Below are 115,343 nucleotides of genomic sequence, written 5' to 3'. Positions count from 1 at the left end.
GCACCCGCGACAGTCCACCCAATGGGGCCGGCCAGCGCGAGCAGTGCGCTGCCCGCGGCTGCGCCGCCTCCTCCAGCAGCGATCGCCCCGCCACCGAGCCAGGCGAGTGCGGCTTTGGTTGCAGCAGCTCCAGTCAGTGTCGAGATCGCGGTGCCGGTCGAAGCCGTACCGAAAGTCGTCGCCACCCAGAGCGCAGCCGACGGTGCCATACTCGCTACAGCAACGCCAGCGGTGAATCCAGCCCCGGCACCAGTGACCGATTTACGGGCCGCTTCAAGATCCTTACGGGCGAACTCCTCAGCGTCCAAGAACCGTGCCTTGTTCACATCAATCTCTTCGAAGTCAGTTTCAAACGACTTCGGGGTGTTGGCGATGCTCGTCACTAGCAACTCGACGAACTCGATCAAGTCGGTGGAGCGTTCCCGCTGCCGTAGCAGTGTGAGGCCTTTGTCACTCATCATGATGAACGCACCGTTGTAATCCGCGATGGCTGCCTCGTAGGGATCGGGTTCCTTCGCCGTGAGCTTTTCGACCCTGCCATTCGTAAACTCTTTAGTGGAGTCCATGATGCCCTCCGCCTGTTCAGCGATCTGGGTTGACTTCTCACGAGCAAACCTCCCGATACCGCTGGTGGCCTTGCCGATGCTGTCCTTGGCTTTGTCTATAGCCCTCGGTTCAACCATTGCGATCTCCAAACTGCAGCTATGCGCTCATTCTCATCTGAGCGTATCGAGCACCACCGACACAGTGAGCACGCTCTAGTGGTTCTCACACTTGCGAGTAATGGTTTGACGGCAACGGAGAGGCCACGACATCGGCGCTGGAGCCCACGCCATCCGTGCGTCGACCTCAACGGATCTTGGCCAGCGCCATTCCCCGGCGAACCCCGGACCACCGCGCGAGTGCTTTCACGCTGACACTGTTCGTTCGGGCTATCCGTTTGGCTTCCACTTCCCAGTACGTCGGTCACGTTCAAGGCCCTCTCCTTGGCTCCGACGGTACTTCGACGAGTAGATCATCCGGCATCACCGGCCGCAGGATCACCGCCTGAGCCACGATTTCATGCGGAACTCAGCTACCCGGCCCGCTGTCGTCTGTTCCCACATTGATCGATGAGTCCACCCGAGAATCCATCTTCGCGATCCGCTTCGACCGCCCCTGTGCGCGGCGTTCTTCCCCGCGACCCCGCCAGGTGGCGTACGCTTCGAGTATTCGGGTCTGTTTGGATCCGATCTCAGGGCGGATGGAGTATCCGTCTGCCCGCTCTGAAAGTCGCAGGTGCACAGATGCCGCTCTCCATAGGAATCTTCGGTCGATCGTCATTGGAGAACGAGCACCGGCTGCCGGTGCACCCGAGCCACTTCCAGCGGCTCGACCCCCGAATCGCCGCCTGCCTCTTCATCGAAGCGGGTTACGGCGACAAGTTCGACGTGACGGACGACGAGCTGGCTCCGCACGTCGGAGGCGTACTGACCCGGTCCGAACTGATCGAACGCTGCGACGTGATCCTGCTCCCCAAGATGCAGCCGGCGGACCTGGCCGCGCTGCGCGACGGGCAGACGGTGTGGGGCTGGCCCCACTGCGTGCAGGACGCCGAGATCGCGCAGCTCGCGATCGACAAGAAGCTGACCCTGATCGCCTTCGAAGCGATGAACCACTGGAAGAGCGACGGGAGCTTCGGCCTCCACGTCTTCCATAAGAACAACGAACTCGCGGGTTATGCCTCCGTCATCCACAGTCTGGAGATCATGGGGGTCACCGGCGCCTACGGCCGGCGCCTGACTGCTGCGGTGATCGGCTTCGGCGCAACCGCGCGCGGGGCGGTCACCGCGCTCAACGCGCACGGGATCCATGAGGTCAGAGTGCTGACGATGCGCAGCATCTCCGCAGTGGCGTCCCCGATCCACTCCGCCCGGATCGTGCAGATCGACCATGTCGAAGACGCGGAGGGCGGCGGCAGCTTCGCGATCACCGACGACGACGGTCGAGTACCGCTCGCGCCCTACCTCGCGGAGAGCGACATCGTGGTCAACTGTACGCTGCAGGACCCGGAGAACCCGATCATCTATCTGCGGGACGAGGATCTGGACGCCTTCAGGCCCGGCTCGCTGATCGTCGACGTGTCCTGCGACGAGGGGATGGGATTCAGCTGGGCCGAACCGACCACGTTCGACGACCCGGTGTTCATGGTCGGCAACCGGGTGCACTACTACGCCGTCGACCACACGCCCTCCCTGCTCTGGAACTCGGCCACCTGGGAGATCAGCGAGGCGATCTCCTCCTATCTGGAGACGGTGAGCGCGGGGCGGGCAGCCTGGCAGCAGGACGAGACCATCCGCAAGGCCATCGAGATCCAGGACGGCGTCGTGCTCAACGAGGCGGTTCTCGCGTTCCAGGGACGCGAGAAGGAGTACCCGCACGCGCGTCGCTGATCGTCGGGGCCCGGCCCCGGAGACCTCGAAGCCAGCCGTCGCCGCTCCCCCGGCGTCAGTCCACCCGGCTGGTGCCCAGCCGGACGGTCATGTCCGGGTCCCGGTGGTCGAAGAACAGCGACCCTCCCTCGTCGAGACCGGCGATGACCTCCATCTCGCCGGGGGTGAGCTCGAAATCGAACACGTCGATGTTCTGCTGCATGCGCTCCGGAGTGACGGACTTGGGGATCGCGACGACATCCGACTGGATGAGCCAGCGCAGCACCACCTGGGCGATGGATTTGCCGTGCGCCGCGGCGATCGGGGCGAGCACCGGATGTGTGAAGATGCGGTTCCGGCCCTCGGCGAACGGCCCCCACGACTCGTGCTGCACCCCGTGCTCGACCATGAGCGCGTGATCGTTCGCGCGCTGGTGGAACGGATGGGTCTCGATCTGGTTCACCGCCGGCACGATCGTGCTGTTCGAGATCAGGTCGACGAGCCGGTCGGGGTGGAAGTTCGACACCCCGATCGCACGGATGCGGTCATCCCCGTAGAGGCCCTCCATCGCCCGCCACTCGGAGTAGTAGTCCCCGTAGGGCTGGTGGATCAGGTACAGGTCGAGATAGTCCAGCCCGAGCTTCGACAGCGACGACTCGAACGCGCGCACCGTGTTCGCCTCCCCCGCGCCGGCGGGCCCGCTGTCCTGCACCCACAGCTTGGTCGTGACGAAGAGGTCCTCGCGCGGGATCCCGCTCGCGGCGATGGCGCGTCCGACGGCCTCCTCGTTCCCGTACCCGGCGGCGGTATCGAGGAGCCGGTACCCGGCCTCGAGCGCGGCCGCCACCGCCCGCTCGGTCTCCTCGGCGGGAATCTGGTACACCCCGTACCCGAGGACGGGCATGACGACACCGTTGTTCAAGGTCACGGTCTGCATGATGCGGTTCCTTCCCAGGTGCTGCTCGGCCCGGACTGGCTCGAGTGAAGCGGGACGCTCCCTACATCTATTGGAGCGCAAGGACCGGTTCGGCGATAGTGGCAGTTCCTGTCAGGGACGCCGATTCTCTGCTCAGCCGTCGGAGACGGCGACGGCGGTCGTCGGAGGTGCGCCGACGCTCGCGACCGGAATCTCGGCGGCGGTCTCCCCGGTGGGGCGCGCAGCGACGATGCGGTCGAGCCTGAACCAGCGGATCGCATCGCGGGTGCGGCAGTGCGCCACGAGATACCAGTGCCCGCGGGTGCAGGCGAGGAGCACGGGGTCCGCGCGGCGCGAGGTCTCCCGCCCGCGCTCGTCGCGGTAGCGCAGGGACAGAACGCGCTGCTCGTGGAGCGCCTGCTCCACCGCTCGCCTGATCCGGGCGTCGGTCGGGGTGTCCGTTCGGTCGATCCAAACCCGGCCGCCGAGGCTCTGGGAGCGCTCCCGGGCCCGGGCGTCCATCACGCTCAAGACCTTGGCGAGCGCCGCGCGGGCGTGACCCTCGAAAGGCTGACCGCGGTGGGCGGCAACCGCAGCGGCAAGACCCGATGCCTCGGCGTCGGTGAAGTTCACCGGCGGCAGCGTCGCGGTCGCGTCGACCGCATACCCGCCGCCCGGGCCCGGCCGTGCCCGGACGGGGAAGCCGCCGTGCTGCAGCGTCGAGATATCGCGCTTGATCGTGCGCACGCTGACTTCGAATATCCCGGCGAGCCGCTCCGCCGTGCGGCCCGCCGCACCCGCGCGCCGCAGCTCCTCGCGCAGCGCGTACAGCCGATCGCTTCGATTCATCCATAAATAGTGACATACCGGTGACATTCGTGGAAGCGATGATGGATCCATGAATACCCCGCCTCACTCACTCCTGTTCCTCAGCGGCGCGGGACTTCCCGCCTGGATCTGGGACGAGGTGCGCCACCGACTGGACGGGTCGCCCGAGACCCTGGTCGCACCTCGTCCGGAACGCGGATCGGCCGGGCACCGCGGGAGCGGCCCGGGACTCAGCGACTACGTCGACGCGGCCATCGACGCCCTGCCCGCTGGCCCGGTCACCATCGTCGCCCACTCCGCCGGCGGTGTCGTGGGGGCCGAGATCGCCAGACGGGCACCGGATCGGGTCCTCGGTTTCCTGGCGGTCAGCGCGATCGTGCCCGAACCGGGAGGTTCGTTCCTCACGGCGATGCCGCTTCCGAATCGCTGGGTGCTCGGCGCGGTGATGCGAGTCGCGGGAACCCGGCCGCCCGATTCCGCGATCCGCGGGACGCTCGCCCACGGCATCGAGGAGCGGACCGTCGCCCGGCTCCTCGCCGACTTCACCCCCGAACCGCAGGGCTTCTACCGCGACCGCACCGGCCCGCAGCCCTGGGCCGGACGGCGCGGCTACGTGATGACCGCTGCCGACAGGGAACTGCCCCCGCGTCTGCAGCGGCGCTTCGCGGCGCGGCTCGACGCGCCCTGGCGGCGCGAGCTCGCCACCGGCCACCTCCCGATGCTCGAGAACCCCGGCGCGCTCGCGGCGACGATCCTCTCCTTCCTCGAGCCGCGGGGCTAGGCGAGAACGGTCGCCACGATGCAGATCGCGAGCATGCCGAACCAGGCGACCGCGCCGAACAGCGCGTGGAGCGCCGGAACGGGGCGCCGGAAGCTCAGCACGTCCCCGCTCACGGCGCGATATCCCGCCTCCGCCGCGCCGGGGCGCCGAGCGCGGTAGGAGGCGAACATCAGCAGGTCGCCGAGCACCTGCCCCGCCGTGATCACGGCGAAGGCGATCCACGCGAGCAGCACGGCGCCGGTACCCACGAAGGCCACCCACACCCCGATGCTCACGAGCTGCAGCGAGACGTGCGCGGTGATCTTCACCGCGGGGAAGCCCGCGGCGCGGCGGCGCGCCCAGGCGAGGAGCGAGGCGAGGCCGAGCGCGGCGGTGACGAGCAGGAGCACGAGGTCGGCGATCGCAAGAGCGACGACGGACATATCGCCAGGATACTACGAATGTAGTTGCGACTCAACTACGAACGTAGTTAAGATGCGGGCATGACATCGAACCGGGAGCGCGCGCTGGGCGCCGCGATCGAGATCCTCGCGGAGGAGGGCATCCGCGCGCTCACGCACCGGCGCGTGGACGAGCGGGCGGGACTCCCTCAGGGCTCGACCTCGAACGCCTTCCGCACGCGCGATGCCCTGCTCCTCGGCGTCACCGAGCGCATGGCCGCCGCAGAGCTCCCCGCGATCGCCGGCCCGGTCGACGTCGCGTCGGCGGAGCATCTCGCCGAATCCCTCATCGCACTGTTCGAACTCCAGATCGGACCGCTGCGCACGCAGACCGCAGCCCGCCTCGCGCTGTTCGTCGAGGCCGGTCACGACGAGGCGATCCGCGCCGCCCTCGCCCGCGGACGATCGCTGGTCATCGCACCGCTCCGATCCGCCTTCGTCGCACTCGGCACCCCCGATCCCGAACTCGCGGTGCATCTCGTCTCGACCTGCTTCGAAGGGCTCTTCCTGCACGTCCTCGGACACCGCGCAGACCTCGATCACCGCCCGATCATCACCGCCGCCGTCGGGGCGGCCCTGCCGGGCTGAGGCCGCCGACGAGCGATAGCTTGTGCGAAACATCACACCTCCCACAAGGAATGTGCCGGTTTCATGGTGGAGATTCGCTAGTCTGGACTCTACCCCCGCGAATCATCGCGGGAGTCTCTCGTGCTGTGCCCGGACGCAGGAACCCGCTCCGCGACAGCACAACCTCATGGTGAATGGAGCACAATCTTGGCTGTGAACACGCAGGATCCGTACGCACCGGACAGCGATGACATGGATCCGCAGGAGACCTCGGAGTGGCGCGAGTCCCTCGACGCCGTGGTCGAGGAGCGCGGCGCGGGACGCGGCCGCGAGATCATGACGAGCCTGCTCGATCGCTCGCGCCAGCTCCACCTCAACGTGCCGCAGGTACCCACGACCGACTACGTCAACACGATCGCCTCGAGCGACGAGCCCGACTTCCCCGGCGACCACGACATCGAGCGCCAGTACCGCTCCTGGATCCGCTGGAACGCGGCCATGACCGTGCACCGCGCGCAGCGCCCCGGCATCGGCGTGGGCGGCCACATCTCCACCTACGGCTCGGCGGCCTCGCTGTACGAGGTCGGCTTCAACCACTTCTTCCGCGGCCAGGACCACCCGGGCGGCGGCGACCAGATCTTCGTCCAGGGGCACGCCTCCCCCGGCGTGTACGCGCGCGCCTTCCTCGAGGGGCGACTCACCGAGGATCAGCTCGACGGCTTCCGCCAGGAGAAGTCGCACGCGCCGAACGGCCTGCCGAGCTACCCGCACCCGCGCCTGCTGCCCGACTTCTGGCAGTTCCCGACCGTGTCGATGGGCATCGGCCCCATCAACGCCATCTACCAGGCGCAGTTCAACAAGTACCTCACCAACCGCGGCATCAAGGACGCCTCGGATCAGCACGTCTGGGCGTTCCTCGGCGACGGCGAGATGGACGAGGTCGAGAGCCGCGGCCAGCTGCAGGTCGCCGCGAACGAGGGCCTCGACAACCTCACCTTCGTGATCAACTGCAACCTGCAGCGACTCGACGGCCCGGTGCGCGGCAACGGCAAGATCATCCAGGAGCTCGAGAGCTTCTTCCGCGGCGCGGGCTGGAACGTGATCAAGGTCATCTGGGGCCGCGAGTGGGACGAGCTGCTGAACCGCGACACCGACGGCGCGCTGCTGAACGTGATGAACACGACCCCCGACGGCGACTACCAGACCTACAAGGCCGAGAACGGCGCGTACATCCGCAACCACTTCTTCGGCAAGGACGAGCGCGCGCTGCGCCTCGTCGACGGCTACACGGACGATCAGATCTGGCAGCTGCGCCGCGGCGGCCACGACTACCGCAAGGTGTACGCGGCCTACGCCGCCGCCCTGGCCCACAAGGGCCGCCCCACGGTGATCCTCGCGAAGACCGTCAAGGGCTACGGCCTGGGCCCCCACTTCGAGGGCCGCAACGCGACCCACCAGATGAAGAAGATGACGCTGGAGGACCTGAAGCTCTTCCGCGACACCATGCACATCCCCATCTCGGACGCGCAGCTCGAGGCGGATCCCTACCGCCCGCCCTACTACCACCCGGGCGAGAGCGACACCACCATCCAGTACATGCACGAGCGCCGGCGCGAGCTCGGCGGCTACCTGCCCGAGCGCCGCTCGAAGCACACGGAGATCGTGCTGCCCGAGCCCAAGAGCTACGCGATCGCGGCGAAGGGCAGCGGCACGCAGGAGGCCGCGACCACGATGGTGTTCGTGCGCATGCTGAAGGATCTGATGCGCGACAAGGGCTTCGGCTCGCGATTCGTGCCGATCATCCCCGACGAGGCCCGCACCTTCGGCATGGACTCCTACTTCCCCACGTCGAAGATCTACAACCCGCACGGCCAGAACTACGTCTCGGTCGACCGCGAGCTGCTGCTCGCCTACAAGGAGAGCCCGCAGGGCGTGCTGCTGCACGTCGGCATCAACGAGGCCGGCGCGGCAGCCGCGTTCACCGCGGTCGGCACCTCGTACGCCACGCAGGGCGAGCCGCTGATCCCGATCTACATCTTCTACTCGATGTTCGGCTTCCAGCGCACCGGCGACGCCTTCTGGGCGGCGGGCGATCAGATGACCCGCGGCTTCATCATCGGCGCCACCGCCGGGCGCACGACGCTCACCGGCGAGGGGCTGCAGCACGCCGACGGCCACTCGCTCGCGCTCGCCTCGACCAACCCCGCCGTCATCTCCTACGATCCCGCGTACGGCTACGAGATCGGCCACATCGTGCGCGCCGGCATCGAGCGCATGTACGGCGGCGAGCACTCCGATCCCAACGTCATGTACTACCTCACGGTGTACAACGAGCCGATCGTGCACCCGGCCGAGCCGGAGAACACGGACGTCGAGGGCATCGTGCGCGGTATCCACCGCGTGAGCGAGGCCGGCGAGGGCGCGCACCGCGCCCAGATCCTCGCCTCCGGCGTGGCCGTGCCGTGGGCGATCGAGGCGCAGCAGCTGCTGGCGCGCGACTGGAACGTCGCCGCCGACGTCTGGAGCGTCACGAGCTGGAACGAGCTGCAGCGCGACGGCATCGCCACGGATCAGCACAACTTCCGCCATGCCGGCGAGGAGCCCCGCGTGCCCTACCTCACGCAGAAGCTCGAGGACGCCGAGGGCCCGTTCGTCGCGGTGAGCGACTGGGCGACGATGGTGCCGGATCAGATCCGCGCCTATGTGCCGGGCGACTACTCGGTGCTCGGAGCCGACGGCTTCGGATTCTCCGACACGCGTGCAGCCGCGCGCCGCTACTTCGGCATCGACCGCGAGTCGGTCGTGGTGAAGGTGCTGCAGCGCCTCGCGGCGCAGGGCAAGATCGACGCCGGGATCCCGCTTCAGGCGGCCGAGAAGTACCGCCTGAACGATGTGAACGCCGGAACCACCGGCGGCGCAGGCGGAGAGTCTTGACGACGGAGGCGGAAGCGTAGGCGGACCGATTCCCATGGATCGCACGAAAGAGCAGGAGCTCGCCTGGCTGAGGACGATCACCGGCGAGCTCTCCACCCGCATCATCACGCGGCTCGACGACACCCTGCCCTGGTACGGCAACATGCCGCCGAGCCGGCGCTCGGCGGTCGGACTCGTCGCCCAGACCGGGATCGCGTCGTTCATCCAGTGGTACGAGGACCCCTCCTCCACGCCCTGGATCGCGTCGGACGTCTTCAGCGCCGCGCCGCGCGAGCTGCTGCGTTCGATCAGCCTGCAGGAGACCCTGCAGCTGATCCGCGTGGTGGTCTCCGTGGTGGAGGAGCGCGTGACCCCTCGCAGCGAGGCGCTGCGCGAAGCCGTGCTGCACTACTCGCGCGACGTCGCGTTCGCCGCCGCCGATGTGTACGCCCGCGCCGCCGAGGCGCGCGGTCTGTGGGACGCCCGCCTCGAGGCCCTCGTCGTCGACTCGATCCTCACCGGTGAGAGCGACGACGAGCTGCCGAGCCGGATCGCGGCCCTCGGCTGGCACGGGGAGGGCGAAGCCGCGGTGCTCGTGGGCACCGCGGAACGGTCCGTCGACGTGGATCAGCTGCGCCGCACCGCGCGACACGCCGGTGCGGACGTGCTGATCGGGCTGCAGGGCACCCGGCTCGTGCTGGTCCTCGGCCGCGTCGAGGTGCAGCCGAAGGATCCGTCGTCCTCCGCCGAACCGCTCTCCTTCCTCGAGATCGCGCAGCGGCTCGCGGACGGCTTCTCCGACGGCCCGCTCGTGCTCGGCCCCGCGGTCGAGAACCTCGTCGACGCCTCGCGCAGCGCCCGGGCGGCGCTCGCGGGCGTCGCGGTGGCCCGGTCGTGGCGCCACGCGCCGCGCCCGGTGTCCGCCGACGATCTGCTGCCCGAGCGGGCGCTCGCGGGCGACGGCCTCGCGCGGCGCACGCTCATCGAGCAGATCTACGAGCCGCTCGCGGCCCACTCGGGCGAGCTGCTCGAGACGCTGTGGTGCTATCTCGACAACGGGCGCTCGCTCGAGGCGACCGCGCGCGAGCTGTTCGTGCACCCCAACACGGTGCGCTACCGGCTGAAGAAGGTCTCCGAGGTGATCGGCTGGAACGCGACCGGCGCGCGCGAGGCGCTGATCCTGCAGTCCGCGCTCATCGCGGGATCGATCGCCCAGCACCAGGGGCGCCGAGGCAAACGCTGAACCACCGGCGGTGAGGATCCCGACGGCATCCATTGCGGTTCCCGACGGCATCTATTGCGGTTCCCGACAACATTTTCCGCGGAACATGATGGAGAATATGCAGGATCCCCCGCCCCGATCTGAGAAACTTGAACACGTGATTGTCATCGCATGCCCTGGACAGGGCTCACAGACCCCCGGATTCCTGAACGAGTGGCTCGAGCTCCCGGGCGCCGGAGACTTCCTCGGCGAGGCCTCGGAGCGCGCCGGCGTGGATCTGGTGCAGCACGGCACCGTGAGCGACGCCGACACCATTCGCGACACCGCGGTGGCGCAGCCGCTCATCGTCGCCGCCAGCCTGCTGGCCTGGCGCGAGCTGTCCGCCCGCACCGCACTCGGCGACGCCGGGGTGGCGGGGCACTCGGTCGGCGAGTTCGCGGCGGCCGCCGCGGCCGGCATCCTCTCCGAGGGCGACGCGCTGCAGCTCGTGGGCGTGCGCGGGCGGGCGATGGCCTCCGCCGCGGCCCAGGCGCAGACCGGCATGGCCGCGGTGGTCGGCGGAGTCGAGGCCGACGTGCTCACGAAGATCGAGGCCCACGGCCTCACCCCGGCCAACCGGAACGGCGGCGGTCAGATCGTGGCCGCGGGCGCGCTGGAGGCCCTGGCGGCGCTGGCTGAGGATGCACCGCGCGGCGCCCGCGTGATCCCGCTGCAGGTGGCCGGCGCATTCCACACGGACTACATGGCCACTGCCATCCCGGCCCTCCGCGAGGCCGCGGAGGGTGTCGCCGTCGCCGATCCCCAGCACCCCATCTGGAGCAACGCGGACGGATCGCGCGTGTCGGACGGATCCCGGTTCGTCGAGCTGCTCGTCTCGCAGGTGGCGAACCCCGTGCGCTGGGACGCCTGCATGGAGAGCTTCCAGCAGGCCGGCATCACGGGACTCGTGGAGCTCGCCCCGGCCGGCGCGCTCACCGGCATCGCGAAGCGGGCGCTCAAGGGCGTGCCGAGCGTCGCGATCAAGTCACCCGCCGATCTCGACGCGGCGGTCGCGCTCCTCGCCGACGCCGCCTAGACCGGCACCCAGTCTGACGAAAGGACTCACGCCCATGGCATCACTCGTGCAGCCCGCGGGTCCCGCGCACACGCGGATCCTCTCCCTCGGGGCCGCCCGCGGAGACCTCGACGTGCCCAACGACGATCTGATCGGACCGATCGACTCCTCCGACGAGTGGATCCGTCAGCGCACCGGCATCGTGCAGCGGCGCCGCGCGAGCGCCTCGATCGGAGCCGTCGACCTCGCGGTCGCGGCCGGCGAGGAGGCGATCGTGGAGTCGGGACTCGACCGCGCCGATATCGACGGGGTCATCATCTCGACCATCTCGAACGTCGCGGTGACGCCCTCGATGGCGTCGCTCGCGGCGCACCGCCTCGGGCTCACGCCCGCGGCCGCATTCGACATCTCGGCGGCGTGCGCCGGCTACGTCTACGGCGTGGCGCAGGCCGACGCCCTCGTGCGCGCGGGCACCTGCAAGAACGTGCTCGTCATCGGGGCGGAGAAGCTCTCCGACATCGTCGACCCCACGGACCGCAGCATCTCGTTCCTGCTCGGCGACGGCGCCGGCGCCGTGGTCGTCGGCGCGAGCGACCACCCCGGCATCGGGCCGACCGTGTGGGGCTCCGACGGCGAGAAGTGGGACGCGATCCGCATGACCTCGACCTTCGAGGAGTACCGGAACAACCCGGGCGAGGTGCCCTGGCCCACGCTGCGCCAGGACGGCCAGACCGTGTTCCGCTGGGCCGTCTGGGAGATGGCGAAGGTCGCGCGCCGCACCCTCGAGGTCTCGGGCCTCGAGCCGGCAGACCTCGCCGCGTTCATCCCGCACCAGGCCAACATGCGCATCGTCGACGAGTTCGCCAAGCAGCTCAAGCTGCCCGAGAGCGTCATCGTCGCCCGCGACATCGAGATGCAGGGCAACACCTCTGCCGCGTCGGTTCCGCTCGCCATGCACGCGCTGCGCGAGGAGCATCCCGAGCTCTCCGGCGGCCTCGCCCTCACCATCGGCTTCGGCGCCGGTCTCGTGTACGGCGCGCAGGTCGTGGAGATCCCCTGAGCCGAGCGCTCGCGCGTCGGGCTCTGCCCGGCGCGATCCGCACGTAAACTTCTACACCACACCCCATATCCAAGGAGAAACACACAATGGCATTCAGCAACGAAGAGGTCCTCGCCGGTCTGGCGGAGCTCATCAACGATGAGACCGGGATCGCGGCCGACGTCGTCGCGCTCGACAAGTCGTTCACCGATGACCTCGACATCGACTCGATCTCGATGATGACCATCGTCGTCAACGCCGAGGAGAAGTTCGACGTCAAGATCCCCGACGAGGAAGTCAAGAACCTCAAGACCGTCGGCGACGCCGTCGACTTCATCGTCAAGGCCCAGGCCTAAGAGCCGCAGCTCGGGCTTGCCGAGGCCGCACGGCGCTCGGCAAGCCCGAACGGCACCCCTCACACTTCCGTTCCAGACCCACCGCGGAGCACGTACACATGACGAAGAAGATTGTCGTAACCGGTATCGGCGCGTCCTCGCCCATCGGCGGGACCGCCCCGGAGAGCTGGCAGGCCCTGCTCGCAGGAGAGTCGGGCGTTCGCACGCTCGACAACGACTGGGCCGAACAGTACGGGCTCGCCGTGAACTTCGCGGGCACGGCCAAGGTCGACCCGGCCGAGGTCCTGGAACGACCGGTCGCGAAGCGCCTCGACCCCTCGAGCCGCTTCGCGCTCGTCGCCGCGACCGAGGCGTGGGCCGACGCGGGCCGACCGGAGGTGCCGAGCGAGCGGCTCGGCGTCGACTGGGCGACCGGCATCGGCGGACTGTGGACGCTGCTCGACGCCTGGGACACGCTCAAGGAGAAGGGACCGCGGCGCGTCATGCCGCTCACGGTTCCCATGCTCATGCCGAACGCGCCCGCCGCGGCCGTCTCGATGCACCTCGAGGCCCGGGCCTTCGCGCGCACGGTCGCCTCCGCCTGCGCGTCCAGCACCGAATCGATCGCCAACGCGTACGAGCACCTGCAGCTGGGACTCGCCGACGTGGTGATCGCGGGCGGCGCCGAGGCGGCGATCCACCCGATCACCCTGGCCTCGTTCAACTCGGCTCAGGCGCTCTCGAAGCGCGTCGACTCGCCCGAGACGGCCTCGCGCCCCTACAACATCGATCGCGACGGCTTCGTCATGGGCGAGGGCGCTGCCGCGCTCGTGCTCGAGACCGAGGAGCACGCCCTCGCACGCAGTGCGAGGATCTACGCCGAGGTCGCCGGCGGCGGCGTGACCGCAGACTCGTACCACATCACCGCGAACGACCCCGAGGGCAAGGGAGCGGCCCGCGCCGTGGAGGTCGCCCTGGCCCAGGCCGGCGCCTCCCCCGACGATGTCACGCACATCAACGCGCACGCCACCTCCACTCCCGTCGGCGACATCGCGGAGTACACCGCGCTGCACCGCGTCTTCGGCGACCGCGTGAAGCAGATCCCGGTATCAGCGACGAAGGCGGCCACGGGCCACCTGCTCGGCGGCACCGGTGCGATCGAGGCCATGTTCGCCGTCCTGGCGGTGCAGAACCGGATCGCTCCCCCGACGATCAACCTCGTCAACCAGGACCCGGAGATCCCGCTCACCGTCTCGTCGCAGCCGCAGCCGCTCGGCGACGGCCCGCAGCTCGCCATCTCGAACTCCTTCGGGTTCGGGGGCCACAACGCCGTCGTCGCCATCCGCTCGTACGAGTGAGCGGCACGTAACAGTTCGATACCCGGACACGGGAACGGCTTCATGGAGGTACGGTAGATCCCATGAAGCCGTTCCTGCTCATCACGACCCGGGGGGAGGACAGCGAGGCTGCCGATGAGCACGCCGCGTACTGTCGTTTGACGGGTCTCCTCCCCGAGGAGCTCGAGTGGCGCCGCATCGACCGCGGGCCGCTCGGCGCGATCGAGTTCGATCGCTACTCCGGCATCGTCCTCGCGGGCAGCCCCTTCACGGTGAGCGAGCCCGTCGAGCACAAGTCCCCCACCGAGCTGCGGGTGGAGCGCGAGCTCGCCCAGCTGCTCGACGACGTGGTGCGGCACGACTTCCCCTTCCTGGGCGTCTGCTACGGCATCGGCACCATCGGCGCCCACCAGGGAGCGCGGGTGGATCGCACCTACGGCGAGACCTCCCAGGCCGTGCGCATCAGCCTCACGCCCGCGGGTCTCGAGGATCCGCTGCTCTACCAGCTGCCCGCCGAGTTCGAGGCCTTCGTCGGGCACAAGGAGGCGATCGCCGAGGTGCCGCCGAGCATCATCGTGCTCGCGAGCTCCCCGAGCTGCCCGGTGCAGGCCTTCCGGGTGGGCCGCAACGTCTACGCCACGCAGTTCCACCCCGAGCTCGACACCGCCTCGTTCAGCTCCCGCGTGCGGGCGTACGCCGATCACGGCTACTTCGACCCCGCGGAGGTCGACGCCATCATCGAGCGCGTCGAGAGCGCCGACGTGCGCGCCTCCCACATGGTGCTCGGCCGCTTCGTCGAGGAGTACCTCGACTCCCGCACGACCGTCACGGCAGCCTGACATCGCACCACCAGCCGCATTCATCTGATGAACTGCGGTAGAATGGGCCAATGCCCTCGATGCGTCGCGACTCCGTCTCGCCCGACCGTCCCGAGAACCCGAACACCGCGAATCCGGGCCCCGAGCAGTCGGCCCCGGCAGTCGCTCAGCCAGCCGCCCGCACGCGCGGCCTCTCCCGTCGCGGCGCACTCGCCCTCCTCGGCGGCGGTGCTGCGGGCGCCGCCCTCGGCGCCGGTGCCGCACTGGCGCTGTCGGCACCGGGCAGAGCATCGAACGGCGGCGGTCACGGACTCAGCTACCCGTTCTACGGCCCGCACCAGGCGGGCATCATCACGCCCGCGCAGGATCAGATGCACTTCGCCGCCTTCGACGTCACGGCCCGCACCACCCGCGCAGAGCTCATCGAACTGCTGCAGGACTGGAGCTACGCGGCCAGCCGTCTCACCCAGGGCCTCGAGATCAGCGTGGCCGGCGCGTTCGGCGGCGGCGAGTACATGCCGCCCGACGACACCGGCGAGGCCGTCGGCATCGCGCCCGCCGGGCTCACCATCACATTCGGCTTCGGTTCCGGCCTCTTCGAGACCGCGGACGGCGAGGACCGTTTCGGCCTCGCCGCGAAGCGCCCGAGCGACTTCGCCGAGCTGCCGAAGATGACCAACGACTTCATGGATCCGGCGCGATCCTTCGGCGATCTCTGCATCCAGGCCTGCGCGAACGACCCGCAGGTCGCCGTGCACGCCATCCGCAACCTCACCCGCATCGCCTTCGGACGGGCGCAGCTGCGCTGGTCCCAGCTCGGTTTCGGCCGCAGCTCCTCCACCTCGGTCTCCCAGGAGACGCCCCGCAATCTCTTCGGGCAGAAGGACGGCACGGCGAACCTCCACGCGGAAGAACCCGCGCTGCTCGACGAGCACGTGTGGATCGGCGCGGGTGCGGGGCAGCGATGGGCCGCCGGCGGCAGCTACCTGGTCGCGCGCCGCATCAGCATGACCATCGAGGTGTGGGACAGCCTGCAGCTCGGCGAGCAGGAGCGCGTCACGGGCCGCGACAAGCACGAGGGCGCGCCCCTCTCCGGCGGCACCGAGTTCACCGAGCCCGACTTCACGGCGACCGGCGACGACGGGGAGCCGCTCATCGATGAGCGCTCGCACGTGGCGCGCGTGCACCCCGATCACAACGACGGGATCAGGATGCTGCGGCGCAGCTACAACTTCGTCGACGGCAACGACGCGCAGGGACGCCTCGACGCCGGCTTGTTCTTCATCGCCTTCGTCAACTCCCCCGAGCGCTTCTCGCGCGTGCACCGCAGCATGTCGCGCGACGACATGTTCGTCGAGTACCTGAAGACGACCGGCACCGGCGTCTATCTCGTGCCCCCGGGCATCGACGACGGCCAGTACGTCGGGCAGCAGCTCTTCGAGGGATAGCCACGCCTCCTTCGTCATCCTGCGCGAGCGCCAGCGAGTCGCAGGATCTCATCCGGGATTCTGCGACTCGCAAGCTCGCGCAGAATGACGAGGGGAACGCGAATCCCGGACAGCCCATCTCGACAAGCTCGATGGGCGGCCCGGGATCCCGAATCCCTCGGATCAGCCGTCGATGCCGAGCACCGTGCCGGTGAGCTTCGACAGCGGCTCGCGCAGGGCGTCGATCTGGGCGACGAGCTCCTTCTGCTGCTCGTCGGTCACCTCGTCGTAGAGGGTGTAGCCGCTCTCGAGGTCGCCGTACTGGTCGAGCAGCGCCTGCAGCGCGTCGAACTCCTCGTCGATCTCGACCGTGAGCTCGGCGCCCTCGGCGCTCTTGCGCTCGGCGATCGGGGCGACGAGATCGAAGGCGATGCGCGAGCCCTGCAGGTTGGCCTGGAAGTCCCAGAGGTCGTAGTGCGACCACCAGTTCTCCTCACCGGTCACCTTGCCGACGGCGATCTCCTCGAGCAGGCCGATGGCGCCGTTCGAGACGGTGCCGACGTTGATGCCCTGCTCCGAGATGAAGTCGGCGGCGTGCACCTCCTCGTAGAGCTCGTTCACGTCGGCGATCAGCGTCTCGCCGATCACCTCGCGCTGCTCGGGAGTCGACGGCTCCCAGTCCTCCCAGGCGTTCACGCCGTCGGCGTTCAGCGCGTCCTTGGCGGGCTGCCAGAGATCCTTCTCGATGCGGTGGAATCCGAGCCACTCGGTGAAGGTGGGATCATCTCCCTCCAGTTCCTCGGCCTCGGCGATGTAGTCCACCTCGCGGTAGTCGATGCGGGGGTCGAGCACGCCGAGCGCCTCGGCGACGGGCTCGATCCGCTCGTAGTTGACGCGGATGTCAGCGTAGAGATCCTTCGCCTGCTCGTCGTCGCCCGCGATGTAGGCGTTCGCGAAGGCCTCGACGTTGGGAACCAGCTCCGCGACCTCGTTCTTCACGAAGTTCACGTAGTCGACGACGACCGCTTCGAAGAGCTCCTGGTCCTCGCCCTCGAGCTCGATCTCCTCGCCGGTGACGGTGAACCCGGTCTCGCCGACGTTCGCGCCGCGCATGCCCGGCTTGCAGGCCGTGAAGTAGTCCCCGGGCTGCAGTGCGACGGTGAGGTCCGCGGACGCGCCCGGGGCGATGTTCTCCTTCTCGGCGGCGATGCGCAGCCCGTCGCTGCCGAGCAGGTAGAACTCGGTGGTCTGGTCGCCGTCGTTGGTGATGCTGAAGGTGACGTTGCCGCTTTCGACGGTCGCGGCGGATACCAGGCAGTCGTCCGCGGTCGAGCTGACGGTCAGCGCGTTGCCGCCGCCCTGAGCGCCGGCCGCGTCCGTGCCCGCGCCGTCGGAGTTCTGAACGCAACCCGCGAGCAGCAGCGCACCGGCGGTCGCGAGGCCGGTCGCTACGAACAGTTTCTTCTTCAATGTGTCTCCTTTGTGTGAATTGCAGAGGTGCGAGTGGAGGGGATCCGCGGAGCCGGGGCCGGGCGGGCCTCGATCGGCAACGGTGCGGCAGCCGGCGCCGCCTGACGCGACTTGGCCGCCCGGGCTTGCTCGATCACCCGGCGGATGAAGAGCGGGAGCACGATGCCCACGTAGAGCGCCCAGGCGGTGACCTCGAGCCAGCTCATCAGCGGCACGAACCCGAGGATGCCCTTGAGGAAGGCCGCGAGAGCACCGCTGGGGGCGATCGCACCCTCGACGTTGAAGGCCCACCCGAAGGGGTACGCCGCCAGCCAGAAGGGGCCTTCGAAGCCGGTGAGCACCTCGCCCGTGCGGAAGTTGGTGGGAGTGATCGGGTGACCGGAGAAGGGACCGGGCAGCACGGCGGCCTCCTGGAGGTCGTGAATGCCGTAGGCGAGCACGCCGGCCGAGACGATGACGAGGAATGCCCCCGTCCACGCGAAGAACACCCTCAGGTTGATGCGCAGCGCTCCCCGGTTGAGCAGGACGCCGACGGCCACGGCGATCGCGATACCGCTCAGCGCCCCTCCGAAGGCGATCGGACTGTTCGCCCAGCCCCACAGCAGCAGCGTGGTCTCGAGCCCCTCGCGCCCCACCGTGACGAAGGCGAACCAGAAGATCGCCCATCCGGTGCCGATCGCGAGCGCCTGATCGACGCCACCCTGCAGCTCCGCCTTGAGGTTGCCGGCGGTCCGCATCATCCAGAACACCATCCAGGTGATCATCACCACGGCGACCAGCGACATGGATCCGCCGATGATCTCCTGGGCTTCGAAGGTGAGGCCGTATCGTCCGAAGGTGAAGACGGCACCGAGCGCCAGCGAGAGCAGCACCGCTATCCCGACGCCGAGCCAGATCTTGCGCCTCACATCCCCGCGCCCGAGCCGGGTCACGTAGGCGAGAAGAATGCCGATGACGAGGGAGGCTTCCAGCCCCTCGCGGAGGCCGATCAGGAACGAGGCGATGAACACGGGTGCACTTTCATGTGATCAATGTAAGGCGACCCTTACCTCATAAACATAGTAGAGAACATCAGATGAATGCAACACGAAAAAACGGGGCGCCACCCCGAAGGATGGCGCCCCGTTCCCGGATCCGCTTGGTCTACCCCGCGTAGTGGGAGAAGAGGAACCAGCGATCCTTGTCGAGCTGCTGCGCGAGCGAGATCACGATGTCCTGGCTGACCAGGTCGACGTCGTCGAGCCCCTTCACCGCCGCGTAGACGGTCTCCAGGGTGGCATCGAGCTGGGCCACGACCTCGCGGACGGTCACGTCCGACTGCTGGAAGCCGTCGCTGAGCTCCGGGGTGGTGGTGCGCGCCGCGACCGTACCGATACGGGCGTCGACCGGCAGGCCGAGGGCCACGATCCGCTCGGCGACCTCGTCGGCCCCGTCCTGGGCGTGAGCCACGACCTCGTCGAGGAACTCGTGCACCCCCACGAAGTTCTCGCCGCGAACGTGCCAGTGGGCCTGCTTGCCGTTGACGGCCAGCGCGACGAGGTCGTGCACGACCGGGCTGAGATACTGCGCCACGCCCGTGGGACGATGCAGGTCGCCCTGCGCAGCGGGAACGGTAATCTGCTTGGTAGCCATCGAGTGGATCCCCTTTCGTGTACGTGAACTGATATCTATAACCGTACGCCGATTTTCGAGGACCGCAAGCAAGGATAGCCTGCACTTACCGCTATTGTTTCCCCAGATGAAAGCCTAAAAACACGCGAAATCGAATGTGATCGGGCTGGGAATCCCGTCGTGAGCGACTCAGGCGACCACTCGGCCGAGCACCTCCTCGGGATCACAGCGGGGGCCGGTGAAGAACGGCGTCTCCTCGATCACGTGGCGCCGCGCGCCCGTGGCCCGCAGCTCGCGCATCAGATCGACGATGCGCAGCAGTTCGTCGGCCTCGAACGCGAGCAACCACTCGTAATCGCCCAGCGCGAAGGCCGCGACCGTGTTCGCGAGCACATCGCCGTAATCCCGCGCCGCCGCACCGTGCTCACGGAGCATCTCCCGCCGTTCGTCCTCGGGCAGCAGATACCACTCGCGTCCGCGCACGAAGGGGTACACGCACACGTAGCCGCGCGGTTCGTCTCCGGCGAGGAATGCCGGCACGTGTCCGCGATTGAACTCCGCCGCGCGGTGCACGCCGATGTTCGACCACACGGGCGCCAGGCGCCCGCTCCCCCAGTCGAGCACCGTGCGATACGCGCGCTGCAGCGCCTCGGGGGTCGGCGCGTGCCACCACACCAGGATGTCGGCGTCCGCGCGATAGCCCGACACGTCGTACCAGCCGCGGGTGACGAGCCCGGCGATGCCGTCGAGCTCGCCGAGCAGGCCGCGGACGATCCCGCGCCAGGCCGGCGAGATGCCGACCCCGACCGATCCGCGCTCCACGCGGTACACCGCGTACATCGTGTAGTTGACCCCGGCGTTGATCTCCTCGGCGACGTGACGGTGATCCACCCGTGCCGCTGCGGCCTGCTCGCCCATTCCCGCTCCCCTTGCTTCCACTTCTGTCAGTCGTCCGAACCCGCGATGACGGGGATCCCCGTCGCCTCGCCGTGCCGCATGCGGCAGCTTCCCGCGGGAGCCTCGTCCGGGAAGGCCCCGAGCGATCCCACGACCCTGGCCTGCGCCGCATCACCGCGCTCGCGTCGTGCGCGCTCGACGACCATGTCCACGAGCCCGCCCACGAAGGAGGGCCGCACGCTCACCGTGCCCGCCCGTACCGCCTGCACCCCGTGCTCGCCCGCCGTCTCGAGCGCCTCGACGTCGAGATCGAAGGCCACCTCCATGTGATCGGAGATGAAGCCGATGGGGGCGATCACGATCTTCCGCACGCCCTGTCCGGCGAGCTCCTCGATGCGATCGTTGACATCCGGCTCGAGCCACGGGACGCGCGGGTCGCCGGAGCGCGAGCAGTAGGCGAGCGACGACTCCACCTGCACACCGAGGCGCTCGGCGAGCGCGGTGTCGATCGTGGCGCGCACGTCCTCGTGCTGCTCGCGGTAGCCCGGGCCGGTGACCGCCGAGGCATCCTGCATCGTGTCGGGGATCGAGTGCGTCACGTAGAGGACATGCGCACCGGCGAGGCCGCCGTCGAGACGCGCCGCCGCCTCCTCGATGGCCTCGATGTTGGCGGTGACGAAGCCGGGGTCGTTGAAGAAGGGGCGCAGGATGTCGATGCGGGGCGCCGTGTCGCCCAGCTCGGCCACCGCGGCCGCGAGGTGCTCGCGGTACTGGCGACTGCCCGAGTACGAGGCGTAGGCGCTCGTGACGAGCGTCAGGATCCGGCGCGCTCCGAAGGCGCTCGCGTCGCGCAGCGTGTCGACGGTGTAGGGATGCCAGTTGCGGTTGCCCCAGATCACGGGCAGGTCGATGCCGCGGGCCTCGAGCTCGCCGCGCAGTGCGTCGACCAGCGCGAGGTTCTGCTCGTTGATCGGGCTGCGCCCGTCGAAGTGATGGTAGTGCTCGCCGACCTCTGCCAGACGCTCCTCGGGGATGTTCTTGCCCCGGGTCACGTTGCGCAGGAAGGGGATCACGTCGTCGGTGCCGTTCGGCCCCCCGAAGGAGCAGAGCAGAAGGGCGTCGTACGGTGCGGTCTCGCTCGATGGCGCTTTTTCGGTCATGACTTGCACCGTATCATCAGCCTCCCTGTAGATCTGATGTATAACATCTGATCTGCCGTGTGACCTGACTCGACCGCCCGCAGACGGCATGGATTCCGGCGGAGAACGAGTCGTGATCGCGGCAAAGACCCCCACCGCGGCCACGCCGATCCCGTCTCGCAGCCGTGCGCTGGCTATAGTTGATGCAGGTTTCACGCATATCACCAGAGGTAGCCCCCATGACAAGTCCGACGCGCGGCTCCCAGAAGGCTCGCGACACCCTCGATTTCCTGCGCGGCAGGATCGCCAGCAGTGAATGGGGAGTCGGCGAGCTCATCCCGAAGGAGCCGGAGCTGATGGAGCTCATCGGCGTGGGCAAGTCGACCGTGCGCGAGGCGGTGCGCTCCCTCGCCGCCTTCGGCATGCTCGAGACCGTGCCGGGGGTCGGCACCTTCGTGCGCTCGCGCACTCCGGTGAGCACGATCCTCACCGAGTTCCTCGCGGACCACGATCTGGAGGAGGTGCTGGTCTATCGGCGCTCGCTCGAGATCGAGGCCGCCCAGCACGCGGCCATCAACCGCAGCGAGGACCAGCTCGAGCAGCTGCGCGAGGCGTACCGTCGCGCGCAGGACGCCCCGCAGGATCCCGTCGACACCTGCGACAACAGCACCGTGCCGGGCTCGTTCCACCTGCTCCTGGTGGAGGCGAGCGGCAGCAAGCTCCTGCAGGACCTCTATCTCGGGGTGATGTCGGTGCTGCAGCGCGCGAGCTCCGAGGGCCGCGTGATTCTCGGCACGACGCTCGAGACCATGCGCCGCGATCACGGCGCGGTGCTCGAGGCGATCGAGGCTCGCGACGTGCGCAACGCCGCCCACTCGATGGCGCTCCACGTCGACCGCGACCTCGGCCTGCGCACCGACATGCTCGAGTTCAACCCGCGCACCGAACGCGCGACCTCCCTCATCGACGCGGGCTACGACCCGGACGCCGTCTGAGGGATCGACAACCGGTAAGCTGGAACGGTTGCCCAGGGGGCGTTAGCTCAGTCGGTTAGAGCAGCGGACTCATAATCCGTCGGTCGCGGGTTCAAGCCCCGCACGCCCTACCAGTCCTCCCCGCAGAAATGAGCGCCATGGCGATCGGTTCCACGATGCACACCTTCGAGGTGGGGTTGGCCGATGTCGATCGCGGGGTGTACGAGGACTTCACGATGCGCGTGGCCCGTCATCCCTCGGAGACCGAGGCGTTCATGATGACGCGCATCCTCGCCTACTGCCTCGAGTACGAGGAGGGCATCGCCTTCGGCGGCGGCGTGTCGACCCAGGACGAACCGGCCGTCGCCGTGCACGACCTCACGGGAGCGATGACGGCCTGGATCGAGGTCGGTGCGCCCGACGCCGCCCGGGTGCACGCCGGGAGCAAGCGCGCCGGGCGTGCGATCGTCTACACGCATCGGGATCCCGCGAAGGTGCTCGCCTCCTGGGCGGGGAAGACCATCCACCGCTCCGACGAGGTCGTCCTCCGCAGCTTCGACCACGGCTTCGTCGACGACGCCGTCGCGGCGCTCGGACGACGCAGCACGCTGACCGTCTCCGTGACCGAGGGCCAGCTCTACCTCGTGCTCAACGGCACCGCGCTGAGCACGGCGGTGCACGAGCACCGCCTCGCATCGGCCTAGGACGCGCCCCGCTCAGATGCGGCGAGGGCCCGGCCCGTCGGTGCCGAGTTCGTCCTCGGGGTTCAGCAGCCGGCACGCCTTGAGCGACAGGCAACCGCAGCCGATGCACCCCGTGAGTTCGCGCTGCAGGTGCTCGAGTTGCGTGCGACGCTCCTCGAGCCGGGCCCGCCACAGCTTGGCGACGCGCCTCCAGTCGCGCTGCGATGGCGGGTGGTCGAGCGGCAGACTCGTGAACACCTCCTGCACGTCGCCGAGGGGGATGCCGAGGCGCTTGGCGACGACGATCAGGGAGATCCGCCGGAGCATGTGGCGTCGATAACGACGCTGATTCCCCGCCGTTCGGGTGGACGCGATGAGCCCCAGCTGCTCGTAGAAGTGCAGCGCCGACGCCGGCACGCCGGTGCGGCGCGAGACCTCGCCGATCGCGAGGAGATCATCGGGTTCCAAAGCCATCCCCACCTCCACTTGACCTCAAGTTTACTCGAGGTATTAGCGTGAGACACGGCCGCCATCAGGCGCCCGGATGCGACGTGCATCCGAACCCGGGGAAGGACGCAGGATGACGACGACTGAGCACAGCACCGCACCGACGGGGACGTGGCGGGAGCTGCTCGGCTCCCGGTACGCGCCGATCGCGGCGGTGCTCGCGGGCGGTGTGCTGCTCGAGGCGAGCAACGTGTACCTCACCACGAGCCTGCTGCCGACGATCGTGGGCGAGATCGGCGGGTCGGAGTTCTACGCCTGGACGATGATGGTGTTCCTGCTCGCCTCCGTCGTCAGTGCGATGCTCGTGAGCAGGATCCTCACGCGCCAGGGCGCGGTGCGCGCCTACCTGTTGGCGCTGGGCCTCTTCGCCCTGGGATCGCTGCTGTGCGCCATGAGCCCGTGGATGTGGGCGCTCCTCGTCGGCCGCGCCGTGCAGGGCCTCGGCGGCGGCCTGCTCGCCGGCCTCGGCTACGCGCTCATCCAGCGTGCGCTGCCTGAACGGCTCTGGGCGCGCGGCGCAGCGCTGGTGTCGGCGATGTGGGGTGTCGGCAACATCGTGGGTCCGGTCGTCGGCGGCGTGTTCGCCCAGTTGAACGCCTGGCGCGTGACGTTCGTCGGTCTGGCGATCGTCTCGGCGCTCATCGGCCTCGTCGTGCTGCGGTGGATGCCCCGCACGACGCGGTCCCGATCGCGCGACTCGATCCCCTGGGCGTCCCTCGTCCTGCTCGCGAGCGGCGTGGCAGCCGTCGGCGTCGCCGGCGTCATGCCGACGGGCGGATCCACCGCGGTCGCGATCGTCGTCGGAATCGCCCTGGGCGCCTGGTTCCTCCGCCACGAGAGCCGGGGCCGCAACGGCATCCTCCCGAAGGTCACCTTCGCCCCGGGATCCTCGCTCCGGTGGGTGTACCTCGCAGTCGCCGTGCTGGCCTTCGGCATCGGCACCGAGGCCTTCATCCCGCTCTTCGGGCAGGAGATCGGCGGCATGAACCCCTTCACGGCTGGTCTGCTCGGCGCCGCGCTGTCGCTCGGGTGGTCGGTAACGCAGGTCTTGACCGCGGGCGCATCGCGCTACACGGCTCGGCGAGGGCTGATCACCGCGGGTCCGCTGGTGCTCGGAGCAGGACTCGCCGCCTTCGGCCTGCTCCAGCACGAAGGGCCCTCAGCGCTCGTCATGGTGCTGTGGTTCGCATCCCTGTTCGCCGCGGGCGCGGGCATCGGCCTGGGCTTCCCCCACCTGACCGTCGCCGCGTTCGGGAGCACGACGGGAGAGGAGGAGGGCGCGAAGGCCGCGGCCGCCGTGAACACCGTGTTCATCATCGCCAGTGCGTTCTCCGCGGCACTGGCCGGGGTGCTCGTCAACATGGCCGCACCCGACCTCGTGCGCTCGGCGCAACTGCTCCTGCTGGTGTTCGCGGGCGTCTCCGCGCTCGGCGTGTTCGCCGCGCGCGGCGCGGGCCGCGGGATCGGCCCCAGCTGATCCCGGGACTCGGCGGGGTCGCGGACTACATCACGATCGTGGTGGCGCTCGCGTTCACGCGGCGCAGCCGGGTAGCGGCCGAGACGATGAGCACCCCGATCAGGATCAGGCAGAGGCCGCCGACCACGGCGACGATCGAGAGCGCCAGCGCGGGCAGCACGAGCGCGGTGACGCCCCCGAGCAGCATGAGCGCGCCCGGCAGGATCGAGAGCGCCCGCCGCCCCGGCAGACGGGCGGCCACCGCGATCCAGATCGCCCCGAGCACGATGAGCCCGGCCCCGACGAAGCTCACGAGCGCCGCCACCGTCACCTCGGAGAACACGATCGCGAGCACGCCCGCGATGAGCAGCAGCAGGCCGCCGATCAGGGACGCGGAGGATCCGCGCGTGAGCAGCGCGAGGCCGTTGGCGATGAGCGCGGATCCGAAGAGGATCGCCAGCACCCAGCTCCCGGCGAAGAACGGCCAGATGAGGAAGCCGACGCCGACGAGTGCGATGAGCACCCCGGCGATCAGCAGGGTCCACCACGGAAAGCGGCGCGTCGTCGTGACGCGATAGGGAACGGGCTGCTGGCTCACGTGCGACCTCCTCCGGCCGGTTCAGGGCCTCACCTTCAGGGTACGGCACGCGGGTCCGGGCGCTCCCGCTGATCGCCGACGGCGTAGCCTCCCGCGTCGGGGCGGGGCGCCTGGGAGAATGGGGGCATGACCCGCGAGCTGTTCCTCTCCCCCGCGCTGGAGGTGGCTCCGCGGCTGCTCGGCGGGCTGCTCACGGTCGACGCGCCGGAGGGCGGCGTCACGGTGCGCATCACGGAGGTCGAGGCCTATCACGGCGTGGGCGTCGACGGCCCCTACGACCCGGGGTCCCACTCGAAGGACCGCCGCACCGAGCGCAACGCCTCGATGTTCGGTCCGCCGGGCCACGCCTACGTCTACTTCAGCTACGGCATGCACTTCGCGCTCAACATGGTGTGCTCGCCCGAGGGCAGCGCTTCGGGAGTGCTGATCCGGGCCGGCGAGGTCGTCTCGGGCATCGAACTGGCGCAGGGGCGGCGCTCAGCGAAGCGCGGCGCGCAGATCGCCGAGCGGATGCTGGCGCGGGGGCCCGGCAACCTGGCCGCGGCCCTCGGGATCCGGCGCGAGACCCACGACGGCCGCGACCTCTTCGCGGCGCCGTTCGCGCTGCGACTGTCCGATGAGGCCGGGCTCCCCTCGCCCGAGAACCTCGCGAGCGGCCCGCGCGTCGGCGTGGCGGGCGAGGCCGGTGGTGCCGCGTTCCCGTGGCGCTTCTGGATCGCGGGCGATCCGACGGTCTCGGCGTTCCGTCCCGGCCGCGGCGCCCAGCCCTTCATCGGCGCTCAGCCCTTCATCGGCGCTCAGCCCTTCATCGCCACCCCGCGCCGCCAGTAGCCCATGAAGGCGACCTGCGAACGGGCGATCCCGAGCTCGCGCACCAGATGGCGCCGCAGCGTCGTCACCACCCCGCTCTCCCCCGCGATCCAGAAGTAGCGCTCGTGGTGGTCGGGGTCGGCCTCGACCTCGAGCGCCTCGCCCAGCCCCGAGTACTGCGGGGTCTCCCAGAGCAACTGCTCCGCGCCGGCGCCCCCGCCGTGCTCCTCCGGCGCGATGTCCTCGGCGCTCACCTGCGCGCGCTCGTCCAGGTAGGCCAGCACCGCCGGGATGAGCGCCGTTCCGTGCAGGGCCTCGCCGCGCGGCAGCCAGCGCAGCTCGATTCCGGCAGGCGCCGCGACGTCCAGGCGATCCGCCGGCACCGGCACCTCGATGAACGCGACGCCGCGAGCATCCGCGGGCAGCTCCTCGAGGATACGCGCGATCGCGGGAGCGGCCGTCTCATCGCCGGCGAGCAGCACGGTCCCGGCACCGCCCGGCTCGAACTCGATCCCGCCGCCGTCGAGGCGTCCGCGGCGCGGGGCGACGACGAGCAGTTCATCGCCCACGGCTGCGCGGCTCGCCCAGAGCGAGGCCGGGCCGGTGGCGCCGGCCTCGAGGTGCAGCACGAAGTCGACGACGAGACTCGTCTCGCCGTCCTCCGCCACGAGCAGGTCGCGGATCGAGTAGGTCCGCATCGACCCCCTCGCGTCCTCGGGGATCGCGAGCCAGGCCGCGTACCACTCCGCCTCATCGGCGAGCGCGGGCAGCCCTCCCGAAGCGGACGGGAAGATCAGCTTGATGCGCTGGTCGAGCGTGCGCCCGGGGTTGCCGACCTCGCGCAGCGCGTCACCGCCGAACGTCACCCTGACGAACGTCGGCGAGACCCGGTCCACCCCCTGCACCCTCGCCCGCCGCACCGCGAACGGGGTCTGAAGCGTCTGCTGAGTCGCCTGCGTCTGCTGGGTCGCCTGGGTCTGCTGGGTCGCCTGCGTCTGTCGTGCTGCCTGCGTCTGTCGTGCTGCTGACATGATGCCTTCCGATCGGGATGACGAGTGGGGTGCCGCAGACCGGGTCCGCGATCACCTGGCAATCGAGCGCGAACACCTCGCGCACGAGTGGTGGGTCGAGCACCGCCGCGGGCGCCCCGACCGCCCGGACGCTGCCCTCGCGCACCGCGACGAGCACGTCGGCGTAGCGCGCGGCGAGGTTGAGATCGTGCAGCACCATCACGATCGTGGTGCCGCGCTCCCGGTTCAGCTCCCGGAGCAGGTCGAGCACCTCGAGCTGGTGGGTGACGTCCAGGTAGGTGGTCGGCTCATCGAGCAGCAGCACCTCCGTCTCCTGGGCGAGCGCCATGGCGATCCAGACCCGCTGGCGCTGCCCGCCCGAGAGCTCGTCGACGGCGCGATCGGCGAGGTCGCCGGTACCCGTGGAGTCCAGCGAGGCGGCGACCACCTCGTAGTCGCGCGCGTTCCAGCGCGCCATGGCGCGCTGGTGCGGGTGCCTGCCGCGCCCGACGAGATCCGCCACCGTGATGCCCTCCGGCGCGATGGGATTCTGTGGCAGCAGACCCAGCACGCGCGCGAGCTCCTTCGTCGACCGGGTGTGGATGGCGCGGCCGTCGAGCGTCACCGCCCCGTCCTCCGGCTTGAGCAGTCTCGCGCAGCTGCGCAGCAGCGTCGACTTGCCGCAGCCGTTGGGGCCGACGATCGCGGTGATGCGGCCGGGCTCGAATGCCAGGTCGAGACCGTCGAGGATGCGTCGATCGCCGTAGGCGATGCTGAGCCCCTCGGCGGCCAGCTGGTGGGATGCTGCGGTCATGAGGTCTGTCCTGTGCGATTCATGCGGATGAGGAGGAGGATCAGGTAGGGCGCGCCGAGCACACCCGTGACGACGCCGACGGGGTAGCGCTCGCCGAGCAGGTTCTGCCCGACCAGGTCGGCGAGCAGCACGAGCAGGGCCCCCGTGAGGCCCGCCGGGACGAGGGTCGACGAGCCGGGCCCGGTGAGGCGGGCGGCGATCGGACCGGCCATGAACGCCACGAACATGATGGGTCCGCTGCCGGCGGTGGCGAAGGCGAGCAGGGCGACGGCGGCGACGATCAGCACGAGACGGGCGCGCCCCACGGGCACTCCCAGCGCCGTCGCCGCGTCCGAGCCGAACCGCAGCAGCTCGAGCGAACGGGCGCCGAGCAGCAGCACGGGCAGCAGCGCGGCCGTCGCGAGCGCGAGCGGCAGCAGCTGCTCCCAGCTGGCCCCGCTGAGGCTGCCGGTGAGCCACTGCATGGCCCGCTGGATGTCCCACTCGGCCGCCCGGGCGAGCATGTACGAGGTGATGCTCTGCAGCATCGAGGCGAGGCCGATGCCGATCAGGATGAAGCGGGTTCCGACGAAGCCGCCCCGGTTCGACAGCAGGAAGATCGCCGCGGCCGTCGCGAGCGCCCCGGCGAGCGCGAAGACGGAGGTCGCCGAGTCGTTCAGCCCGAGCACGATGATCCCGAACACGGCGGCGGCCCCGGCACCGGAGCTCACGCCGAGGATGTCCGGCGATGCCAGGGGGTTGCCCAGCATCGTCTGGAACGTGGCGCCGGCGACTCCGAAGGCGAACCCCGCGAGCACGGCCAGCGTCGCGCGCGGCAGGCGGAGCTCGCTCACGGTGAACGCCGCTCCGGGCACCGGCTCGCCGAGCAGGACCGGGATCACCTGGTCGAGGCCGTAGAACGTGCGGCCGACCATGAGGGTCAGCGCGAAGGCGATCAGCACGGCGGCGGCGAGCCCGGCGATCGCGACTCCGCGGCGGCGCAGCCGACGCCGGCGCCCCGCCGCGATCAGCGCCGCGCTCACAGCTCCCGCACTTTCTGCCGGCGCACGATCCAGATGAGGAAGGGCGCGCCGAGGAACGCGGTCACCACGCCCACCTCGACCTCCTCCGGCCGTGCGATCACCCGGCCGAGCACATCCGCACCGAGCAGCAGCACCGCGCCGGCCAGCGCGGAGCACGGGATCAGCCAGCGATGATCGGGGCCGATGAGGGTGCGGCAGAGGTGCGGCACCAGCAGCCCGACGAAGCCGATGGGCCCCGCGACCGCGGTGGCCGCGCCGCACAGCACGACCGCGCCGCACGCCGCGATGGCGCGCGTGCGCATCACGTGCTCGCCGAGTCCCGTGGCCAGGGCGTCGCCCAGCGCGAGGGAGTTCATACCGCGGGCGGTCCACACGCAGATCAGGCCGCCGGCCACGAGGAACGGCAGCGCGACGGAGATGCTCTCCCAGCTCGCCCCGCCGACGCTGCCGACGCGCCAGAACTGGAAGGTGCGCAGCAGATCGACGCGGGGCAGCATGATCGCGTTCGTGAGCGAGATGAACGCCGCCGCGCTCGCGGCGCCGGCCAGCGCCAGCTTGTAGGGGGTCGGCCCGCCGCTGCCGAGGGAACCGACGATATACACGAAGACGGCCGCGAACGCCGCGCCGGCGATCGCGATGCCCATCAGTGCGAAGGGCCGGTGCACCCCGAGGAAGCTGATGCTCGCGACGACCGCGAGCGCCGCACCGCTCGACACCCCCATGATGCCGGGTTCGGCGAGCGGGTTGCGGGTGACCGCCTGCATCGCGGTTCCCGCCACCGCCAGGGCGGCGCCGACGAGCGCCGCGAGCACGGTGCGCGGCAGCCGCTTCAGCACCGCCCCCTCACCCACGGTCTCCGACGACCCCTGGAGCGCGCCGACGACCTCGGCGAGACTCACGGTGCGGGCGCCGATCGCCACCGAGGCCACGCAGAGCAGCAGCACGAGCACGACGAGCACCAGCAGCCAGACCGTGCGTCTGGCGGTGCTGCGCCGCAGCGCCTCGACCGCGGGAGCCGCAGCCGAGGCCGCCGTCAGGGTCACTCCCCGCTCTGACCCTCGGTCGCGGCCGCGAGCAGCGCGAAGTAGTCGTCGATGCCCCACCCGATGGAGAGCGGCGAGGGGTTCGCCGAGGCCGCGAGCGGCGTCGCGTCCTCGAGGATCGCGATCCGGCCCTGGGCCACCGCGGGGATCTTCGAGAGCAGCGGGTCGGCCTGGATCTGCTTCACGAACGCCCCCTCGGGATCGCCGTAGGTGACGAGCACGTCGACGTCGGCGAAGCGGTCGGCCACGTCCGAGCTGAGCTCGACGTAGAAGTCCTCGGTCTTCGCGCTCTCTTCAGCGACGATCTCCGGCTGCGGCAGCCCCAGGTCCGCGAGGAAGCCGGGGCGGGTGTCGTGCACGGTGTAGAAGCCGATCGTCGAGAGATCGGAGGGGTTCAAGTAGGCGAAGAGCAGTTTCTTGCCCTCGAGTTCGGAGTGCGCGGCGAGCGAGTCCTCGACCTGCGCATGCAGATCCTCGATGAGCTGCTCGCCCTCCGGCTGCAGACCGAGCGCCGTCGAGTTGAGCGAGATCATGTCCTCGAGCGAGGTGCCCCACGGCGTCTCGGGATAGCCGACCACCGGAGCGATCTTCGAGAGCGTGCGGTAGTCCTCCTCGGTGAGGCCGGAGTAGGCCGCGAGGATCACATCGGGCTCGGTGTCGGCGACGGCCTCGAAGTCGATGCCGTCGGTCTCGTCGAAGAGCACGGGCGTCTCGGCGCCGAGCTCCTCGAGCCGGTCCTCGACCCAGGGCAGCACCCCGTCGCCGTCGTCATCGCCCCAGGTGGCCTTGCTCATCCCCACCGGCACGACTCCGAGCGCGAGCGGCACCTCGTGGTTCGCCCAGGCGACCGTGGCGACGCGCTCGGGACGCTCCGTGATGGTGGTCGTGCCGTAGACGTGCTCGATCTCGATCGGGAAGCCCTCGCTCGAGCCGGCGCTCTCGGATCCGGTCTGCGCCGCACCTCCCGATGAACAGGCGGCGAGCACGGCGGTGAGCGAGAGTGCGGCTGCACCGCGGAGAAGACGTGAGACGCGCAAGAGCGTTCCCTTCTGCTGGATCGTCGAGCGACTCCGCTCGAGGCGCACCGTTCGCGCACCACATCACATGATGGTTAGGCATGCCTAAATTGTCAAATGCTATGGCCGCCCCTCGCGCCGGCTGAGCCGTCCCGCGGCAGCTCCAGGCTGAACCGCGTGTCCCCCGCGCGACTCGTGGCGTGCACCTCGCCGCCGTGTCCCTCGACGATCCCCTGCACGATCGCGAGCCCCAGACCGGTGCTGCCCGTGGCGCGCGCTCGGGAGTCGTCTCCCCTGGTGAAGCGCTCGAACAGCTCCGGGAGCCGGTCCGGGGGGATGCCCGGCCCGGTGTCCCGCACCTCGATCACCGCCCGCTCCGGTCGATCCTCCAGCAGCACGGTGACGCGTGTGCCCGGGGGCGTATGCACCCGTGCGTTGGTCAGCAGGTTGACCACGGCCTGATGCAGGCGCCGCGCATCGCCCACCACGATGACCGGTTGGGCGGGCAGCTCGAGCAGCCACTCGTGCTCGGGGCCGACGATACGGACGTCGTTCACCGCGTCCCCGATGAGCCTCGTCAGGTCGACGCTGAGTCGTTCGAGCTCCTGGCCCTCGTCGAGCCTGGCCAGCAGCAGGAGGTCCTCGACCAGGCTCGTCATCCGCACCGATTCCGACTCGATGCGGCCGAGCGCGTACGCGGCATCGTCCGGGAGGTCTTCGGCCATGCGCCGAGTCAGCTCGGAGTATCCGCGGATGGACGCGAGCGGGGTTCTGAGCTCGTGGGAGGCGTCGGCGACGAAGCGGCGCACCTTGGCCTCGCTCGCCTCGCGCACGCGGAAGGCGCGCGCCACCTGATCGATCATCGAGTTGAAACCCGAGACCAGCCTCCCGATCTCGGCCGCCGCGCTCGCCCCCGGAGCCGCAGCTCGCCGCAGCTCCACGTCGCCGCGATCCAGCGGGCTGCCGGCGATATGCTCCGCCGCAGCCGCGACCCGCTCCAGGGGACGCATCTCACGCCTGATGTACCAGGCGGCGAGCGCTCCGAGCACGAGGCATCCGCCGAGGGCGACGATCCCGATCGTGAGCGCCACCGTCGACACGGTCTGCTCGACGCCGGCCAGCGGCAGGCCGACGATCACCGTGGTCATACCGCGCTGCTCCCCGGCGAAGCGGTAGACCCCGGCCCCGACTCCCGGGTCGGCCTCGTGGCGGGAGTCGTCGCCCCACCCGTCGAGCAGGTGGAGCACCCGCTCCTCGTCCATGCGCTGCACGGTGTAGCTCTCGTCGACGTACACTCCGGTGAGCCCCGTGCCGTCGCCGACGATGGCCATCGCGCCGCTGACGACACCCGGGCCCTCGAACGCCAGCTCCAGCGCGTCGACGCCCGCACCGGGAATCGCGCTCGGAGCCGACGCGGCGAACATCACCCGTGAGGCCAGCATCCGCAGCTCCCCGTCGAGCTGCTGCACCAGCGATGCCCGCAGCGTCGTCAGCGCGATGACCGCGATCGTGCTCGAGAGGAGGATCACGGTGAAGGCGAGCACGGCCACGATCCTGGTCCGCAGGGACCACCTGCGCGCGTCGATCGCGCGCCGTGCGGCACGGAGCCGCGAGTCCGCCCTAGGCATCCGCGGCGGGCTTCAGGATGTATCCGGTACCCCGGATCGTGTGGATCATCGGGCTCCGGCCGGCATCGATCTTCTTGCGCAGATAGGAGATGTAGACCTCCACGACGTTCGTGCGCCCGTCGAACTCGCCGCCCCAGACGGCGCCGTAGATCCTCGCCTTGCTGACGACTCGGCGCTGGTGCTCCATGAGGCAGCGCAGCAGATCGAACTCCGTCGAGGTCAGCTCGATCGGCTGTCCGCCGCGCGCGACCTCGTAGCTGTCGCGATCGAGTGTCAGATCCCCCGCCCGGAGCACGGGCTGCTCCGGTGTGCCGAGCCGCTGGCTCGAGCGGCGCACGAGGGCGTGCAGCCTGGCCACGATCTCGTCGAGACTGAACGGCTTCGTCACATAGTCGTCGCCGCCCGCGCCGAGGCCCCCGAGCCGATCCTGCAGCGCATCGCGCGCCGTGAGGAACAGCACCGGGACCGTGTTGCCCTCGGCGCGCAGGCGCTGGATCACCTGCAGCCCGTCGAGGTCCGGCAGCATGACGTCGAGCACCACCACGTCGGCCTGGAACTCCCGCAGTGCGGCGAGCGCGGCGGCGCCCGTCTCCGCGATGCGGGTGTCCCACCCCTCGTAGCGCAGCGCCATGCCGATGAGCTCGGCGAGCGAGCGCTCGTCGTCGACGACGAGCGCTCGAATCGGACTGCCGTCCCGTCCGATCAGCCCGGGTGAGTGCGATGCGCGTTCTCTCATGCCTCCATTAACCCTCTTCTTCCTATGCGTCAGGCTAATGCCCGCGCACCCGATGGACTATCCGCCGAAGCCGCCGGCGGGCGGCTGCAGGTCCCCGCCTCCGGGGAACCCTCCCCCGGGGAATCCGCCCCCGGGGAGGGAGCGCTCGTCGTTCGAACCGCCCAGGCCCGCGAGGCCCCCCGCGCCGCTGTCGTCATCGCCGTCGCCGGAGATCTCGAGCGAGAGATCCGCCAGCACGACGGCCTGCCCCTCCTCGAGCCCCGACAGGATCTCGGTGCGTTCGCTGCCGATCGCACCGAGATCCACGTCCACCGATTCGACCTCTCCGCCGCTCATCACGTCCACCGTCGCCGTGACCCCGTCTCGGTGCACGGCTGAGGTGGGCACCGTCAGCGCGTCCTCGGTCGCCGCCGTCCGGATGTCCAGGCGGGCCGATCCCCCGACCAGGAGTTCGTCGTCCCCCGCCTCCAGCGCCACGATCACCGTGTACGCGGGGGTCGACGTGCTCGACACGTCGAGCAGTCCGATCGAGGAGACCGCGCCCGGGTAGGTCTCGCCGCTCGCGTTCACGACGGCCTCGACCTCCTGCTCCACGGCGAGCTTCGCGATGTTCGTGAGCGGGATCGTCGTCTCGACCACGTAGCCGTCCTCTCCGATCACGGTGACGGCCGCGGTTGCGGAACCGGCTGCGACCGAGTCCCCCGCCGCGATCTCCATCGCGGCGACGGTGCCGTCGATCGGGCTCGTCAGCGCCGAGAAGGCGAGCTGCGCCTCGGCGATCCGCAGCCGGGCCTCGGCCGCATCGATCGCCGCCTGGTCGGCGAGCAGTTGCTCGGCCGTGATGGTGGTGCCGCCGGACGCCGCGCCTGATCCGCCGCCCGTGCTGCCGGTGTCGGGGATCGAGCCCGCGCCGGGCAGTGTCGTGCCCTCCCCGGAGCCGGAGCCGGCGCCGGTCCCCGCCCCGGCGTCGCCGGGGCTCTCTCCCCCGGCACCCGCGCCCCCGGTGTCTGGTCCCCCGGGGCCTGCGCCCCCGGCGTCAGCACCCCCGGTATCAGCTCCCGATCCCTCGTCCGCGAGCACCCGCTGCAGCTCGACGACCGCCGCGTCGAGAGCGGCGGCGAGATCCTGCACTTCCTGCTGCCCGGCGCTGCCCCCCGCCTGTCCGTCGCGCACGGCGATGATGGCGCCCTGGCAGTCGGCGAGCGCCTGCTGCGCCTGCTCGAGCGTCATCCCGGCCTCGACTCCGGCATCGACTCCGGCATCGTCCCCCTCCGGATCCCTCAGGAGCGCGCCCAGGAACGGCGCGCAGGCGTCATCCGCGGCTGCGATCGTGCTGTTCGTCGCCTCGAGGAGCGCCTGCGTCTCCCGATGTGCGGCGAGCATCGCCTGCTGCGCGTCGGTGACGCGCAGCACCGCAGCCTCGACGTCGGCCGTGCCCGCGGCGGTGGATCCATCCGCAGCAGTGCCCCCGATGATCGTCGCGACGCCCTGCTGCACGACGGCGACCACCGCGGCGACGGGCACCGCGGCGACGGGCAGCATCGCCGCCGGGGTCCCCGTGGGCGACGACGTCTCCGCGGTCGTACCCGAGGCCTGCGCCTCGGCGTGCTCTGCCAGCGTCTGCTCCGCGCTGCTCAGCGCTTCCTCCGCCTCGGCCACGGCGTCCTCGAGCGCGTCGCGATCGAGGGTGGCGAGGGTCTGCCCCGCGCTCACGGTGTCGCCCAGCGCCACGTCGACCGTGGCGACCGTGCCGTCCGTCTGGAACACGAGATCGTACCGGCTGACCGCGGCGACCGTGCCCGATGTCTGCACCGACTCGCTGACCGCGGCGCGCTCGACGAGAGCGGTGCGGTACCCGGATCCCGCGGTCAGGGCCGAGGCGATCCCGGTTCCCACGAACGCCAGCACCCCGGCGGCGGCGATCCCGCCCCCGGCGAAGAGCGCCCTGCGCAGCCTCCTGCGCAGCGGCCGCCGCGTGCCGCGCGGCTGCTCAGGCTCACTCATCGCCGCTCCCTCGTCCCGGGAATCCGCCGCCGAAGCCGGCGTTGCAGCCGTCGTCACCGGGCTCCGACACCGCGAGCGAGGTCGCGGCGTACCGGTCGCCCGAGTACTCGCCCGTGGCGACCACGCAGGCGCCGGCGGCCAGCGCGTCGCTCGAGGCCTCCGCGGTCCGGGTGAAGGCGGTCGCATCGTCCACGAGCACGTCCTGCGAGCTCGTTTCGCCGCCCATCGAGACGGCGTCGATGGTGATCGTGGTCCCGTCGACCGCGGTCACCATCCCGCGGGAGGCTCCACCGAAGCCGCCCTGGGGCGGGTCCTCCGGCATCCCGCCGTCGGCCGGAGGCTCGAAGCCCTCCGGCGGCTCGGCTCCCTCCGGCAGGCCCTCCGGCATCCCGCCGCCCATGCCCCCGCGCCCGCCGAGCCCCGCCGAGCACTCGCCGTCGACGGGCTGCGTGATGGCGACGCCGGTGAGCGCCCCGGAGGAATCATCGCTCCCGCCGAAGCCGGCGATGCAGACTCCGGCGACGACGTCCGAGAGCTGCGCCGCTACTTCCTGGGTGATCGCGGTGTCTGCGGTGTAGGAGACCGCGGTCTGCGTTTCCGCGTCCTGCACCTGCAGCAGGCCGTCGGTCACCGCCGCGATCTCGCCGCTGATGCCCCTCGGCAGCTGCTCGGCGGGGGCCTCCCCGCTCTGCTGGGCGGGTTCTGCGGCGACGGCGTCGTCCTGGCTCGCCGAGCAGCCGGTCAGGGCGAGCGCGGCGAGGCCCAGTGCGCCGAGCGCGGCGAGGGTCTGCGTGCGTGCGATGTTCATGGCGTGTCCTCCACGGGGTCGGTCTGTCGGGTCATTCGGCTCGGGTGGTTTCGGCTCGAGTCATTCGGCTCGGGTCATTCGGCTCGGAGCGCATCGATCGGGGCGAGCTTCGCGGCGCGCGTCGCCGGGTAGACCCCGAAGACGACGCCGATCCCGACGGCGATGGCGATCGACAGGACGACCGCCGCCGGCGAGACGACGATCGAACTGCCGATCACCCCGGGAAGCAGGAGCGCGGCGCCGATCCCGAGCACGGCGCCCAGGAGCCCCCCGCTGAGCCCGAGGATCGCGGCCTCCGTGAGGAACTGTCTCCGGATCGCCCAGCTCGGGGCGCCGAGCGCCTTGCGCAGCCCGATCTCCCGGGTGCGCTCCGTCACCGACACCAGCATGATGTTCATCACCCCGATGCCGCCGACGAGCAGCGACAGCGCGGCGATGCCCGTGAGCAGCACGGTGAGCGTGCGATACACGCTCGTCGCGGTGGAGACCAAGGCGTCCTGGCTGTCGATCGAGAAGTCGGCGCCGTCGGCGTCGGTGATGCCGTGCAGGTTCAGCAGCAGTTGCACGGCCTGCTGGTACGCGGCCGACAGGCGATCGGTCGAGGCGGCCTGCAGGTAGATCGTCGAGACGCTCCGGCTGCCGGTGCCGCCGACGAGGCGATCGGCCACCGTCGCCAGAGGCGCGATCGCGACGTCGTCGAGGTTGCTCGAGGTGTCGGATCCCGCGCTCGCGAGCACCCCGATCACCTCGAAGGCCTGCCCGTCGATCGATACCGAGGATCCGACCGCGTTCGCCGTGCCGAAGAGCTCCTGCGCGGTCTCCCAGCCGAGCACCACGACTGCGGCTCCCGCCGCGTCGTGCTCGTCCGTGATGAACTCGCCGTACGCCACCTCGCGGGAGCGCACCTCGAGCCAGCTCTCGGTGGTGCCGGTGACGCTCGTGGTCCAGTTCGTGCCGTTCGCCTCGAGCGACAGCGAGATCGACTTCTCCGCGGCGACCGCCGCGACATCGGGAGCCGCGATCTCGCTCTCCAGCGCCGCGGCGTCGGCTCGCATCAGCGTCGTCCCCGTGCCGAAACCGCCCCGGACCCCGTCCGATCCCGTGCTCGACCCCGGCGAGACGATGAGCAGGTTGCTGCCCAGCGAGCTGATCTCCTCGCTCACGTCCTTCTGCGTGCCGAGCCCCAGCCCGACGGTCATGATGACCGCTGCGATACCGATCAGGATCCCCAGGACCGTCAGGAGCGACCGCATGGTGTGCGCCCGCACGGCCGCCCAGCTCGAGTGCAGCGTCTCGTTCCAGTTCATCGTGCGCCCACCCGCTCGCCGCCGCCCACGAGCTCGCGGTCGATCACGCCGTCCTTCACCCGGACGATGCGCTCGGCCCGCTCGCCCACCTCCTGCTCGTGCGTGATGAGTACGATGGTGCGGCCCAGTGCGTGGAGCTCGTCGAACAGCGCCAGCACGTCCTCGGTCGAGACGGTGTCGAGGTTGCCCGTCGGCTCGTCGGCGAGCACCATCGTGGGTTCGGTGACGAGGGCGCGGGCCACCGCCACGCGCTGCTGCTGGCCGCCCGACAGCTCGCCGGGGCGGTTGTCCAGGCGATCGCCGAGACCGACCTTCTCGAGCGCGACCGCGGCGCGTTCGCGGCGCTCGTGCGGCGGGACGCGCCCGTACATGAGCGGCAGCGCGACGTTCTGCCACGCGGTCAGCTCGGGCAGCAGGTGGAACTGCTGGAACACGAAGCCGATCTTGCGGTTGCGCACCTCCGCGAGCTCCTCCTCGCCCAGGTCCTCGACATCGACGCCGTCGAGCCGGTAGCTGCCCTCCGAGAGCGTGTCGAGGCACCCCAGCGCGTGCATCAGCGTCGACTTCCCGGAGCCGGAGGGCCCCATGATCGCGAGGTACTCGCCCGCGCGGATGCTGAGGTTCACCCCGCGCAGCGCCTCGAACTCGATGTCGCCCGAGCGGTAGGTCTTGCGCGCCCCGCGCAGTTCGATCACGGGTTCCCCGTGCCCGCGCGCGCCGCGGGGCTGCCCGGGAGGGATCGGCGTGCCGCTCATCACTGGCCGCCCCTCATGCCGCCGGAATCGGGCAGCTGCCCGTCGCCGAAGCCCGGCATCTCGCCGCCGAAGTCGGGCAGCTGGCCATCGCCGAAGCCCGGTCTCTGGCCGCCCCCGGAGTCGCCCTCACCGGGTGTGAACACGGTCATCTGCACGAGGTCGCCCTCCTCCAGCCCGTCGGTGATCTCCGTGAGATCCCCCGAGACCTCCCCGACGGCCACCTCGCGCTGCGACGCATCGCCCTCGGCGTCGATCAGCGTCACGGTGCTCGTGCCGTCGGCGGCGGAGCTGACGGCGGCGCTCGGCACCGTGAGCACCTCGTGACGGCGCTCGTACACGATGGTCGCGGTCACCGACATGCCGTCGAAGAGTCCCTCGGCGGTGCCGGTGATCGAGATCGTCACGGGGAAGGCGGCGCTGCCGGAGCTCGTCGACGGGAGCCGGCCCACGGTGTCGACGACGCCGAAGAGCGGCGCCCCGTCGGCCGTCTCGAGCTCGACCTGATCGCCCGCCTCGATGAGGCCGACCTCGGTCTCGCCGACTGAGACCGAGACCTCCCAGGCATCGGTGCCGACGATCGAGAACTGCGCGGACGCGCTCGCGGCGTCGGTCGTCGCCCCGCCGCTCGTCGCCCCGCCCTGCCCGGAGGCCCCGCTTCCCGCCGTGCTGGATCCCGCGGCGCCGGATCCCGCGCTCGAAGACCCGCCGGTGACGACGTCGCCGACCGAGAGCGACACCGCGGTCACGAGCCCCGCCACGGGCGCCCGCAGTGTCGCCCCGTCCACCGCCTCCTGGGCGCTCTCGACCTGCTGCTGCGCGACGGTCACCGCGGCCTCCCGCGCGCTGATGCGCGCGGCGGAGGCGACGGACCCGTCATCGTCGGACTGCGCGCTGACCAGCTGCGCCTCGGCATCCGCGAGATCCGCCCGGGCCTGCAGCAGCTCCGCATCGACGGTCATCGTGTCGACGACGGCGAGGATCTGCCCCTCCTCGACCGTGTCTCCCGCGTCGACAGCGACACGGGTCACGGTGCCCGAGGCGATGAAGTTCACCTCCTCCTGCACCGCCGGAGCGAGGACTCCCGAGGTCTCGACCGTCCGGTCGAGCGTCTCGAGACTCGCCGCGACGTTCCGGGTGGCCGGCACCGCCTGGGCGGCGCTCTGCTGGGACAGCAGGATCGCGGCGGTCGCGGCGCCCACCAGCCCCAGCACGCCGATGCCTCCGAGGATCACCCACGTCCGCGTCCGTCGTCCCGCGAAGAATGCTCTCGCCCTGCCTGGGGCCATGGTCCAGCCTTCCGATTCAGCTTGGTTCCTCCCGGGATCCCGGGTTCGAATCGAGCGTAGGAACGGCGACTATGGCGACCGTAAGCCGAGTATGAGAGGCAGCCGAGAACCGGCCCCGCGCACGCCGCAACCGGCGCGCCGTGGGGAGAGAGACACCCGCGCGCCCGGAGCGACCGTTGTCAGGGGCGCTGATCCTGCTGGGTGAGGCGTTCGATGATGAGCATCATGACGCGTCGCTGTGCGGGGTTCATCTGCTCGTTCACGAGGGCGGTCATCGCTTCTGCGCCGATCTGTTCGCCGACGCGGGCGTCGAACCGCGGGAGTGCGTCGCCTCGCTCGGTGAGGAACGCGGTGATGAGCGCCGCCCCCTGTTCGGCCAGCGCACGGATCTCCGCTTCGGTCGTCTCCGCCGGCAGGTTCAGCAGATCCGCATTGAGTCGGTGGAGTGCGTCGGGTGTGCGTTGCATGGCTTCGGCGAAGCCGGGCATGTCCTCTTTCGGCAGCAACCGCGCCAGCAGAATGGCCACGTTCCGGGAGCCGGGTCCCGGCCCGAGCGCCTCCAGCGCGAGCAGCGCTTCGGGTGAGAGATCGGGTGAGATTCCTCGAGCGACCAGCTCGTCGAGGTCAGAGCGGATGCGGGTCAGCTCGGTGATCCTGCTGTCGAGCTCGGCGCGCAGCCCGAGGAGCGATTCCTGGCCCTGATCTTCGGAATCGAGCATCGCGGCGACGTGTTCCAGGGTGAAGCCGAGACTGGTGAGGCGCGCGATGCGCAGCGCGAGAACCAGGTGTCGGGCCGTGTACTGCTTGTACCCGTTGCTCAGCCGTTCCGGTTCGGGGATGAGTCCGACCTCGTGCCAGTGACGGATCGACCGCAGCGTCACCCCGGTGAGGTCCGCGAGCTGCCTCGTGCTCCACGCCATGCTCACTCCTCCTGTCCGCCGGTATCCGCTGCCTCTATTGTGTCCAATGACCGGAACGCGGGCACGAACAGCGCGATGAGGGCGGTGACGGTCATGGCCCCCGCGATTCCGATCCCCGCCACCGTGAGCCCGAACCCGGCCGCGACAGCGGCGATCGGTGCCGCGGTGAGAGCGGGGGCGGCGAGCATGAGCGCGTTCTGAGCCCCGAGCACCCGCCCGCGCACCCCGTCGGGGGTCGCATTGATGGTCGCTACCCCCAGCACGGCGGACATCGGCGCGTTGGTGAGGCCGATCAGCACCGCGGCTGCGATCACGAGCCACGGTGCCCCCAGCATTCCGAGAGCGGTGAAGCCGACCGCACTGCCCACCATGCCGATCACGAACCAGGCGCGACGCGAGGTTCTCCCGATCGTCGCCGCATACACGCTCGCACCGACGAGACTGCCGAGCGCGATTCCCGTGACCGCGAACCCGCTGAGTTCCGGCAGATGCTCCCGGGTGAAATAGGCGGGCAGGATCGTCGCCTGCAACCCGGCCAGGACCGCTACGAACGCCGCCGTCAGGATCGTCGCCCCCAGCACCAGCCGGTGTCCGAGGAGGAATCGCCACCCTGCGACCAGATCGGCGAACACACGGAGAACCCCCGTAGAGCCGTCGCGCTCTGCCATCCGGGCGACCGGCTCGATCTCCCCGGCACGGGGCGAGAGCGCGACGGAGAGCACCGCCGCTGCCAGGCTCGTTCCAGCGGTGATGAACAGTGTCATCGAGCTCACCCCGAGCAGGAGGACGAGCAGACCGCCGAGCCCCGGGCCGATCAGCATGAGCGCGGCCGAAAGCGACTCACGCACACCGACCAGCCGATCCAGGGCACTCGGCTTCCCGCCGTCGAGCCGCACCAGGCGGGGCAGCATCGTCTCCCGGGCGGTCATGCCCGGGATGTCACCGCAGGCACCGATCACGCCGAGCACGATGAACCACATCAGGTCCAGTCCCCACACGGCATCCACGATCGGGAGGGCTGCGATCGAGCCCGCCGAGAGCACATCGCTGATGATCGACACTGTGCGCCGGTTCACCCGGTCCACGACGACACCCGCCAGCACCCCCACGACCGCGGCGACCGCGGCGGTCACCGACGCGAGGATCCCGGCCGCGAGGATGTCACCCGTCTTCGCCAGCACCAGCAGTGGGAACAGCACGGACGCGATCCCGTTCCCCAGCAGAGACAGGCCGTACGACCCCAGATAGACCAGCGTGTTTCGACTCATGCACCCATCACAGACCATGACGCCGCGGCACAGTCAAATTCCGGGCTGCGGCCCCTGCTGCGGCCCCTGCTGCCGCTCCCGCTGCGGCCCTTGCTGCCGATCCGGCAGGGCGCTTACAGCGCCGAGACGATCCGCGACGCGATCTCCCGCACCAGCGTCCAGTCGTCCGACTCGGTGAAGATCACGACGGCGTAGCTGCGACCGTCGATCGTCACGATGCCCGCGTCGTTGCGCACCCCGTCGAGCCAGCCCACCTTGTCGGCGACGGATCCCGCGGGCCCGACCGCGGAGTCGACGGCGGCGGGGATTCCCTCGCGCCACACCTGGCGCCGCATCATGTCGAGCAGCATCGCGGTGTGCTCCTCGTTCAGCAGCTCGCCCCGCGCCAGACGGCTCAGGTAGACGGCGAAGTCGTCGGGCGAGGAGCGCATGTCGAAGGGCTCGTTGACCGTCTGCGCGGCGCCGGTGGCGACCGCCGCAGCGAGGTGCGCATCGAGACCGATCGAGACGATGAAGGCCTCGGTGCACTCGTTCTCGGAACGCACGATCGCCGACTCGAGGCAATCGTGCACGGAGAGCCCGCCGATCGTCGCGTCCGGCGCCAATTCTCCGGCCTCGACGCGCGAGAGAATCGCGTAGGCCGTGTGCAGTTTGTAGACACTGGCCGTCGTGAACACGAGTCCCCCGCCGACATCGAGCAGGCGCTCGCCGCTCTCCAGGTCGACCACCACCGCCCCGATCCGGGTCTGGGCCTGCGCGCCGAGTTCTTCGACCTCCCGTGCGACGGCACCCCAATCGGGCGCGGGCTCGGGCAGCTCCTCCGATTCGGGGGCCGGGTCGCCGGCATCCGGCATGACCGCGGCGGCATCCGGGTGCACCTCGGTCGCATCGGCATCGGCGCGGGTCGCGGAGACCACCGCGGGGATCGACACCGCGGCGATCGCCGTCGGCAGCCCCACCGCCACGAGCACGAGCATCAGCAGACCGCGTGCGAGCGGACCCGGTGCGCCGCTCCGTCGCGCCGCCGGAACCGGGTCCGAGTCACGGCGATGCTTCCGCCTGCGAAACCAGAGCGCCGCCGAGAACAGCAGCATCGCGGAGAGCAGGGTGCCGATCCCGATCACCGGTCGCCGAGCACCCGTCATCGCGTCGTGTCACCCGCCCCGTTCTCGAGCGCCGATCGCCCCGACTGCGGGTGGAACTTCGCGAGCCCGAGCACACCGACCACCGCGACCGCACCCGAGATCACGAACGCGAGGATCGCCCACGCGGGCGCTCCCGCAGCCTCGTTCAGCACGACGATGCCGATGAGCACCGCGACGATCGGGTCGATGACCGTGAGACCCGCGACGACCAGGTCGGGAGGACCCGAGGAGTACGCGTTCTGCACGAACACCATGCCGAGGAGGGCGCCGATCAGGAGCGCGCCGACGCAGGTCCAGGTGAGCCACTCGAACTCGCTCTGCTGCACACGGCCGATGACCACCTTCGCGAAGGTGGCGACGAAGCCGTAGAGCACGCCCGCGCCCACGATGTAGATCAGCGCGACGCCGCGGTGGCGGAACCCGACGAACAGCAGCAGGGCCAGCACGAGCACCACCGCGAAGGTGATGAGGATCGTGATCAGCTTGGCGTCGGTGACCGGCTGATCCGCCGCGGTGAAGGCCGCGATGCTGACGAAGATCACGATGCCCAGCACCGACAGCGCGATGGAGCTCTTCACCCGCTTGCCCAGCTTCACCCCGCTGAGGTGCGAGTTGAGGATCGAGGTGATCACGAGGCCCACCACGCCGATGGGCTGCACGATGATGAGCGGCGACAGCGACAGCGAGCCGATCTGGAACAGCACCGCCACCCCGAGCAGCAGCGTGCCGCTGACCCAGGACGGGCGCCGCAGCAGATTGAACACGTGCCTGCCGGAGAGGCCGGCGCCGGCGCTCTCGCCGACGATGCGCTCCACCTTGTTGAGGCCGCGCGACTGGTACTGCGCCCCGAACGCGAGCAGGGCGGCCCCGATCAGCGCGAGCGGGATGCCGAGCAGCTGCTTCGGATCCATGGCCAGCACCTCGTCGATCCCCGACGTCGGGAGGAGGGTGCCCAGGCGCACGGCTGAGTCGATGATGCTCGGGATCACAGGACAACGTTACCCCGGATCACCGAGCAGCCCGGACCATCCGGTGGCGTGTGGGGCTTCGACCGGGTTCGGCCCGGCTCAGTCGCCGCCGCGCATCAAGTCGACGAGCCGGGCCGCGGCGCGCGGCACCTCGTCGTTCACGATGATCTCGTCGAACTCGTCCGCGGCGGCGAGCTCGACCTTCGCGGTCTCAAGCCGCCGCTCACGTTCCTCGGCGTCCTCGGTACCGCGCCCGACCAGGCGGTCGACGAGTTCGTCCCAGCTCGGCGGTGCGAGGAACACGAGCCGCGCCTCCGGCATGCTCGCCCGTACCTGACGGGCGCCCTGCAGGTCGATCTCGAGCAGCAGCGGCTCGCCCCGCTCAGCGGCGGCGAGCACCGGTCCGCGCGGGGTGCCGTAGCGGTACCGGTTGTGCACCGTCGCCCACTCGAGCAGCTCGTCCGATGCCAGCATGCGGTCGAACCCCTCGTCGTCGACGAAGAAGTAGTGCTTGCCCTCCTCCTCACCGGGACGGGGTGCGCGGGTGGTGGCCGAGACGGAGAGGCCGATCTCGGGGTAGTGCTCCCGGATGTACGCGGCGACCGTCCCCTTGCCCACGGCCGTCGGGCCGGCCAGCACCGTCAGCGGAGGCTGCTCGCCGGTGGGGACGGCACCGGTGCGTTCGCGCACGAAGCTCTCGAGACGCTCGCGCTGCAGCTTGCCGAGGCCCCCGAGCCGCTTGCGATCCGAGATCCCCAGCTGCTCGCGCACGCGTCCCGCCTTCACGGCGCCGATCGCCGGGAAGGAGAGCAGGTAGTCGGTGATGCGCAGGGATGCGGCGGGGCTGCCGGGCACGCGGGACTGCTCCAGCACGCGGAACGGTGACACCTCGCCGCTGCGCAGACGCCGCTTGAGTTCGGCACGGGCTCGTCGAGCCGCGATCGCGGCTCGGTTCGCCGCGACGCGATCAACCTCCGGCATGGCTGGTGTGGCGCTGTGGTTCGTCATGTCTGCTCCATCGTGGCGGTCGGTGGGGGCACCTCAAGTCTACGGTTGCGCCAGGGCTATCCGTGCGTGAGGGCCTCTCCGATGGCGGCCGACCGGGTGCGCACGCGGTCGGCGAGGCCCGCGGACCCCCCGCCGAGGATGCTGCGCGACTCGTTCGCGAGGAGGGCCCATCCGAGGCCGCCGAAGATGCTCAGCGCATCCTCGACCCGTGCTCCCTGGTGGCCGAAGCCCGGGGCGAGCACCGGCAGGGCGGGCTTCGCGGGCGGCAGCTCGATGTCGATGCCGAAGTCGGCGAGCGACAGCGTGGCGCCGAGCACCACACCCACGGAGTTCACGTACGTGTCGCTCGGCGATTCGAAGGCCAGCGCATCGTCGACCATCGCCTGCGCCACGCTGCGGCCGTCGGTGCGGCGCGCCCGCTGCACCTCGCGGGCCTCCGGGTTCGACGTCGCGGCCAGCACGAACAGCCCCTTGCCGTGCTCCCGCACCAGATCGAACGCCCCCGAGAGGCTGCCGAAGCCCTGGTACGCCGTCACCGTCATGGCGTCCGCCTCGAGCGGAGACCCCGGCGACAGCCAGGCCTCCGCGTACGCAGCGAAGCTCGATCCGATGTCGCCGCGCTTCACATCGGCGATCACGAGCACCCCGGCCTCGCGCGCGTCGGCGAGCACTCGCTCGAGCGCGGCGAACCCCGCCGAGCCGAAGCGCTCGAAGAACGCGATCTGGGGCTTCACGCAGGCCGCGACCCCGGCGGCGGCGGCCACGACCTCGCGCCCCATGCGCTCGGCGCCCGAGGCGTCGTTCGGCAGCCCCCAGGCGTCGAGCAGGGGGGCGTGGGGGTCGATGCCCACGCACAGGTGCCGCTTCGCGGCCAGCGCCGCCCCGAGGCGGTTCGAGAAGGTCTGTTCGGCCATCCTCACACCGCCTCGCGCGCCGCGCGGCGATCCAGTTCATACTCCTGCAGCGACTTCACGTCGAAGCCCTGCTGCTGCGCCGAGATCGCGCCCACCGCGGCGGAGAGCTCCGAAACGGTGGTGAAGATCGGCTTGTCGGCCGCCACCGCGGCCGCGCGGATCTCGTAGCCGTCGGCGCGGGCCGAGCTGCCCGAGGGGGTGTTGATGATCATGTCGATCTCACCGCGATTGATGAGGTCCACGATCGTGTCGCCCTCGGCGTGCGCGCTGTGCTTGCGGGCCACCTCCGAGGAGATGCCGTTGCGCGCCAGCACCACCTGGGTGCCCTGGGTCGCCAGGATGCGGTAACCCAGCTCCTGCAGCCGCAGCGCGGGCTGCACGATCGAGCGCTTGTCGCGGTCGGCCACCGAGAGGAACACCGTGCCCGAGGTCGGCAGCTCGCTGCCCGCCGCCGACTGGCTCTTCGCGAAGGCGGTCGGGAAGTCGCGATCCATGCCCATGACCTCGCCGGTGGAGCGCATCTCGGGGCCGAGCAGCGAGTCGACCACGAGGCCCTCGTTGGTGCGGAAGCGTTTGAACGGCAGCACCGCCTCCTTGACCGCGATGGGGGCGTCGATGGGGGCGCGCGAACCGTCGCGCTCGGGCAGGAACCCGGAGTCGATCAGCTGCTGGATCGTCTCCCCCGCCATGATGCGCGAAGCGGCCTTCGCGAGCGGGATCCCGAGCGCCTTCGACACGAACGGCACCGTGCGCGACGCGCGCGGGTTCGCCTCGAGCACGTAGAGCACGCCCTGGCCGATCGCGAACTGCACGTTCAGCAGGCCGCGCACGCCGATGCCCTGCGCGATGCCGAGCGTCGCCTCGCGCACCCGGGCGATCTGGTCGTGTCCGAGCGTCACGGGCGGCAGCGTGCAGCTGGAGTCGCCCGAGTGCACGCCCGCCTCCTCGATGTGCTCCATGACGCCGCCCACGTACAGCTGCTCGCCGTCGTAGAGGGCGTCGACGTCGATCTCGATCGCGTCGTCGAGGAAGCGGTCGACCAGCAGCGGGTGGCCGGGCCCGACGAGCGCGTGGCCCTCGATCCGTCCGAAGTAGCCGTGCAGCGACTCCGTGTCGTAGACGATCTCCATGCCGCGGCCGCCGAGCACGAACGACGGACGCACGAGCACGGGGTAGCCGATCTCCTCGGCGATCCGGATCGCACCCTCCTCGTCGATCGCGGTGCCGTTGCGGGGCGCCACGAGGCCGGCCTGCTCGAGGATGCCGGCGAAGGCGCCGCGCTCCTCGGCGAGATCGATCGCCTCGGGTGTGGTGCCGAGGATCGGGATCCCCGCGTCCTTGAGCGGCTGGGCCAGTCCGAGCGCGGTCTGACCGCCGAGCTGCACGACGACGCCCAGGAGCTCGCCGGACGCCTGCTCGGCGTGGATGACCTCGAGCACGTCCTCGAGCGTGAGCGGCTCGAAGTAGAGGCGGTCGCTCGTGTCGTAGTCGGTCGACACCGTCTCGGGGTTGCAGTTGATCATGATGGTCTCGTAGCCGGCCTCGCTCAGCGCGAATGAGGCGTGCACGCACGAGTAGTCGAACTCGACGCCCTGGCCGATGCGGTTGGGGCCCGATCCGAGGATCACGACCTTCTTGCGCTCGGAGGGGATGACCTCGGTCTCGAGGTCGTACGACGAGTAGTGGTACGGGGTGAGCGCCGGGAACTCCCCGGCGCAGGTGTCGACCGTCTTGTAGACGGGGCGCAGCCCGAGGCCGTGGCGCAGGCCGCGGATCTCGCTCTCGCCGACCCCGCGGATCGCGGCGATCTGCGCGTCGGAGAAGCCGTGGTCCTTGGCCTCGCGCAGCACATCGAGGGTGAGCTGCGGGGCGGCCTGCACGGCCGCGGCGACCTCGTTGATGAGCTGGATCTGGTCGAGGAACCACGGATCGATCGCGGTCGACTCGAAGACCTGCTCGATCGTCGCACCGAGGCGCAGCGCCTGCTGCACGTCGACGATGCGGCCGTCGGTGGGGCGCTTGATGGTCTCGAGGAGCTGCTCCACCGTGCGGCTCTCCTCGCCAGGGCGTACGGGACCCCAGTGGAACGAGGTGCCGCGCTTCTCGAGCGAGCGCAGCGACTTCTGCAGCGCCGTCGTGAAGTTGCGGCCGATCGCCATCGCCTCGCCCACCGACTTCATGGTGGTGGTGAGCGTGTCGTCGGCGGCCGGGAACTTCTCGAAGGCGAAGCGCGGGGCCTTCACCACGACGTAGTCGATCGTCGGCTCGAAGCTCGCCGGAGTCTTCTGCGTGATGTCGTTCGGGATCTCGTCGAGGCGGTAGCCGAGGGCCAGCTTGGCCGCGATCTTCGCGATCGGGAAGCCGGTGGCCTTCGACGCGAGCGCGGAGGAGCGCGACACGCGAGGATTCATCTCGATGACGATGATGCGGCCGGTCTTCGGGTCGACGGCGTACTGGATGTTGCAGCCGCCGGTGTCGACGCCCACCCGGCGGATGATGTCGATGCCGATGTCGCGCAGCTTCTGGAACTCGCGGTCGGTGAGCGTGAGTGCCGGCGCCACGGTGATCGAGTCCCCCGTGTGCACGCCGACCGCGTCGACGTTCTCGATCGAGCAGACGACCACCGTGTTGTCGGCGGTGTCGCGCATGAGCTCGAGCTCGTACTCCTTCCAGCCCAGGATCGACTCCTCGAGGAGCACCTCGGTGGTCGGGCTGTAGTGCAGACCGTCGCCGGCGATCCGGACGAGCTCCTCCTCCGTGTAGGCGAAGCCCGAGCCCAGGCCGCCCATGGTGAAGGAGGGGCGCACCACGAGGGGGTAGCCGAGGTCCTTGGCGAACTCCTTCGCCTCCTCGAGCGTGTGCGCGACGTGCGAGCGGGCGACGTCGGCGCCCGACTCGATCACCAGGTCCTTGAAGATCTGGCGGTCCTCGCCGCGCTGGATCGCATCGACCTTCGCGCCGATGAGCTCGACGCCGTGCTTCTCGAGGATCCCGAGCTCGTGCAGCGACATGGCCGCGTTGAGCGCGGTCTGCCCGCCGAGGGTCGGCAGGATCGCGTCGGGGCGCTCCTTGATGATGATGGACTCGATCACCTCGGGGGTGATGGGCTCGACGTAGGTCGCGTCGGCGAAGTCGGGGTCGGTCATGATGGTCGCCGGGTTCGAGTTGACCAGGATGACGCGCACGCCCTCCTCGCGCAGCACGCGGCACGCCTGGGTCCCGGAGTAGTCGAACTCGCAGGCCTGACCGATGACGATCGGGCCGGAACCGATGACGAGAACGGAGTTGATGTCTGAACGCTTGGGCATCGGGTCAGGCCTCCTGGGTCTTTCCGCCGGTTGAGCGAGCGGAGCGAGTCGAAACCAACTCGCGGAATCGGTTGAACAGATAGAAGGCGTCGTGCGGACCGGCCGCGGCCTCGGGGTGGTACTGCACGGAGAAGGCGGGGATGTCGAGGCACTCGAGCCCCTCGACCACCTGGTCGTTGAGGCTGTAGTGGCTCACCTGCACCCGCCCGAAGCCCTCCGGCGCGTCGAGCTCCCCCTCGATGGGGGCGTCGACCGCGAAGCCGTGGTTCTGGGCGGTGATCTCCACGCGACCGGTGCGCTTGTCGAGCACCGGCTGGTTGATGCCGCGGTGGCCGAAGGGCAGCTTGTAGGTGCCGAAGCCGAGCGCTCGGCCGAGCAGCTGGTTGCCGAAGCAGATGCCGAAGTACGGGATCCCGTCGCGCAGCAGCTCGCGCAGCAGCACCACGGCCTCATCGGAGGCGGCTGGGTCGCCGGGTCCGTTGGAGTAGAACAGGGCGTCGGGCGCGATCTCGCGGATCTGCTCGAGGCTCGTCGAGGCGGGCAGCACGATGACGTCGAAGCCGTGCTCCGACAGGTACTGCACGGTGGCGCGCTTGATGCCGAGATCGAGCACCGCGATCGAGCCGACGCGCTCCACGCCCTCGGCCGCGGGCAGGTCGTAGCGCTCGGGCGTGGTCACCTCGGCCGAGAGGTTCCTCCCGGCCATGCCGGCCTGCTCGCGCACGAGCGTCAACTGCTCGTCCTCTGAGAGATCGAGGTCGGCGCCCGAGAAGACGCCGGCGCGCATGGCTCCCGCGGAGCGGATGTGACGGGTGACGGCGCGGGTGTCGATGCCCGAGATGCCCACCACGCCGTCGTTCACGAGATCCTCGTCGAGCGAGCGCTCGGCGCGGAAGTTGGAGACGCGCCGTGCGGGATCCCGCACCACGAAGCCGGCCACCCAGATCTTGCGCGACTCCATATCGGTGTCGTTGGCCCCGGTGTTGCCGATGTGGGGCGCGGTCATGAGCACGATCTGGCCGGCGTAGGAAGGATCGGTGAGGGTCTCCTGGTAGCCGGTCATGCCGGTCGAGAAGACGACTTCGCCGAGCGTGCGCCCGGTCGCGCCGTATGCGCGCCCGGAGTAGCGCGTCCCGTCCTCGAGCACCAGCACGGCGTGGCCTGCGGGTACTGCATCTACCGGTGGGTGTGTCACCTGTGTGGTGGTCATATCGCGCCCTCCTGAGACGTCGAAGGTGTGAGTGAGATCTTGTCGATGGCCTCGGCGAAGGCCGCCTGCTCGGCGGGGTTCGCGAGGCGGAAGCTGGATTCGAGACTGCGCTCGCCCGCGACCCAGCGCAGCAGCGAGAGCCCGTCGCGCTCGACGGCCTTGCCGATGCGCCCGCTGGCCGTGCCGCTGCCGCGCAGCTGCGCGGCCGGGATGCGCACGGGCTCCTCCCCCGTGACCGAGATGACGACGCCGTCGCTCAGCACCGTCAGGGTTGCGAAGCCCTTGTAGCGCAGGCCCGGGATCGACAGCCGCTCGAACGGGGAGTCCACGGGGGTGGTCGAGACGTAGCCGGCCCGGGGGAAGCTCACGAGGGCGTCGCCCGCCAGCTCCGCCTCGGGCAGCTCGATGCCGACGTCGCGCCTGGCGCGGGCCCGCCACGCGAACCACATGCCGACGAGAGCGAGAGCGGCGATGGCCGCCATCACGATCACGTAAGTGGTCTGGCTCACAGCGCGCCCCCTCGAACCGCGGCCGCGGCCACGGTCTCGGTGTCGACCAGCTCGCCGTCGTCGAGCGTGAGGTACCCGCGTCGCACAGTGTAGGCGACGCGACCGGGCAGCTCCATGCCGAGGTAGGGAGAGTTCACGCTGAGGCCCTGCAGGCGCGCCAGGTCGAACTCGCTCGATCCGCTCGGATCGATCAGCGCGATGTCGGCGGGCTGGCCCGGTTCCAGGGCACTCGGGTGCCCCTCCAGCCGGCCGATCTCGGCGGGCTTGTGCGAGAGCAGCGTCTCGAGCTCCGCCCAGCTGGCGTGCCCCTCGTGCACGAGCGTGAGCAGCGAGATCGGCAGCGCCGACTCGAGCCCCACCATGCCGAAGGCGGCGACGTCCCACTCGCACTCCTTCGCCTCGAGGGGGTGCGGGGCGTGGTCGGTCGCGATGATGTCGATGACCCCGTCGGCGACGGCCCGGCGCAGCGCCCGCACGTCCTCCTCGCGGCGCAGCGGCGGGTTGACCTTGTAGCGGGCGTCGTAGCTGCGCACGAGCTCCTCGGTGAGGATGAGGTGGTGCGGGGTGACCTCCGCGGTCACCTGCACGCCGCGGGCCTTCGCCCAGCGGATCACCTCGACCGAGCCGGCGGTCGACAGGTGGCAGATGTGCAGCCGGGCGCCGATGTGCTCGGCGAGCAGCACATCGCGCGCGATGATCGACTCCTCGGCGACGGCCGGCCAGCCCTTGAGCCCGAGCTCGCTCGACAGCGCGCCCTCGTTCATCTGCGCGCCCTCGGTGAGGCGCGGATCCTGCGCGTGCTGGGCGATGACGCCGTCGAAGGTCTTCACGTACTCGAGCGCGCGGCGCATGAGCAGCGGATCGTGCACGCACTTGCCGTCGTCGGAGAAGACGCGCACCTCGGCGCGCGACTGGGCCATGGCGCCGATCTCGCTGAGCCGCTCGCCCGCGAGATCCTCGGTCACCGCGCCGATGGGCCGCACGGTGGCGTAGCCCGCGGCATCGCCGAGGTGCTGCACCTGCTCGACCACGCCCGCCGTGTCCTGCACGGGCAGGGTGTTGGCCATGGCGAAGACGCTGGTGAAGCCGCCGGACGCCGCCGCACGAGTGCCCGTGAGCACCGTCTCGGACTGCTCGAACCCGGGCTCGCGCAGGTGGGTGTGCAGGTCCACGAGACCCGTGAGCGCGACGAGACCGTCGGCCTCGATGACCCGTTCGTCCTCGCGTGCCGCGAGCCCGCCGTCGGCCTGCGCGACGCGCTCGACGATGGTGCCGTTCGAGATGCGCAGATCCACCGCGGCGGCCTCGCCGACGTCGCCGCCTCGCTCGGTCAGATCGGCCGCGAGACGCGCGCCGCGGATCAGGATGTCGGGGTTGCTCATATGCTCGCCTCTCGCTCGCCGGACAGTAGAAGGTACAGGGCGGCCATCCGCACCGAGACGCCGTTCGCGACCTGCTCGAGCACGGTCGAGCGCGCGGAGTCGGCCGCGCGCGACGAGATCTCGAGGCCGCGGTTCATGGGGCCGGGGTGCATCACGATCGCCTCGTCGACGAGCCGCTCCAGGCGGGCGTCGTCGAGCCCCCAGTTGCGCGCGTACTCGCGCTCGTTCGGGAAGAAGGCCGCGTGCATGCGCTCGCTCTGGATGCGCAGCATCATGACCACCTCGGGGCGCTCCTCGCGCAGTGCCGCATCGAGCGAGTGGTGGATCGTCACGGGCCAGTCGCGCGCGCCGTAGGGCAGCAGCGTCTCGGGTGCGACGAACGTCACGTGCGCGCCGAGGGCGTTCAGCAGCCACAGGTTGGATCGGGCCACGCGCGAGTGGGCGATGTCGCCGACGATCACGACCGAGACGCCGTCGAGGTCGCGGCCGCGGCTCCCTGCGCCATCGATCCCGCTGCCGTCGATCCCGCCGCCGAAGAGGCGGCGGCGCATCGTGAACGCGTCGAGCAGCGCCTGCGTGGGGTGCTCGTGGGTGCCGTCGCCCGCGTTGAGCACGCCGGCGTCGATCCAGCCGCTGCGCGCGAGGCGATCCGGAGCCCCGGACGCGGGGTGCCGGATCACGACCCCGTCGGCCCCGATGGCCTGCAGCGTCTGCGCGGTGTCCTTGAGCGACTCGCCCTTCGAGACCGACGATCCCTTCGCGCTGAAGTTGATCACGTCGGCGCTCAGCCGCTTCGCCGCGGCCTCGAACGAGATGCGGGTGCGGGTCGAGTCCTCGTAGAACAGGTTGACCACGGTCTTGCCCCGCAGGGCGGGCAGCTTCTTCACCTCGCGCTGCTGGGCCGCGGCCATGTCCTCCGCGGTGTCGAGGATCAGGATCGCGTCATCACGGCTCAGCGTGCGCGTATCGAGCAGGTGCCTCATGCGTGCTCCTCCGGGCCGGAGATGGTCACTTCGTCGACGCCGTCGAGCTCGGACAGGCGCACGGAGATGCGCTCGTGCTTGGCGCTCGGCAGGTTCTTGCCGATGTAGTCGGCGCGGATCGGCAGCTCGCGGTGACCGCGGTCGATGAGCGCCGCCAGGCGCACGGCCTTCGGGCGGCCGTGGTCGTTCAGCGCGTCGAGCGCGGCGCGCACCGTGCGGCCCGAGTAGAGCACGTCGTCGACCAGCACGACGGTGGTCCCGTCGATGCCGGAGACGGGCATCGCGGTCGGACGCGGCGCACGGGTGGGGTGCTTGGCGAGATCGTCGCGGTACATCGTGACGTCGAGGCTGCCGACGGGCACCTCCGCGCCCTCGATCCGGGAGATGATTCCCGCGATGCGCTGAGCGAGCAGCGAGCCGCGCGTGGGGATGCCGATGAGCACCAGTCCCGCAACGCCCTTGTTCGCTTCGATGATTTCGTGCGAGATTCGAGTCAGCGCCCGCGAGATCTCAGCGCCTTCCAGCACTGTTCGCGTACCCATTTCGAGCCCCCCTTCTCCGCCTCACTGGACGGGAGTTAAAGAAAAGCTGCAACCCCGCCAGTCTAGCAGGAGCTTCCGCCAAGGCCCGACAAGTGCTGCGGCACTCTCGACTCGCTCTTGGTCAGATCGACGGCCGTTACCCCCTATCGAGCAACCTGCCTAAATGACTCTTCGATCGCATAGTCGATAAACTCCCCCTCAAGCTCAGATCCCGCATCAAGCTCCGCATCGAACTGAGGTGCAACTCCTGCATCGATGCCCTCAGAGCCCATCACGACTCCCGAAGGGTCTCTCTTGAGGTTCATACCAATAGGAAGAGCCAAAACCGTCAGACAGGCCAGTATGATCTCCGCAACACGGCGGATCGACGCCTGGGCCTCAGGCCTCACCTTCGCCCATACCAAGCTTCCCCCGTGCGGCAAGGCATCCTCGATCACTTTCTTATGGTTATTGATGGCCGAAAGTGCAAACTTGAGGATCTCATTAATCTTGGTCGCACGTTCGACAAATGCATTCAGCACGACCTCGTTTGCAGTGAAATCTTGCTCAGCCCTAACGATCTCCATCTCATGCTTCTTCTGGGTTTCGAGAATACGACCACCACTGGCCCCAATCGCAAAGGCCGCAATGGTGAGCACAGGTAGCGCGACGATTCCCGTGAGCACGGTAGTTCCCCCAGCTATTCCCAGGCCTCCGGCCGCCAAGCTCCCCCCACCAATGGCGGCAAGAGTCGCGGATGTGGCGGCAGCCCCGGACAGACTGGATATCGCGGCACCTGTGGAAGCTGTAGCAAGACTAGCTACCGTCATGTATGTGGCCGTCGCAGCACCTGCGCCAACAGCTGCGCCAGCCCCACCACCAAGCACTCCTGCCCCGATCAGAGAAAAAATACTTCTCCCTGTCCGGAGTTGCGCGTCTTCGAGCGCAGCAGCAAACTCAGGATGTGTTCGTGACGAATGAGCTTCAACATGTGGAAGTATGTCGTCAGGCAGTTCAGTGACACGAGAGAGCAGCTCGGTGACCGGTTCTATCGCCTCACGGTCAAACTCCCTTACTCTTTCATCGAGAGCACCAGCGATCTCGTCAGCCCTGCGCTTCCCCTCTTCCGCGCGAGTTCTCAGTCTGTTTGCTCGAGCAGCATTCTCCTTTGCGAGCTTCATTGCATCAACGATCTTGAGGCCGCCCGATTGCCGTTTCGCCGTCTGAACCTGATTGGGTGCGGCCACACGTACCTTTTCCGCGATCTCCGGCAGATGGACATCGAGAGTTTGCAGAAACTGCGCGGAGGGCGCGCGCGCGCCACTTTCGATCTTTGAGATCAACACAGTGCTGCATCCGAGCTTCTCCGCGAGCCCTCTCTGACTCCAACCGAGAGCTTTGCGCCCCCTCGCAAGCACCTCACCAGCAGAAAGTTCAGTCATGACCATCTAGATCCAATCTGATACGTGTATCATATGCTTATGTATAACCCATACACCCAGTATAGTTCGGAGGTCATCATGAACAACAACGTCCCTCAGTGGCTGCCTATCGCCATAGGAGGCCTCGGCGGCGCTACCCTTGGAGTACTCTATGTCTACGTACCCTCAGCACGAAATGTCATCGCCACTGGGCTGAAGAACGCAGGAAACTCGGCTCTCGAGGCCCTGAAGGCGAGCTCTTCCTTAACTGCCTAGCCTCGCAACGGCTCCTTCGACGCCCAGAAATAGCGAACGACCCTCGCTTCGAGAGGCGAGGGTCGTTCTGGAACCTCAGACTAAGCGCGGGAGTGATCCGCGATCCGACCGAGCACGCCGTTGACGAAGCGGCTCGAGTCCTCGGTGGAGTACTCCTTGGCGAGTTCCACCGCCTCATCGATGGCGACGGCGGCGGGCACCTCGGTGTTGAAGAGGATCTCCCACGCGGCCAGGCGCAGCAGCGCGCGGTCGACGTTGGGCATGCGATCCAGCGTCCAACCCTGCGCGTAGCTCATGATGAGCTCATCGATCTCGTCGCGGTGGTCGGTGACCCCGTCGACGATCTCGCGCGCGTACAGCCACGATGCCGCGCGATCGGGTTCTCCCGCCGCGCGCTTGGCCTCGGCGTTCACGATGCTGACGACCGGCTCGTCCCGCACGTCGGCCTGGAAGAGCATGTCGAGGGCGCGCTTGCGCGCCTTGGTGCGAGCACTCATCGAGGCGTCGACTAATCGTTGACGCGGCCGAGGTAGTCGCCCGTGCGGGTATCGACCTTGACCCTCGTGCCGGTCTCGAGGAACAGCGGCACCTGGATCTCGGCGCCCGTCTCGACGGTGGCGGGCTTGGTGCCGCCGGTGGAGCGGTCGCCCTGCAGGCCCGGCTCGGTGTAGGTGACCTCGAGCACGACCGATGCGGGGAGCTCGAGGTAGAGGGGCTCCCCCTCGTGCAGGGCGATCTGCACCTGCAGGTTCTCGAGCATGAACTTGGCGGCGTCGCCCACGACGGTGCCCGACACGGTCAGCTGGTCGTAGTCGCTCGTGTCCATGAAGACGAAGTCGGCGCCGTCCTGGTACAGGTACTGGAAGTCGCGGCGGTCGACGTTGGCGGTCTCGATCTTGGCACCGGCGTTGTAGGTCTTGTCGATGATCTTGCCCGAGACGACGTTCTTCTGCTTCGTGCGCACGAACGCGCCGCCCTTGCCCGGCTTCACGTGCTGGAACTCGACCACGCTCCAGAGCTGACCGTTCTCCTTGATCACGGTGCCGTTCTTGATGTCGTTCGAGGTTGCCATAATGCTCAGCCTTCTCCGGGTTCTGTGAGGTTCGAGCGCGAGTCAGCGCCGATCAATTCTACAACGCCCGCACGCCGACCTCTTGCAGGTCTCGCACAAACGACGTGCGCACCGCCCGCGGCCGTCCTAGGCTCGCGCTCATGCACATGATCTTCCGCACTCTCTGGCATCAGTGGTTCGTCGGCCGTCGGGGCGGCGGCATCGGATTCGGCGACGTCTCGCGCTCGCGGTTCAGGGTGTGGCCCACCGATCTCGACATCCTGCGGCACATGAACAACGGCAAGTACCTCTCGGTCATGGACGTGGCCCGCTTCGATCTGATCCAGCGCAATGGCGTATGGGATCTCTTCACGCGCGAGGGCTGGTATCCGGTGGTCGTGGGGCAGACCATCTCCTACCGCAAGTCGTTGAACCCGTGGATGAGGTTCTGGATCGAGTCGAGGATCCTCGGCTTCGACGAGGAGGCCGTGTACATCGAGCAGCGCTTCGTGCGCCCCGATGCTGCGCGACGCCCCGAGATCTACGCCCGCGCCGTCGTGCGCGGAAGAATCCTGCGACGCGGCGGCGGGGTGGTTCCGGTCGCCGAGATCCTCGAGAAGAGCGGGGCGGATCCCGAACTTCTGCAGGTACCCGAGGAGGTGCTCGAGTGGGGCCGGGCGACCAGGCTCCCGTCGACGCGTGTCGACGCACCCAGCGTCTGGGCATGAGCGAGTGCGGGCGGGCGCAGGCGGGCCGAGGCGCAAGTGAGCTGAGCTGAGCTGGCCTGCCCCGCGTCACGCAGAGACTTGTATGGTGCTCGCTAAACAGCGGCCTGGTTTTTGGACCCGCGAGGCCCTGAAGCGCTTCGTGAATGTCAGTGGTCGCTGATGTACTCGTGACATGTCCCACCCGACCCGCTCCCCGGCTGTTCTGGAGGCCACCATCGACCTCGGAGCTGCCACCTCGCTCGACGCGCGCGTCGCGGCACTGGACAGCGCGCTGTCGCAGCTCGAGGCAGCCGAGCGGGCCGTACGCGTAGCGGAGGCGGCGCGGCTCGAGGCCTTCGCCGCCGTGTTCGATGTGACCGCTGCAGGGAGCGGAACCGGGAACCGCAGCATTCCCACCGGCCGGGACGGCGAGATCCTGTACCGCACCGTCCGCGCAGAGGCCGCGGCAGCGCTCCGGCACAGCGAGCACACCGTCGAGCAGTGCTTCAGTCGGGCCCTCGCCCTCACCGGCTCGTATCCTCGCACCCTTGATGCCCTGCGCGACGGATCGATCTCCGAGCAGCACGCCGCCGTGATCGTCGATGCGGGGACGGTGATCGGCAGCGCCGACGACCCGGACGCCGTGCTCCGCCGCGCCGGCTACGAGGAAGCGGTGCTCGAGCACGCGCGGTTCGAGACGCCGAGCCGTCTGCGCCCGATCGCCCGCCGCATCGCGGAGCAGTACGCGCAGCAGCCGCTCGACGAGCGCCACGCGGAGGCCCGCAGGCGGCGGCGCGTGTCCCTGGTCGATGGCGAGGACGGCATGTCCGACCTCATCGCGCACATGACCGCGGCCGAGGCGCACGGCGTCTACAACGAGCTCACCCGCCGCAGCCGCGAAATCGAGCGCGCGCAGACCGACCGGTGTGCGGGCGCACAGGCCGAGCGGCGCACCCGCGACGAGATCAGAGCCGACCTGCTCGCCGATATCGTCCTCGGCGCCGCGTCGGCACCCGTAACCCCTCACTCCTCGGCCGGCAGCGGACCGCTGCGCGCCCACGTGCAGGTCGTCATCCCGGTCGAGTGCCTCACAGCGCCGTCCGGCGGCGGGCGGACGCCGATGCACGAGGCGTACCGCGAACCTGGCGGGCACGAAGAGCACGGGACCCTCGGCGACCCCACCTCCGGCCCCGCCCCGACGCTCACCGGCTACGGGCCGATCGACACGGATACCGCGCGCGAGCTGGCGGGTCGCGCCGAGTTCTGGGAGCTGCTCGAGGTCCGAGCCGGCTCGGGCCCGGCGCGCACCGGGGCCGGTACGGTGCTCGCGGCCGGTACGGTGCTCGCGGTCGACCGCTATCGTCCGAGCGCGAGGATGCGCCGCTATCTCGCCGCGCGCGACCAGCACTGCCGTTTCCCGGGCTGCCGCGCACCTCTCGCCCGCTGCGATCTCGACCACACCGTCGATGCCGCCCTCGGTGGGGCGACGGCGACCGACAACCTCGCCCACCTCTGCCGCGGCCACCACACGCTGAAGCATCACGGGGGTTGGCGAGTGCGGCAGAACGACGACGGCGCGCTCGAGTGGAGGTCCCCCACCGGTCGCGGCTATCGTGAGCAACCACCCGGTCGAGTCGTCTTCGCCGGCGCGCCCGGTCACGACTCCGCTCCGCAACCCGCGGCGCTCCCCTTCTGAGATCTACCGCACGAACACGTCGCCCACCGGCGGCCGAGCGCCCAGGTGCGGGCCCTGGTTGCCGACCTCGCGGCAGTTGATGCGCACGACGCGCTCGTCGGAATCGTAGACGTGCCGCGCGGCGAGACGCCCCTCGGCGAGGGCACCGGCGAGCCAGGTGAAGCTGCGTGCATCGACGAGAGGCTCCCCGCAGACGACCCGGATCAGCTGCAGCATGAGCATCTCCGGCAGCGACGCGTGCGGACCGTGCTCGAAGCTCAGACCGAGCACCGCCGGCGCGAGACCCGCGGGCACCAGGCGCAGCGTCCAGCGCACGGCATCCGAGCGCGCGGCACCCGGCAGAACGGCCACCGACCGATCGGGAACGGCGTCGAGCAGCGCGAACTCCCGTTCGGCCTCGCGTGCGAGCACGAGCGGGTGCGCATCGGGCGCTGCACCACCTGCTGCACCACCTGCTGCACCACCTGCTGCGCCGGGCGCAGCCAGCGGGCTCCGCTCCTCGCCCGCGGCACGCCCGAACAGTTCCCGCCAGCCGTCGGGTCCCAGCCCGTAGGGGGCGACGACCGGGGCGAGCGTGGGATCGGCGGCCAGGGCCGCCCCCAGACGGGCGAAGTCGACGCCCGCAGACGCGAAAGCCTCCGGTTCGGGCACGCGCAATCCGACCCACCCGGCGACGGTGCGCGCAGCCGCGAACGCGCGCTCGAAGCGCTCCCGCGCTCCGCCATCGCCGACGTCCCCGAACGCGGCGCCTCCCAGTTCGGTGCGCACGGCCTCCGCACGGCCGTCGAGCCACTCGTCGAAGTCCTGCTCGGCTCCGCCCCCACCCCCGGCGAGTGCGGCGTCGAGATCCGCTGCCAGCTCGGGAAACAGCACGCGGGCGAGCCGGGCCCCCGCATCCTCATCCGTCCGCGCCATGCGCCGCCTCCCTTCGCGGTGACCAGTTTCTCACGGCAGTTCGCTCTCCACGAGCTGCTGCATCGCCTCGGCGATGTCGCGCGGGTCGTCGACGCGCCGGCTGCTCGGAGCGTAGCGGCGGACGACCTCGTCGGAGCCGATCCCGATCCCGTGCACGCTCACCCCGGCGGCCCGCAGACGCCTCAGCTCGCGCGCCGACGCCGCCTCGTCGTTGGATCCGCCGTCGCTCACGACGATCACCAGGCGCCGACGCTCCCTGCCGTCGCCCGTGGACCCGCCGAGCAGGCCGAGCTGCTCCGCCGCGAGCCGCAGCGCCCCGCCGTCGTTGGTCGACCCCCGCGGCGAGCGGATGCCCGCGACCATGCCGAGCCGTACGGCGTCGTCCAGTCCGCGCGACAGCGGCTTCACCAGTTCCGCCTCGGCGTCGAAGAGCACGAGCGCGGTGCGGATGTCGAGATCCAGTTCGATGCCCTGACGCTCCTCGGCGTGGGCGATGTCGCGCTCCACGCCCGCGAGCGCCTCGAGCATCACCAGCGTCGCATCGGCGGCGGCAGCGGCAGGGCGGCCCTGCATCGACGCCGACCGATCGACGAGCAGCACGTAGTCGGTGCTGCCGGCCCGCCGGGTGCGCCGGGGCCGGGTCTCCCGCCGCAGGAACGCCGCGGGCCGTTGCACGCCCGACCTGGCCTCGGCGAACGCCCCTGCGAGCGCCTGCGGATCCAGTGTCTCGCCCTCCGGCACCGCACGCCGCCCGATCGTGCGCACGCGCGCGACGCGCTCGGCGATCACCCGCGCCCAGACCTCGCGCATGCGCTCGACGGCAGCGGCGAGCTCCGCGGCCCGGGAACGGTAGTCGGCCGCGGCGAGGGCGCCGCCCGCCCCGGCCGCGCCGACAGCCTCTCGCACCGCATCGCGCTCGGCGTCGCCCCGCGCCGTCGCCTCGGCATCGGCGTCGAGTTCGACGATCGCCTGCACGAGCGCGCCCTCGGCCGGCAGCGGGGTCGCCAGGTAGGCGCTCACGAACCCCGCCTGCTCGGCGACGAAGAGATCCGCCCCCTCAGCGCTCTGGCGTCCCTCCCCCGGCCGCGCGCGCGACTCATCGGTGCCGGGTGGAACGGCGGCGCCGCCCGGCGCGTCCGCGCCCTCCGCACCCGGCTCCGCGTCGGCCCCCGATCCGGCGGCGCCGAAGTCGTCCGTCGCCGCACCGCCCTCGTGCTCCTGGGCTGTCGCGCCGTCCGGCGCTTCGCCCGGGCCCCGCTCGCGGGCATCGAGCGCGAGCAGCCGTTCGTACGGCGGCAGCAGCAGCGCGAGCGACCGTTCGAAGCGCTCCAGAGGAGGCCGCTCCGGGTCCGGCGCCAGGACGCACCGCAGCGGATCGATGCGCCCCGCCCCTCGTGCCTGCAGCGCCAGCCACTCCTCGGCGACCACCGCTGCTGCGGGGAGGAATCCGGCGCCCAGCCCCGCACGCAGCAGCACGGAGACCCACTGCAGATGCCGCGGCTGCTCCGAGATGTCCTGCGGCAGGCTCCGCTCGAGCGCCGCGGCAAGGCGCAGACGCAGGCCCGGCATCGCCGCGAGCAGCTCCGCCGCGGCCTGCAGGCGCATCACGGCGACGACGAGGGGCTCGGTCTCGGGCCGTGCCGACACGATCGAGCGCGCCCGGCGCGAGCGATCCGGAGATCTCGCCTCGCCCCGCACGCCCTCCCACAGCTGCAGCAGCGCGAGCGCGATCGCCTCCTCGGCCCCGTGGCCGCGCACCGCGTACCAGCCGAGCCCGACCCGCAGATCGGGCGAGCCGCCTGCCGGCCGCACGAGCTCCCACGACAGGTCGTCGGTGACGGTGACGGTGATCCCGAGCACCGCCCCGACGGCATGCAGCCCCTCGCGCGCCTCCATGCCCTCACCCTACCGGGAGAGGCCGCGCGGCAGAGGCCGCGCGAGAACGACCGCGCAGGAAGGGCCGAACGGGAGGAGCCCGACCGGAGAGTGATAGCGTGACGGGCATGCTGGCATTCGATGCGGATCCCGCGCTGCGCGAGGCCCGGGCCATCTCCGAGGAGCGGCACCGCGTGCGCCGGGCGCTCGGCTCCGAGGATCCCGCACGCCCCGAGGCCGAGGCGCACCGCCACGACCTCCGCCGGCTCGACGAGCGGCTCGCCGCGATCCTCGAGGATCCGCAGCACCGCTCCGCGATCGAGCGCGCCCTCGACGAGCGGGCGCGCACCCTGCGGCTCGCGGTCGAGGCGCATCAGGAGGCGGAGAGCCGCCGGCGGAGACTCGCGGAGGCCGACGCGATCGTGTCGCGAGCGATCGCGGGGGCCCGATCCCTCACCGCCTCCGAACGCTCCCGAGCGGCGAGTCTCCGCGACGGTGTCATTGATCGCGACGGTGCCGCTGATCATGCCGGTGCCGCTGATCACGCCGGCGCCCGCCTGGAGGACGGCGCGTGGCGCGCCGCCATCAGCACGTCCGGGCAGCGCGACGGGGTGCTCGACGCGCTCGGCGCGCTGCGTCTGCGCGAGGCCCGCAGACAGCTGCGCGACGGCCTGCTCCTCACCGACCAGATGAGCGGCATCATCGCCGAGGCGCTGCCCGCGGTGCTGCGCGGCGACCCGGTGCTGCTGGTCGGCGAGACCGGCGGAGCGAAGACCGCACTCGCCGAGCACCTGACACGACGGGCGGTGGGCCGGGATCCCGAGCTCGTGTCCGGCTACGGCGACATCACGAGCGCGCAGCTCATCGGCACCCACGAGTTGCGCTCGGAGAACGGCGCCACGGTGAGCGCATTCGTGCCCGGCCCGCTGCTGCGCGCGATGGTCGAGGGGCGCCCGGTGATCCTCGACGAGCTCAACGCCATGCCCGCCGAGTTCCTCAAGCGGCTCAACCGCATCCTGCAGCTGCGCCCGGGCGACACGCTCGGCGTGCAGGAGGACGCCGGCCGGACGGTGCGGATCGCGCCCGGCTTCGCGATCCTCGCCACCGCCAACGAGCAGACCCCGCACCGCTACCGCGGCCTCGACCGGCTCAGCGCCGAACTGGTCAACCGCATCGGGGCGAACGCCTACCGGGTGCACTACCCCGACACCGGCCTCGGTTACGAGGAGTTCCCGGCGGAGAACGCGCTGCTCGCGGCGGCGACCGTCGTCGACCGGCACGGCCGGCTGCCGGCGGAGCTGTCGAACGAGGAGATCTTCCGAGTCGCACGGGCCGCGTTCATCAGTCAGCAGGTCTTCGCGGGCGAGCACGGCGAGGGGTTCGGCGAGTACGTGAGCACCGAGCGCGAGATCGACGGACGCCCGGGCCTCGAGGAGGCGGTGCTCGCTCCGCGCACCCTTGTCGCGGTGCTGCAGAAGGTCGCGGGAAGCGCGGGATCCGTCTCGCTGGATCGCGCGCTCACCCGCTTCGTGGAGGGCGTGATGCATCGCGAGGATCAGCGCGTGCTCGCGCTGATCCTCTCGGGTCAGGGGTTCCGGATCGGCTGAGCCGGACGGATCCCGGATCCCCCGCCCAGTGCGCACCCAAGCAGTGCACATTGCACGGCAAGCGGACGGATTCATGCAGAATGCCCATGTCCACCGATCTGCGACGAGCCTACTCTGACGGTGACCCCTCCCGTTCTCACCAGCAAGGATGCTCATGTCCCGGAACACTCACGGCGACGACTTCGCACTCAGCCGAGTCCCCGCCGCATCTCGCAAGCACTGGTTCGGAATCGCAGTGCAGCGGTTCGGCCAGGTCTCGGCCCTCACCCAGTTCCTGCTCGGCGCGACGCTCGGCTACTCGATGACGTTCGGGGAGGCGGCGCTCGCGTTCCTCTTCGGCTCCATCATCCTCGAGATCGTCATCGTCTTCGTCGGCTTCATCGGCCAGCGCGAGGGCCTCAACACCGCGCTCCTCGCCCGCTGGACCGGCTTCGGCGAGATCGGTGCCGCACTCGTGGGGCTCGCGATCGGCATCAGCCTCGTCGGGTGGTTCGGGATCCAGTCGGCGATCTCGGCGCAATCGCTCGACAGCCTCGTGCCCGGCGTCATGCCGGTCTGGCTCTGGAGCCTGCTCTTCGGTCTGGCGGTGACCGCGATCGTCGTGTTCGGCTTCAGCGGCATGCAGTGGCTCGCGAACATCACCGTACCGCTGTTCCTCGTGCTCGTCGGTTGGTCGATCATCACCGAGATCTCCCGGCACGACCTCGGCGAGCTGCTCACCGGCCCGGCCCCCGGTCCGACGATGAGCGTCTGGGCCGGCACGGGAATCGTCGCGGGCGGCCTCATCGTCGGGGCGATCATCTCGTCCGACATGACCCGTTTCAACCGCTCGCGCGCCGACGTCGTCAAGCAGACCGTCGTCGGAGTCACGCTCGGCGAGTTCGTCATCGGCCTCTCGGGCGTGCTCGTGGCGCACGCGGCGGCGAGCGGCGACATCGTCGCGATCATCACCTCCTCGGTCGGCGTCGTGGGCCTGCTCATCGTCATCACCGGCACCTTGAAGATCAACGACTGGAACCTCTACTCGTCGACCCTCGGCCTCGTGAACTTCATCTCGACCGCCTTCGGCAAGCACCTGCACCGGGCCGCCACCACGATCGTGCTCGGCGTCGTCGGCTCGATCCTCGCCGCGGCGGGCATCCTCAGCCAGTTCACCGACTTCCTCATCCTGCTCTCGGTCGCCTTCCCGCCGATCGCGGGCATCATGGTCGCCGAGTACTACATCGTGAAGCGCTGGCGCCCGGAACTCGAGGCATCGCGCGCGGACGGACGTCTTCCCGTCTCCGCTCCGCGAATCGTTCCGGTGACCATCGTCATCTGGGTGGTCTCCTCCGTCGCCGGCTACTTCATCACCTGGGGCATTCCGGCGGTGATCTCTCTGCTGATCTCGATGGTGCTCTACATCGCCGCCGGCAGGTTCGGCTGGCTCCGCGCCGTCGGCTCGGCCCCCACCCGCGAGCCCGAACAGCTCGCAGCCGTCTGAGCGGCTCCCCGACCCTCTCACACCCATGAAAGCGAGAACCATGCATATCGGCATCGATGTCGGCGGCACGAACACAGACGCCGTGCTCATGGACGGCATCCGGACCCTCGCCGGCGTCAAGCACTCGACCACCCCCGAGGTGACGAGCGGCATCGTCCAGGCGATCGAGGACCTGCGCTCCGCGCATCACTTCGAAGGCTCGGACATCGCCGCCGTGATGATCGGCACCACCCACTTCATCAACGCCCTCGTGCAGGCGAAGCGGCTGGCGCCGACCGCGGCCCTGCGTCTCGGCCTGCCCGCGACCGAGGCGCTGCCCCCGCTCATCGACTGGCCGGCAGAGCTCACGGCCGCCATCGAGGCGCGCAGCTACCTCGCGCACGGCGGATACGAGTTCGACGGGCGCCCCATCAGCCCGCTCGATCCCCAGGAGCTGCGCCGGCACGCGGCCGACATGCGCGAGCACGGCATCCGCTCAGTCGCGATCTCCTCGGTCTTCAGCCCGGTGAACCACGACCTGGAGGTCGAGGCCGCCGCGATCATCGCCGAGGTGCTCGGCGAAGGCGTCGCGATCTCGCTCTCGCACGAGATCGGCCGCATCGGGCTGCTCGAGCGCGAGAACGCGACCGTGATCAACGCCGCCCTCCGCGAGCTCGCCTCCGAGATCGTCGACGGGCTCACCTCGGCGGTGCGCGCCCAGGGCATCACCGCGCCGATCTTCCTGAGCCAGAACGACGGCACCCTGATGGACGAGGATTACGTGCGACGCTATCCGGTCGCGACCTTCGCCTCCGGCCCGACCAACTCCATGCGGGGCGCCGCGCTGACGAGCGGACTCAGCACCTGCGCCGTCATCGATGTCGGCGGCACGACCGCCGACATCGGACTCCTGATCAACGGCTTCCCCCGCGAGACGGCGAACGAGGTGAAGGTCGCCGGCATCCGCACCAACTTCCGCATGCCCGACGTGCTCTCGCTCGGGATCGGCGGCGGCAGCATCGTGGACGAGGACACCGCGGAGGTGGGGCCCGAGTCGGTCGGCTACCGGCTCCAGACCGAGGCGCTCGTGTTCGGCGGATCGACGCTCACCGCGACCGACATCGCCGTCGCCGCGGGCCGCGCCGACATCGGGGACCGATCCCGGGTCGCGCACCTCGATCCGGCCTTCGTGCAGCGCGTGCTGGATCGCATCTCGGAACGCATCGCGGAAGCCGTGGACCGCATGCGCACCTCGCCCGAGCCGATCCCGGTGGTCGCGGTCGGCGGCGGATCGGTGCTGCTCCCCGACCGGCTCCCGATCTTCGGCGAGGTGTCGAAGCCCGAGAACTACGCCGTGGCCAACGCGATCGGCGCCTCGATCGCCCAGGTCGGCGGGGAGATCGACAAGGTCTACTCGATCGATCCGGGAGACCGCGAACGAACGATCGCCGAGGTGCGCGCGGAGGCCGAGGAGCGGGCCGTCGCCGCCGGCGCGAGCCCATCGACCGTCACGATCATCGACTTCGACGAGGTGCCGATCCCCTACCTGCCGGGCAATGCGACCCGCATCAGGGCGAAGGCCGTCGGCGACCTGGATATGGAGGTACGACCATGAGCTGGACCATCTCAGTAGACGACATCGACGACATCGCCCGCGGTTCGGCGGTGCTCGGCACCGGTGGTGGCGGCGACCCGTACATCGGCGGCCTGCTCGCCAAGCAGGCGCTGCGGGCGCACGGGGACGTGACGGTGGTCTCGCTCGACGAGCTGCCCGATGACGCCGTCGTCGCCAACGTCTCGATGCTGGGCGCCCCCACCGTCATGGTGGAGAAGCTGCCGAGCCTCGACTCGGTCGTGCTCCCGCTGCAGGAGCTCAGCGAGCACTACGGCAGCCCCGTGACGCACATCATGTGCATCGAGGTCGGCGGCGTGAACTCGACGATCCCGATCGCGGCGGCCGCGGCCCTCGGGCTCCCCCTCATCGACGGCGACGGCATGGGCCGGGCCTTCCCCGAGCTCCAGATGGTGCTGCCGACGCTCTACGGGGTCCAGGCCTCGCCGCTCGCGTACGCGGACGAGAAGGGGAACATCGGCGTGCTGCGCACGATCGACAACATCTGGGGCGAGCGCATCATCCGCGTGGCGGCGGTCGAGATGGGCTGCTCCATCATGCTGTCCGGGTTCCACATGTCGGGCGAGACGGCGCGGAAGACGCTCGTGCGGGATTCGCTGAGCCTCTGCGCGGCGGTCGGACGGGGCATCCTCGAGGCCCGTTCCGAGAAGGCCGACGCGGTCGTCCGGGTCGCCGAGCTGCTCGGCGGCCGGGTGCTGTTCGGCGGCAAGGTGGTCGACGTCGCGCGCGCCACGACCAGCGGTTTCGCCCGCGGGCGCGCCGTGATCTCGGAGGGAGACCGCACGCTCGAGCTCTCCTTCCAGAACGAGCACCTCATCGCCGCCCTGGACGGGGAGGTGCTCGCGACGGCGCCGGACCTCATCATGGTGCTCGACCACGAGAGCGGCGAACCCATCACCACCGAGGGGCTCCGCTACGGGCAGCGGGTCAGGGTCATCGCCGCGCCCGCGGACGAGCGCTGGCACTCCCCCGAGGCCATCGAACTCGTCGGACCCCGGTACTTCGGATACGACCTCGATCCGCACCGCTTCGACGGCTCGATCCGAGCCGGAGAGCCGATCGCGCACCGCGGGGAGTGACGTCGTCGGGGGAATCGGGCGGTCCGCCGCCCGACCCCCTACGCTGGGGATCATGCCGTTCACCATCACCGCGGACGACCTGCCGATCATCTCGGCGGGAGCCGCGTTCTGCGGTTCGGGCGGCGGCGGTTCCCCGAGGCACGTCGAGCTCATGCTCAGCCGGAGCTTCGAAGGGCCGGCGTCGGCGTTCTCGCCGGACGAGCTGGATGCGCGCACTCCGTGCTTCGCACCGGCGTTCGCCGGCTCCACGATGCTCCTGGAGGAGCGGCTCCCCGAGCTCGACGCGTTCGCCCCGCTCATCGAGGTCGCGGAGCGCTGGATCGGCGAACGGCTCGACGCCGTCTGCTCGCTCGAAGGCGGCGGGACGAACGCCCTCACCCCGTTCTTCTTCTCCGACGACCGCACGCTCGTCGACGCCGACTGCAGCGGACGCGCGGTTCCCACGCTCGATCGCTCCACACTGTTCCTCGATCGCGTGCCCGGGCTCTTCGCCGTCTGCGGTACCGGCGCGGGCGGCATCTCGCTCGTGCGCTCGGACCGGGCTAGCGACGTGGATCAGCTGATGCGCGCGTCGATCATCCAGGCTGGAGGCGTCGGGTACATCCTCGTCGCGGGGTTCACCGCGGGCGACCTCGTCGCGCACTCGATCCACGGGCACCTGCGCCAGTCCCTGCGGATCGGCGCCGCACTCGTCGACACCAGGGCCGGGACGCTCGCAGAGCTGGCCTCGAGGATCGGCGCCGATCTCATCGGGCAGGGCCGGGTGCTCGGGATCTCGCAGGACCGCGCCGATCCCCACGTGCACACGACCGAGATCGGCGGAGAGGACGGAGCGGTGCTCCGGCTCGTCGGCCGGTCCGAGTATCTCGCGGTGCTCGCCGACGGGGAGCCGGTGGCCGCGGCACCCGACTTCATCGTCGCCCTCGACGCGCAGTCGCGAGAGCTCATCGAGGTCACCGAGCTGCGGCTGAACCGGGACATCGCGATCCTGACGCTCCCCGCCGACGACTGGTGGCGGGGAGACCCGGTGAGAGCCCGCAGCGCGTTCCCCTCCTCGTACGGACTTCAGGGATTGGATCCCGCATGGTGACGAACCCCCGCGCGGTCCCGGCCGGCTTCGACCTCGCCGCGCTGCTCGCGCACCCCGACAGCGGCGGGCTGACGGTCGTCGGGGCGACGGCCGCGGGCGAGTGGACGGAGGTGGCCGTCGACGATCCCGAGGCACGGGCCGACGGCGGCCTGCTCGTACTGACCACCCCGTTCCCGGCCGCGACCTGGCAGCAGGATTCCCTGATCCGCAGGGTGCGCGACCGGGGGTTCGCCGCGCTCGCGGCCCCGGGAGCCGCCGGCGCCGAGGCCGGCTCGCGCAGGCTCGCGGACCGGCTCGGCCTCGCCCTGCTCGACGTCGTGCGCCCGTTCGACCTCGCCCGCGCCTGCTGGCAGCTGCAGCAGGCGCGCGACGCGCTCACCATCGACTACGTGCGCAAGGTCGCCCACGCCTTCCAGTACCCCGCGGCGGACCTCTCGGACCTGCTCGGGCACCTCTCCGCCGCGATCGGGCACGGCATCGCCCTCGTCGACGGGAGCGCTCCGGTGCAGCAGGCGGGCGGCGAGCTCGAACCCGAGCTGCACGCGGCTCTCGAATTCTCGCGGTGGATCAGCGTCGCCCGGCTCGGGAGCACCGCGGCCGCGTCGGTGCGCATCGACAGCTCCACCCGAGCGGGGCTTCGCCTCGTCGTGTTCGGCACCGGACTGGGCGACGCACAGCTGCGCACGCTCTCCACCGTCGCCGAGATCATGATGCCCGCGGTGGCCGCGCGCATCCTCATCGACGAGCTCGCGGCGGTGAACGACGCGTCGGCCTCCTCGGACCTGCTGCGCGACTTCGTGGAGCTGCGCGGCACGCGCGATCCCGACGTCCAGCGCCGCATGTCGGAGCGCGGATGGCGCACGAGCGGTTACCACCTGGGCTTCCAGTTCACGCCGCGGGGCCGGGTCGACCCGATCGGGCTGCTGAGGGCCGTCTCCCACGAGCTCAGCACCGTCTCGGTCGAAGCGCACGCGGCGCTCGCGGGGCCGAGCGTGCTCGGGTGGTTGAGCCTCGTCGAGCCTCCGACCGCGCAGGAGGTCGAGGCCTACGCGAGCCGGCTGCACCGGGTGCATCAGCACCTGCGTACCACGCGGGACATCGCGCTCGGCGTCGGTTCGCTCCAGAGCGGCGAAGCCGGACTCTCACGAACGCTCAGCGAGGCCGCGGACGCCGCGAAGATCGCGACCTCCCGCTCCGGCAGCGGATATCTCGTGCGCGTCGACAGCCTGGGGCTCGAGCAGCTGCTGCTCGCGTGGACGGGCACCGACACCTTCCTCCCGGCCGCCGAGTCGCTGCTCGCCCCGCTGCTCTCCGAGGCTCCCGAACTGCTCGACACGCTCGCGGCGTATCTTGATCACGAGTCGGGCATCCAGGCGACCGCGGCCGCGCTCGGGCTGCACCGCAACACGGTGGCGATCCGGGTGCAGCGCGCGCAGGAGCTCGTCGGAGTGGACCTCGCCTCGCCGGAGACCCGGCTCGCGCTGCACCTGGCGTGCCGCGCGGTGCTCGACTCCCGCGGCTAGGGTGCGTCTGTTCGCTGCGGGGTCAGGCAGCGATCTCCTGATACGCGAACTGCAGCATCGAGTCGTCGACGCCCGCGAGCACCCGCGGCTTGGCGATGTCGTCGAGCACGATGAAGCGCAGCATGCCCGCGCGCGCCTTCTTGTCCCGCTGCATCGCGGCGAGCAGCCCGGGCCAGCGCCCGGCCGGGTACGAGAGCGGCAGCGTGAGCGCCGAGAGCACCCTGCGGTGCCGCTCCACCGCCTCGTCGGAGAGCGAGCCGGCCAGTCGGCCGAGCTCCGCCGCGTACATCATGCCGATCGAGATCGCCACGCCGTGCCGCCATTGGTAGCGCTCGGCGTGCTCGATCGCGTGGCCGAGCGTGTGCCCGTAGTTGAGGATCTCGCGCAGCCCGCCCTCGCGGAAGTCCTCGGAGACGACCCGCGCCTTGACCCGGATCGCGAGCTCGATGAGCCGCTGGAATTCGGGGCTGCCGGGGTCGGTGGCGCGTTCCGTGTCGGCCTCGATGATGTCGAGGATCTCGGGCTCGGCGATGAAGCCGCACTTCGCGACCTCGGCGAAACCCGCGAGGATCTCGTTCTTCGGCAGCGTCGCGAGCAGGTCGAGATCGCAGATCACAGCCGCGGGGGCGTAGAAGCACCCGACGAGGTTCTTGCCCTCGGCGGTGTTGATGCCGGTCTTGCCGCCGACGGAGGCGTCGACCATGCCGAGCACCGTCGTGGGGATCTGCACGAGCCGCACACCGCGCAGCCAGGTCGCCGCGACGAATCCGGCCAGATCGGTGACGGCTCCGCCGCCCAGCCCGATCACCGCGTCGGTGCGCGTGAAATCGGCCTGCCCCATGATCTGCCAGCAGAACGCCGCGACCTCGACGCGCTTGGCGGCCTCGGCGTCGGGCACTTCGGCGAGCAGCACCTGCGCGTAGCGCTCCTGCAGCGCCTCGCGCAGCTCGTCGGCGAGTTTGCCGACGGTGGAGGTGTGCACGATGAGCACCTTCGCCACGCGGTCGCCGAGGGCCTCGGGCACGCGGTCGAGCACCCCGTGCCCCACGGTCACGGCGTACTCGCTCTCACCGGTGACCGGAATGACGATGGCGTCGCTCATCTACTGCTCCCTCTCGTTGTCATTGTGCTTCCGCGCGTAGGCCCGCGCCCACTGGGCGACCCGGCGGGCGAGCTGCTCCTTGGTGGCGCGATCGGTGCGGTAGGTGACGTCGGCCACCTCCTCGTAGTATGGCCGGCGCTCCTCGAGGATGCGACCCCAGGCCTCCGGATCGTCGCGCAGCAGCGGCCGGCGCGACAGGTTCGCGGTGCGCAGCACCGCGTCCTGCGTGGTCAGCAGCAGCACCACCGGATGCTGCTCCAGCAGTCGGCGGGTGCTCTCCGTGATCACCGCGCCGCCGCCGAGCGCGACGATGCGGCTGCCGGGAACGGCGAGCTCCTCCGCGATCACCTCGGCCTCGAGCCGCCGGAACTCGGCCTCTCCGTGCGTCGTGAAGAAGTCGGCGATGACCCCGTACCTGCGCACGAACACCGCGTCGGAGTCGACGAAGGGGATGCCGAGCTCGCGGGCCACGCGCTTGCCGAGGCTCGTCTTGCCCGCCGCCATGGGGCCGACGAAGACGATGGCGCGCTCCGGCAGGCGGGATCCCGCACGCCGACGGCGCCGGCGGCGCGACCGGCCCTTGGCGGGCGCTGCACGGTCCTGAGTCTCGCTCGGGCTCCCCGCCGCCGCCTCGTCCTGCGACGGCTGCTGCCGGATCGGGGTGGTCGGCGGCCCTGGCTTCGGCCTCGGGGCCGGGGGCCCGGAGGCTCGATTCACCCGCCGGTGCGCGCTCACGATTCGATGACGGTCGCCAGCCGCTCTGGAATCGCCGCCAGATACGACTCGAGGTTGCGCTTCGTCTCGGCCACGCTGTCGCCGCCGAACTTCTCCGAGACCGCGTCGGCCAGCACGAGTGCCACCATCGCCTCTGCCACCACGCCGGCGGCCGGCACCGCCGAGACGTCGCTGCGCTGGTGGTGGGCCTTCGACTCCTCGCCGGTTGCGATGTCGACCGTGGGCAGGGCGTGCGGCACCGTGGCGATCGGTTTCATGCCCGCACGCACGCGCAGCACCTGGCCGGTCGTCATGCCGCCCTCGATACCGCCGGCACGGCCCGTCTCGCGGGCGATGCGCCCGTCGGCGATGTGCAGTTCGTCGTGCGCGGCCGAGCCGCGGCGACGAGTCGTCTCGAAGCCGTCGCCGACCTCGACCGCCTTGATCGCCTGGATGCCCATGAGCGCGCCGGCGAGACGCGAATCGAGGCGGCGGTCCCAGTGCACGTACGAGCCGAGGCCGACCGGCAGGCCGTAGGCGAGCACCTCCACCACACCGCCGATGGTGTCGCCCGACTTCTTGGTGTCGTCGACCTCCTCGACCATGCGGGCGCTCGTCTCGGCGTCGAAGCAGCGCAGCGGATCGGCGTCGAGCGCGGCGACGTCCTCCGGGCGCGGCAGCGGGCCGTCGGCGGGCGCGGCGATCTCGCCGAGCGACACGGTGTGGCTGACGAGGCGGATGCCGAGCTCGGCGAGGAACGCGCGGGCGACGGCGCCGAGGGCGACGCGCGCGGCGGTCTCCCGGGCGCTCGCCCGCTCTAGCACCGGACGGGCCTCGTCGAAGCCGTACTTCTGCATTCCGGCGAGGTCGGCGTGCCCCGGACGCGGACGGGTGAGCGGTGCACCGCGGCCCCGCGACTTCTCCGAGAGCTCGGTCTTCTCGGCGCTCATCACCTCGACCCACTTGGGCCACTCGGTGTTGCCGATGCGGATCGCGACGGGACCGCCGATGGAGACGCCCTGCACCACCCCGCCCGAGAGGTGCAGCTCGTCCTGCTCGAACTTCATGCGCGAGCCGCGGCCGTAGCCGAGCTTGCGACGGGCGAGATCCTCGCGGATGCCGTCGAGCGAGACGGGAACACCAGCGGGCAGTCCCTCGAGGACGGCGATCAGTTCAGGGCCGTGAGATTCTCCGGCGGTAAGCCAACGCAGCATACCTTCTATCCTCCCATATCGGGGAGCCCCGCCGCGCCGCGCATCGCCTCCCGCACGCGCACCTCGTCCGGGAGCGGTCGCTCGGGATCGCCGTGCATGAAGATGCGGATCTGGATGACGGCCTGCTCCACGAGCATGTCGATGCCGGGACGGGCCACGCCGCCGGCGGCCTGCCAGCCCTCGGCGAGCGGCGACGGCCAGGGGTCGTAGGCCACGTCGAAGAGCGGGATCCGCGTCAGCCGCTCCGGGAGCGCGAGATCGCGGCCCGCGGGGCCGGGGAGCGTGGAGATGACGAGGGTCGGCTCAGGATCGGCGGCCGGCTGCAGGGTCGGCCGATGCACCTCGCGCAGCTGCATCGTCGCCTCGAGGCGCTCGATCGGGGTGCCCGACACGTGCAGCGCGGCCGCCGATCCGGGCTCGCTCGTACCGCCGAAGCGCCCGACGAGGTCGCCGATGGCCTCCGTATTGCGCGCGACGATCTCGACCCGCTGCGCCCCCAGCCGCCTGGCCGCGAGGATCGCGGAGACCGCGGTCGCCCCCGATCCGATCACGATCGTGTTCGAGGCGTCGAGCCCCGCTCCCGCGATGGCCGCGGCGAGTCCCGGAACGTCGGTGTTGAACCCCGCCCAGCGCGGTCCGGCGCCCACGCCGCTCGCGATGCGCAGCAGCGTGTTCACGACGCCGCTCTCGGCGGCGACCGGATCCAGCACCGACGCGATCCGGTGCGCCTCCTCCTTCAGCGGCATCGTGAGCGAGAAGCCTCGCCACTCCGGTCCGCGGGAGGCGAGGAACGCCTCGAGCGCCTCGGCCTCGAGCCGCTCGCGGTCGTACGACCAGTCGAGCCCGAGCACCTCGTAGGCGGCCGCGTGGATCACCGGCGACTTCGAGTGTGCGATCGGCGAGCCCAGTACGGCGAGCCGCTCGCGCAGCACCCCGTCTCCCGCTCCGCCGATCGGCACTAGCAGCCCTTGCCCGGGTTCGCCACGCACCACTGGTTCAGCTGTTCGACCGCGGCGTTGTGCTCCTCGAGCGTCGCCGAGAACACCGACTCGCGCGTGTCGAGGTTCACCGCGACGAAGTACAGCCAGTCGCCCGCCTCCGGGTCGATCGCGGCCGCGATGGCGTCGCGGCCCGGATTGGCGATCGGGCCCCGGGGCAGGCCCTCGTGCACGTAGGTGTTCCACGGGTTGTCGTCTGCCAGGGCCTCATCGGTCGACCACACGCTGCCGTCGTCGTGCTGACCCATGCCGTACTGAGCGGTGGAGTCCATCTGCAGCAGCATGCCCTCGTCGAGGCGGTTCTGGATGACGCGCGACACCCTGCCGAAGTCCTCGATCCGGCCGCCCTCGCGCTGCACCATCGCCGCGATGGTGAGCACGCGCTCGCGATCCTCGACCGCCACGCCGAACTCGTCGAGCACGGCCTGCTGCTCCCGCACCAGGCGCGCGATGGCCTCGGCTCCGGTCGTCTCCTCCTCGAACTCGTAGGTCGCCGGGAAGAGCCAGCCCTCGAGGCTGTCGACGCCCTCGGGGAGATCGAATGCAGAGAGGTCCTCCGCCGCGGCCTGCAGCTCCTCAAGCGGGATGTCGGCGCCGGCCGACACGATCTCGAGGGTCTGCTCGACGGTCTTGCCCTCGGGGATCATCGCGGTGAACGCCATACGGTTCTCCGGATCCTGCAGCGCATCGAGCGCCGCCTGCGCACTCATCTGCAGCTTCACGCGATACGAGCCGGGATGGAACTCGACCGCGGGCTCCTGCTCCAGCAGCAGATCGTAGAAGGCCTCCGAGGTCTTCACCACGTCGGCTTCGGCCAGCGTGTCCGCGATGTCCTCGCCGATCTCGCCGGCGGTGATCACGACGACGGTCTCGCCGTGCCCCTCGCCCTCGTAGTCGTTGGTCGTCCAGCCGAGCATCTGCGAGATCGAGCCGCCGTACTGCGACCACAGGTAGCCGCCCGCCGCCGCGAGGCCGCCGAGCAGCAGCGCGGTCACGAGCAGCGTGATCAGGATACGCCGTCCGATATGCCGGGGTTCGCTGCGTGTGCGTGCGTTCATGACTGGATTCCCTCCTCGGGCCGTTCCACCGGGTCGACGGCGTGGCCGGGCGCCTCATCCCGCGAGCGCTCGATGTCGAGCGCGTGCTGCAGGATCACCACCGCCGCCGCCTGATCGATGATGGATCGGCTCTGCTTGGTCTTCTTGCCCGCCTGCCGCAGCTGGCCCTGGGCCGACACGGTCGACAGCCGTTCGTCGACGAGCCGCACCGACACCTCCTGGGCGGACAGGCGGTCGGCGAGGCGCTGCGCGAAGCGCTCGGCGTCCTCGGTCGACGGTGTGCGCTCGCCCCGCAGGTTCAGCGGGAGCCCGACCACCGCTTCGAAGGCGTCGTGCTCCGTCGCGATCGCGGCGATGCGCACCAGATCCGCATCTCCCCCGAGGTCGCGCGGCACGGTCTCGACCGGGGTGGCGAGCATGCCGTGCAGGTCGCTCCGGGCCACGCCGACGCGGGCCTTGCCCACGTCGATCCCGAGCCGCACGCCGCTGCGCACTAGGCCGCTGCCTTCACGAGTTCAGGCTCCGGCGGATCTCGGCCAGCGCGTCGCCGATCTTCGCGGGATCGGTGCCGCCGCCCTGGGCGAGGTCGGGCTTGCCGCCGCCTCCGCCGCCCAGCACCTGCGCACCGAGCTTCGCGAGGTCACCGGCCCGCACGCCCCGGTCGCGCGCGGCGGCGGTGGTCGCGGCGATGACGACGGGCTTGCCCGCCGCGTCGCCCGCGAGCACCACCACGCCGGCATCGGAGCCGAGGCGGTCGCGCAGCTGCAGCGCGAGCCCGCGCACGTCGTCGGCCGATCCGACGCCGCCCAGCGAGCCCAGCACCGCCCGCACGCCGCCGAGATCCTCGGCGCCCGCGAGCAGCTCGGGCACGCGCTGCGTCAGCTTCTCGGCCTCGAGCGCGGCGATCTTCTTCTCGGCGGCGCGCAGCTGCGCCCCGATATCCTGCACCTTGGTCACGAGTTCGGCGCGCGGCACCTTCAGGCCGCTCGTGAGCTGCTGCACGATGGTGCGCTCGGCGGCGAAGTTGCGGAAGGCCTCGATGCCCACGAGCGATTCGATGCGCCGGTTCGTGGAGCCCACCGAGCTCTCGGAGACGAGGCTGATCATGCCGATCTCGGCCGAGCTCTCGACGTGGGTGCCGGCGCAGAGCTCGCGCGACCAGGGTCCGCCGATGTCGACCACGCGCACGCGATCGCCGTACTTCTCGCCGAAGAGCGCCATGGCGCCGAGCGCCTTCGCCTCGTCGATCGGCATCTCACGGGTCACGACCTCGTAGTCGGAACGGATCGCGAGGTTGGAGATCTCCTCGATCTCGCTCCGGGTCTCGGCCGAGAGCGCCTCGCTGTGCGTGAAGTCGAGTCGCAGATACCCGGCCTTGTTGTACGAGCCGGCCTGGTGCGCGTTCGCTCCCAGCACCTCCCGCAGGGCCGCGTGCACGACGTGCGTGCCCGAGTGGGCCTGAGTGGCGCCGCGCCGGTAGTCGGCGTCGACGCGGGTCTCGGCGCGGGCATCGAGACCGACCGTGCCCACCGTCACCTTGGCGGTGTGCACGATGAGCCCCTGCACGGGCTTCTGCACGTCGAGCACCTCGGCCTCGAAGCCGTCGCCCACGATCACACCCTGATCCGAATCCTGACCGCCGGACTCGGCCCACAGGCTCGTCTCGGCCAGCACGATCTCGGCGATCTCGCCCTCGCGCGCCTCGCGCACGGGCGCACCGTCGACCACGATGCCGAGCACGCGGCTCTCGTGGTGCAGCTCGTCGTACCCCGTGAAGAGCGTCTCCCCCAGGCCGCGCAGCTCCTTGTACACCGAGAGGTCGGCGCGCTGGCCCTTCTTGGCCTTCGCATCGGCCTTGGCGCGGTCGCGCTGCTCCTGCATGAGCGTCGTGAAGACGTCGCGATCCACCGCGACACCGGCCTCCTCGGCGATCTCGAGGGTCAGCTCAATCGGGAAGCCGTAGGTGTCGTGCAGCAGGAACGCCGTGTCGCCCGGAACCGCCGCGTCGGCCTGCTTCGCCGCCGCGACGGCGGCGTCGAGGGTCTGGCTGCCCGAGGCGAGCGTGCGCAGGAAGGCCTTCTCCTCGGCGTAGGCCGCACGGGAGATGAAGTCGAAGTCGCGTCCCACCTCCGGATAGGCGGCCTGCATCGCATCGCGGGACACCGGGAAGAGCTCGGGGAAGGTGGGGCCGTCGACGCCGAGCAGGCGCATCGAGCGGATCACCCGGCGCAGCAGGCGGCGCAGGATGTAGCCGCGCCCCTCGTTCGAGGGGGTCACCCCGTCGGCGATCAGCATGAGGCCGCTGCGCACGTGATCGGCGATCACGCGCAGACGCACGTCGTCATCGTGATTCGCACCGTAGGTCTTGCCCGCGAGCTCGGCGGCGCGGTCGAGCACCGGCCGCACCTGGTCGATCTCGTACATGTTCTGCACGCCCTGCTTGATGAAGGCGACGCGCTCGAGCCCCATGCCCGTGTCGATGTTCTTGTTCGGCAGCTCGCCGACGATCGTGAAGTCGGTCTTCGACTGCACATCGGTGATCTGGTACTGCATGAACACGAGGTTCCAGATCTCGACGTAGCGGTCGTCGTCGGTGACGGGGCCGCCGTCGATGCCGTACTCGGGACCGAGGTCGTAGAAGATCTCGGAGCAGGGGCCGGCGGGGCCCGGCTGACCCGTCGACCAGTAGTTCGTGTCTTTGCCGAGACGCTGGATGCGCTCGTCGGGCAGCGTCGAGTGCTGCTTCCAGAGCGCGAGCGCCTCGTCGTCGTCCTCGTAGACAGTGACCCACAGGTCCTCCGGGTCGAACCCGAGGCCGCCCTCGTCCTCGCTCGTGGTGAGCAGCTCCCACGCGAAGCGGATCGCGCCCTCCTTGAAGTAGTCGCCGAAGGAGAAGTTGCCGCACATCTGGAAGAAGGTGCCGTGGCGAGGGGTCTTGCCGACCTCCTCGATGTCGTTGGTGCGGATGCACTTCTGCACGCTCGTGGCGCGGGGGTACGGCGCGGGCACGAGCCCCGAGAGATACGGCACGAAGGGCACCATGCCGGCCACCGTGAACATGAGGCTGGGGTCGTCGCTCACGAGGGAGGCCGAGGGCACGACGGTGTGCCCCCGCTTCTCGAAGAAGTCGAGCCAGCGGCGGTGGATCTCTGCGGTCTGCATCCGAGCGGTGTCTTTCTGAAGTGGAGGGGCTGAAGTGGTGAGGTGGGGCGGGATCGCGCGGCTCAGCTCGCCGCGTTCTTGTCGCGCAGCTTCCGCAGCGCCTCCTCGACGTCGTCGATCAGGTCCTCGGCCTCGCCCTCGGCCTCGCGGTACCCCGCGGAGAAGGCGCGGTTGAACTCCTCGACGCCCCGGTTCAGGCGGGTGAAGAAGCGTCTCCCCTCCGGTGTCTGATTGACGAAGTGGGCGGCGACGAAGCCCATCACCACGCCGCTCATGAGCCACAGCAGTTTGCGCATGTCCGGTTCCTCCTACGCCGTTCGAGCACGACGGATTCGCCGCGCGTCAGAAGCACCCCTCAAGCTTAGCGGTAGCCCCCGACGCAGCATCGGATACACGACCGGATAGCCGAAAGGGCGCCGGATCCCGATCTCTCGGATTCCGGCGCCCCTGGGTGCGCGAGTGCTTAGCGACCCGAGTAGTACTCGACCACGAGCTGCACCTCGCAGGTCACGGGGACCTCGGCGCGCTTCGGGCGGCGGACCAGGCGGGCCTGGAGCTTGTCGAGCTCGACCTCGAGGTAGCCCGGAACGTTGGGCAGCACCTCGGCGTGACCGCCGGCAGCGGCGACCTGGAACGGCTCGAGGCCCTCCGAACGCTCCTTGACGTGGATGAGCTGGCCCGGCTTCACGCGGAACGACGGGCGGTCGACGATCTTGCCGTCGACGAGGATGTGGCGGTGCACGACGAGCTGGCGGGCCTGCGACGTGGTGCGGGCGAAGCCGGCGCGCAGCACGAGCGCGTCGAGACGCATCTCGAGCAGCTCGACCAGGTTCTCACCGGTCAGGCCATCCTGACGACGCGCCTCCTTGAAGGCGATGGTGAGCTGCTTCTCGCGGATGCCGTACTGGGCCCGGAGACGCTGCTTCTCGCGCAGGCGGACGGCGTAGTCGCTGTCGCTCTTGCGCTTGGTGCGGCCGTGCTGGCCGGGGCCGTAGGGGCGCTTCTCGAGGTAGCGCGCGGCCTTCGGGGTGAGGGCGATCCCGAGCGAACGGGAGAGGCGGGTCTTGGAGCGGGTACGCGACGTGGTCGACACGTGGGTCCTTTCGGGTTTCTGATTGCATATCGCGGTTCATTGCGGAACCGCGTGTTCTCTCGGCCAAGCTGCGCCCGCATGAGCGGGTCATGCACGCGACGCAGCACACCGTCTTCGGTGAGGGAACGACCATTGCAGAAACCCGGCTACAGGGCGCCTGCCATACGCACCCCGCCTGCAGCCTGCAGCGGGAGCGATGTTGGCCAGCGACAAGTCTATCAGCTTCCGCGCTTCTTCGCCGGCCAGAGACCGTCTGCCGCATTCTCGGGTCCCGTGTGCTGCAGAATCAGCCGGATACCGCAGCAGATGCGTCCGAAAATCAGGAATCGCCGGAGTTCCGCGTCTCGCCGCGCGTGATGCGCCGGATCTTCTCGAGGCGATCCGAGACCTCTCGCTCGTTGCCGTGCAGCGTCGGCTGGTAGTAGACCCGGTCATGCAGCTCGTCGGGCAGGTACTGCTGCTGCGACACGCCCCGCGGGTCGCTGTGGGGATAGCGGTAGCCCTTGCCGTGCCCCATGCGCTTCGCGCCCGGGTAGTGGGCGTCGCGCAGGTGCTTCGGCACGAGGCCGAAGTTGCCGCGCTTGACGTCGGCGATCGCCGCGTCGATGGCGCTGATGACCGCGTTCGACTTGGGGGCCGTCGCGATGTAGATCGTCGCCTCCGCGAGCGGTATCCGGGCCTCCGGCAGACCGATGAGCTGCGTCGCCTCGGCCGCCGCGACCGCGATCTGCAGCGCCTGCGGATCCGCCATGCCGACGTCCTCCGCCGCGTGCACCATGAGCCGGCGCGCGATGAAGCGCGGATCCTCCCCCGCCTCGATCATGCGCGCCAGGTAGTGGATCGCGGCGTCGGGATCCGATCCGCGCATCGATTTGATGAAGGCGCTGATCACGTCGTAGTGCTGGTCGCCGTTGCGGTCGTACCGCAGCAGGGCGCGGTCGACCGATGCCGACACGATCTCCGGGGTCACGCTCGGAGCGGCGCTCTCTGAGCCGTCCTCGGAGCCGTCCTCGGGGCCGTCCTCCCGGCCGTCCATCGCGAGCGCGGAGGCCGCGGCGGCCTCCAGCGCGGTGAGCGCCCGGCGCGCGTCGCCCGATGCCAACTGCACCAGGGCGTCGAGCGCCTCCTCCTCGACCGTCACGCCGCCAGCCAGACCGCGCGGGTCGGCGATGGAGCGCTCGAGCAGCGTGCGCAGATCCGGGTCCTGCAGCGGTTCGAGGGTCAGGAGCAGCGAGCGGGAGAGCAGCGGGCTGATCACCGAGAACGACGGGTTCTCGGTGGTCGCCGCGACGAGCGTCACCCATCCGTTCTCGACGCCGGGCAGCAGCGCGTCCTGCTGCGCCTTGGTGAAGCGATGGATCTCGTCGAGGAAGAGCACCGTGGCGATGTCGTACAGATCCCGGTCGTTGAGCGCCCGCTCCATCACCGTGCGCACGTCCTTGATCCCCGCCGTGATCGCCGAGAGCTCGACGAATCGGCGGCCGCTCGAGTGCGCGATCGCCTGGGCGAGCGTGGTCTTGCCCGTGCCCGGGGGGCCCCACAGGATCACCGACACGGCTCCCCCGCCGCCCTCCGTGCCCGCCGCGAGCGTGCGCAGCGGAGATCCCGGCTTCAGCAGGTGCTGCTGCCCCACCACCTCGTCGAGCGTGCGCGGTCGCATCCGCACCGCGAGGGGCGCGGTGTGCGACGGTAGGGGTCTCGAGTCCACGCCCCAATGGTATCGAGCACCACTGACATCACGGCCGGAGCCCGCGCTGTGGCATAGTGGAGGGGTCTATTCAGTATCGGTCGGCGCGCCGGCCCACACACGACAGGTGAGCAGAACCGTGAGTGAATCGAGCAACGAAACGACCTGGGGGCGAGTCGACGACGACCGCACCGTCTACGTGCGCGAGGGCGACGGCGAACGTGTCGTGGGTTCCTTCCCCGACGGCACGCCCGAGGAGGCGCTGGCCTACTTCACCCGGAAGTACGCCGATCTCGCGGGGCAGGTCACCCTGCTCGAGGCGCGTATCGCGCGCGGCACCGCGGACGCCTCCGCGGCCGACTCCGTCGCGAAGCTCCGCGAGCAGCTCGTCGAGCCCGCAGCGGTCGGCGACATCGTGTCGCTCCGCGAGCGCGTCGAGAAGCTCGCCGGCAAGACCGCCGAGCTGAGCGAGAAGCAGCAGGCCGAGCGAGAGGCCGCACGCAAGGAGGCTGTCGAGAAGCGCGAGGCCATCGTGGCCGAGGCCGAGAGCCTCGCCGCGCAGCCCGAGGCCTCGATCCGCTGGAAGGACACGAGCCAGGCCTTCGAGCAGCTGTTCACCGACTGGCAGACCGCGCAGCGCGGCGGCCCGCAGATCCCCAAGGGGCAGGCCGATGCGCTCTGGAAGCGCTTCCGCTCCGCGCGCCAGTCCTTCGATTCGGCGCGACGCGCCCACTTCGCCCAGATGGACGCGAACAACAAAGAGGTCAAGCAGCGCAAGGAGCGCATCATCGCCGCAGCCGAGGCGCTCGCGCCGAAGGGCATCGAGGGCATCCCCGCGTATCGCGCGCTGCTCGACGACTGGAAGGCCGCGGGCCGCGCCAGCCGCAAGCTGGACGATCAGCTCTGGGCCCGGTTCAAGGCCGCGGGCGACGTGCTCTACGAGGCCAAGGCCGCAGAGGCCGCCCAGACCAACGAGGAGTACGCGGCCAATCTCACCGCGAAGCAGGCGCTGCTCGACGAGGCCGAGCCGATCCTGCAGCAGCAGGATCACACGACCGCCCGCAAGCTGCTCACCGAGGTGCAGCTGAAGTGGGACGAGCTCGGGCGCGTGCCGCGCGAGGCGCTGCGCGATATCGAGGGCCGTCTGCGCAAGATCGAGGATCACGTGAAGCGCCTCGAGGACGAGCACTGGCGCAAGTCCAACCCCGAGACGAAGGCCCGCAGCGAGGGTCTGCGCGGTCAGCTCGAGGCGTCGATCGCCGAGCTCGAGGCCGAGGCCGCAGCCGCCCGCGCCGTGGGTGATGCCAAGGCGCAGGCGGAGGCCGAGGAGAAGCTGGCGGCGCAGCAATCCTGGCTCGCCGCGATCGGCGACTGATCCGATAGCGTCCGATCGCGAGGCTCGGCCCGGAACGGGTCCGAGCCTCGCTCACACGCGAGGATTATCCACAGGCGCCCGCGTCGCGGTGGCGCCGGCGATCCGCCTTCGCGAGGATGGGGGCATGACCCCCGACTCTCCGGCGCACGAACCGCGTGCGCGAGCGCGCCCGGTCCCCCGCTTCGAGCGCTGGCCGGACGCCGTGCGCTCGGCGGAGCTGCTGCGCGGCACGCTCGTGCGATGCGGCCCCGGCGTGCGCGCCGTCGGCTGGCCGGAGACGCCCCGGGCGCGCGCCGCGGCACTCGCACCGTGGCTCACGCCCGACCGCATCGCGATCCGCATGAGCGCAGCGTGGATCTGGGGCGCGGCACGTCGCCCCGACGCGCCGCTCGAGCTCTCGACCGCTGGTCGGCGCAGACCCGGCCCGGGCGCTCACCGAGATCATCTCCTGCATCAGTTCGCCTACGACGATGCGGCTCTCCGATCCCTCGACGACTTCACCGTGACCGGTCCGGAGCAGACCGTCTACGACCTGCTCCGGATGCCGGCCGGGTTCACCCGCCGCCACGCGGTGGCCTGCCGCCTGCTGCTGCAGCTGGTGCCCGACGGCCGCGCAGGCGTCGAGGAGCGGCTCGAGCGGCAGCACTCCCACTACCGGGCGCTGGCACGATCGCGCCTGGTCCGGCTCTGAGCGCGCTCAGCTCTGGATGCGGTACACGTCGTAGACGCCGTCGATGCGGCGCACGGCGTTGAGCACGTGCTCGAGATGCGTGGCGTTCGCCATCTCGAAGACGAAGCGGCTGATGGCCAGCCGGGAGCTGGAGGTGTTGACCGACGCCGAGAGGATGTTCACGTGGTGCTCCGAGAGCGTGCGGGTGACATCGGAGAGCAGGCCGGAACGGTCGAGCGCCTCGACCTGGATCTGCACGAGGAACACGCTCTTCGAGCTCGGCGCCCACTCGACCTCGACCACGCGCTCCTGCTGCTCGCGCAGGTTGAGGAAGTTGTGACAGTCGACCCGGTGCACCGAGACGCCCTGCCCCTTCGTCACGAAGCCGAGGATCTCGTCGCCCGGCACCGGGGTGCAGCATTTCGCGAGCTTCGCCAGCACGTCCGACGCGCCCTTGACGACCACGCCGCTCTCGCCGCCGGTCTTGCTCGCGCGCGGGGCCTCGATGATCGGCAGCGTCGAGAGCGCGGGTTCCGTCGAGGTCTGCTCGTCGAACACCAGCGCGGTGACCTTCTCGATCACCGACTGCGCGGAGACGTGCCCCTCGCCCACCGCGGCGTACAGCGCCGTCACATCCGCGTAGCGCAGCTGCAGGGCCACCTGCTGCAGCGCCGCGGAGTTCATCACCTGGTGCAGCGGCAGACCCTGCTTGCGCAGCGCCTTGGTGATCTCCACCTTGCCGGTCTCGGCGGCCTCTTCGCGCCGCTCCTTCGTGAACCACTGCCGGATCTTGTTCTGAGCACGCTTGCTCTGGACGAAGCTCAGCCAGTTCTGGTTGGGTCCAGCATTCGGATCCTTCGAGGTGAACACCTCGACCACGTCACCGTTCTGCAGCGCGGTCTCGAGCGGCACGAGGCGCCCGTTCACCCGGGCCCCCATCGTGCGGTGCCCGACCTCGGTGTGCACGGCGTAGGCGAAATCGACGGTGGTGCCACCGGCGGGCAGACCGATCACCCGGCCCTTCGGCGTGAAGACGTAGACCTCCTTCGCGCCGATCTCGTAGCGCAGCGCGTCGAGGAACTCGCTGGGGTCCTCCGTCTCGGCCTGCCAGTCGGAGATGTGCGCCAGCCAGGCCATGTCGTTGGAGCTGGGCGCGTCCTGCTGCCCGGGCTGGCGCTGCTTGTACTTCCAGTGGGCGGCGACGCCGTACTCGGCGCGCTGGTGCATCTCGACGGTGCGGATCTGGATCTCGACCGCGCGCCCGTCGGGACCGATCACCGTCGTGTGCAGCGACTGGTAGAGATTGAACTTGGGGGTGGCGATGTAGTCCTTGAACCGCCCCGGAATCGGGGTCCACCTCGCGTGCACGGCACCGAGCACCGCGTAGCAGTCCCGGATCGAGGTGACGAGCACGCGGATGCCGACGAGGTCGTAGATGTCATCGAAGTCCCGCCCCCGCACGATCATCTTCTGATAGATCGAGTAGAGCTCCTTGGGGCGGCCCGTGACCTCGCCGCGGATCTTGGCCTCGCGCAGATCCGATTCGATCGAGCTGATCACCACTCCGACCAGTTCGTCGCGCTGCGGGTTGCGCTGGGACACGAGGTTCTGGATCTCGGCGTAGAGCTTCGGCTTGAGCACCGCGAAGGAGAGATCCTCGAGCTCCGCCTTCATCGACTGGATACCCAGCCGGTGCGCGAGCGGCGCGTAGATCTCGAGTGTCTCCTGGGCCTTGCGCTTCGCCGAGTCGCCCGAGACGAAGCCCCAGGTGCGCGCGTTGTGCAGGCGGTCGGCGAGCTTGATGACCAGCACGCGGATGTCCTTCGACATCGCGACCACCATCTTGCGCACCGTCTCGGCCTGAGCCGAATCGCCGTACTTCACCTTGTCGAGCTTGGTGACGCCGTCGACCAGCATGGCGATTTCCTCACCGAACTCGGCGGTGAGCTGATCGAGACCGTAGTCCGTGTCCTCGACCGTGTCGTGCAGCAGCGCCGCCGCGATCGCCACCGGCGCGACGCCCAGATCCGCGAGGATCTGGGCGACCGCGATCGGGTGGGTGATGTAGGGCTCGCCGCTCCGGCGCTTCTGGCCGCGATGCGCGCGCTCCGCCACCGTGTAGGCCCGCTCGATGATCGACAGATCGGCGCGCGGATAGTTGCTGCGCACCGTGCGCACGAGCTGATCGACGGCTCCGGGAGAGCTGCCTCGAGAGAAGATGCGCGGCACCAGACGTCGCAGCGCCGTCGTGCCGCCCTGTGTGACGTCGTTAGCTACCACCTGCGGCCTCCCTCGAATGTTTGAACATTACACGCGGCAAGCGGTCCAAAGCAAAATGGGAGGGCACGGGGGTTCGTTCCGGGTGAAGTCAGGCCTCGGCCGCCACGCTCTCGTCCTCCGCGGGCTCCTTCTTCGCCCGGATCCGCAGCACCTTCTCATCGTGCCGCTTGACCGCCTCCTCGCCCTCGCGCAGATGGGCGTAGGCGGGAGCCGCGATGAAGATGGTCGAGTAGGCGCCGACGAGAATGCCGATGAAGAGCGCCAGCGAGATGTCGCGCAGCGTGCCCGCACCGAGCACGAACGCGCCGATGAAGAGGATCGAACCGACCGGCAGCAGCGCCACGACCGAGGTGTTGATCGAGCGCACGAGCGTCTGGTTCACGCCGAGGTTGACCGACTCCGCGAACGTGCGCCGGTCGTTGAGCTCGCCCGGTGCCGTGTTCTCACGGATCTTGTCGAAGACCACGACCGTGTCGTAGAGCGAGTATCCGAGGATCGTGAGGAAGCCGATCATGGCGGCCGGGGTGATCTCGAAGCCGGAGATCCCGTAGATGCCGGCCGTGATGATGAGGTCGTGGAAGAGCGCGATGATCGCCGCGAGCGACATCTTCCAGGTGCGGAAGTAGATCGCCATGACGAGCGCCGCGAACAGGATGAACACGATGAGGGCGATGACCGCCTGCTTCGTGATGTCCTGACCCCATGCCGGGCCGATGAACGAGTACGTGACCTCGTCCGCGCTGATCCCATAGCTCTCCGCGAGGGCGGCGGTCACCTCGCGGTTCTCGGTCTCGCTCAGGGCCTCGGTCTGCACGCGCACGTCGGTGGGGCCGAGCTGCGTCACGCGCGGCGCGCTCGACGGCAGCACCTCGGCGACCGCAGCCTCGGCGATCGCGGGGTCGCGATCCTGGCTCTCGGAGAGGTGCACCTGGAACTGGCTTCCGCCCGTGAACTCGATGCCGAAGGTGAAACCGCCGCGCAGCATCGGGCCCGCGATCGAGAGCACGATCAGCACGATCGAGATGATGTACCAGGTCTTGCGCTTGCCGATGAAGTCGATCGACTTCTCACCGGTGTACAGAGCGTTGCCGAATTCGGCGAATGAACGAGCCATGTCAGCTCTCCTTCCCAGCGGTTGCGCCGACGGATTCGACCGCGGGGGTCGCGGCCTCGGCAGCCTTGCGTTCGGCGATGGTCTGACGACGCTCCGCCTCGCGCTGGCTGCGCGCACTCTTCTTCCCGGTGTGCTCGGGGGTGCGGAACTGGGCGCGTCCGCGGTACACGGCGCCCAGGCGCTTCGGGTCGAGCCCCGAAGCGGGATGACCCTCGCGGTAGAAGCGCGTGCGCGCCAGCAGCGTCATCATCGGGTGCGTGAACAGCGCCACCACGAGCACGTCGACGAGGGTGGTGAGCCCGAGCGTGAAGGCGAAGCCCTTCACGTTGCCCACCGCGAGGATGAAGAGGATCACCGCGGCGAGGAAGTTGACCCCGTCCGATGCGAGAACCGTGCGGAACGCGCGCTTCCAGCCGTTCTCGACCGCGCTCTCGATCGAGAAGCCGTCGCGCAGGGCGTCTCGGATGCGCTCGAAGTAGACGATGAAGGAGTCGGCGGTGAAGCCGACCGCCACGATGATACCGGCGACGCCCGCGAGCGAGAGCCGGTATCCCTGCCGCCAGGAGAAGAAGGTGAGCAGCAGGTAGGTGAGCACACCCGCGATGGCCAGCGATGCGATGGTCAGCGTGCCGAGGGCGCGGTACTGGAACATCGAGTACACGACCACCAGCAGCAGACCGATGAGGCCCGCGAGCAGACCGGCGGAGAGCTGGTTCGTACCGAGCGTCGCGGAGATGTCCTCCTGGCTCTGCACGGTGAAGTCGATGGGCAGCGCGCCGAACTTCAGCTGATCGGCGAGCGCCTTGGCCGAGTCCTGGGTGAAGTTGCCGCTGATCGAGGGACGCCCGTCGAGGATCTGCCCCTGCATCGTCGGAGCCGACAGCACGCTGCCGTCGAGCACGAAGGCGAACTGGTTCTGGGGCTCCGGAGCACCGTACAGGCGGGTGCTGATCTTGCCGAAAGTATCGGCGCCCTCGCTGTTCATGATGATCTGCACGACCCACTCGCCGGTGGTGGCGCCGGTCTGGGTGGTGGCCATCTGAGCGGTCGCATCCGTGATGACGTCGCCGCTCAGCTCCACCGGGCCGAGCAGGTACTTCGCGGTGCCCGACTCGTCGCAGGTGATGAGGGGACGGTCCGCGGGCTGTTCACGCGTGTCGAGCGCCGCATCGGAGTCGCAGGTGAACTCGTCGAACTGCTGCTGCAGCGCCGGGGTGATCCAGGCGAGGTCGCCCGCGCCCTCGGGCAGCGGATCCGGATCGATCGGCCCGAGATCCGCATCAGCGGTCTCCTCGGTCGCTTCCGCCTCAGCGGGCTCCTCCGCGGCCGTCTCATCCGCAGCGGCTTCGTCGCCGGCAGCCTCGTCGCTCGCCGCGGCCTCGTCGCCGGCAGCTTCGTCGCCGGTGGCCTCATCGCCCACGGAGGCCTCGTCGCCGGCAGCGGTCTCGTCGCCCTCCAGCTCCTCGAGGTTCAGCCCGAAGCCCATCGAGAGCACCGGCCGGAAGTCGAGCTTCGCCGACGCCTCGATGCGCTGCAGCGTGGCCTCGTCGGCCTTGCCCGGGATCGACACGGAGATGTGCTGATTGCCCTGCGTGGTGATCTCAGCCTCGGAGACGCCCGCGGCGTCCACGCGCTGGCGGATGATCGACACCGCCTGCTGCAGCTGCTCCCCACCGACCGCTTGGCCGTCGGTCTGCTCGGCCGCGAGCAGGATCTGCGTGCCGCCCTGCAGGTCGAGGGCGAGTTTCGGCGTCCAGGTCGCGTCGCTGCGGAACACGCCGAGCGTGATCAGCCCGACGAGGCCGACGAGGATGACCAAGAGGAATACGAGGGAGCGACGAGCCCTCCGCACCGCGGGTGTGGACGCCAAGACTGACTGCTTTCTCTAACTGGGTGAAGGTGACGATGCCGCGGTGAGTACCGCGGGGATCGGATCAGGCCTTGGGCGCCTGCTCGTCTCCCTGATCATCGGTGCCGGGCTGCTCGGGGTTCGCGTCCTCGGCGGGGGCCTGGTCCACGGCGTCGACGCCCTCGGCGCTGTTGCCTGCGACGCGCTCGCCGAATGCGGGGTCATCGTCGGGTGCGAGCTCAGCGTCGGCCGCATCCGTCTCCGGGGCGGAGCTCGGCGTGACGATCTGCGTGACGGCGTTGCGGTGGACCACGATGGTGCTGCCGCCGCTGAGCAGCGTGACGCGGTTCTCAGCCTCATCGATCGAGTCGATGGTCCCGAAGATCCCCGACTGCAGCATCACCTCGGCGCCGGGGCGCAGGCCGCTCTGAAGCTCCTGCATCGCCGCCTGACGCTTCTTGCCGTTGCGGAACATGAAGAAGATCAGCACTGCGATGAGGCCGAACATGACGAGAGTGATCGGGTCCAACGGTGGTCCTTTCGATGGGCGTGCGCGTGCGTATGCGAAGGGCACAGATTTCAGAAGTCTACAGCGCTCAGACTGTGAACCCACTACTTTGGCGCAAGTGACCCGAGATTCATCCGGGCGACGCGACCGCGTTCCGGATCAGAGCAGCGTCGGGGCCGATCCGGGCGCCCCCGGCGGCACCGCTCCCACGTGCTCCCAACCCAGCCGGGTCGCGACCCGCCCTCGAGGCGTGCGCGTGAGCAGTCCCGTCCGCACCAGGAACGGCTCGACCACGGCCTCGATGGTCTCCGCCTCCTCGCCGACCGAGACGGCGAGCGTGGAGAGGCCGACCGGGCCGCCGCTGAAGCGCTCGACGACCGCCATCAGCACCTCGCGGTCGAGACGATCGAGCCCGTGCTGATCCACGTCGTAGAGCGACAGCGCGGCCTGCACGCTCTCGGTATCCCCCGGGGTCTCGTGCACCAGGCTGTAGTCGCGCACGCGGCGCAGCAGCCGGTTGGCGATGCGGGGGGTGCCACGGGATCGGCGCGCGATCTCGTCGACGCCCTGCTCCGAGACGGCGAAGCCGAGCAGACCGGCCGCCCGGCGCACCACACTCGCCAGTTCGTCGTCGGAGTAGAACTCGAGGTGAGCCGTGAAGCCGAAGCGGTCGCGCAGCGGATTGGGCAGCAGCCCGGCCCGGGTGGTGGCCCCCACCAGCGTGAAGGGCGCGAGTTCGAGCGGCACCGAGGTCGCACCGGCCCCCTTGCCGACCATGATGTCGACCTTGAAATCCTCCATCGCGAGGTAGAGCATCTCCTCGGCGCTGCGCGCCATGCGGTGGATCTCGTCGACGAAGAGCACCTCTCCCGGCGTGAGCGCCGAGAGCACCGCGGCGAGATCGCCGGCGTGCTGGATCGCCGGACCGGAGGTCTGGTGCAGCGGCTTGTCGAGCTCCGCTGCCACAATCATCGAGAGCGTCGTCTTGCCGAGGCCAGGCGGCCCGGCCAGCAGAATGTGGTCGGGCGTGTGCCGGCGCATGGTCGCCGCGTCCAGCAGCAGGCCGAGCTGACGCCGCACCTTCGACTGCCCCACGAACTCCGACAGCGTGGACGGACGCAGCGCACCCTCGTATCCCTGCTCGGAGGGTGTGGCCTGCGGCGAGAGCTCCCCCGTCATCGGCGGGCTCCGCCACGAGCGGCCTGCAGCAGCGCGAGCGCGGCTCGCAGCAGACCCGCGCTGTCGGCGGGCGCGCCGGCGTCGCGCGCGTCCTGCACCGCCTGCCAGGCGTCGGACTCGCCCCAGCCGAGGCCGACGAGCCCGTCGCGCACCGCCTCGGCGGCGGCCAGGGCCGGATCCTCGGCCGCTGCCGGGGCCGCTCCCCCGGCCTCGTCCAGGCCGAGCTCCGAGAGCTTGCCCGCGAGCGAGACGACGATCAGCTTCGCCGTCTTGGGCCCGATGCCCGACACCTTGCGGAACGGCTTCTCGTCCTCCGCGGCCACGGCACGAGCCACTTCGGCCGGCGCGAGCGCCGAGAGCACGCCGAGCGCGCTGCGCGGCCCCACCCCGGAGACCCCGATGAGGTGCCCGAAGACCTCGAGCTCCGCCTGCGTGACGAAGCCGAAGAGCGTCAGCGAGTCCTCCCGCACCACCAGCGAGGTGCACAGGTCGATCTCATCGCCCGGCACCGCCTGCGAGACACGGCCGCTCGGCACCTCGACGCGCATCCCGAGCCCGCCGACGCCCACGACGACCCAACCGGCACCTGCGGCGAGCACGGGCCCGCGAATCGAAGCAATCACACACTCACCCTAGAGCGAACCTCCGACACGCGGCCCCGCGCCACACCGATTATTCGAAGATATCTACGAATCGCACGCGGCTCAGGCCTCGACGGCCACGGGCGCCTGGGCACGCTGCGCGCGCACGGCCCGGTTGACCGAGGACACGATCGCCTTGAGCGTGGCGCGGGTGGTGTCGGGGTCGATGCCGACGCCCCACAGGCGCTGGCCGTCGACCTCGAGATCGACGTAGGCCGCGGCGACGGCGTCGCCGCCGGCGCTCATCGCGTGCTCGACGTAGTCGAACAGCGTGACGGCGTGGCCGTTCTCGTTGATCGCGGTGATGAACGCGTCGACCGGACCGTTGCCGCGGCCGACGATCTGGTGCTCGCCCTCGCCGTCGCGGTAGTCGACGACGAGCTCGGTGACGCCGTCGCCCGCACTCGTCGAGGAGGTGCGGAAGAGCTCGTAGCGACCCCACTGCTCGAAGGCGTCGCCGGTGGTCGGCAGATACTCGTCCTGGAAGATCCGCCAGATCTCATCGCTCGAGACCTCGCCGCCCTCGCTGTCGGTGACGCCCTGCACCACGGAGCTGAACTCGATCTGCAGCCTGCGCGGCAGGTCGAGGTGGTGGTCGTTCTTCAGCAGGTACGCGACCCCGCCCTTGCCCGACTGCGAGTTGACCCGGATCACGGCCTCGTAGGAGCGCCCCAGGTCCTTCGGGTCCACGGGCAGGTAGGGCACGGCCCACTCGATCTCGTCGACCGAGGCCCCCGCGGCGTCGGCGTCGGCCGCCATCCGCTCGAAGCCCTTCTTGATCGCGTCCTGGTGCGATCCGGAGAACGCCGTGTAGACCAGGTCGCCGGCCCACGGGCTCCGCTCGGGCACCCGCAGCTGGTTGCAGTACTCGGCGGTGCGGCGCACCTCGTCGAGGCGCGAGAAGTCGATCTGGGGGTCGATGCCCTGGGTGAACAGGTTGATGCCGAGCGCGACCAGGTCGACGTTTCCGGTGCGCTCGCCGTTGCCGAAGAGGCATCCCTCGATGCGATCCGCGCCGGCCATGTAGCCGAGCTCGGCCGCGGCGACCGCCGTGCCGCGGTCGTTGTGCGGGTGCAGCGAGATGATGACGTTCTCGCGGTGGTTCAGGTGGCGGCCCATCCACTCGATGGAGTCGGCGTAGACGTTCGGGGTGGCCATCTCGACCGTCGCCGGCAGGTTGATGATGACCTTGCGCTCGGGAGTCGGCTCGAAGATCTCGAGCACCTCGTTGCAGACCTCGACCGCGTACTCGAGCTCCGTGCCGGTGTACGACTCGGGCGAGTACTCGTAGAAGATCTCGGTGCCCTCGCAGATGTGCTCGCTGGCGCGGCAGAGCTTCGCCCCGTCGGTCGCGATCCGCTTGATCCCCTCCTTGTCGGAGCGGAACACCACGTCCCGCTGCAGCACGCTCGTGGAGTTGTACAGGTGCACGATCGCGCGCTTCGCGCCGATGAGCGACTCGTAGGTGCGCGTGATCAGGTGCTCCCGCGCCTGGGTCAGTACCTGGATGGTCACGTCGTCGGGAATCGCGCCGTCCTCGATGAGGTGCCGCACGAAGTCGAAGTCGGTCTGGCTGGCCGAGGGGAAGCCCACCTCGATCTCCTTGTAGCCCATCTTCACGAGCAGGTCGAACATGATGCGCTTGCGCTCGGGGCTCATCGGGTCGATGAGCGCCTGGTTGCCGTCGCGGAGGTCGACCGCGCACCACCGGGGAGCCTCGGTGATGCGCTTCGAGGGCCACGTGCGGTCGGGCAGATCGACCGGGATGATCTCGTGGAACGGGCGGTAGCGGTGGATCGGCATACCGGAGGGCTGCTGCATGTTCTTCATGGCTCGAAACTTTCTCGTCTGGGTCCTGGGTTCAGCCAACACGAAACTCCGCGACGAGGGAGGCCTGAAGACTAGGACTCGTCGCGGCAGCTAAGAAGAAGCGAGCCGAACAGCATGCATACACTGTATCACTCGCCCGACCGCCCCCGCGCAGTAGCCTGGAGCGTATGAGAACGCTGCGCAGGCTGCTGACGGGACTCGGGATCGCGCTCGGGGGCGCTGTGCTGCTGGGGATCGGGATCGCCGCGCCCGCGGCCGCCGATGTCTCGGATTTCAGCTACGACAGCTGGCACGTCGAGTACCGCATCGGCACCGACGACGAGGGCCGCGCCGTCGCGCACGTCACGGAGACGCTCACCGCGCGCTTCCCCGACTACGACCAGAACCGGGGCCTCGTGCGGGGCCTGCCGATCGACTACGAGGGAGCATCGACCGACCCCCGCGACTTCACCGTGACGGACGCGGCGGGCGAGCCCGTCCCCTTCGAGGTCGAGCGCGACGACGGCTTCGTCGCCGTGCTCACGGGTGACGATCGCTACGTGCACGGCGTGCAGACCTACGTCATCGGCTACACGCTCGGCGATGTGATCCTCGCCCGGGACGACGGCGCCGCCGATGAGTTCTACTGGGATCTCACCGACTTCGAGCATCTGCAGCCAATCGAGTCGTTCTCGGCGGAGATATCGTTCGACGACGAACTCTCCGAACGGCTGAACGGCGATGCGAGATGCTACTTCGGCGCGCCGAACTCGACCGCCGAGTGCACGATCGAGGGCGACGCGGGTGCGTTCCGCGCCTCGACGCCGAGCCTCGACGCCCGCGAGGGCGTCACCGTCGCGATCGGCCTGCAGCCGGGCAGCGTGGTGCAGCCGCCGCAGCGGCTGCCGAACTTCGCGCTCGACGGGCTACCGTTCGTGATCGGCGGCGGCGCGCTGGCCCTCGCCGGTGCGGGTGCGGTGGCCACCGGCAGGCTCAAGCACCGCCGTCGCACCGCCCGCGGCACCGTCATCGCGCAGTACGACGTGCCGTCCGCACTGCCTCCGCTGATCGCGGCCCCGGTCGCCGGGGTCTCGGTCGGCTCCGTGCCCCCGGAGATCGTGCACCTCGCCGTCAGCGGCGCGATCCGGATCGAGGACGGCGAGCCGGAGCAGGGGCTCTTCGGCCCCAAGGCGGCGCAACCCGTGCTGCGCGTGATCGACCCGCAGCGCGCGGTCGACCCGCTCGACCAGCAGACGATGAGCGCGCTCTTCCCGTCGCTCGAGCCCGGCACCGCGTTCGCGCTGCCGAAGAAGAGCGAGTCGTTCGGCAAGCGCATGACCGCGCTCGGCACGGCCGGCTCGAAGCAGGCGCTGGAGCGGGGCTATTTCACGAGGGAGCGCAGCGGGGCCGCCCGCGTTCTCGGCTTCCTGGCCTTCGGCCTGCTCGCGGTCCTCGCGATCTTCATCGCGCTCGGGATCGCCCTGCGAAACTCCCCCACCGCGTTCATCTGCATCATCATCGGCGTCGTCGCGCTCATCCTCGCGATCGCGAGCGTCTCGAAGCACCGGGTCTACACGCCGATCGGGGCCGAGTGGCGCGAGTACCTGGAGGGCGTGAAGCTGTTCATCCGCGTCGCGGAGGCCGACCGGCTGCAGATGCTGCAGTCGTATCGGGGTGCCGAACGCCGCCAGGACGGCACGATCGACGTGATCCACCTCTACGAGAAGCTGCTCCCCTACGCGATGCTGTTCGGGCTCGAGAAGGAGTGGACCCGGGTGCTCGCGGTGCGGTACGAGGAGTCTCCGGGGTACGTCCCGATCTGGTACCCGGCGATCGCCGCCCACGGGCTCGGCAGCCTGACCTCGACGATCTCGTCGTTCACCGGCTCGCTGAGCTCGTCGGTCAGCTACACGTCCAGCAGTTCAGGGGGGTCGAGCGGCGGCGGGTTCTCCGGCGGCGGCGGGGGCGGCGGCTTCAGCGGCGGCCGCTGAGCCCTGCCCGGCCGGCCCTGCCCTGACTTGCCTCCCCGGCCCTGCCCGGCCCTGCCTCCCCTGCCCGGCCCTGCCTCCCTCTGCCCTGCCCTCATCGGCGAGATCCCGATTTTCGCCGTGTTTCCCCGCTCTGCACGGCAAGAATCGGGATCTCACGCAAATGCTCCGGGTCATCACTCCTCCCGGTCGCATCGCACTCAGGTCACCTCGTCTTCCGGGGAAGCGCCGATACTGTCCGCGACGAAGGCCACTCCTCCAGCAGCAGCCGGATCCGCACGGGTACTGGCCGAGGCGGGCGGCCGGTCGCCAGCAGCATCCGCCGGCCGGCGTGATCCGGGCGAGCGAGCACCTCTTCGGCGTGGAACAGCAGGACTCTCCACCCGGCATCCCGTGCGCGTTCGAGCCTGTCGAGGTCACGCAAGTACTGCGCACGAGAGGTCCGGTGCTGCTCCCCGTCGTACTCGAAGAGCACGCGCGAGAGCTCCTCTGCGAGATCGAACCGTCCGATCCCTCTCCCGTCGCGGTCCACGACCACGAGTTGCAGCTTCAAGCCGGTGACGCCGACTCGTTCTCCCGCCAGCCGGGTCAGCGTCTCCATCCGGGATTCCGCGCCGACCCGTGCGAGGTCGAGCGCAGAGCGAAATCTCGTGACGCCGCGCCGGCCGCTGCTCGCTTCCAGCAGCGCGTGCAAGTCCTGCAGTCGCGTGGCGGCGGTCGGATCGAAGCGCGTATCCGATTCGAGGACCAGCGCATCGATCGCCACCACGACCTCGGTGAAGGGCAATCCCGCGCACCCCTGCAGCGCCAGGGCCGTGGCGTGACTGAACCGTTCGCCCTCGCGGAACCGGGGCAGATACGCGAGGGCTCGTTCGTACAGCGAATCGCCGCTGGATGCGAGCGATCGGACCCCCGAATACGGAGCAGTCAGTGCGGGATGCCGCAGCTGCCGTTGGCTGAAGCCGCGCACCGCCGCAACGTCCCCGAGATCCCGATCTTTGCCGCCCCGGGCAGCCGGATCCGACAAGAATCGGGATCTCGCGCCGGAGAGGAGGGCGAGGTGTGCGCTACGCCCGCTTCGTGTACCGCGCGCTGCCGAAGCCGAGGATCAGGTAGCCGATCGCCGAGAAGAGCCAGAGCAGGAAGAACGAGAAGGCCCCGCCCTTGCCGAAGCGCTCGCCGAGTCGGATCGCGACGAAGATCGAGAACACGATGTTGACGATCGGCACGAGATAGAGCAGCGTCATCCACGCCGAGTAGCCGGCGACCTTCACGAGGACGAACACGTTGACGATCGGGATGATCGCGAGGATGCCCGGGTAGCCCGCCTTCGAGAACACCCGCCACAGCGCGATCGCGATGATCACGTACCAGACGATCGCGAAGATGCCGTAGTCCTGGGAGAGCGCCGTGATCTGCGCCTGATCGGTGATGTACTCCGTGAGCTGCATGGTTCCGAGCCTAGTGGACGGCCCGGTCGCGCCAGAAGCCCCTCCCGCAGCCCGTCAGAAGCCCAGTCGACCCAGCGCCTTCGGATCGCGCTGCCACTCCTTGAGCACCTTCACGCGCAGCGAGAGGTAGACCCGACGCCCCAGCAGCGCCTCGATCTCGCGCCGCGCGCGCTCGCCCACGTCGCGCAGACGCGAGCCGCCCTTGCCGATGACGATGCCCTTCTGGCTGTCGCGTTCGACGTAGATCGAGGCGTAGATCTCCAGCAGACCGGGTTGTCCGTCGACGCTCTCGCGCTCCTCCCGATCGTCCACGGTCGCCGCGAGCGAGTGCGGCAGCTCCTCGCGGGCGCCCTCGAGCGCCGCCTCGCGAATCAGCTCCGCGATGCGGTCGTCCTCGCCCTCGTCGGTGGTCCGATCGTCCTCGTAGAGCGGCGGCGAGGCCGGCATCAGCCCCAGCAGCACGTCGGACAGCACATCGAGCTGTTCCCTCGTCACCGAGGAGATCGGCACGACCGCGTCCCACTCACGCAGTGTTCCGAGGCGGGTGAGCTGGTCGATGATCTCGCTCTTCGAGGCCTCATCGACCCTGGTGAGGATCGCGACCTTCTTCGCGCGCGGGAAGTCGTCGAGGCGCTCGTTGATGAAGCGGTCGCCCGGCCCGAGCTTCTCGTTCGCCGGCACGCAGAAGCCGATGACGTCGACGTCTCCGAGCGTCGCCTCCACGAGCGCGTTCAGGCGCTCGCCGAGCAGGGTGCGCGGGCGGTGGATGCCCGGCGTGTCGACGATGATGAGCTGCCCGTCCGGCCGGTGCACGAGGCCGCGGATCGCGCGGCGCGTGGTCTGCGGCTTCGGGCTCGTGATCGCGATCTTCTCGCCCACGAGCGCGTTGGTGAGCGTCGACTTGCCCACGTTGGGTCGTCCCACGAAGGAGACGAATCCCGCGCGGAAGCCTTCCGCGGAGGATGTCGATCCGCCTCCGGTCTGCTCAGTCGGCGGAACCCCGCCCGGTTGCTCGTTCATGCTTCGTCCTCCTCGTCGGATCTCCCGATCCACCGCGCCTCGACGGAGAGCAGCCGCTGCCGCTTCCGCTCCATATCGGCTGCGGTCAGCTCGATACCCGCCACCACCACGGTATCCCCGGTCACCGGCAGGCGCCCGAGATGCTTCGCGACGAGCCCGCCGACGCTGTCGACCTCGTCGTCGTCCAGCTCCAGTTCGAACAGCTCGCCCAACCGCTCGGCCGAGAGTCTGGCGTTCACGAGGAACGACCCGTCCTCCTGCAGCTGGACCTCGGGCACCTCGCGATCGTGCTCGTCCGAGATGTCGCCCAGCAGCTCCTCGATCAGGTCCTCGAGCGTCACCAGCCCCGAGATCCCGCCGTACTCGTCCACGACGAGCGCCAGGTGGTTCGAGTCCCGCTGCATCTGGCGCAGCAGTTCGTCGGCGCGCTGCAGCTCGGGCACGAACACCGCGGGCTTCATGATGCGGGTCACCGGCGCGGTCCCCGACTCCTCGGGACGGCGCAGCAGGAAGCCGCTCGCGTCGCGCAGGTAGGCGATGCCGGCGATGTCGTCGACCTCGCCGGCGATCACGGGGATGCGCGAGTGCCTCGCGGCGAGGAGCTGCTCGAGCGCGTCGCGCACGGTGTCCTCGCTCGAGACCGTGATCATGTCGATGCGCGGCACCATCACCTCGCGCACGAGCGTGTCGCCGAACTCCACCAGCGAGTGGATGTACTCGCGGTCGTCGTCCTCGAGCAGCGCCTGCTCCGCGGCCTGATCCACCATCGAGAGCAGCTGCTGCTCGTCGCGGATGCGGGCCGAACCCCGTCCCGGAGTCACCCGGTCGCCGAAGCGGGTGAGCCCGATGGCGATAGGACCGAGCAGCACGCGGATCCCGCGCACCGTCGGCGCTGCGAAGCGGATCACGCCGTCGGGCCGGTGCAGGCCCACGGTGCGCGGGCTCGAACCCACGAGCACGAACGTGGTGGCCGTCATCACGAGCGTCGCGAGCACGAGCTCGAGCCAGAGCGCATGCAGCGAGTAGGCCACCACGAGGGTGATGAGCACGGCCGAGAGGGTCTCGGCGAACACGCGCGCGAAGCTCAGCGCGTTCAGATGCGCCGGCTCGTCCTCCGCGATGGCGCGGATGGCGCGGCCGGTGCGCGGAGACTCGTCGGCGAGGGCCAGCAGCTCGGCGCGGGATCGGACGCCGAGCGCGGCATCGGTCGCGGCGAGGAGGCCGCCCACCGCCATCAGCGCGACGGCCGCCGCGAGCAGCAGCAGGGCGAGGCCGAGGGTCATCGAGATCGCTCGTGCATCGCGAAGGCGAGCAGCAGGTCGCGCTGGAGGCCGAACATCTCGGCCTCCTCATCGGGGGTGGCATGGTCGAAGCCGAGCAGGTGCAGCATGCCGTGGGTCAGCAGCACCGACATCTCCTGCGCGAGGTCGTGCCCGGCGGCCTCGGCCTGGATCTCGGCCACCTGCGGGCAGATCACCACGTCGCCGAGCAGGCCCGCCGGCGTCTGCGCGTCGACGCGCCCCGGACGCAGCTCGTCCATCGGGAAGCTCAGCACATCGGTGGGGCCGGGCTCGTCCATCCACTGCACGTGCAGCTGCTCGATCGCGGCCTCGTCGACCAGCACCACACCCAGCTCGGTGTCGGGGTGCACGTGCAGCGACTCGAGCACGAACGCCGCCAGGCGCTGCAGCCGTGCCTCCTCGAACTCGACGCCGGCCTCGTTGTTGATCTCGACGCTCACCGGGCGTCTCCCTTCTGCTGCGCGGAGCGCTCGCGCTCCGCCTGATCGTGGGCCGAATACGCGTCGACGATACGGCTGACGAGATTGTGCCGCACGATGTCGTCGGAGCCGAGCTCGGCGAAGTGGATGTCGTCGACGCCGCGCAGAATGCGGTTCACCACGCGCAGGCCGCTCGCGGCGATCGGCAGGTCGACCTGCGTGATGTCGCCGGTCACCACCATCTTGGAGCCGTACCCGAGACGGGTCAGGAACATCTTCATCTGCTCGGGGGTGGTGTTCTGCGCCTCGTCGAGGATCACGAACGACTCGTTGAGCGTGCGGCCGCGCATGTAGGCCAGCGGCGCCACCTCGATCGTGCCGCTCGCCAGCAGCTTCGGAACGACGTCGGGATCCATCATTGAACCGATCGCGTCGAAGAGCGGCCGCAGGTACGGGTCGATCTTGTCCTCGAGCGAGCCGGGCAGGTAGCCGAGCCGCTCGCCGGCCTCGACCGCGGGGCGGGTCAGGATGATCTTCGCCACCTCGCGGCGCTGCAGCGCCTGCACGGCCTTCGCCATGGCGAGGTAGGTCTTGCCGGTGCCGGCAGGCCCGATCCCGAACACGATCGTGTGCTTGTCGATCGCGTCGACGTACGCCCGCTGCCCCCGGGTCTGGGGGCGGACGGCGTGTCCGCGCACCGTGAGGATCGGCTCGCTGAGCACCTGAGCGGCCGTGGGCCCGTTACCCTCGTGCACCATGCGGGTGACCTCTTTCACATCGCGGCGCGACACGGCGCCGCTGAGTCGTGCGAGCTGCAGGATCTCCTGCACCACCGTCTCGGCGGTGCGCACGGCCGGGGCCGGGCCGCTCATCGTGAGCACCTGATCCCGAGCGTGGAAGACGACCCGCGGGTGCTGCGCCTCCAGGTCGGCGATCAGCTGATCCCGGTGACCGAGGAAGGAGGCCAGGTCGACCCCGGTCAGCAGCACGGTGCGCTGCAGCTCGGGTCCGTCGGCCGCACCGTCCTCGGTCGTGACCGGGAGTTCCTCTTCAGGATCCAACGAGCGACCGCTCCTCGAGCTCGCCGGCGAGCACGTGCGCGTGCACGTGGAACACGGTCTGCCCCGCACTCGCACCGTTGTTGAAGATGAGACGGAACTCGCCGTTGGCGAGTTCACCCGCCAACCGCTTGGCGACGGCCACCATCTCGGCGAGCGTCTCGGGGTCGCCCGCGGCGAGCTCCGTCACGTCTGCGTAGGCCGTCGACTTCGGGATCACGAGGAAGTGGACCGGCGCCTGCGGGCTGATATCGGGGAACGCGATGACGCGGTCGGTCTCCGCGAGGATCTCGACCGGGATCTCGCCGGACACGATCTTGCCGAACACCGTCTCTTCTGCCATGGGATCAAGTGTACTGTCCTGTCCGATGGGCTGTCGTCTCGGCCGGGGTCGCCCGGCCCTCGTTCCGCCTGCGCGGGCCCCCGCTCTGCCAGAATGGTGCCGTGAGCCACGACCTCGAGGCAGAACGGGCGCGGCCCGCGCGTCGCCGTCGTGGACGCGTCATCTGGGCGACGATCGCGCTGCCCCTCATCGCGCTGCTCGTGGTCATCGGCATCCCGCTCGCGAGCCCGCTGTTCCCCGCGGAGACCATCGTGTCGTGCACGATCGAGAAGACGGCGCTGCGGGAGCGGCGCGTCATCACCCCGAAGCAGTTCAGCGACTGCGGCGCCTTCATCTCCCGCAAGACCGTCGAGTGCACGAACGATACGGGCAGGGATCTCGCCCTCATCCCGGGTATCACCTACGACCTCGTCGTGCGCGGCCCGAGGCTCGCGCCCGTCGCGCTCCCCGTCATCGAGTCGGCGACGGTGTCGGCGGCGCAGAAGCACCCGCCGGCCGCCGCAGAGGCGGACGATACGCCCTCGGACCTCCCGGCCCTGCAGGAGCTCGAGCAGCGATTCTCACCGGAGGGGCTGCGCGCCTTCGACTACGAGCAGCCCCCGTACGACCCGCTCTGCCAGGTGTCGCGCAGCATCATGACGACGATGGGCGTTCAGCTCGTCGACCCGGTGCGGGCTGAGCAGCTGCTGACCCCGCCGGAGGGCCTCGTGCCGCGCCACCCGAAGCTGCCGTGCGAGGGCGTGCAGTGCCGAGCCCCGCTCGAGGGCTGACCCGGCGACGGCTGACCCGGCGACGGCGGACCCGGCGACGGTTGACCCGTCAGCGGCCGGCTACCAGCGGCCGAGAGCCGCGCCGAGCACCGCGAGGGCCGCGGGGCCGGCGGAGGAGGTGCGCAGCACCGTGTCGCCCAGCACCAGCGGGTGCGCACCGGCCGCCTCGAGCGCATCGAGCTCGTCATCGGCGAAACCGCCCTCGGGCCCCACGACGATCATGATCTCGCGCGCCGCCCGCGCGGCGTCGCTCGCCGCCCACCCCGAGAGCCGCTCCCCGCTGCGCGGGTGCAGTGCGATCACCTCGACGCCGTCGCTCGCGGCCGCACCGCAGATCGCGGCGAGCCGCACCGGATCCCGCACCTCGGGAATCCGCGCCCGCAGCGACTGCTTCGAGGCCTCGCGCGCGATGCGGGCCCACTTCGCGACGCCCTTCGCAGCTTTCTCCGCTCCACCCGATCCGCCCGCACCGCCCCATCGCGATACCGAGCGCGAGGCTTCCCACGGCACGACCGCGTCGACGCCGAACTCGGTCGCCTGCTCCACGGCGCGCTCGTCGCGGTCGCCCTTCGCGAGCGCCTGCACGAGCACGATGCGCACCTCGGGCTCGGGCTCGTGCCGCACGGTCTCGACGCGCACGGCGAAGCGATCCTTCGCGATCGCCTCGACGACCCCGTCGCCGAGGACGCCCGCGCCGTTGCCCACGAGGATCCGCTCCCCCGCGCGAAGCCGGCTCACCCGCACGGCGTGGCGCGCCTCGTCACCGGTCACCTCGACGAGTGCGCCCTCCGCGAAGGCGTCGGCGGCGAGTTCCTCGCGGTAGTAGAGGTTGGCCACGGGCTCAGCCCTGGCGGAAGAAGCGGTCTCGGATCTTGCCGAAGAAGCCCTGCTGGAACTCCCCGAGATGCGGCGGTTCGTCTTTGCGCAGCGAGGCGAGCTGGCGCACGAGATCCTTCTCCCGGCTCGAGAGCTTGGTGGGCGTGGCCACCTGCACCGCGATCTTCAGATCCCCGCGGGTCGTGCTGCGCAGGCCCTGGATGCCGCGACCGCGCACCGTGAGCACGTCGCCCGACTGGGTGCCGGGCTCGATCGTCACCGCCGCCTCGCCGTCGAGCGCGGCGAGCTTCGCCTCGGCGCCGAGAATGGCGTCGGTCATCGAAAGCTGCATGGTGCAGAGCAGGTCGTTGCCGTCGCGGCTGAAGATGTCGTGGTGCATCACGCGGAACTCGATGAAGAGATCCCCGTTGGGCCCGCCGCCCGGTCCCACCTCGCCGCCGCCGCGCATCTGCATGCGGGTGCCGGTGTCGATACCGGAGGGGATGTCGACCGGGATCGTGCGCCGCTCGCGCACGCGCCCCTTGCCCGCGCACTCCACGCACGGATGCTCGATGACGGTGCCGTAGCCCTGGCAGCTGCCGCAGGGGTGCATCGTCACCACGTTGCCGAAGAGCGAGCGCACCTGCCGCTGCACCTGGCCCTGGCCGCCGCAGACGTCGCAGGTGACGGGGTGGGTGCCCGGCTGGCAGCAGCTGCCCTGGCAGACGCCGCAGAGCACCGCGGTGTTGACGGTCACGTCGCGCTGGGCGCCGAAGATGACCTCCTCGAGCGACACGTCCACGCGGATCATCGCGTCGTCGCCGCGCTCGGCCCGGGGGCGCGGGCCGCGCTGACCCGCACCGCCGAAGCCGCCGCCGCCGAAGAAGGTCTCGAAGATGTCGCCGAACCCGCCCATGCCGGCCTGCCCGCCGCCCAGGTCGTAGCGCTGGCGCTGCTCGGGATCGCTCAGCACGTCGTACGCGTGCGTGACGCTCTTGAAGCGCTCTGCGGCGTCCTCGCTGGGGTTCACATCGGGGTGCAGCTCGCGCGCGAGCCGCCGATAGGCCTTCTTGATCTCTTCGGGCGTCGCCTCGCGGGACACGCCGAGGGTCTCGTAGTGGTCGGCCACTGTGTCAGCTCCTCAGGGGTGGGGTGTGGTGATGAACGATTCGACGGACGGGGATCGGGTTACTGATCCTCGTCCAGCAGTCGGTTGAGATAGCGGGCGACGGCGCGCACCGCGGAGATGTTCGCGGCGTAGTCCATGCGCAGCGGGCCGAGTACGCCGAGCTTCGAGACGGAGGCGCCCTCCTGCTCGTAGTTGGAGACGATCACGGAGGTGGACGAGAGACCGTACACCTCGTTCTCGCGACCGATCGAGGCGGCGACCTCCCGGCCGTCCTGCACCAGCTCGTCGAAGAGTCGCAGCAGGGTGACCTGCTCCTCGATCACCTCGAGCACCGCGGGCAGCGCCACGCCGAATTCTCCCGGGCGGGAGATGTTGGCGGCTCCCGCCACGGCGATGCGGTCGTTGCGGTTGGCCTGCAGCTGATTGCGCACCACCTCGAGCACCCGGCGCACCAGGTCGGCCTCGCCGGGCCGCGCCTCCGTCTCGGCGCGCGCTTCGAGCTCGGCGACCGCGGATACCGCGGTCTCGAGGTCGGCGCCCACGGCCGCTGCGGCGATCTGCTCGCGGAGTCCGTGCACCCAGGCCTCCGTGACCCGAGAGGCCGGCAGCCAGGCGACCTGCTGCTCGACGACGCCGCTGCCGAGGATCAGCACGCACAGCACCCGGTCCTCGCCGATGGCGACGAGATCGATGTGGCGCACCACCGTGCGGCGCAGGGAGGGGTACTGGGCCACGGCCACCTGGTTGGTGAGCTGGGCGAGCAGGCGCACCGTGCGCGCCATCACGTCGTCGAGATCGGTCGACTCCCCCAGGAAGCGCTCGATCGCGGTGCGCTGCGCGCTGGACAGCGGACGGATCTTGGCGAGGGTGTCGACGTAGAGCCGGTATCCCTTGTCGGTGGGCACGCGGCCGGAGGAGGTGTGGGGCTGCGCGATGAGCTCGTCCTCCTCGAGCAGCGCCATGTCGTTGCGGATCGTGGCCGCGGACACGCCGAAGCTGTGCCGATCGACGATGGCCTTCGAGCCGACGGGCTCGTTGGAGGAGACGTAGTCGCCGACGATGGCGTGCAGCACCGCCAGGCTGCGCTCGGATACCATTGCCCCTCCTCACACTTGGCACTCGAACAATCCGAGTGCCAAGTCTAGCGCAGGGAGCCGGTCGTACGGCGGGAGGCGCGGCTGTTCGCGTCGAGCGCAGCCGCCGCGGACGGCGAATGCCGGGGGCGGATCGCCCCCGGCATTCGCCGTCCCCGCGCGTCGCGCTGCTACAGCTTGTCGCCGCGGTAGAGGAACGCGGCCATCGCCTCGCGCGTCACGCTGCTCTTCGGCGCGTATGCCGGCTTGCCCGAGTCCTGCTTGATGCCGGTGGACAGCCCGCTGTCGAACATCCACGCGATCTGCGCGTAGAACTTGTCGCTCGGGCGCACGTCGGCGAACGGCGACACCTTCGGAACGGTGTAGTTCTTGTCGGCCTTCGCGCGGTTCATGAACGCGGCCATCGCCTCGCGCGTGATCTTCGCCTTCGGCGCGAAGTTCGGCTTGCCCGACGCCTGCTTGATGCCGGTCGACAGCTTCTCGTCGTACATCCACGCGATCTGCTTGTAGAACTTGTCGCCCGGCTTCACATCCGCGAACGGCGACACCGCCGGAGCCGTGTACCCCTTCGGGTTGTCCAGACGGTACAGGAACGCCGCCATCGCCTCGCGGGTCACCGCGGTCTTCGGCTCGTAGTCGTGGTAGACGTTGCCGTCGGCATCGGTCTTCTTGATGCCGGTCGACAGGCCCCGCTCGGCCATCCAGGTGATCTCCTTGGAGAACTTGGTGTCCTTGGTCACGTCGGCGAACTCAACCGAGGACCCCGGACCCTCGGGATCCTTCGGATCCTCGGGGTCGACCGGGTCGGCGGCCTTCGCGAAGCTCGTCGTCTTGCCGTTGAAGGTCACCGTCTTGACGGTGGCCACGGCCCCGACGCCGTCGACCGTGAAGCCGTAGGCGAGCACGTCGTGCTGCCCCAGGGCCGCGACGATGTCGTCGAGGGAAGACGCGGTGTTCCTCGGGACGAGCACGCCGCCGTTGCCGTCGACGATGTTCGCGGACGACACCCAGCCGGCCGCGCCGATCGCAGCGTTCCCGGTCACCGGCGCGCGCAGCGTGGTGAACCGCGGGGCGTCGCCCTCGCCGAAGAGCTGTCCCTCGGGGTAGTAGAAGACCGGCACCTGGGTGAAGACCGGAGCCCCGCCCTCCGCGACGTCGACGGTCATCGCCGCAGCGAATCCCGCGGCGTTCTGCTGGAACTCCTCGGGTGCGAAGCCGTTGATCAGCTGCGACTTGCCGGTCACCTGCAGCCCCAGGGTCGCGCCGTCCTCGCCGGGCACCGTCTCGAAGGTGCCGCGAGTGCCCTCCTCGCCGGGCTCGACGCTCTCGTGCCAGCCCGGGTAGCTCGCCTCGTTCGGGCGGATGTCGGCGTCCGTGACGTACTCGTCCGCGGGAGCGCCCGGCGTCGCGCCGTTCTCGGCGTAGAACCTCGTGGTGACGCCGTCCGCGGTGAACGACGAGACGACCACGTCGCCGCTCGCGGTCTTGTCGACCAGGAAGCCCGCTCCGATCGGGAAGGCGTTGCCGTCGAATGCGGCCTCCCACTGCGCGAGAGATGCCGAGGCGTGGGCGCTGTAGCCCGCGATGTTACGGCTCGTCGTCCAGAGCGTCGGGTCGCTCGCGGGCGCCCGCAGCGTCGCCCATTCCTCACCGACGGTCCAGACGCCGTCGCCGTTCGAATCCAGCCTCAGCGGGATCTGGTAGAAGACCTTGCCGGGCTCCGAGGACACCACCTGCAGGCTCTCCGCGAGATCCGCCACCGACGGCCCCTGCGCCGCCTCGGCGACATCGTTGCCGTTGCCCTTGAGGATGACCGTGTCGATGCCGCCGGCCGCGACGAGGCCGTTGCGCGCCTGCACCACGTCCTGAGCCTTGCTCGGGTCGAAGTGCCAGTCGTTGTAGATGTCCGATTCCGTCTCGGTGTCGGACACCCTCTTGAGATCGGCTGCGAGCACGTGCTCGATTTCCGGCGCCGGCGCCGCCTGAGCGGCGGTCGCGCCGGCGACCAGGCTGCCGGCGGCCAGCGCCGTCACGCCGAGCAGCGCGAGTGGTTGACGAAGTTTCATGTTGTGAACAGCTCCCCTACTTCTTTGTATCTGCATATATCCCACAAAGGAATTGCAGGGGAAAAGCACGCTCGTTCCCCTGAATAACCCCCACTACAAATTACTCGAACGGCGTCCGAATCACAAACGAACACCCCGGTCAGCCCAGCAGTCGATGCACCACCGTATCGGCGAGCAGGCGCCCGCGCAGAGTCGGCACGACCCTCGCGGGTCGGCCCGGGGCGGCGATCGCGGCGCGGCCCTCGATGAGGCCGTCCGCGATGAGCTGCGGGATCGCGCGGCGCTCCGCCGGCGTCAGCATGTCGGCGGGCAGACCGTCGGCGATCCTCGTCTCGAGCAGGATCCGCTCCTCGCGGCGAGCGGCGTCGGTCAGGGCCTCCCGCGCGTGCGCCGGAGAAACGCCCGCGGCGATGCGTTGCGCGTATGCTCCGGGATGCTTCACGTTCCACCAGCGCACACCCCCGACGTGACTGTGCGCGCCCGGGCCCGCGGCCCACCAGTCCTCGCCCGTCCAGTAGGAGAGGTTGTGGCGCGAGCGCGCCTCCGGGCCGCGCGACCAGTTGCTGATCTCGTACCACGAGAATCCCGCCGCCGCGAAGCGTGCGTCGGCCAGCTCGTACATCTCGGCGTGCAGGTCCTCGTCGGGCTCCGGCACCTGCCCGCGGCGGATCTGCGCCGCGAGCTTCGTGCCGGGCTCCACGATGAGCGCGTACGCCGAGATGTGATCCGGATCGGTGGCGAGCGCCGCATCGATCGAGCGCTCCCAATCGGCGAGGCTCTCCCCCGGCGTGCCGTAGATGAGGTCGACGCTCACCTGCAGGCCGGCGTCGCGCGCCCAGCGCGTCACGAGCGGGATCCGCTCGGGGGTGTGCGTGCGGTCGAGCGTGCGCAGCACGTGCGGCACCGCCGACTGCATGCCGAAGCTGACGCGCGTGAATCCGGCTTCGGCGAGTCGCCGCAGGTAGGCCTCGTCGACCGAGTCGGGATTGGCCTCGGTCGTCACCTCGGCACCCGGCGCCAGCCTCCACTCCTCCCGGATCCGCCCCAGCATCGCGGCGAGATCCTCCGCGGGCAGCAGCGTGGGGGTGCCGCCTCCGAAGAAGACCGTCGACACCGCGCGATCCGGCACCCCTGCGCGCCGCAGCACCGCCGCCCCGAAGCTCAGCTCCTGCTGCACCTGGCCCGCGTAGTCGTCACGGCGGGTACCGCCGAGCTCGCTCGCCGTGTAGGTATTGAAGTCGCAGTAGCCGCACCGCACTCGGCAGTAGGGGACGTGCACGTACACGCCGAAGCGGCGTTCGGCGGCGCCGAGGGCGACGCTCTCGGGCAGGGAGCCGTCGGCGGGCGCCGGGTCCCCGTCGGGAAGGATGCTCGGCATGCGGCCTAGTCCGCGGGCTGCGCGCCCGGGGCGAGCGACGCGATCTGCTCCCTGGCGGCGTCGATGGCGGTGCGGATCGCCGTGCGGCTCTTGAGACCGAGCAGGCCGTTCTTCGGGGCGAAGAGGAAGCCGCGGGCGACCGCCCACACCGTGTCGTCGTCGCGGTGCTCCACCGCGAAGAGCTGCTCGCCGACCGCGCCGTGCTCATCGCCCGTGCCCCAGGCGAAACCGACGCGGCGGTCCTCGTCGACGGTGTAGACCACCAGCACGCTGCGCGGATCCTGACCCTCGGCGTGCAGGGTCGCGGTCGTGCCCGCGACCAGGTAGGGCTCGCCGTCGGGCCCGAAGTGCTCCTCCACGGCGTCGGCCGCCTGCGGCGCCCCGCTGTCGTCGAAGCTCGGTCCGGTGTAGAGCGCGCCCGTGCCCCGAACGACGTCCTCGACCCGCAGGCCGCCGCCGCGCTGAGCGCCCCAGGTCATGAGCAGGTTCGAGACCAGCAGGAAGCGCTCCTGGCCGCTGCCGAGCCGCAGCTCCTCCTCGTAGGGGGTGCTGCCCTCGGGCGGGAAGCGCATGAGGTCCGGCTGCTTCGAGGCCCCGACGGCGGCGTACGCGACGGGCATCTCGACGTGGCTGCTGCGCTTCGGCTGCTCCTTCTTGCTCATTTCTTCGTCTCCTTGCCCTCCACGTCTCCCGAGAGCGCGGCGATGAACGCCTCCTGCGGCACCTCGACGCGTCCCACCATCTTCATGCGCTTCTTGCCCTCCTTCTGCTTCTCGAGCAGCTTGCGCTTACGGCTGATGTCGCCGCCGTAGCACTTGGCGAGCACGTCCTTGCGGATCGCGCGGATGGTCTCGCGCGCGATGACGCGCGCTCCGATGGCGGCCTGGATGGGCACTTCGAACTGCTGGCGGGGAATGAGCTTGCGCAGCCGCTCGGCCATCATCGTGCCGTAGTGGTACGCGTTGTCGCGGTGCACGATCGCGCTGAACGCGTCGACCTTGTCGCCCTGCAGCAGGATGTCCACCTTCACGAGATCGGCTTCCTGGTCGCCCATGGGCTCGTAGTCGAGGCTCGCGTACCCCTGGGTGCGGCTCTTCAGGTGGTCGAAGAAGTCGAAGACGATCTCGCCGAGGGGCATGCTGTAGCGCAGCTCGACGCGCTCGCCGAGGTACTCCATGCCGAGCAGGCTGCCGCGGCGGCTCTGGCAGAGCTCCATGATCGCGCCGACGTAGTCCTTCGGCGCGAGGATCGCGGTCTTCACGACCGGCTCGCGCACACTCGCGATCTTGCCGTCGGGATATTCGGAGGGGTTCGTGACCGTGACGGACTTGCCGTCGTCGGTCGACACCTCGTAGATCACGCTCGGCGCGGTCGCGATGAGGTCGAGGTCGAACTCGCGGCGCAGTCGCTCCGAGATGATCTCCAGGTGCAGCAGGCCGAGGAAGCCGCAGCGGAAGCCGAAGCCGAGCGCCACCGACGTCTCCGGCTCGTACTGCAGCGCGGCGTCCGAGAGCTTGAGCTTGTCGAGGGCCTCGCGCAGAACCGGGTAGTCGCTGCCGTCGAGCGGGTACAGGCCCGAGAACACCATGGGCTTCGGATCCGTGTACCCGGGAAGCGCCTCCCCGGCCGGCTTCAGCTTGGTGGTGACCGTGTCGCCGACCTTCGACTGGCGCACGTCCTTCACGCCCGTGATGAGGTAGCCCACCTCGCCGACGGCGAGGCCCTTCGTCGGCGTCGGCCCGGGCGAGGAGACGCCGATCTCGAGCGCCTCGTGCTCCGCCTTCGTCGACATCATGAGGATCTTCTCGCGCGGGGTCAGCCGCCCGTCGATCATGCGCACGTAGGTGACGACGCCGCGGTAGGGGTCGTAGACGGAATCGAAGATCATGGCGCGGGCCGGGGCATCGGCGTTTCCGGTCGGCGAGGGAATCCGCTCGACCACCCGATCGAGCAGCTCCTCGACCCCTGCGCCGGTCTTGCCCGAGACCTTCAGGATGTCCTCGGGATCGCCCCCGATGAGGTCGGCGATCTCGCGCGCCACCCGCTCGGGGTCGGCCGCGGGCAGGTCGATCTTGTTGAGCACCGGGATGATCTCGAGATCGTTCTCCATCGCCAGATAGAGGTTGGCGAGGGTCTGGGCCTCGATGCCCTGCGCCGCGTCGACGAGCAGGATCGCGCCCTCGCAGGCCGCGAGCGAGCGCGAGACCTCGTAGCTGAAGTCGACGTGCCCGGGGGTGTCGATCATGTTGAGCGCGTACTCCTGGCCGTCGAGGGCCCAGTGCATGCGGACGGCCTGCGACTTGATCGTGATGCCGCGCTCGCGCTCGATATCCATGTTGTCGAGGTACTGCGCGCGCATGTCGCGATCCGAGACGGTGCCCGTGATCTGCAGCATGCGATCCGCGAGAGTCGACTTGCCGTGGTCGATGTGCGCGATGATGCAGAAGTTGCGGATCTGCGCGGGGTCGGTCGACGCCGGCACTGGGGGGTTCACACTGCGAGGAGACATTGCGAGCAATTATCGCACGAGCGGGGCGGGTCACGTGCGGCGCGCCTTCTGCGAGGATGGCAGCATGCCCCAGGTCGCAGCCCTCTACCGATATCCCGTGAAGGGGTTCACGCCGGAGAACCTCGATCGACTCACCGTCCAGGCGGATGGCCGCGTCGCCGGAGATCGGGTGCTGGCGTTCCGATTCGCCGATGCCGCGGCGCCCGAGCAGCGCGACGGGCTCGACTACTGGCCGAAGGCGAAGGGGCTGTCGCTGCAGGACTTCCCCGCCCTCGCCGCGCTGCGCCTCGAGTACGACGAGGCCGCACTGCGGATGCGCATCTCGCACTCGGGCGAGACGGTCGCGGAAGACGGGCTCGACGACCCGGGCCGATCCCGGATCGCCCGGGCGGTCACCGAGTTCGTGCTCGGCACGCGGGAGGGCTCGCGCCTGGAGCGCCCGGGCCGGCTCCCGCTCGCGCTCGTCGGAGACGGGATCCGCTCCCGCTTCCAGGATCGTCCCCGCGGCTTCGTCTCGGTGCACGGGCGGGCGAGCGTCGCGGCGCTGGGCGACGCCCTCGGGTTCCCGGTCGACGACCGCCGTTTCCGATCGAACATCGCGATCGACGGCATCGAGGCGTGGAGCGAACTCGACTGGACCGGTCGCGTGCGGATCGGCGGGGTCGTCTTCCGCGCGGAGGGCCCCATCGTGCGCTGCATGGCCACCCACGCCAATCCCGACACCGGGGAGCGGGATGCCCGGGTGCTCACGACGCTCACCCGGGGCCTCGGGCAGCAGGAGCCGACGCTCGGCAGGCTCCTGCTGCCCGAGGATCCGATCCCCTCGCCGGCGGACACCGGCGATCGGGCCGGCGAGCCGGCGGGCGAATCGGCCGGGACGATCCGGATCGGCGACGAGGTCGAGATCCTCTGACCCCTCGGCCTCACCTCGCGCTTCTCCGCGCCCCCGTCGACACGCACTGGGCGCGCCCGGGAGATTCTGCTAAGCTTGACTCTTGGCTTGCGTGTGGATCACATCCGCACATCCCGTGAGGCGCCCTCTCTCGCCGAGCGGAACAACCGTCAATCTTTACGTGTAAGGACACAACCCAACGTGGCAAACATCAAGTCGCAGATCAAGCGCATCAAGACCAACCGCAAGGCGACCGAGCGCAACAAGGCGTACAAGAGCGAGCTGCGCACCGTCGTGCGCGCGACCCGCGAGGCCATCGCCTCGGGCGACAAGGCCGCCGCCGAGGCGAAGCTGCTGGTCGCCGGCAAGAAGCTCGACAAGGCCGTCTCCAAGGGCGTCATCCACAAGAACCAGGCGGCGAACCGCAAGTCGAAGCTCGCCGTGCAGGTCGCGGCTCTCTGAGCTCCGCACCTCTCACGCGAAAAGCCCCGCTTCGGCGGGGCTTTTCGCGTTTCACCCACCGATTGAGCGAGCGCAGCGACCGCGTCGCCGATTGAGCGAGCGCAGCGAGTCGAAATCCGGCCTACCGCCCGCGCTTCGCGACGAACAGCAGGTACTTCTCGAGCGCGTACTCGGGATCCCGGCTACCGCCCTTGAGCAGCCACTCGGTCTCGGCCGCGAGGTCGATGCACCTCGCGAGGTCCTCCTCCCGCCAGCCGCGCACCTCGCGCTGGGCGCGATCCACCTGCCACGGGGCCATGCCCAGCTCCTTCGCCAGCTGAGCACTGGATCCGCGGGCCCCGTAGACGCGCGCCATCGCGCGCACCTTCATGTTGAGGGCGGCGAGCATCGGGATCGGATCGGTGCCCGTGGAGAGCGCCTGGCGCAGCAGCACCAGCGCGTCGGAGGCGCGGCCCGCCGTCGCCGCGTCCGCGACCTTGAAGGCGTTGGTCTCGACCCGGCCCTCGGTCGCGCGGTTCACCTCTTCCTCGGAGAGACGCGCACCCGCGTCGGAGACCAGCTGCGCGCACGCGCCGGCGAGCTCCCCGATGCCGCCGGAGTAGGCGGCGACGATCATGCGCAGCGCACCCGGAGTGATCTGCGCGCCGAGCCGCCGGAACTCGCCCTGCGCGAAGGCCAGGCGGTCCTGATCCTTCTTCACCTCGGCGCAGAGCACCTCGATGCCCCCGCCCGCGCCGCCCCGCACGAGGTCGAGCAGAGCCTTGCCGCGCTGTCCCCCGCCGTGCCGCAGCACGAGCGTCGTGTCCTCAGCCGGCTGGGCGACGTAGCGCTTGGCGTCCTCCAGGAAGGCGTCTGAGCATTTCTCGACCCCCTCGACGCGGATGAGCCGGGGTTCGGCGAAGAGCGACGGGCTCGCGATCGTGAAGAGCTCGCCCGCGGTGTAGCTCGCGGCGTCGACGTCGTGCACCTCGAGGTCGCTGTGCGCGTCGAGCAGGGCCGCGCGGATCGCCTGGGTCGCACGATCCGCGAGAAAGGCCTCCGGCCCGCTGACCAGCACGACGGGCGCCGGGTGCGCCTCGCTCCAGTCGAGCTGCGGGATCTTCGTCTTCGCTCCTCGTGCTGCTGCCACCCCTCAAGCCTACTGGGCATCCGCCGGTTCTCCTCGCTCCACCCAGACCCGCAGATCCCCCGGTGCGCCGCTGATTGCGATGGACCCGTGGAGGTCGGTGCGCAGGGTGCGGGATCCCGCGGCCTCGAACGCGTCCAGCGTCTCCGCGGCCGGATGGCCGTAGCCGTTGTCGGCGCCGACGGACACGAGGGCGAGTGCGGCCCCGATCGCCTCCGCAAACGCCGGATCCTGGTCACGGCTGCCGTGGTGGGCCACCTTGGCGATGTCGGCGCCGAGGTCGGCGCCCGACGCGCGGAGCGCGCGCTGCTCGTCCGCGCCGGTGTCGGCGAGCAGCAGCACTGAGAGTTCCCCGGCGCGCACGCGCAGCACCACACTCGCGGCGTTCGTGTCGGCCGGCGTGCTGCCGACCGGCGGGGCGACCACCTCCCAGTGCAGGCCGCCGACGGAGCCGCGCTCACCGGCCTCGCCGATGCGATGCGGGATCCCGGCCGCCTCGAGACGGGTGAGGACGGGCCGCTGGGCACCATCCGCACGATTGTCGGGCGCGACGAGAGCGGCGTCGGAGAGGGCGGCGACGGCGCCCAGCGCCCCGACGTGGTCGCGGTCGTCGTGCGTGAGCACGAGCAGCGCGATCCGCCGCACGCCGAAGCGGTCGAGGCATGCATCGAGCATCTCGGGCTCATCGCCCGTGTCGACCAGCACGACCCCCTCCGGATGCTCCGGATCGCGCAGCAGCAGCGCATCGCCCTGCCCGACGTCGCAGGCCACCACACTCCACTCGTGCGGCGCTCCCGCACCGCTCACGAGCGGCGCGACGACCGTCGGGCTGGCGAAGGTGCCGCCCGCGGCGCACAGCAGCACCGCGACCGCCGCCCGGCCGCGCGTCGAGATCGGCCGCCGACCGCGCCAGGGGACGCGGCCCGCCGCGCGATCCCGCGGCAGTGAGACACGGCGGGTCAGCAGCGAGCCGGCCATCAGCACCGCGCATTCCACGGCCGCGAGCAGCAGCGCACCCGGCCACCCCTCCGGCCACGGCCACCGCGCCAGCGGCAACTGGGCGGTGACCACCGCCGTCGACGCGACCCAGCGCGCCGGCAGTGCCGCGAGCACCGTCACCGCCTCGCCGGCCGCCGCGGAGACGGGGAGCAGCAGCAGGGCGAGCAGCCCGAGGCCCGTGCCGAGTGGCGCCGCGGGCGCGGCGAGCACGTTGGCGAGCACCCCCGCTGCGGGAATACCCGACTGCAGGAGCAGGAGCAGCGGACCGCAGGCGAGCTGCGCGGCGAGTGCGACCGCCACGGGCAGCAGCAGCCAGCGCGGTACCGGCAGCAGGCGCGACATGCCCCGCTCGAGCCCGGGCACGATCAGCAGGATGCCGGCCGTGGCCGCGACGGACAGCGCGAATCCGGGCTGCAGCGCCTGCCACGGATTCGCGATCAGCAGCAGGAGCATGGCCGATCCCAGAGCGGGGAGTGCGACGGCGCGCTTGCCGCCGAAGCCCGACACCAGCACGACCGCGGCCATGAGCGCGGCCCGCTGCACGCTCGCGTCGGGCCCCACCAGGAACACGAAGCCCGCGAGCGCGGCGCCGGCGAGCACGATCCGCGACCGCCGACCCGCGCCGAGCAGGCCGGCGCATCGCACCATCGCGCCGGTGACGAGCGCGCAGTTCGCGCCGGAGACCGCGACGAGGTGGGTGAGCGAGGTCTGCTGCATCCGGCGTGCGAGTTCGTCGTCGACGAGCGCGGTGTCCCCCACTGCGAAGCCCGGCACGAGCGCGGCGCCCGGCACCGCTTCGGCCGACGCCCGCAGCTGCGTGCGCAGCGCCGCAGCGATTCGTCCTGCCTCCTCGATCGGGCAGGGCCTCCCGTCTGCCGTCGGTGCGATCCTCGCCGCCTCGACCCGCACACCGTAGGCCGCCGCCGATCCGGGTTCAAGCGCGACCAGCCGCCCTCGTACCACCAGACGCGTCGCAGGAGCCCACGGGGCCGCTCCTGTGCCGGAGGCGGCTTCCACGGCCGTGTCCCCGCGCATCCAGAGCACCACCGGCACCATACCCGATGCCCCGATCGTCTCGGCCTCGGCCCACGCACGGGGCTGCGCCGGCGACACCTGGGCCTGAGGAAACCCCCGCAGTGCGACGTCGATCTCGAGCGTCCGCTGATGCTCCGCCGCGCGGGCGAGACTGGGATCCGCGCGCGCCCGCTCACCGAGTTCGATGCTCGATCCCACCAGCACCAGCACCGCGCAGCTCACGGCACCGTAGCGCAGCGCGAGGAGCGCCACCCGGCCCGCGGCGGTCCGCCGGGTCAGCACCGCAAGACTCAGGAGCAGGCTCCCGACCGCTGCCGCCAGAACGGCGATCATGCGCCCGGTGCCCGGGTGCAGCACGGCGATGGCCGCACACCCCCACGCGAGCAGCGCGGGTGCGAAGATCCGCCACGCACCCGGCGGCGATCGGGTGCGCGTGAGCCGATCGGCCGTGGCCGAGCGCTCTGCTCCGCTCATCGCACCGTCACCAGCTCGCGGAAGCCGTCGAGCGTCTTCGCCCCGATGCCCGAGACCTCCAGCAGCTGCTCGACCGAGGCGAAGCCGCCGTTCGCCTCGCGCCAGTCGAGGATGCGCTGCGCGAGCGCCGGCCCGACCCGCGGCAGCGTCTCGAGCGATGCCGCGTCGGCGGAGTTCAGATCGAGCAGGCCACCGCCGGGAACCGTCGCACCGCCCGCCGCACCGGAGACCGGCGGCACGGCAGCCGCCCCGGCGGTCGCCTGCTCGGCGTCGGGCACCAGGATCTGCTCCCCGTCCGCCACGAGTCGCGCGAGGTTGACGGCGGAGAGCACCGCGCTCGCGCGCGCCCCGCCCGCCGCCTCGATGGCCTCCGCGACGCGGGATCCGGCGGGCAGCTCGACCACGCCGGGGTGCTGCACCTCCCCCA

Annotated in this window: 102 protein-coding genes, 1 tRNA gene and 1 pseudogene (2 of these 104 cut by a window edge); 30 read left to right on the top strand and 74 right to left on the bottom strand. The window is 70.2% G+C overall.

Annotation, left to right across the window (positions count from 1 at the left end; genetic code table 11):
* A protein-coding gene (locus AMS65_RS09705; RefSeq protein WP_053383947.1) for a hypothetical protein crosses the window boundary here: on the bottom strand, window positions 1–683 show its 5' portion. It extends 322 nt beyond the left edge of the window; 683 of the gene's 1,005 nt are visible here — the first part of the coding sequence; the start codon lies at window positions 681–683; its stop codon lies off the left edge, out of view.
* A 603-nt stretch (window positions 684–1,286) separates the two neighbouring features.
* Here AMS65_RS09705 and AMS65_RS09700 point away from each other — a divergent pair.
* Complete coding sequence (locus AMS65_RS09700; protein WP_053383946.1) at window positions 1,287–2,432, top strand: N(5)-(carboxyethyl)ornithine synthase; 1,146 nt, start codon at window positions 1,287–1,289, stop codon at window positions 2,430–2,432.
* Between the two features lie 55 nt (window positions 2,433–2,487).
* Here AMS65_RS09700 and AMS65_RS09695 read toward each other — a convergent pair whose 3' ends face one another.
* The gene (locus tag AMS65_RS09695) at window positions 2,488–3,348 is read right to left on the bottom strand and encodes an aldo/keto reductase (protein WP_053383945.1); all 861 of its coding nucleotides are present in this window, start codon (window positions 3,346–3,348) and stop codon (window positions 2,488–2,490) included.
* A 132-nt stretch (window positions 3,349–3,480) separates the two neighbouring features.
* Complete coding sequence (locus AMS65_RS09690) at window positions 3,481–4,176, bottom strand: helix-turn-helix transcriptional regulator (protein ID WP_053383944.1); 696 nt, start codon at window positions 4,174–4,176, stop codon at window positions 3,481–3,483.
* A 49-nt stretch (window positions 4,177–4,225) separates the two neighbouring features.
* On the opposite strand from AMS65_RS09690, the gene AMS65_RS09685 reads away from it, so the two are divergent.
* Entirely contained in the window at window positions 4,226–4,936 is a 711-nt protein-coding gene (locus tag AMS65_RS09685) for an alpha/beta fold hydrolase (protein WP_053383943.1), read from the top strand.
* Here the strand turns inward: AMS65_RS09685 and AMS65_RS09680 are convergent.
* Window positions 4,933–5,358 (bottom strand): hypothetical protein, encoded by a 426-nt coding sequence (locus tag AMS65_RS09680; protein ID WP_053383942.1) that lies wholly within the window; start codon window positions 5,356–5,358, stop codon window positions 4,933–4,935. The two genes, AMS65_RS09685 and AMS65_RS09680, sit on opposite strands and share 4 nt — an antisense overlap.
* 60 nt (window positions 5,359–5,418) lie before the next feature.
* Between AMS65_RS09680 and AMS65_RS09675 the strand changes: the two genes are divergently transcribed.
* From AMS65_RS09675 to efeB, 9 genes are all read left to right on the top strand, one after another.
* On the top strand, window positions 5,419–5,964 hold the full coding sequence (locus tag AMS65_RS09675) for a TetR/AcrR family transcriptional regulator (RefSeq protein WP_053383941.1): 546 nt from the start codon (window positions 5,419–5,421) through the stop codon (window positions 5,962–5,964).
* A 186-nt stretch (window positions 5,965–6,150) separates the two neighbouring features.
* A complete protein-coding gene (aceE, locus tag AMS65_RS09670) occupies window positions 6,151–8,877 on the top strand; it encodes a pyruvate dehydrogenase (acetyl-transferring), homodimeric type (protein ID WP_053383940.1) in 2,727 nt (908 codons plus the stop codon).
* Window positions 8,878–8,911: 34 nt separating this feature from the next.
* The gene (locus tag AMS65_RS09665) at window positions 8,912–10,099 is read left to right on the top strand and encodes a PucR family transcriptional regulator (protein WP_053383939.1); all 1,188 of its coding nucleotides are present in this window, start codon (window positions 8,912–8,914) and stop codon (window positions 10,097–10,099) included.
* Between the two features lie 136 nt (window positions 10,100–10,235).
* Complete coding sequence (locus AMS65_RS09660; RefSeq protein WP_053383938.1) at window positions 10,236–11,153, top strand: ACP S-malonyltransferase; 918 nt, start codon at window positions 10,236–10,238, stop codon at window positions 11,151–11,153.
* Window positions 11,154–11,187: 34 nt separating this feature from the next.
* Entirely contained in the window at window positions 11,188–12,192 is a 1,005-nt protein-coding gene (locus tag AMS65_RS09655) for a beta-ketoacyl-ACP synthase III (RefSeq protein ID WP_053383937.1), read from the top strand.
* 86 nt (window positions 12,193–12,278) lie between these two features.
* Window positions 12,279–12,527, top strand: a complete 249-nt coding sequence (locus AMS65_RS09650) for an acyl carrier protein (RefSeq protein WP_017794148.1) — start codon at window positions 12,279–12,281, stop codon at window positions 12,525–12,527.
* A gap of 98 nt (window positions 12,528–12,625) precedes the next feature.
* Window positions 12,626–13,864: a beta-ketoacyl-[acyl-carrier-protein] synthase family protein gene (locus AMS65_RS09645; RefSeq protein WP_053383936.1), complete on the top strand. Its 1,239-nt coding sequence runs from the start codon at window positions 12,626–12,628 to the stop codon at window positions 13,862–13,864.
* 62 nt (window positions 13,865–13,926) lie between these two features.
* A complete protein-coding gene (locus AMS65_RS09640; protein WP_053383935.1) occupies window positions 13,927–14,682 on the top strand; it encodes a glutamine amidotransferase in 756 nt (251 codons plus the stop codon).
* Between the two features lie 50 nt (window positions 14,683–14,732).
* Window positions 14,733–16,109 (top strand): iron uptake transporter deferrochelatase/peroxidase subunit, encoded by a 1,377-nt coding sequence (efeB, locus tag AMS65_RS09635; RefSeq protein WP_241489404.1) that lies wholly within the window; start codon window positions 14,733–14,735, stop codon window positions 16,107–16,109.
* Window positions 16,110–16,271: 162 nt separating this feature from the next.
* On the opposite strand, the gene efeO is transcribed toward efeB, so the two are convergent.
* The 5 genes from efeO to AMS65_RS09610 all read right to left on the bottom strand — a co-directional run bounded on the left by efeO (window position 16,272) and on the right by AMS65_RS09610 (window position 21,226).
* Window positions 16,272–17,558 carry an iron uptake system protein EfeO gene (gene efeO, locus AMS65_RS09630; RefSeq protein WP_053383934.1) on the bottom strand — a complete coding sequence of 429 codons (1,287 nt, stop codon included), beginning with the start codon at window positions 17,556–17,558 and terminating at the stop codon, window positions 16,272–16,274.
* Entirely contained in the window at window positions 17,555–18,568 is a 1,014-nt protein-coding gene (efeU, locus tag AMS65_RS09625) for an iron uptake transporter permease EfeU (protein WP_075200936.1), read from the bottom strand. The genes efeO and efeU overlap by 4 nt, the downstream gene beginning before the upstream one ends.
* A gap of 133 nt (window positions 18,569–18,701) precedes the next feature.
* Window positions 18,702–19,190 carry a Dps family protein gene (locus AMS65_RS09620; RefSeq protein ID WP_053383933.1) on the bottom strand — a complete coding sequence of 163 codons (489 nt, stop codon included), beginning with the start codon at window positions 19,188–19,190 and terminating at the stop codon, window positions 18,702–18,704.
* 168 nt (window positions 19,191–19,358) lie between these two features.
* Window positions 19,359–20,087 (bottom strand): hydrogen peroxide-dependent heme synthase, encoded by a 729-nt coding sequence (gene hemQ, locus AMS65_RS09615; RefSeq protein ID WP_053383932.1) that lies wholly within the window; start codon window positions 20,085–20,087, stop codon window positions 19,359–19,361.
* A gap of 26 nt (window positions 20,088–20,113) precedes the next feature.
* The gene (locus AMS65_RS09610; protein WP_053383931.1) at window positions 20,114–21,226 is read right to left on the bottom strand and encodes a ferrochelatase; all 1,113 of its coding nucleotides are present in this window, start codon (window positions 21,224–21,226) and stop codon (window positions 20,114–20,116) included.
* A gap of 218 nt (window positions 21,227–21,444) precedes the next feature.
* Here AMS65_RS09610 and AMS65_RS09605 point away from each other — a divergent pair, with 218 nt between their 5' ends.
* The 3 genes from AMS65_RS09605 (at window position 21,445) to AMS65_RS09595 (ending at window position 22,883) form a co-directional block, all read left to right on the top strand.
* Window positions 21,445–22,200, top strand: a complete 756-nt coding sequence (locus tag AMS65_RS09605; RefSeq protein ID WP_053383930.1) for a FadR/GntR family transcriptional regulator — start codon at window positions 21,445–21,447, stop codon at window positions 22,198–22,200.
* 36 nt (window positions 22,201–22,236) lie between these two features.
* Window positions 22,237–22,313: transfer RNA gene (locus AMS65_RS09600), tRNA-Ile, on the top strand.
* 24 nt (window positions 22,314–22,337) lie between these two features.
* Window positions 22,338–22,883 carry a YaeQ family protein gene (locus AMS65_RS09595; RefSeq protein WP_053383929.1) on the top strand — a complete coding sequence of 182 codons (546 nt, stop codon included), beginning with the start codon at window positions 22,338–22,340 and terminating at the stop codon, window positions 22,881–22,883.
* Between the two features lie 12 nt (window positions 22,884–22,895).
* Here the strand turns inward: AMS65_RS09595 and soxR are convergent, their stop codons facing one another.
* Window positions 22,896–23,336 carry a redox-sensitive transcriptional activator SoxR gene (gene soxR / locus AMS65_RS09590; RefSeq protein WP_053383928.1) on the bottom strand — a complete coding sequence of 147 codons (441 nt, stop codon included), beginning with the start codon at window positions 23,334–23,336 and terminating at the stop codon, window positions 22,896–22,898.
* A 106-nt stretch (window positions 23,337–23,442) separates the two neighbouring features.
* Here soxR and AMS65_RS09585 point away from each other — a divergent pair, with 106 nt between their 5' ends.
* Window positions 23,443–24,846 (top strand): MFS transporter, encoded by a 1,404-nt coding sequence (locus AMS65_RS09585; protein WP_053383927.1) that lies wholly within the window; start codon window positions 23,443–23,445, stop codon window positions 24,844–24,846.
* A 25-nt stretch (window positions 24,847–24,871) separates the two neighbouring features.
* Here AMS65_RS09585 and AMS65_RS09580 read toward each other — a convergent pair whose 3' ends face one another.
* Window positions 24,872–25,423 (bottom strand): DUF308 domain-containing protein, encoded by a 552-nt coding sequence (locus AMS65_RS09580; RefSeq protein ID WP_053383926.1) that lies wholly within the window; start codon window positions 25,421–25,423, stop codon window positions 24,872–24,874.
* 126 nt (window positions 25,424–25,549) lie between these two features.
* On the opposite strand from AMS65_RS09580, the gene AMS65_RS09575 reads away from it, so the two are divergent.
* On the top strand, window positions 25,550–26,254 hold the full coding sequence (locus tag AMS65_RS09575) for a DNA-3-methyladenine glycosylase (RefSeq protein ID WP_053383925.1): 705 nt from the start codon (window positions 25,550–25,552) through the stop codon (window positions 26,252–26,254).
* On the opposite strand, the gene AMS65_RS09570 is transcribed toward AMS65_RS09575, so the two are convergent.
* The 27 genes and pseudogenes from AMS65_RS09570 to efp all read right to left on the bottom strand — a co-directional run bounded on the left by AMS65_RS09570 (window position 26,221) and on the right by efp (window position 56,567).
* The gene (locus tag AMS65_RS09570) at window positions 26,221–27,264 is read right to left on the bottom strand and encodes a siderophore-interacting protein (RefSeq protein WP_083451585.1); all 1,044 of its coding nucleotides are present in this window, start codon (window positions 27,262–27,264) and stop codon (window positions 26,221–26,223) included. The genes AMS65_RS09575 and AMS65_RS09570 overlap by 34 nt on opposite strands.
* Window positions 27,257–28,057: pseudogene (locus tag AMS65_RS20330) on the bottom strand (ABC transporter ATP-binding protein); the annotation flags it as partial. The pseudogene AMS65_RS20330 and the gene AMS65_RS09570, both read right to left, overlap by 8 nt.
* Window positions 28,054–29,079 (bottom strand): FecCD family ABC transporter permease, encoded by a 1,026-nt coding sequence (locus AMS65_RS09560; protein ID WP_241489403.1) that lies wholly within the window; start codon window positions 29,077–29,079, stop codon window positions 28,054–28,056. The pseudogene AMS65_RS20330 and the gene AMS65_RS09560, both read right to left, overlap by 4 nt.
* Window positions 29,076–30,122: a FecCD family ABC transporter permease gene (locus AMS65_RS09555; RefSeq protein WP_053383924.1), complete on the bottom strand. Its 1,047-nt coding sequence runs from the start codon at window positions 30,120–30,122 to the stop codon at window positions 29,076–29,078. The genes AMS65_RS09560 and AMS65_RS09555 overlap by 4 nt, the downstream gene beginning before the upstream one ends.
* On the bottom strand, window positions 30,119–31,159 hold the full coding sequence (locus AMS65_RS09550) for an iron-siderophore ABC transporter substrate-binding protein (protein WP_083451612.1): 1,041 nt from the start codon (window positions 31,157–31,159) through the stop codon (window positions 30,119–30,121). The genes AMS65_RS09555 and AMS65_RS09550 overlap by 4 nt, the downstream gene beginning before the upstream one ends.
* Before the next feature lie 92 nt (window positions 31,160–31,251).
* Complete coding sequence (locus AMS65_RS09545) at window positions 31,252–32,766, bottom strand: HAMP domain-containing histidine kinase (protein WP_075200935.1); 1,515 nt, start codon at window positions 32,764–32,766, stop codon at window positions 31,252–31,254.
* Window positions 32,759–33,502 (bottom strand): response regulator transcription factor, encoded by a 744-nt coding sequence (locus AMS65_RS09540; protein WP_053383922.1) that lies wholly within the window; start codon window positions 33,500–33,502, stop codon window positions 32,759–32,761. The genes AMS65_RS09545 and AMS65_RS09540 overlap by 8 nt, the downstream gene beginning before the upstream one ends.
* 57 nt (window positions 33,503–33,559) lie before the next feature.
* Window positions 33,560–35,506 (bottom strand): HlyD family efflux transporter periplasmic adaptor subunit, encoded by a 1,947-nt coding sequence (locus AMS65_RS09535; protein WP_053383921.1) that lies wholly within the window; start codon window positions 35,504–35,506, stop codon window positions 33,560–33,562.
* Window positions 35,499–36,314, bottom strand: a complete 816-nt coding sequence (locus AMS65_RS19805) for a hypothetical protein (protein ID WP_053383920.1) — start codon at window positions 36,312–36,314, stop codon at window positions 35,499–35,501. The genes AMS65_RS09535 and AMS65_RS19805 overlap by 8 nt, the downstream gene beginning before the upstream one ends.
* A gap of 74 nt (window positions 36,315–36,388) precedes the next feature.
* Window positions 36,389–37,621, bottom strand: coding sequence for an ABC transporter permease (locus tag AMS65_RS09525; RefSeq protein WP_053383919.1), 1,233 nt, complete (start codon window positions 37,619–37,621; stop codon window positions 36,389–36,391).
* Entirely contained in the window at window positions 37,618–38,376 is a 759-nt protein-coding gene (locus tag AMS65_RS09520; protein ID WP_053383918.1) for an ABC transporter ATP-binding protein, read from the bottom strand. Before AMS65_RS09520 ends, AMS65_RS09525 begins: the two co-directional genes overlap by 4 nt.
* Window positions 38,376–39,662, bottom strand: a complete 1,287-nt coding sequence (locus AMS65_RS09515) for an efflux RND transporter periplasmic adaptor subunit (protein ID WP_075200934.1) — start codon at window positions 39,660–39,662, stop codon at window positions 38,376–38,378. The genes AMS65_RS09520 and AMS65_RS09515 overlap by 1 nt, the downstream gene beginning before the upstream one ends.
* 179 nt (window positions 39,663–39,841) lie before the next feature.
* Complete coding sequence (locus tag AMS65_RS09510) at window positions 39,842–40,582, bottom strand: MerR family transcriptional regulator (protein ID WP_053383916.1); 741 nt, start codon at window positions 40,580–40,582, stop codon at window positions 39,842–39,844.
* A gap of 2 nt (window positions 40,583–40,584) precedes the next feature.
* Window positions 40,585–41,850, bottom strand: a complete 1,266-nt coding sequence (locus tag AMS65_RS09505) for an MFS transporter (protein ID WP_053383915.1) — start codon at window positions 41,848–41,850, stop codon at window positions 40,585–40,587.
* A 113-nt stretch (window positions 41,851–41,963) separates the two neighbouring features.
* A complete protein-coding gene (locus tag AMS65_RS09500) occupies window positions 41,964–42,995 on the bottom strand; it encodes a serine hydrolase (protein WP_053383914.1) in 1,032 nt (343 codons plus the stop codon).
* On the bottom strand, window positions 42,992–43,984 hold the full coding sequence (locus AMS65_RS09495) for a DMT family protein (protein ID WP_193787017.1): 993 nt from the start codon (window positions 43,982–43,984) through the stop codon (window positions 42,992–42,994). The genes AMS65_RS09500 and AMS65_RS09495 overlap by 4 nt, the downstream gene beginning before the upstream one ends.
* A gap of 78 nt (window positions 43,985–44,062) precedes the next feature.
* The gene (gene gmk, locus AMS65_RS09490) at window positions 44,063–44,971 is read right to left on the bottom strand and encodes a guanylate kinase (RefSeq protein WP_053383913.1); all 909 of its coding nucleotides are present in this window, start codon (window positions 44,969–44,971) and stop codon (window positions 44,063–44,065) included.
* A 56-nt stretch (window positions 44,972–45,027) separates the two neighbouring features.
* Entirely contained in the window at window positions 45,028–45,885 is an 858-nt protein-coding gene (gene pyrF / locus AMS65_RS09485; protein ID WP_053383912.1) for an orotidine-5'-phosphate decarboxylase, read from the bottom strand.
* Between the two features lie 2 nt (window positions 45,886–45,887).
* Window positions 45,888–49,193 carry a carbamoyl-phosphate synthase large subunit gene (gene carB, locus AMS65_RS09480; RefSeq protein WP_053383911.1) on the bottom strand — a complete coding sequence of 1,102 codons (3,306 nt, stop codon included), beginning with the start codon at window positions 49,191–49,193 and terminating at the stop codon, window positions 45,888–45,890.
* Window positions 49,194–49,197: 4 nt separating this feature from the next.
* Window positions 49,198–50,403 carry a glutamine-hydrolyzing carbamoyl-phosphate synthase small subunit gene (gene carA, locus AMS65_RS09475; protein ID WP_053383910.1) on the bottom strand — a complete coding sequence of 402 codons (1,206 nt, stop codon included), beginning with the start codon at window positions 50,401–50,403 and terminating at the stop codon, window positions 49,198–49,200.
* Window positions 50,400–50,912 (bottom strand): PH-like domain-containing protein, encoded by a 513-nt coding sequence (locus tag AMS65_RS09470; RefSeq protein ID WP_053383909.1) that lies wholly within the window; start codon window positions 50,910–50,912, stop codon window positions 50,400–50,402. The genes carA and AMS65_RS09470 overlap by 4 nt, the downstream gene beginning before the upstream one ends.
* Window positions 50,909–52,294, bottom strand: a complete 1,386-nt coding sequence (locus AMS65_RS09465; RefSeq protein ID WP_193787016.1) for a dihydroorotase — start codon at window positions 52,292–52,294, stop codon at window positions 50,909–50,911. The genes AMS65_RS09470 and AMS65_RS09465 overlap by 4 nt, the downstream gene beginning before the upstream one ends.
* Window positions 52,291–53,277 carry an aspartate carbamoyltransferase catalytic subunit gene (locus AMS65_RS09460; RefSeq protein WP_053383908.1) on the bottom strand — a complete coding sequence of 329 codons (987 nt, stop codon included), beginning with the start codon at window positions 53,275–53,277 and terminating at the stop codon, window positions 52,291–52,293. Before AMS65_RS09460 ends, AMS65_RS09465 begins: the two co-directional genes overlap by 4 nt.
* Window positions 53,274–53,819, bottom strand: coding sequence for a bifunctional pyr operon transcriptional regulator/uracil phosphoribosyltransferase PyrR (pyrR, locus tag AMS65_RS09455; RefSeq protein ID WP_053383907.1), 546 nt, complete (start codon window positions 53,817–53,819; stop codon window positions 53,274–53,276). Before pyrR ends, AMS65_RS09460 begins: the two co-directional genes overlap by 4 nt.
* A 143-nt stretch (window positions 53,820–53,962) precedes the next feature.
* Window positions 53,963–55,240, bottom strand: coding sequence for a helix-turn-helix domain-containing protein (locus tag AMS65_RS18740; RefSeq protein WP_162231759.1), 1,278 nt, complete (start codon window positions 55,238–55,240; stop codon window positions 53,963–53,965).
* A gap of 335 nt (window positions 55,241–55,575) precedes the next feature.
* Window positions 55,576–55,992, bottom strand: coding sequence for a transcription antitermination factor NusB (nusB, locus tag AMS65_RS09440; RefSeq protein ID WP_053383904.1), 417 nt, complete (start codon window positions 55,990–55,992; stop codon window positions 55,576–55,578).
* An 11-nt stretch (window positions 55,993–56,003) separates the two neighbouring features.
* A complete protein-coding gene (efp, locus tag AMS65_RS09435) occupies window positions 56,004–56,567 on the bottom strand; it encodes an elongation factor P (protein WP_053383903.1) in 564 nt (187 codons plus the stop codon).
* Between the two features lie 146 nt (window positions 56,568–56,713).
* On the opposite strand from efp, the gene AMS65_RS09430 reads away from it, so the two are divergent.
* Together AMS65_RS09430 and AMS65_RS09425 are read left to right on the top strand one after the other, a co-directional pair.
* Window positions 56,714–57,274, top strand: coding sequence for a thioesterase family protein (locus tag AMS65_RS09430; RefSeq protein WP_241489402.1), 561 nt, complete (start codon window positions 56,714–56,716; stop codon window positions 57,272–57,274).
* A gap of 172 nt (window positions 57,275–57,446) precedes the next feature.
* Window positions 57,447–58,949, top strand: a complete 1,503-nt coding sequence (locus AMS65_RS09425; protein WP_053383901.1) for an HNH endonuclease signature motif containing protein — start codon at window positions 57,447–57,449, stop codon at window positions 58,947–58,949.
* A 3-nt stretch (window positions 58,950–58,952) separates the two neighbouring features.
* On the opposite strand, the gene AMS65_RS09420 is transcribed toward AMS65_RS09425, so the two are convergent.
* Window positions 58,953–59,864: a hypothetical protein gene (locus AMS65_RS09420; protein ID WP_053383900.1), complete on the bottom strand. Its 912-nt coding sequence runs from the start codon at window positions 59,862–59,864 to the stop codon at window positions 58,953–58,955.
* 30 nt (window positions 59,865–59,894) lie between these two features.
* Complete coding sequence (locus tag AMS65_RS09415; protein ID WP_053383899.1) at window positions 59,895–61,760, bottom strand: vWA domain-containing protein; 1,866 nt, start codon at window positions 61,758–61,760, stop codon at window positions 59,895–59,897.
* Between the two features lie 107 nt (window positions 61,761–61,867).
* Here AMS65_RS09415 and AMS65_RS09410 point away from each other — a divergent pair, with 107 nt between their 5' ends.
* From AMS65_RS09410 to AMS65_RS09385, 6 genes are all read left to right on the top strand, one after another.
* Complete coding sequence (locus AMS65_RS09410) at window positions 61,868–63,346, top strand: AAA family ATPase (RefSeq protein ID WP_053383898.1); 1,479 nt, start codon at window positions 61,868–61,870, stop codon at window positions 63,344–63,346.
* A gap of 154 nt (window positions 63,347–63,500) precedes the next feature.
* Window positions 63,501–64,829 (top strand): purine-cytosine permease family protein, encoded by a 1,329-nt coding sequence (locus tag AMS65_RS09405; RefSeq protein ID WP_053383897.1) that lies wholly within the window; start codon window positions 63,501–63,503, stop codon window positions 64,827–64,829.
* Window positions 64,830–64,869: 40 nt separating this feature from the next.
* A complete protein-coding gene (locus AMS65_RS09400; protein WP_053383896.1) occupies window positions 64,870–66,423 on the top strand; it encodes a hydantoinase/oxoprolinase N-terminal domain-containing protein in 1,554 nt (517 codons plus the stop codon).
* A complete protein-coding gene (locus tag AMS65_RS09395; protein ID WP_053383895.1) occupies window positions 66,420–67,520 on the top strand; it encodes a DUF917 domain-containing protein in 1,101 nt (366 codons plus the stop codon). Before AMS65_RS09400 ends, AMS65_RS09395 begins: the two co-directional genes overlap by 4 nt.
* Window positions 67,521–67,572: 52 nt before the next feature.
* Window positions 67,573–68,610, top strand: a complete 1,038-nt coding sequence (locus tag AMS65_RS09390) for a DUF917 domain-containing protein (protein WP_053383894.1) — start codon at window positions 67,573–67,575, stop codon at window positions 68,608–68,610.
* Complete coding sequence (locus AMS65_RS09385) at window positions 68,604–70,133, top strand: PucR family transcriptional regulator (protein ID WP_053383893.1); 1,530 nt, start codon at window positions 68,604–68,606, stop codon at window positions 70,131–70,133. The genes AMS65_RS09390 and AMS65_RS09385 overlap by 7 nt, the downstream gene beginning before the upstream one ends.
* Window positions 70,134–70,155: 22 nt before the next feature.
* Here AMS65_RS09385 and aroB read toward each other — a convergent pair whose 3' ends face one another.
* From aroB to AMS65_RS09335, 10 genes are all read right to left on the bottom strand, one after another.
* On the bottom strand, window positions 70,156–71,235 hold the full coding sequence (gene aroB / locus AMS65_RS09380) for a 3-dehydroquinate synthase (protein WP_053383892.1): 1,080 nt from the start codon (window positions 71,233–71,235) through the stop codon (window positions 70,156–70,158).
* On the bottom strand, window positions 71,236–71,970 hold the full coding sequence (locus AMS65_RS09375) for a shikimate kinase (protein ID WP_053383891.1): 735 nt from the start codon (window positions 71,968–71,970) through the stop codon (window positions 71,236–71,238).
* Window positions 71,967–73,163, bottom strand: a complete 1,197-nt coding sequence (gene aroC, locus AMS65_RS09370; RefSeq protein WP_053383890.1) for a chorismate synthase — start codon at window positions 73,161–73,163, stop codon at window positions 71,967–71,969. The genes AMS65_RS09375 and aroC overlap by 4 nt, the downstream gene beginning before the upstream one ends.
* Before the next feature lie 5 nt (window positions 73,164–73,168).
* Entirely contained in the window at window positions 73,169–74,122 is a 954-nt protein-coding gene (locus AMS65_RS09365; protein ID WP_241489401.1) for a shikimate dehydrogenase family protein, read from the bottom strand.
* Window positions 74,122–75,219 carry an endolytic transglycosylase MltG gene (gene mltG / locus AMS65_RS09360; protein ID WP_053383889.1) on the bottom strand — a complete coding sequence of 366 codons (1,098 nt, stop codon included), beginning with the start codon at window positions 75,217–75,219 and terminating at the stop codon, window positions 74,122–74,124. Before mltG ends, AMS65_RS09365 begins: the two co-directional genes overlap by 1 nt.
* Window positions 75,216–75,713, bottom strand: coding sequence for a Holliday junction resolvase RuvX (gene ruvX, locus AMS65_RS09355; protein WP_053383888.1), 498 nt, complete (start codon window positions 75,711–75,713; stop codon window positions 75,216–75,218). The genes mltG and ruvX overlap by 4 nt, the downstream gene beginning before the upstream one ends.
* A 13-nt stretch (window positions 75,714–75,726) precedes the next feature.
* Window positions 75,727–78,381 carry an alanine--tRNA ligase gene (gene alaS / locus AMS65_RS09350; protein WP_053383887.1) on the bottom strand — a complete coding sequence of 885 codons (2,655 nt, stop codon included), beginning with the start codon at window positions 78,379–78,381 and terminating at the stop codon, window positions 75,727–75,729.
* A gap of 62 nt (window positions 78,382–78,443) precedes the next feature.
* Window positions 78,444–78,677: a hypothetical protein gene (locus AMS65_RS09345; protein WP_053383886.1), complete on the bottom strand. Its 234-nt coding sequence runs from the start codon at window positions 78,675–78,677 to the stop codon at window positions 78,444–78,446.
* Window positions 78,678–78,844: 167 nt separating this feature from the next.
* On the bottom strand, window positions 78,845–79,474 hold the full coding sequence (rpsD, locus tag AMS65_RS09340) for a 30S ribosomal protein S4 (RefSeq protein ID WP_053383885.1): 630 nt from the start codon (window positions 79,472–79,474) through the stop codon (window positions 78,845–78,847).
* Between the two features lie 319 nt (window positions 79,475–79,793).
* Complete coding sequence (locus AMS65_RS09335) at window positions 79,794–81,134, bottom strand: replication-associated recombination protein A (RefSeq protein ID WP_053384138.1); 1,341 nt, start codon at window positions 81,132–81,134, stop codon at window positions 79,794–79,796.
* Window positions 81,135–81,300: 166 nt separating this feature from the next.
* Here AMS65_RS09335 and AMS65_RS09330 point away from each other — a divergent pair, with 166 nt between their 5' ends.
* Window positions 81,301–82,536, top strand: a complete 1,236-nt coding sequence (locus tag AMS65_RS09330; protein WP_053383884.1) for a DUF349 domain-containing protein — start codon at window positions 81,301–81,303, stop codon at window positions 82,534–82,536.
* Between the two features lie 124 nt (window positions 82,537–82,660).
* Window positions 82,661–83,227: a hypothetical protein gene (locus AMS65_RS09325; protein ID WP_053383883.1), complete on the top strand. Its 567-nt coding sequence runs from the start codon at window positions 82,661–82,663 to the stop codon at window positions 83,225–83,227.
* 6 nt (window positions 83,228–83,233) lie between these two features.
* Here the strand turns inward: AMS65_RS09325 and AMS65_RS09320 are convergent, their stop codons facing one another.
* The 7 genes from AMS65_RS09320 to leuA all read right to left on the bottom strand — a co-directional run bounded on the left by AMS65_RS09320 (window position 83,234) and on the right by leuA (window position 92,607).
* Window positions 83,234–85,486, bottom strand: coding sequence for a RelA/SpoT family protein (locus AMS65_RS09320; RefSeq protein ID WP_053383882.1), 2,253 nt, complete (start codon window positions 85,484–85,486; stop codon window positions 83,234–83,236).
* A gap of 88 nt (window positions 85,487–85,574) precedes the next feature.
* Window positions 85,575–86,600, bottom strand: coding sequence for a protein translocase subunit SecF (secF, locus tag AMS65_RS09315; RefSeq protein ID WP_053383881.1), 1,026 nt, complete (start codon window positions 86,598–86,600; stop codon window positions 85,575–85,577).
* Window position 86,601: 1 nt separating this feature from the next.
* On the bottom strand, window positions 86,602–88,470 hold the full coding sequence (secD, locus tag AMS65_RS09310; RefSeq protein ID WP_053383880.1) for a protein translocase subunit SecD: 1,869 nt from the start codon (window positions 88,468–88,470) through the stop codon (window positions 86,602–86,604).
* A 64-nt stretch (window positions 88,471–88,534) separates the two neighbouring features.
* Complete coding sequence (gene yajC, locus AMS65_RS09305) at window positions 88,535–88,978, bottom strand: preprotein translocase subunit YajC (RefSeq protein WP_241489400.1); 444 nt, start codon at window positions 88,976–88,978, stop codon at window positions 88,535–88,537.
* 138 nt (window positions 88,979–89,116) lie between these two features.
* Window positions 89,117–90,136, bottom strand: a complete 1,020-nt coding sequence (gene ruvB, locus AMS65_RS09300) for a Holliday junction branch migration DNA helicase RuvB (protein WP_053383879.1) — start codon at window positions 90,134–90,136, stop codon at window positions 89,117–89,119.
* Window positions 90,133–90,759, bottom strand: coding sequence for a Holliday junction branch migration protein RuvA (ruvA, locus tag AMS65_RS09295; RefSeq protein ID WP_053383878.1), 627 nt, complete (start codon window positions 90,757–90,759; stop codon window positions 90,133–90,135). The genes ruvB and ruvA overlap by 4 nt, the downstream gene beginning before the upstream one ends.
* A gap of 81 nt (window positions 90,760–90,840) precedes the next feature.
* Window positions 90,841–92,607 (bottom strand): 2-isopropylmalate synthase, encoded by a 1,767-nt coding sequence (leuA, locus tag AMS65_RS09290; RefSeq protein WP_053383877.1) that lies wholly within the window; start codon window positions 92,605–92,607, stop codon window positions 90,841–90,843.
* Between the two features lie 167 nt (window positions 92,608–92,774).
* On the opposite strand from leuA, the gene AMS65_RS09285 reads away from it, so the two are divergent.
* Complete coding sequence (locus AMS65_RS09285) at window positions 92,775–94,577, top strand: DUF2207 domain-containing protein (RefSeq protein ID WP_241489399.1); 1,803 nt, start codon at window positions 92,775–92,777, stop codon at window positions 94,575–94,577.
* Window positions 94,578–94,779: 202 nt separating this feature from the next.
* Here AMS65_RS09285 and AMS65_RS09280 read toward each other — a convergent pair whose 3' ends face one another.
* Genes AMS65_RS09280 through AMS65_RS09250 form a run of 7 tightly spaced genes read right to left on the bottom strand, consistent with a single transcriptional unit; the run spans window position 94,780 to window position 100,166 of the window.
* Complete coding sequence (locus tag AMS65_RS09280; protein ID WP_162231758.1) at window positions 94,780–95,601, bottom strand: DUF559 domain-containing protein; 822 nt, start codon at window positions 95,599–95,601, stop codon at window positions 94,780–94,782.
* A gap of 40 nt (window positions 95,602–95,641) precedes the next feature.
* On the bottom strand, window positions 95,642–96,025 hold the full coding sequence (locus AMS65_RS09275) for a DUF5684 domain-containing protein (protein ID WP_053383875.1): 384 nt from the start codon (window positions 96,023–96,025) through the stop codon (window positions 95,642–95,644).
* A 54-nt stretch (window positions 96,026–96,079) separates the two neighbouring features.
* Window positions 96,080–97,045 (bottom strand): GTPase Era, encoded by a 966-nt coding sequence (gene era, locus AMS65_RS09270; protein WP_053383874.1) that lies wholly within the window; start codon window positions 97,043–97,045, stop codon window positions 96,080–96,082.
* Window positions 97,042–98,328: a hemolysin family protein gene (locus tag AMS65_RS09265; protein WP_053383873.1), complete on the bottom strand. Its 1,287-nt coding sequence runs from the start codon at window positions 98,326–98,328 to the stop codon at window positions 97,042–97,044. The genes era and AMS65_RS09265 overlap by 4 nt, the downstream gene beginning before the upstream one ends.
* A complete protein-coding gene (gene ybeY, locus AMS65_RS09260; RefSeq protein WP_053383872.1) occupies window positions 98,325–98,786 on the bottom strand; it encodes an rRNA maturation RNase YbeY in 462 nt (153 codons plus the stop codon). The genes AMS65_RS09265 and ybeY overlap by 4 nt, the downstream gene beginning before the upstream one ends.
* Window positions 98,783–99,826 carry a PhoH family protein gene (locus tag AMS65_RS09255; protein ID WP_053383871.1) on the bottom strand — a complete coding sequence of 348 codons (1,044 nt, stop codon included), beginning with the start codon at window positions 99,824–99,826 and terminating at the stop codon, window positions 98,783–98,785. The genes ybeY and AMS65_RS09255 overlap by 4 nt, the downstream gene beginning before the upstream one ends.
* Entirely contained in the window at window positions 99,816–100,166 is a 351-nt protein-coding gene (locus tag AMS65_RS09250) for a histidine triad nucleotide-binding protein (protein WP_053383870.1), read from the bottom strand. Before AMS65_RS09250 ends, AMS65_RS09255 begins: the two co-directional genes overlap by 11 nt.
* A gap of 101 nt (window positions 100,167–100,267) precedes the next feature.
* On the opposite strand from AMS65_RS09250, the gene AMS65_RS09245 reads away from it, so the two are divergent.
* Entirely contained in the window at window positions 100,268–100,936 is a 669-nt protein-coding gene (locus tag AMS65_RS09245; RefSeq protein WP_053383869.1) for a hypothetical protein, read from the top strand.
* A gap of 60 nt (window positions 100,937–100,996) precedes the next feature.
* On the opposite strand, the gene AMS65_RS09240 is transcribed toward AMS65_RS09245, so the two are convergent.
* The 7 genes from AMS65_RS09240 to lepA all read right to left on the bottom strand — a co-directional run bounded on the left by AMS65_RS09240 (window position 100,997) and on the right by lepA (window position 109,928).
* Window positions 100,997–101,773: a 16S rRNA (uracil(1498)-N(3))-methyltransferase gene (locus AMS65_RS09240; protein WP_053383868.1), complete on the bottom strand. Its 777-nt coding sequence runs from the start codon at window positions 101,771–101,773 to the stop codon at window positions 100,997–100,999.
* A 4-nt stretch (window positions 101,774–101,777) separates the two neighbouring features.
* Window positions 101,778–102,881, bottom strand: a complete 1,104-nt coding sequence (dnaJ, locus tag AMS65_RS09235; RefSeq protein WP_053383867.1) for a molecular chaperone DnaJ — start codon at window positions 102,879–102,881, stop codon at window positions 101,778–101,780.
* A 59-nt stretch (window positions 102,882–102,940) separates the two neighbouring features.
* Window positions 102,941–103,978, bottom strand: coding sequence for a heat-inducible transcriptional repressor HrcA (hrcA, locus tag AMS65_RS09230; RefSeq protein WP_053383866.1), 1,038 nt, complete (start codon window positions 103,976–103,978; stop codon window positions 102,941–102,943).
* 167 nt (window positions 103,979–104,145) lie between these two features.
* Window positions 104,146–106,041, bottom strand: coding sequence for an S-layer homology domain-containing protein (locus AMS65_RS09225; RefSeq protein ID WP_157502185.1), 1,896 nt, complete (start codon window positions 106,039–106,041; stop codon window positions 104,146–104,148).
* 139 nt (window positions 106,042–106,180) lie between these two features.
* On the bottom strand, window positions 106,181–107,419 hold the full coding sequence (hemW, locus tag AMS65_RS09220; protein ID WP_053383864.1) for a radical SAM family heme chaperone HemW: 1,239 nt from the start codon (window positions 107,417–107,419) through the stop codon (window positions 106,181–106,183).
* A 5-nt stretch (window positions 107,420–107,424) separates the two neighbouring features.
* Window positions 107,425–108,081, bottom strand: a complete 657-nt coding sequence (locus AMS65_RS09215; RefSeq protein WP_053383863.1) for a DUF1990 family protein — start codon at window positions 108,079–108,081, stop codon at window positions 107,425–107,427.
* The gene (gene lepA, locus AMS65_RS09210) at window positions 108,078–109,928 is read right to left on the bottom strand and encodes a translation elongation factor 4 (RefSeq protein WP_053383862.1); all 1,851 of its coding nucleotides are present in this window, start codon (window positions 109,926–109,928) and stop codon (window positions 108,078–108,080) included. The genes AMS65_RS09215 and lepA overlap by 4 nt, the downstream gene beginning before the upstream one ends.
* A 64-nt stretch (window positions 109,929–109,992) precedes the next feature.
* On the opposite strand from lepA, the gene AMS65_RS09205 reads away from it, so the two are divergent.
* Window positions 109,993–110,841, top strand: a complete 849-nt coding sequence (locus AMS65_RS09205; RefSeq protein ID WP_053383861.1) for an MOSC domain-containing protein — start codon at window positions 109,993–109,995, stop codon at window positions 110,839–110,841.
* Between the two features lie 180 nt (window positions 110,842–111,021).
* Entirely contained in the window at window positions 111,022–111,282 is a 261-nt protein-coding gene (gene rpsT, locus AMS65_RS09200) for a 30S ribosomal protein S20 (RefSeq protein WP_053383860.1), read from the top strand.
* 121 nt (window positions 111,283–111,403) lie between these two features.
* Here rpsT and holA read toward each other — a convergent pair whose 3' ends face one another.
* The 3 genes in view from holA to AMS65_RS09185 are tightly spaced (at most 9 nt apart) and all read right to left on the bottom strand, a layout consistent with a single transcriptional unit that may run on beyond the window.
* Window positions 111,404–112,411: a DNA polymerase III subunit delta gene (gene holA, locus AMS65_RS09195; RefSeq protein WP_053383859.1), complete on the bottom strand. Its 1,008-nt coding sequence runs from the start codon at window positions 112,409–112,411 to the stop codon at window positions 111,404–111,406.
* 9 nt (window positions 112,412–112,420) lie between these two features.
* Window positions 112,421–114,916 (bottom strand): ComEC/Rec2 family competence protein, encoded by a 2,496-nt coding sequence (locus AMS65_RS09190; protein ID WP_241489398.1) that lies wholly within the window; start codon window positions 114,914–114,916, stop codon window positions 112,421–112,423.
* Window positions 114,913–115,343: the final stretch of a ComEA family DNA-binding protein gene (locus AMS65_RS09185; RefSeq protein ID WP_241489397.1), read on the bottom strand. The gene runs 448 nt beyond the window's last position; only the last 431 of its 879 coding nucleotides appear in the window; its start codon lies beyond the right edge, outside the window; its stop codon occupies window positions 114,913–114,915. Before AMS65_RS09185 ends, AMS65_RS09190 begins: the two co-directional genes overlap by 4 nt.

The organism is Leucobacter celer subsp. astrifaciens (genome assembly GCF_001273835.1).
Classification (GTDB): Bacteria; Actinomycetota; Actinomycetes; order Actinomycetales; family Microbacteriaceae; genus Leucobacter; species Leucobacter celer.
Note: the sequence above shows the minus strand (reverse complement) of the source record. Positions and strands in the feature narration are given on the sequence as shown.

Coding starts and splice junctions, on each gene's coding strand:
- AMS65_RS09700 (WP_053383946.1), top strand. CDS start 1,287: ATGCCGCTCTCCATAGGAATCTTCGGTCGATCGTCATTGGAGAACGAG.
- AMS65_RS09695 (WP_053383945.1), bottom strand. CDS start 3,348: ATGCAGACCGTGACCTTGAACAACGGTGTCGTCATGCCCGTCCTCGGG.
- AMS65_RS09690 (WP_053383944.1), bottom strand. CDS start 4,176: ATGAATCGAAGCGATCGGCTGTACGCGCTGCGCGAGGAGCTGCGGCGC.
- AMS65_RS09685 (WP_053383943.1), top strand. CDS start 4,226: ATGAATACCCCGCCTCACTCACTCCTGTTCCTCAGCGGCGCGGGACTT.
- AMS65_RS09680 (WP_053383942.1), bottom strand. CDS start 5,358: ATGTCCGTCGTCGCTCTTGCGATCGCCGACCTCGTGCTCCTGCTCGTC.
- AMS65_RS09675 (WP_053383941.1), top strand. CDS start 5,419: ATGACATCGAACCGGGAGCGCGCGCTGGGCGCCGCGATCGAGATCCTC.
- AMS65_RS09665 (WP_053383939.1), top strand. CDS start 8,912: ATGGATCGCACGAAAGAGCAGGAGCTCGCCTGGCTGAGGACGATCACC.
- AMS65_RS09655 (WP_053383937.1), top strand. CDS start 11,188: ATGGCATCACTCGTGCAGCCCGCGGGTCCCGCGCACACGCGGATCCTC.
- AMS65_RS09650 (WP_017794148.1), top strand. CDS start 12,279: ATGGCATTCAGCAACGAAGAGGTCCTCGCCGGTCTGGCGGAGCTCATC.
- AMS65_RS09645 (WP_053383936.1), top strand. CDS start 12,626: ATGACGAAGAAGATTGTCGTAACCGGTATCGGCGCGTCCTCGCCCATC.
- AMS65_RS09640 (WP_053383935.1), top strand. CDS start 13,927: ATGAAGCCGTTCCTGCTCATCACGACCCGGGGGGAGGACAGCGAGGCT.
- efeB (WP_241489404.1), top strand. CDS start 14,733: ATGCCCTCGATGCGTCGCGACTCCGTCTCGCCCGACCGTCCCGAGAAC.
- AMS65_RS09620 (WP_053383933.1), bottom strand. CDS start 19,190: ATGGCTACCAAGCAGATTACCGTTCCCGCTGCGCAGGGCGACCTGCAT.
- hemQ (WP_053383932.1), bottom strand. CDS start 20,087: ATGGGCGAGCAGGCCGCAGCGGCACGGGTGGATCACCGTCACGTCGCC.
- AMS65_RS09610 (WP_053383931.1), bottom strand. CDS start 21,226: ATGACCGAAAAAGCGCCATCGAGCGAGACCGCACCGTACGACGCCCTT.
- AMS65_RS09605 (WP_053383930.1), top strand. CDS start 21,445: ATGACAAGTCCGACGCGCGGCTCCCAGAAGGCTCGCGACACCCTCGAT.
- AMS65_RS09595 (WP_053383929.1), top strand. CDS start 22,338: ATGGCGATCGGTTCCACGATGCACACCTTCGAGGTGGGGTTGGCCGAT.
- soxR (WP_053383928.1), bottom strand. CDS start 23,336: ATGGCTTTGGAACCCGATGATCTCCTCGCGATCGGCGAGGTCTCGCGC.
- AMS65_RS09585 (WP_053383927.1), top strand. CDS start 23,443: ATGACGACGACTGAGCACAGCACCGCACCGACGGGGACGTGGCGGGAG.
- AMS65_RS09575 (WP_053383925.1), top strand. CDS start 25,550: ATGACCCGCGAGCTGTTCCTCTCCCCCGCGCTGGAGGTGGCTCCGCGG.
- AMS65_RS09570 (WP_083451585.1), bottom strand. CDS start 27,264: ATGTCAGCAGCACGACAGACGCAGGCAGCACGACAGACGCAGGCGACC.
- AMS65_RS09545 (WP_075200935.1), bottom strand. CDS start 32,766: ATGCCTAGGGCGGACTCGCGGCTCCGTGCCGCACGGCGCGCGATCGAC.
- AMS65_RS09540 (WP_053383922.1), bottom strand. CDS start 33,502: ATGAGAGAACGCGCATCGCACTCACCCGGGCTGATCGGACGGGACGGC.
- AMS65_RS09535 (WP_053383921.1), bottom strand. CDS start 35,506: ATGAGTGAGCCTGAGCAGCCGCGCGGCACGCGGCGGCCGCTGCGCAGG.
- AMS65_RS19805 (WP_053383920.1), bottom strand. CDS start 36,314: ATGAACATCGCACGCACGCAGACCCTCGCCGCGCTCGGCGCACTGGGC.
- AMS65_RS09525 (WP_053383919.1), bottom strand. CDS start 37,621: ATGAACTGGAACGAGACGCTGCACTCGAGCTGGGCGGCCGTGCGGGCG.
- AMS65_RS09520 (WP_053383918.1), bottom strand. CDS start 38,376: ATGAGCGGCACGCCGATCCCTCCCGGGCAGCCCCGCGGCGCGCGCGGG.
- AMS65_RS09515 (WP_075200934.1), bottom strand. CDS start 39,662: ATGGCCCCAGGCAGGGCGAGAGCATTCTTCGCGGGACGACGGACGCGG.
- AMS65_RS09510 (WP_053383916.1), bottom strand. CDS start 40,582: ATGGCGTGGAGCACGAGGCAGCTCGCGGACCTCACCGGGGTGACGCTG.
- AMS65_RS09505 (WP_053383915.1), bottom strand. CDS start 41,850: ATGAGTCGAAACACGCTGGTCTATCTGGGGTCGTACGGCCTGTCTCTG.
- AMS65_RS09500 (WP_053383914.1), bottom strand. CDS start 42,995: ATGACGGGTGCTCGGCGACCGGTGATCGGGATCGGCACCCTGCTCTCC.
- gmk (WP_053383913.1), bottom strand. CDS start 44,971: ATGACGAACCACAGCGCCACACCAGCCATGCCGGAGGTTGATCGCGTC.
- pyrF (WP_053383912.1), bottom strand. CDS start 45,885: ATGGCCGAACAGACCTTCTCGAACCGCCTCGGGGCGGCGCTGGCCGCG.
- carB (WP_053383911.1), bottom strand. CDS start 49,193: ATGCCCAAGCGTTCAGACATCAACTCCGTTCTCGTCATCGGTTCCGGC.
- carA (WP_053383910.1), bottom strand. CDS start 50,403: ATGACCACCACACAGGTGACACACCCACCGGTAGATGCAGTACCCGCA.
- AMS65_RS09465 (WP_193787016.1), bottom strand. CDS start 52,294: ATGAGCAACCCCGACATCCTGATCCGCGGCGCGCGTCTCGCGGCCGAT.
- AMS65_RS09460 (WP_053383908.1), bottom strand. CDS start 53,277: ATGAGGCACCTGCTCGATACGCGCACGCTGAGCCGTGATGACGCGATC.
- pyrR (WP_053383907.1), bottom strand. CDS start 53,819: ATGGGTACGCGAACAGTGCTGGAAGGCGCTGAGATCTCGCGGGCGCTG.
- AMS65_RS18740 (WP_162231759.1), bottom strand. CDS start 55,240: ATGACTGAACTTTCTGCTGGTGAGGTGCTTGCGAGGGGGCGCAAAGCT.
- nusB (WP_053383904.1), bottom strand. CDS start 55,992: ATGAGTGCTCGCACCAAGGCGCGCAAGCGCGCCCTCGACATGCTCTTC.
- efp (WP_053383903.1), bottom strand. CDS start 56,567: ATGGCAACCTCGAACGACATCAAGAACGGCACCGTGATCAAGGAGAAC.
- AMS65_RS09430 (WP_241489402.1), top strand. CDS start 56,714: ATGATCTTCCGCACTCTCTGGCATCAGTGGTTCGTCGGCCGTCGGGGC.
- AMS65_RS09425 (WP_053383901.1), top strand. CDS start 57,447: ATGTCCCACCCGACCCGCTCCCCGGCTGTTCTGGAGGCCACCATCGAC.
- AMS65_RS09420 (WP_053383900.1), bottom strand. CDS start 59,864: ATGGCGCGGACGGATGAGGATGCGGGGGCCCGGCTCGCCCGCGTGCTG.
- AMS65_RS09415 (WP_053383899.1), bottom strand. CDS start 61,760: ATGGAGGCGCGCGAGGGGCTGCATGCCGTCGGGGCGGTGCTCGGGATC.
- AMS65_RS09410 (WP_053383898.1), top strand. CDS start 61,868: ATGCTGGCATTCGATGCGGATCCCGCGCTGCGCGAGGCCCGGGCCATC.
- AMS65_RS09405 (WP_053383897.1), top strand. CDS start 63,501: ATGTCCCGGAACACTCACGGCGACGACTTCGCACTCAGCCGAGTCCCC.
- AMS65_RS09400 (WP_053383896.1), top strand. CDS start 64,870: ATGCATATCGGCATCGATGTCGGCGGCACGAACACAGACGCCGTGCTC.
- AMS65_RS09395 (WP_053383895.1), top strand. CDS start 66,420: ATGAGCTGGACCATCTCAGTAGACGACATCGACGACATCGCCCGCGGT.
- AMS65_RS09390 (WP_053383894.1), top strand. CDS start 67,573: ATGCCGTTCACCATCACCGCGGACGACCTGCCGATCATCTCGGCGGGA.
- AMS65_RS09385 (WP_053383893.1), top strand. CDS start 68,604: ATGGTGACGAACCCCCGCGCGGTCCCGGCCGGCTTCGACCTCGCCGCG.
- aroB (WP_053383892.1), bottom strand. CDS start 71,235: ATGAGCGACGCCATCGTCATTCCGGTCACCGGTGAGAGCGAGTACGCC.
- aroC (WP_053383890.1), bottom strand. CDS start 73,163: ATGCTGCGTTGGCTTACCGCCGGAGAATCTCACGGCCCTGAACTGATC.
- mltG (WP_053383889.1), bottom strand. CDS start 75,219: ATGAACGCACGCACACGCAGCGAACCCCGGCATATCGGACGGCGTATC.
- alaS (WP_053383887.1), bottom strand. CDS start 78,381: ATGCAGACCGCAGAGATCCACCGCCGCTGGCTCGACTTCTTCGAGAAG.
- AMS65_RS09345 (WP_053383886.1), bottom strand. CDS start 78,677: ATGCGCAAACTGCTGTGGCTCATGAGCGGCGTGGTGATGGGCTTCGTC.
- AMS65_RS09335 (WP_053384138.1), bottom strand. CDS start 81,134: ATGCGACCGCGCACGCTCGACGAGGTGGTGGGGCAGCAGCACCTGCTG.
- AMS65_RS09325 (WP_053383883.1), top strand. CDS start 82,661: ATGACCCCCGACTCTCCGGCGCACGAACCGCGTGCGCGAGCGCGCCCG.
- secF (WP_053383881.1), bottom strand. CDS start 86,600: ATGGCTCGTTCATTCGCCGAATTCGGCAACGCTCTGTACACCGGTGAG.
- ruvB (WP_053383879.1), bottom strand. CDS start 90,136: ATGACGGGGGAGCTCTCGCCGCAGGCCACACCCTCCGAGCAGGGATAC.
- leuA (WP_053383877.1), bottom strand. CDS start 92,607: ATGAAGAACATGCAGCAGCCCTCCGGTATGCCGATCCACCGCTACCGC.
- AMS65_RS09285 (WP_241489399.1), top strand. CDS start 92,775: ATGAGAACGCTGCGCAGGCTGCTGACGGGACTCGGGATCGCGCTCGGG.
- AMS65_RS09275 (WP_053383875.1), bottom strand. CDS start 96,025: ATGCAGCTCACGGAGTACATCACCGATCAGGCGCAGATCACGGCGCTC.
- era (WP_053383874.1), bottom strand. CDS start 97,045: ATGAACGAGCAACCGGGCGGGGTTCCGCCGACTGAGCAGACCGGAGGC.
- AMS65_RS09265 (WP_053383873.1), bottom strand. CDS start 98,328: ATGACCCTCGGCCTCGCCCTGCTGCTGCTCGCGGCGGCCGTCGCGCTG.
- AMS65_RS09250 (WP_053383870.1), bottom strand. CDS start 100,166: ATGGCAGAAGAGACGGTGTTCGGCAAGATCGTGTCCGGCGAGATCCCG.
- hrcA (WP_053383866.1), bottom strand. CDS start 103,978: ATGGTATCCGAGCGCAGCCTGGCGGTGCTGCACGCCATCGTCGGCGAC.
- AMS65_RS09225 (WP_157502185.1), bottom strand. CDS start 106,041: ATGAAACTTCGTCAACCACTCGCGCTGCTCGGCGTGACGGCGCTGGCC.
- hemW (WP_053383864.1), bottom strand. CDS start 107,419: ATGCCGAGCATCCTTCCCGACGGGGACCCGGCGCCCGCCGACGGCTCC.
- AMS65_RS09215 (WP_053383863.1), bottom strand. CDS start 108,081: ATGAGCAAGAAGGAGCAGCCGAAGCGCAGCAGCCACGTCGAGATGCCC.
- lepA (WP_053383862.1), bottom strand. CDS start 109,928: ATGTCTCCTCGCAGTGTGAACCCCCCAGTGCCGGCGTCGACCGACCCC.
- AMS65_RS09205 (WP_053383861.1), top strand. CDS start 109,993: ATGCCCCAGGTCGCAGCCCTCTACCGATATCCCGTGAAGGGGTTCACG.
- AMS65_RS09190 (WP_241489398.1), bottom strand. CDS start 114,916: ATGAGCGGAGCAGAGCGCTCGGCCACGGCCGATCGGCTCACGCGCACC.